Source organism: Acidocella aluminiidurans (assembly GCF_055383125.1).
Genome location: NZ_AP031589.1, coordinates 3,532,283 through 3,646,399 on the forward strand (window position 1 = coordinate 3,532,283; position 114,117 = coordinate 3,646,399).

At 65.0% G+C, this 114,117-nt stretch carries 102 protein-coding genes, 5 tRNA genes and 1 other RNA gene (2 of these 108 only partly in view); 47 read left to right on the forward strand and 61 right to left on the reverse strand.

The window, feature by feature from the left end; translation table 11 throughout:
* The 4 genes in view from ACZ46S_RS17400 to ACZ46S_RS17415 are tightly spaced (at most 9 nt apart) and all read left to right on the forward strand, a layout consistent with a single transcriptional unit that may run on beyond the window.
* On the forward strand, positions 1-23 hold the final stretch of the coding sequence (locus ACZ46S_RS17400) for a transporter substrate-binding domain-containing protein (RefSeq protein ID WP_464062760.1). It extends 766 nt beyond the left edge of the window; 23 of the gene's 789 nt are visible here — the last part of the coding sequence; the start codon falls outside the window, past its left edge; the stop codon is at positions 21-23.
* 9 nt (positions 24-32) lie between these two features.
* Positions 33-704 carry an amino acid ABC transporter permease gene (locus ACZ46S_RS17405; protein WP_464062761.1) on the forward strand — a complete coding sequence of 224 codons (672 nt, stop codon included), beginning with the start codon at positions 33-35 and terminating at the stop codon, positions 702-704.
* A complete protein-coding gene (locus ACZ46S_RS17410) occupies positions 701-1,360 on the forward strand; it encodes an amino acid ABC transporter permease (RefSeq protein ID WP_464062762.1) in 660 nt (219 codons plus the stop codon). The genes ACZ46S_RS17405 and ACZ46S_RS17410 overlap by 4 nt, the downstream gene beginning before the upstream one ends.
* Positions 1,338-2,072 carry an amino acid ABC transporter ATP-binding protein gene (locus ACZ46S_RS17415; RefSeq protein WP_295739127.1) on the forward strand — a complete coding sequence of 245 codons (735 nt, stop codon included), beginning with the start codon at positions 1,338-1,340 and terminating at the stop codon, positions 2,070-2,072. The genes ACZ46S_RS17410 and ACZ46S_RS17415 overlap by 23 nt, the downstream gene beginning before the upstream one ends.
* Before the next feature lie 100 nt (positions 2,073-2,172).
* On the opposite strand, the gene ACZ46S_RS17420 is transcribed toward ACZ46S_RS17415, so the two are convergent.
* Complete coding sequence (locus ACZ46S_RS17420; RefSeq protein WP_464062763.1) at positions 2,173-3,390, reverse strand: YeeE/YedE family protein; 1,218 nt, start codon at positions 3,388-3,390, stop codon at positions 2,173-2,175.
* Positions 3,391-3,747: 357 nt separating this feature from the next.
* Between ACZ46S_RS17420 and ACZ46S_RS17425 the strand changes: the two genes are divergently transcribed.
* The 6 genes from ACZ46S_RS17425 (at position 3,748) to ACZ46S_RS17450 (ending at position 7,586) form a co-directional block, all read left to right on the forward strand.
* Positions 3,748-4,557 (forward strand): transporter substrate-binding domain-containing protein, encoded by an 810-nt coding sequence (locus ACZ46S_RS17425; protein ID WP_295739131.1) that lies wholly within the window; start codon positions 3,748-3,750, stop codon positions 4,555-4,557.
* 10 nt (positions 4,558-4,567) lie between these two features.
* Entirely contained in the window at positions 4,568-5,323 is a 756-nt protein-coding gene (locus tag ACZ46S_RS17430; protein WP_464062764.1) for an amino acid ABC transporter permease, read from the forward strand.
* On the forward strand, positions 5,320-6,174 hold the full coding sequence (locus tag ACZ46S_RS17435; protein ID WP_464062765.1) for an amino acid ABC transporter permease: 855 nt from the start codon (positions 5,320-5,322) through the stop codon (positions 6,172-6,174). The genes ACZ46S_RS17430 and ACZ46S_RS17435 overlap by 4 nt, the downstream gene beginning before the upstream one ends.
* A 3-nt stretch (positions 6,175-6,177) precedes the next feature.
* Positions 6,178-6,660 carry an ATP-binding cassette domain-containing protein gene (locus ACZ46S_RS17440; RefSeq protein ID WP_464062766.1) on the forward strand — a complete coding sequence of 161 codons (483 nt, stop codon included), beginning with the start codon at positions 6,178-6,180 and terminating at the stop codon, positions 6,658-6,660.
* A complete protein-coding gene (locus tag ACZ46S_RS17445) occupies positions 6,627-6,911 on the forward strand; it encodes an ATP-binding cassette domain-containing protein (RefSeq protein WP_464064304.1) in 285 nt (94 codons plus the stop codon). The genes ACZ46S_RS17440 and ACZ46S_RS17445 overlap by 34 nt, the downstream gene beginning before the upstream one ends.
* Positions 6,912-7,043: 132 nt before the next feature.
* Positions 7,044-7,586 carry a phosphate-starvation-inducible PsiE family protein gene (locus ACZ46S_RS17450; protein WP_464062767.1) on the forward strand — a complete coding sequence of 181 codons (543 nt, stop codon included), beginning with the start codon at positions 7,044-7,046 and terminating at the stop codon, positions 7,584-7,586.
* A gap of 134 nt (positions 7,587-7,720) precedes the next feature.
* Here ACZ46S_RS17450 and ACZ46S_RS17455 read toward each other — a convergent pair whose 3' ends face one another.
* Positions 7,721-8,407, reverse strand: coding sequence for a fumarylacetoacetate hydrolase family protein (locus tag ACZ46S_RS17455; protein WP_464062768.1), 687 nt, complete (start codon positions 8,405-8,407; stop codon positions 7,721-7,723).
* 54 nt (positions 8,408-8,461) lie between these two features.
* Complete coding sequence (locus tag ACZ46S_RS17460) at positions 8,462-9,427, reverse strand: 2-hydroxyacid dehydrogenase (protein WP_464062769.1); 966 nt, start codon at positions 9,425-9,427, stop codon at positions 8,462-8,464.
* 370 nt (positions 9,428-9,797) lie between these two features.
* Between ACZ46S_RS17460 and ACZ46S_RS17465 the strand changes: the two genes are divergently transcribed.
* Positions 9,798-10,094, forward strand: coding sequence for a PilZ domain-containing protein (locus ACZ46S_RS17465; RefSeq protein WP_464062770.1), 297 nt, complete (start codon positions 9,798-9,800; stop codon positions 10,092-10,094).
* Positions 10,095-10,137: 43 nt separating this feature from the next.
* Here the strand turns inward: ACZ46S_RS17465 and ACZ46S_RS17470 are convergent.
* The 6 genes from ACZ46S_RS17470 to ACZ46S_RS17495 form a co-directional block, all read right to left on the reverse strand.
* Positions 10,138-10,212, reverse strand: a tRNA-Thr gene (locus ACZ46S_RS17470).
* A 48-nt stretch (positions 10,213-10,260) separates the two neighbouring features.
* On the reverse strand, positions 10,261-11,538 hold the full coding sequence (locus ACZ46S_RS17475) for an NAD(P)/FAD-dependent oxidoreductase (RefSeq protein ID WP_464062771.1): 1,278 nt from the start codon (positions 11,536-11,538) through the stop codon (positions 10,261-10,263).
* Positions 11,531-11,935, reverse strand: coding sequence for a hypothetical protein (locus tag ACZ46S_RS17480; RefSeq protein WP_464062772.1), 405 nt, complete (start codon positions 11,933-11,935; stop codon positions 11,531-11,533). Before ACZ46S_RS17480 ends, ACZ46S_RS17475 begins: the two co-directional genes overlap by 8 nt.
* A gap of 269 nt (positions 11,936-12,204) precedes the next feature.
* A complete protein-coding gene (locus tag ACZ46S_RS17485; RefSeq protein WP_295739150.1) occupies positions 12,205-14,985 on the reverse strand; it encodes a [protein-PII] uridylyltransferase in 2,781 nt (926 codons plus the stop codon).
* 51 nt (positions 14,986-15,036) lie between these two features.
* On the reverse strand, positions 15,037-17,658 hold the full coding sequence (gene mutS / locus ACZ46S_RS17490) for a DNA mismatch repair protein MutS (RefSeq protein ID WP_464062773.1): 2,622 nt from the start codon (positions 17,656-17,658) through the stop codon (positions 15,037-15,039).
* 67 nt (positions 17,659-17,725) lie between these two features.
* Positions 17,726-20,095, reverse strand: a complete 2,370-nt coding sequence (locus ACZ46S_RS17495) for a putative bifunctional diguanylate cyclase/phosphodiesterase (protein ID WP_464062774.1) — start codon at positions 20,093-20,095, stop codon at positions 17,726-17,728.
* A gap of 591 nt (positions 20,096-20,686) precedes the next feature.
* Here ACZ46S_RS17495 and ACZ46S_RS17500 point away from each other — a divergent pair.
* On the forward strand, positions 20,687-21,229 hold the full coding sequence (locus tag ACZ46S_RS17500; protein WP_464062775.1) for a methyltransferase family protein: 543 nt from the start codon (positions 20,687-20,689) through the stop codon (positions 21,227-21,229).
* 73 nt (positions 21,230-21,302) lie between these two features.
* Here the strand turns inward: ACZ46S_RS17500 and ykgO are convergent, their stop codons facing one another.
* Positions 21,303-21,428, reverse strand: a complete 126-nt coding sequence (gene ykgO / locus ACZ46S_RS17505) for a type B 50S ribosomal protein L36 (protein WP_008492157.1) — start codon at positions 21,426-21,428, stop codon at positions 21,303-21,305.
* Between the two features lie 240 nt (positions 21,429-21,668).
* Here ykgO and ACZ46S_RS17510 point away from each other — a divergent pair, with 240 nt between their 5' ends.
* Positions 21,669-22,421: a glycosyltransferase family 2 protein gene (locus tag ACZ46S_RS17510; protein ID WP_295739161.1), complete on the forward strand. Its 753-nt coding sequence runs from the start codon at positions 21,669-21,671 to the stop codon at positions 22,419-22,421.
* Between the two features lie 48 nt (positions 22,422-22,469).
* On the opposite strand, the gene ACZ46S_RS17515 is transcribed toward ACZ46S_RS17510, so the two are convergent.
* From ACZ46S_RS17515 to ACZ46S_RS17555, 9 genes are all read right to left on the reverse strand, one after another.
* Entirely contained in the window at positions 22,470-23,501 is a 1,032-nt protein-coding gene (locus ACZ46S_RS17515) for a glycosyltransferase (protein WP_464062776.1), read from the reverse strand.
* Between the two features lie 373 nt (positions 23,502-23,874).
* A complete protein-coding gene (gene rfbD, locus ACZ46S_RS17520; protein WP_464062777.1) occupies positions 23,875-24,762 on the reverse strand; it encodes a dTDP-4-dehydrorhamnose reductase in 888 nt (295 codons plus the stop codon).
* A complete protein-coding gene (gene rfbC, locus ACZ46S_RS17525; protein ID WP_464062778.1) occupies positions 24,759-25,319 on the reverse strand; it encodes a dTDP-4-dehydrorhamnose 3,5-epimerase in 561 nt (186 codons plus the stop codon). Before rfbC ends, rfbD begins: the two co-directional genes overlap by 4 nt.
* Positions 25,319-26,200, reverse strand: a complete 882-nt coding sequence (gene rfbA / locus ACZ46S_RS17530; protein WP_295739169.1) for a glucose-1-phosphate thymidylyltransferase RfbA — start codon at positions 26,198-26,200, stop codon at positions 25,319-25,321. Before rfbA ends, rfbC begins: the two co-directional genes overlap by 1 nt.
* Positions 26,201-26,234: 34 nt before the next feature.
* Positions 26,235-27,290, reverse strand: coding sequence for a dTDP-glucose 4,6-dehydratase (gene rfbB, locus ACZ46S_RS17535; protein ID WP_464062779.1), 1,056 nt, complete (start codon positions 27,288-27,290; stop codon positions 26,235-26,237).
* Positions 27,291-27,331: 41 nt separating this feature from the next.
* Positions 27,332-31,075, reverse strand: coding sequence for a glycoside hydrolase family 99-like domain-containing protein (locus ACZ46S_RS17540; RefSeq protein WP_464062780.1), 3,744 nt, complete (start codon positions 31,073-31,075; stop codon positions 27,332-27,334).
* A 71-nt stretch (positions 31,076-31,146) separates the two neighbouring features.
* Positions 31,147-33,099 carry a putative bifunctional diguanylate cyclase/phosphodiesterase gene (locus ACZ46S_RS17545; protein WP_464062781.1) on the reverse strand — a complete coding sequence of 651 codons (1,953 nt, stop codon included), beginning with the start codon at positions 33,097-33,099 and terminating at the stop codon, positions 31,147-31,149.
* A gap of 224 nt (positions 33,100-33,323) precedes the next feature.
* Positions 33,324-35,159, reverse strand: coding sequence for a translational GTPase TypA (gene typA, locus ACZ46S_RS17550; RefSeq protein WP_295739176.1), 1,836 nt, complete (start codon positions 35,157-35,159; stop codon positions 33,324-33,326).
* 221 nt (positions 35,160-35,380) lie between these two features.
* On the reverse strand, positions 35,381-36,253 hold the full coding sequence (locus ACZ46S_RS17555) for a hypothetical protein (RefSeq protein ID WP_464062782.1): 873 nt from the start codon (positions 36,251-36,253) through the stop codon (positions 35,381-35,383).
* A gap of 190 nt (positions 36,254-36,443) precedes the next feature.
* Here ACZ46S_RS17555 and ACZ46S_RS17560 point away from each other — a divergent pair, with 190 nt between their 5' ends.
* From ACZ46S_RS17560 to ACZ46S_RS17570, 3 genes are read left to right on the forward strand one after another with little or no spacing between them, the layout of a single operon-like run.
* Positions 36,444-37,142 (forward strand): lysozyme family protein, encoded by a 699-nt coding sequence (locus ACZ46S_RS17560; protein WP_464062783.1) that lies wholly within the window; start codon positions 36,444-36,446, stop codon positions 37,140-37,142.
* 59 nt (positions 37,143-37,201) lie between these two features.
* Positions 37,202-38,788 (forward strand): lysine--tRNA ligase, encoded by a 1,587-nt coding sequence (locus ACZ46S_RS17565; RefSeq protein ID WP_464062784.1) that lies wholly within the window; start codon positions 37,202-37,204, stop codon positions 38,786-38,788.
* Positions 38,789-38,792: 4 nt separating this feature from the next.
* A complete protein-coding gene (locus tag ACZ46S_RS17570) occupies positions 38,793-39,755 on the forward strand; it encodes a hypothetical protein (protein WP_464062785.1) in 963 nt (320 codons plus the stop codon).
* 14 nt (positions 39,756-39,769) lie between these two features.
* On the opposite strand, the gene ACZ46S_RS17575 is transcribed toward ACZ46S_RS17570, so the two are convergent.
* The 3 genes from ACZ46S_RS17575 to truB form a co-directional block, all read right to left on the reverse strand.
* Entirely contained in the window at positions 39,770-40,351 is a 582-nt protein-coding gene (locus tag ACZ46S_RS17575; protein WP_464062786.1) for a cation efflux transmembrane domain-containing protein, read from the reverse strand.
* Between the two features lie 61 nt (positions 40,352-40,412).
* Entirely contained in the window at positions 40,413-40,682 is a 270-nt protein-coding gene (gene rpsO / locus ACZ46S_RS17580; RefSeq protein WP_295739189.1) for a 30S ribosomal protein S15, read from the reverse strand.
* 24 nt (positions 40,683-40,706) lie between these two features.
* On the reverse strand, positions 40,707-41,630 hold the full coding sequence (truB, locus tag ACZ46S_RS17585) for a tRNA pseudouridine(55) synthase TruB (protein WP_464062787.1): 924 nt from the start codon (positions 41,628-41,630) through the stop codon (positions 40,707-40,709).
* A gap of 174 nt (positions 41,631-41,804) precedes the next feature.
* Here truB and ACZ46S_RS17590 point away from each other — a divergent pair, with 174 nt between their 5' ends.
* The 3 genes from ACZ46S_RS17590 to ACZ46S_RS17600 all read left to right on the forward strand — a co-directional run bounded on the left by ACZ46S_RS17590 (position 41,805) and on the right by ACZ46S_RS17600 (position 46,845).
* Positions 41,805-43,061, forward strand: coding sequence for an AAA family ATPase (locus tag ACZ46S_RS17590; RefSeq protein WP_464062788.1), 1,257 nt, complete (start codon positions 41,805-41,807; stop codon positions 43,059-43,061).
* A 108-nt stretch (positions 43,062-43,169) separates the two neighbouring features.
* A complete protein-coding gene (gene gyrB / locus ACZ46S_RS17595; RefSeq protein ID WP_464062789.1) occupies positions 43,170-45,605 on the forward strand; it encodes a DNA topoisomerase (ATP-hydrolyzing) subunit B in 2,436 nt (811 codons plus the stop codon).
* A 253-nt stretch (positions 45,606-45,858) separates the two neighbouring features.
* Entirely contained in the window at positions 45,859-46,845 is a 987-nt protein-coding gene (locus ACZ46S_RS17600; protein WP_464062790.1) for a WcbI family polysaccharide biosynthesis putative acetyltransferase, read from the forward strand.
* A gap of 153 nt (positions 46,846-46,998) precedes the next feature.
* On the opposite strand, the gene phbB is transcribed toward ACZ46S_RS17600, so the two are convergent.
* From phbB to ACZ46S_RS17655, 11 genes are all read right to left on the reverse strand, one after another.
* Complete coding sequence (gene phbB / locus ACZ46S_RS17605) at positions 46,999-47,721, reverse strand: acetoacetyl-CoA reductase (RefSeq protein ID WP_295746405.1); 723 nt, start codon at positions 47,719-47,721, stop codon at positions 46,999-47,001.
* Positions 47,722-47,893: 172 nt separating this feature from the next.
* Entirely contained in the window at positions 47,894-49,462 is a 1,569-nt protein-coding gene (locus ACZ46S_RS17610) for an MDR family MFS transporter (protein ID WP_464062791.1), read from the reverse strand.
* Complete coding sequence (locus ACZ46S_RS17615; RefSeq protein WP_464062792.1) at positions 49,459-50,451, reverse strand: HlyD family secretion protein; 993 nt, start codon at positions 50,449-50,451, stop codon at positions 49,459-49,461. The genes ACZ46S_RS17610 and ACZ46S_RS17615 overlap by 4 nt, the downstream gene beginning before the upstream one ends.
* 150 nt (positions 50,452-50,601) lie before the next feature.
* Entirely contained in the window at positions 50,602-51,132 is a 531-nt protein-coding gene (gene nusG, locus ACZ46S_RS17620; RefSeq protein WP_295745771.1) for a transcription termination/antitermination protein NusG, read from the reverse strand.
* A gap of 16 nt (positions 51,133-51,148) precedes the next feature.
* Entirely contained in the window at positions 51,149-51,337 is a 189-nt protein-coding gene (gene secE / locus ACZ46S_RS17625; protein WP_008492182.1) for a preprotein translocase subunit SecE, read from the reverse strand.
* A gap of 42 nt (positions 51,338-51,379) precedes the next feature.
* Positions 51,380-51,456: transfer RNA gene (locus ACZ46S_RS17630), tRNA-Trp, on the reverse strand.
* 118 nt (positions 51,457-51,574) lie between these two features.
* A tRNA-Gly gene (locus ACZ46S_RS17635) sits at positions 51,575-51,648 on the reverse strand.
* 54 nt (positions 51,649-51,702) lie between these two features.
* A complete protein-coding gene (locus ACZ46S_RS17640; RefSeq protein ID WP_295745765.1) occupies positions 51,703-52,446 on the reverse strand; it encodes an ABC transporter ATP-binding protein in 744 nt (247 codons plus the stop codon).
* 3 nt (positions 52,447-52,449) lie between these two features.
* Positions 52,450-53,451: a taurine ABC transporter substrate-binding protein gene (locus ACZ46S_RS17645; protein WP_464062793.1), complete on the reverse strand. Its 1,002-nt coding sequence runs from the start codon at positions 53,449-53,451 to the stop codon at positions 52,450-52,452.
* Between the two features lie 25 nt (positions 53,452-53,476).
* Positions 53,477-54,289: an ABC transporter permease gene (locus ACZ46S_RS17650; RefSeq protein WP_464062794.1), complete on the reverse strand. Its 813-nt coding sequence runs from the start codon at positions 54,287-54,289 to the stop codon at positions 53,477-53,479.
* Positions 54,290-54,503: 214 nt separating this feature from the next.
* On the reverse strand, positions 54,504-56,012 hold the full coding sequence (locus ACZ46S_RS17655) for an acetyl-CoA hydrolase/transferase family protein (RefSeq protein ID WP_464062795.1): 1,509 nt from the start codon (positions 56,010-56,012) through the stop codon (positions 54,504-54,506).
* Between the two features lie 344 nt (positions 56,013-56,356).
* Between ACZ46S_RS17655 and ACZ46S_RS17660 the strand changes: the two genes are divergently transcribed.
* Genes ACZ46S_RS17660 through ACZ46S_RS17670 form a run of 3 tightly spaced genes read left to right on the forward strand, consistent with a single transcriptional unit; the run spans position 56,357 to position 59,819 of the window.
* Positions 56,357-57,058 carry a TadE/TadG family type IV pilus assembly protein gene (locus ACZ46S_RS17660; RefSeq protein WP_464064305.1) on the forward strand — a complete coding sequence of 234 codons (702 nt, stop codon included), beginning with the start codon at positions 56,357-56,359 and terminating at the stop codon, positions 57,056-57,058.
* Positions 57,052-58,020, forward strand: coding sequence for a TadE/TadG family type IV pilus assembly protein (locus ACZ46S_RS17665; protein ID WP_464062796.1), 969 nt, complete (start codon positions 57,052-57,054; stop codon positions 58,018-58,020). The genes ACZ46S_RS17660 and ACZ46S_RS17665 overlap by 7 nt, the downstream gene beginning before the upstream one ends.
* Positions 58,017-59,819 (forward strand): TadE/TadG family type IV pilus assembly protein, encoded by a 1,803-nt coding sequence (locus ACZ46S_RS17670; RefSeq protein ID WP_464062797.1) that lies wholly within the window; start codon positions 58,017-58,019, stop codon positions 59,817-59,819. Before ACZ46S_RS17665 ends, ACZ46S_RS17670 begins: the two co-directional genes overlap by 4 nt.
* A 41-nt stretch (positions 59,820-59,860) precedes the next feature.
* Here the strand turns inward: ACZ46S_RS17670 and ACZ46S_RS17675 are convergent.
* A tRNA-Leu gene (locus ACZ46S_RS17675) sits at positions 59,861-59,947 on the reverse strand.
* 82 nt (positions 59,948-60,029) lie between these two features.
* Between ACZ46S_RS17675 and ACZ46S_RS17680 the strand changes: the two genes are divergently transcribed.
* Entirely contained in the window at positions 60,030-61,865 is a 1,836-nt protein-coding gene (locus ACZ46S_RS17680) for a transglycosylase domain-containing protein (RefSeq protein ID WP_464062798.1), read from the forward strand.
* Here ACZ46S_RS17680 and ACZ46S_RS17685 read toward each other — a convergent pair whose 3' ends face one another.
* The gene (locus tag ACZ46S_RS17685; RefSeq protein WP_464062799.1) at positions 61,866-63,650 is read right to left on the reverse strand and encodes a monovalent cation:proton antiporter-2 (CPA2) family protein; all 1,785 of its coding nucleotides are present in this window, start codon (positions 63,648-63,650) and stop codon (positions 61,866-61,868) included.
* Positions 63,651-63,852: 202 nt separating this feature from the next.
* A complete protein-coding gene (locus ACZ46S_RS17690; RefSeq protein WP_464062800.1) occupies positions 63,853-65,034 on the reverse strand; it encodes a UbiH/UbiF/VisC/COQ6 family ubiquinone biosynthesis hydroxylase in 1,182 nt (393 codons plus the stop codon).
* Positions 65,035-65,370: 336 nt separating this feature from the next.
* Here ACZ46S_RS17690 and ACZ46S_RS17695 point away from each other — a divergent pair, with 336 nt between their 5' ends.
* From ACZ46S_RS17695 to ACZ46S_RS17730, 8 genes are all read left to right on the forward strand, one after another.
* Entirely contained in the window at positions 65,371-66,696 is a 1,326-nt protein-coding gene (locus ACZ46S_RS17695; protein ID WP_051060135.1) for an ammonium transporter, read from the forward strand.
* A 131-nt stretch (positions 66,697-66,827) separates the two neighbouring features.
* The gene (locus ACZ46S_RS17700; RefSeq protein WP_295745017.1) at positions 66,828-67,235 is read left to right on the forward strand and encodes a group II truncated hemoglobin; all 408 of its coding nucleotides are present in this window, start codon (positions 66,828-66,830) and stop codon (positions 67,233-67,235) included.
* A 147-nt stretch (positions 67,236-67,382) separates the two neighbouring features.
* Positions 67,383-69,419: a transketolase gene (gene tkt / locus ACZ46S_RS17705; protein ID WP_464062801.1), complete on the forward strand. Its 2,037-nt coding sequence runs from the start codon at positions 67,383-67,385 to the stop codon at positions 69,417-69,419.
* A 2-nt stretch (positions 69,420-69,421) separates the two neighbouring features.
* On the forward strand, positions 69,422-70,435 hold the full coding sequence (gap, locus tag ACZ46S_RS17710; protein WP_464062802.1) for a type I glyceraldehyde-3-phosphate dehydrogenase: 1,014 nt from the start codon (positions 69,422-69,424) through the stop codon (positions 70,433-70,435).
* Between the two features lie 8 nt (positions 70,436-70,443).
* Complete coding sequence (locus ACZ46S_RS17715) at positions 70,444-71,637, forward strand: phosphoglycerate kinase (protein ID WP_464062803.1); 1,194 nt, start codon at positions 70,444-70,446, stop codon at positions 71,635-71,637.
* 253 nt (positions 71,638-71,890) lie between these two features.
* Positions 71,891-72,793: a DMT family transporter gene (locus ACZ46S_RS17720; protein WP_295745024.1), complete on the forward strand. Its 903-nt coding sequence runs from the start codon at positions 71,891-71,893 to the stop codon at positions 72,791-72,793.
* On the forward strand, positions 72,794-73,684 hold the full coding sequence (locus tag ACZ46S_RS17725; protein ID WP_464062804.1) for a class I SAM-dependent methyltransferase: 891 nt from the start codon (positions 72,794-72,796) through the stop codon (positions 73,682-73,684).
* A gap of 94 nt (positions 73,685-73,778) precedes the next feature.
* Entirely contained in the window at positions 73,779-74,336 is a 558-nt protein-coding gene (locus tag ACZ46S_RS17730) for a type 1 glutamine amidotransferase domain-containing protein (RefSeq protein ID WP_464062805.1), read from the forward strand.
* A 31-nt stretch (positions 74,337-74,367) separates the two neighbouring features.
* On the opposite strand, the gene yacG is transcribed toward ACZ46S_RS17730, so the two are convergent.
* The 5 genes from yacG to ACZ46S_RS17755 all read right to left on the reverse strand — a co-directional run bounded on the left by yacG (position 74,368) and on the right by ACZ46S_RS17755 (position 76,360).
* Complete coding sequence (gene yacG, locus ACZ46S_RS17735) at positions 74,368-74,517, reverse strand: DNA gyrase inhibitor YacG (protein WP_464062806.1); 150 nt, start codon at positions 74,515-74,517, stop codon at positions 74,368-74,370.
* On the reverse strand, positions 74,514-75,368 hold the full coding sequence (locus ACZ46S_RS17740; protein ID WP_464062807.1) for a ribonuclease E/G: 855 nt from the start codon (positions 75,366-75,368) through the stop codon (positions 74,514-74,516). The genes yacG and ACZ46S_RS17740 overlap by 4 nt, the downstream gene beginning before the upstream one ends.
* A complete protein-coding gene (locus ACZ46S_RS17745) occupies positions 75,365-75,925 on the reverse strand; it encodes a Maf family protein (protein WP_464064306.1) in 561 nt (186 codons plus the stop codon). The genes ACZ46S_RS17740 and ACZ46S_RS17745 overlap by 4 nt, the downstream gene beginning before the upstream one ends.
* Positions 75,910-76,128: a translation initiation factor IF-1 gene (gene infA, locus ACZ46S_RS17750; protein ID WP_008492208.1), complete on the reverse strand. Its 219-nt coding sequence runs from the start codon at positions 76,126-76,128 to the stop codon at positions 75,910-75,912. Before infA ends, ACZ46S_RS17745 begins: the two co-directional genes overlap by 16 nt.
* A gap of 157 nt (positions 76,129-76,285) precedes the next feature.
* A tRNA-Val gene (locus ACZ46S_RS17755) sits at positions 76,286-76,360 on the reverse strand.
* 72 nt (positions 76,361-76,432) lie between these two features.
* Between ACZ46S_RS17755 and ACZ46S_RS17760 the strand changes: the two genes are divergently transcribed.
* Positions 76,433-77,770, forward strand: coding sequence for a chloride channel protein (locus ACZ46S_RS17760; RefSeq protein ID WP_464062808.1), 1,338 nt, complete (start codon positions 76,433-76,435; stop codon positions 77,768-77,770).
* Positions 77,771-77,892: 122 nt separating this feature from the next.
* Here the strand turns inward: ACZ46S_RS17760 and ACZ46S_RS17765 are convergent, their stop codons facing one another.
* The 6 genes from ACZ46S_RS17765 to def all read right to left on the reverse strand — a co-directional run bounded on the left by ACZ46S_RS17765 (position 77,893) and on the right by def (position 86,479).
* Positions 77,893-80,082: a prolyl oligopeptidase family serine peptidase gene (locus tag ACZ46S_RS17765; RefSeq protein ID WP_464062809.1), complete on the reverse strand. Its 2,190-nt coding sequence runs from the start codon at positions 80,080-80,082 to the stop codon at positions 77,893-77,895.
* A gap of 108 nt (positions 80,083-80,190) precedes the next feature.
* Positions 80,191-80,724 (reverse strand): hypothetical protein, encoded by a 534-nt coding sequence (locus tag ACZ46S_RS17770; RefSeq protein WP_464062810.1) that lies wholly within the window; start codon positions 80,722-80,724, stop codon positions 80,191-80,193.
* Positions 80,725-80,833: 109 nt separating this feature from the next.
* A complete protein-coding gene (gene dnaE, locus ACZ46S_RS17775) occupies positions 80,834-84,244 on the reverse strand; it encodes a DNA polymerase III subunit alpha (RefSeq protein WP_464062811.1) in 3,411 nt (1,136 codons plus the stop codon).
* A 32-nt stretch (positions 84,245-84,276) separates the two neighbouring features.
* The gene (truA, locus tag ACZ46S_RS17780; RefSeq protein WP_464062812.1) at positions 84,277-85,038 is read right to left on the reverse strand and encodes a tRNA pseudouridine(38-40) synthase TruA; all 762 of its coding nucleotides are present in this window, start codon (positions 85,036-85,038) and stop codon (positions 84,277-84,279) included.
* Positions 85,035-85,940 (reverse strand): methionyl-tRNA formyltransferase, encoded by a 906-nt coding sequence (gene fmt, locus ACZ46S_RS17785; protein WP_464062813.1) that lies wholly within the window; start codon positions 85,938-85,940, stop codon positions 85,035-85,037. Before fmt ends, truA begins: the two co-directional genes overlap by 4 nt.
* Before the next feature lie 5 nt (positions 85,941-85,945).
* Complete coding sequence (def, locus tag ACZ46S_RS17790) at positions 85,946-86,479, reverse strand: peptide deformylase (protein WP_464062814.1); 534 nt, start codon at positions 86,477-86,479, stop codon at positions 85,946-85,948.
* Positions 86,480-86,614: 135 nt separating this feature from the next.
* Between def and ACZ46S_RS17795 the strand changes: the two genes are divergently transcribed.
* The 4 genes from ACZ46S_RS17795 to hisD all read left to right on the forward strand — a co-directional run bounded on the left by ACZ46S_RS17795 (position 86,615) and on the right by hisD (position 89,576).
* Entirely contained in the window at positions 86,615-87,067 is a 453-nt protein-coding gene (locus ACZ46S_RS17795; RefSeq protein ID WP_008492218.1) for an Hsp20 family protein, read from the forward strand.
* A gap of 166 nt (positions 87,068-87,233) precedes the next feature.
* Positions 87,234-87,488 carry a DUF1150 family protein gene (locus tag ACZ46S_RS17800; RefSeq protein ID WP_008492219.1) on the forward strand — a complete coding sequence of 85 codons (255 nt, stop codon included), beginning with the start codon at positions 87,234-87,236 and terminating at the stop codon, positions 87,486-87,488.
* A gap of 151 nt (positions 87,489-87,639) precedes the next feature.
* A complete protein-coding gene (hisG, locus tag ACZ46S_RS17805) occupies positions 87,640-88,287 on the forward strand; it encodes an ATP phosphoribosyltransferase (protein ID WP_366516298.1) in 648 nt (215 codons plus the stop codon).
* Positions 88,284-89,576 (forward strand): histidinol dehydrogenase, encoded by a 1,293-nt coding sequence (gene hisD, locus ACZ46S_RS17810; RefSeq protein ID WP_464062815.1) that lies wholly within the window; start codon positions 88,284-88,286, stop codon positions 89,574-89,576. Before hisG ends, hisD begins: the two co-directional genes overlap by 4 nt.
* Positions 89,577-89,687: 111 nt before the next feature.
* Here the strand turns inward: hisD and ACZ46S_RS17815 are convergent, their stop codons facing one another.
* The 5 genes from ACZ46S_RS17815 to ffs all read right to left on the reverse strand — a co-directional run bounded on the left by ACZ46S_RS17815 (position 89,688) and on the right by ffs (position 94,153).
* Complete coding sequence (locus ACZ46S_RS17815; RefSeq protein ID WP_464062816.1) at positions 89,688-91,118, reverse strand: pyridoxal phosphate-dependent decarboxylase family protein; 1,431 nt, start codon at positions 91,116-91,118, stop codon at positions 89,688-89,690.
* A 191-nt stretch (positions 91,119-91,309) separates the two neighbouring features.
* Positions 91,310-91,903, reverse strand: a complete 594-nt coding sequence (gene recR, locus ACZ46S_RS17820; protein WP_464062817.1) for a recombination mediator RecR — start codon at positions 91,901-91,903, stop codon at positions 91,310-91,312.
* Positions 91,904-91,918: 15 nt separating this feature from the next.
* Positions 91,919-92,242 carry a YbaB/EbfC family nucleoid-associated protein gene (locus ACZ46S_RS17825; protein WP_464062818.1) on the reverse strand — a complete coding sequence of 108 codons (324 nt, stop codon included), beginning with the start codon at positions 92,240-92,242 and terminating at the stop codon, positions 91,919-91,921.
* Positions 92,243-94,024, reverse strand: coding sequence for a DNA polymerase III subunit gamma/tau (locus ACZ46S_RS17830; RefSeq protein WP_464062819.1), 1,782 nt, complete (start codon positions 94,022-94,024; stop codon positions 92,243-92,245).
* Between the two features lie 30 nt (positions 94,025-94,054).
* Positions 94,055-94,153: signal recognition particle sRNA small type (gene ffs, locus ACZ46S_RS17835), an RNA gene on the reverse strand.
* A gap of 85 nt (positions 94,154-94,238) precedes the next feature.
* Here ffs and nudC point away from each other — a divergent pair.
* Complete coding sequence (gene nudC, locus ACZ46S_RS17840; protein WP_464062820.1) at positions 94,239-95,120, forward strand: NAD(+) diphosphatase; 882 nt, start codon at positions 94,239-94,241, stop codon at positions 95,118-95,120.
* Between the two features lie 195 nt (positions 95,121-95,315).
* Here nudC and ACZ46S_RS17845 read toward each other — a convergent pair whose 3' ends face one another.
* Entirely contained in the window at positions 95,316-96,080 is a 765-nt protein-coding gene (locus ACZ46S_RS17845; RefSeq protein WP_464062821.1) for a hypothetical protein, read from the reverse strand.
* 680 nt (positions 96,081-96,760) lie between these two features.
* Between ACZ46S_RS17845 and ACZ46S_RS17850 the strand changes: the two genes are divergently transcribed.
* Genes ACZ46S_RS17850 through ACZ46S_RS17860 form a run of 3 tightly spaced genes read left to right on the forward strand, consistent with a single transcriptional unit; the run spans position 96,761 to position 99,142 of the window.
* Positions 96,761-97,252: a UPF0262 family protein gene (locus ACZ46S_RS17850; RefSeq protein WP_295743060.1), complete on the forward strand. Its 492-nt coding sequence runs from the start codon at positions 96,761-96,763 to the stop codon at positions 97,250-97,252.
* A gap of 28 nt (positions 97,253-97,280) precedes the next feature.
* Positions 97,281-98,369 (forward strand): S-methyl-5-thioribose-1-phosphate isomerase, encoded by a 1,089-nt coding sequence (mtnA, locus tag ACZ46S_RS17855; RefSeq protein WP_295743062.1) that lies wholly within the window; start codon positions 97,281-97,283, stop codon positions 98,367-98,369.
* Entirely contained in the window at positions 98,366-99,142 is a 777-nt protein-coding gene (locus tag ACZ46S_RS17860) for a DUF2272 domain-containing protein (protein ID WP_464062822.1), read from the forward strand. The genes mtnA and ACZ46S_RS17860 overlap by 4 nt, the downstream gene beginning before the upstream one ends.
* A gap of 96 nt (positions 99,143-99,238) precedes the next feature.
* On the opposite strand, the gene ACZ46S_RS17865 is transcribed toward ACZ46S_RS17860, so the two are convergent.
* Genes ACZ46S_RS17865 through ACZ46S_RS17875 form a run of 3 tightly spaced genes read right to left on the reverse strand, consistent with a single transcriptional unit; the run spans position 99,239 to position 102,395 of the window.
* Positions 99,239-100,162: an efflux RND transporter periplasmic adaptor subunit gene (locus ACZ46S_RS17865; RefSeq protein ID WP_464062823.1), complete on the reverse strand. Its 924-nt coding sequence runs from the start codon at positions 100,160-100,162 to the stop codon at positions 99,239-99,241.
* The gene (locus ACZ46S_RS17870) at positions 100,159-100,383 is read right to left on the reverse strand and encodes a DUF1656 domain-containing protein (protein ID WP_464062824.1); all 225 of its coding nucleotides are present in this window, start codon (positions 100,381-100,383) and stop codon (positions 100,159-100,161) included. The genes ACZ46S_RS17865 and ACZ46S_RS17870 overlap by 4 nt, the downstream gene beginning before the upstream one ends.
* Positions 100,380-102,395, reverse strand: coding sequence for an FUSC family protein (locus ACZ46S_RS17875; RefSeq protein ID WP_464062825.1), 2,016 nt, complete (start codon positions 102,393-102,395; stop codon positions 100,380-100,382). The genes ACZ46S_RS17870 and ACZ46S_RS17875 overlap by 4 nt, the downstream gene beginning before the upstream one ends.
* 192 nt (positions 102,396-102,587) lie before the next feature.
* Here ACZ46S_RS17875 and ACZ46S_RS17880 point away from each other — a divergent pair, with 192 nt between their 5' ends.
* Positions 102,588-103,286: an NAD-dependent deacylase gene (locus tag ACZ46S_RS17880; protein ID WP_464062826.1), complete on the forward strand. Its 699-nt coding sequence runs from the start codon at positions 102,588-102,590 to the stop codon at positions 103,284-103,286.
* A gap of 258 nt (positions 103,287-103,544) precedes the next feature.
* Here ACZ46S_RS17880 and ACZ46S_RS17885 read toward each other — a convergent pair whose 3' ends face one another.
* From ACZ46S_RS17885 to ACZ46S_RS17895, 3 genes are all read right to left on the reverse strand, one after another.
* Positions 103,545-103,958, reverse strand: coding sequence for a hypothetical protein (locus tag ACZ46S_RS17885; protein WP_464062827.1), 414 nt, complete (start codon positions 103,956-103,958; stop codon positions 103,545-103,547).
* A 481-nt stretch (positions 103,959-104,439) separates the two neighbouring features.
* Positions 104,440-105,177: a histidine utilization repressor gene (hutC, locus tag ACZ46S_RS17890; protein ID WP_464064307.1), complete on the reverse strand. Its 738-nt coding sequence runs from the start codon at positions 105,175-105,177 to the stop codon at positions 104,440-104,442.
* A gap of 5 nt (positions 105,178-105,182) precedes the next feature.
* The gene (locus ACZ46S_RS17895) at positions 105,183-106,475 is read right to left on the reverse strand and encodes a formimidoylglutamate deiminase (RefSeq protein WP_464062828.1); all 1,293 of its coding nucleotides are present in this window, start codon (positions 106,473-106,475) and stop codon (positions 105,183-105,185) included.
* Positions 106,476-106,540: 65 nt separating this feature from the next.
* Between ACZ46S_RS17895 and hutI the strand changes: the two genes are divergently transcribed.
* From hutI to ACZ46S_RS17920, 5 genes are all read left to right on the forward strand, one after another.
* Positions 106,541-107,722, forward strand: coding sequence for an imidazolonepropionase (gene hutI, locus ACZ46S_RS17900; protein WP_464062829.1), 1,182 nt, complete (start codon positions 106,541-106,543; stop codon positions 107,720-107,722).
* Positions 107,719-109,227, forward strand: coding sequence for a histidine ammonia-lyase (gene hutH / locus ACZ46S_RS17905; RefSeq protein WP_295743087.1), 1,509 nt, complete (start codon positions 107,719-107,721; stop codon positions 109,225-109,227). The genes hutI and hutH overlap by 4 nt, the downstream gene beginning before the upstream one ends.
* Before the next feature lie 81 nt (positions 109,228-109,308).
* Positions 109,309-110,970 (forward strand): urocanate hydratase, encoded by a 1,662-nt coding sequence (hutU, locus tag ACZ46S_RS17910; protein ID WP_464062830.1) that lies wholly within the window; start codon positions 109,309-109,311, stop codon positions 110,968-110,970.
* A gap of 147 nt (positions 110,971-111,117) precedes the next feature.
* Positions 111,118-111,525, forward strand: coding sequence for a RidA family protein (locus tag ACZ46S_RS17915; RefSeq protein ID WP_295743093.1), 408 nt, complete (start codon positions 111,118-111,120; stop codon positions 111,523-111,525).
* Positions 111,526-111,542: 17 nt separating this feature from the next.
* A complete protein-coding gene (locus ACZ46S_RS17920) occupies positions 111,543-112,265 on the forward strand; it encodes a class II aldolase/adducin family protein (protein ID WP_464064308.1) in 723 nt (240 codons plus the stop codon).
* Between the two features lie 9 nt (positions 112,266-112,274).
* Here ACZ46S_RS17920 and ACZ46S_RS17925 read toward each other — a convergent pair whose 3' ends face one another.
* Entirely contained in the window at positions 112,275-112,952 is a 678-nt protein-coding gene (locus ACZ46S_RS17925) for a DUF1028 domain-containing protein (RefSeq protein ID WP_464062831.1), read from the reverse strand.
* Between the two features lie 100 nt (positions 112,953-113,052).
* Here ACZ46S_RS17925 and ACZ46S_RS17930 point away from each other — a divergent pair, with 100 nt between their 5' ends.
* Positions 113,053-113,970 carry a LysR family transcriptional regulator gene (locus ACZ46S_RS17930; RefSeq protein WP_295743102.1) on the forward strand — a complete coding sequence of 306 codons (918 nt, stop codon included), beginning with the start codon at positions 113,053-113,055 and terminating at the stop codon, positions 113,968-113,970.
* A gap of 7 nt (positions 113,971-113,977) precedes the next feature.
* On the opposite strand, the gene argE is transcribed toward ACZ46S_RS17930, so the two are convergent.
* Positions 113,978-114,117: the 3' end of an acetylornithine deacetylase gene (gene argE, locus ACZ46S_RS17935; protein ID WP_464062832.1), read on the reverse strand. It continues 997 nt past the right edge of the window; the window shows 140 of its 1,137 coding nt (coding positions 998-1,137); its start codon lies off the right edge, out of view; its stop codon occupies positions 113,978-113,980.

The following is a 114,117-nucleotide window of genomic DNA, read 5'->3' on the forward strand; positions in this document are numbered from 1 at the left end:
AGCCGCTGCCCGCCGGTTTCTGACACCGCGCGATGACGTATCAGTTCGATTTCGGCGCCATCATCGGCTATTGGCCGATGATGCTCCACGGCATCGCCATCACCGCGGAGCTGACGCTCTTCGGCACGCTGCTGGGGATCGCGGTCTCGGTGCTGGGCGGCTGGGCGCGCACCAGCGGCAAGCTCTGGCTCAATCTGCCGGTCACGATCTATGTCGAGCTGATCCGCAACACGCCCTTCATCGTGCAGCTGTTTTTCATCTTCTTCGGGCTGCCGGCGCTGGGCCTGCGCATGGATGCGGTCGATGCCTCGATCCTCGCCATGGTCGTCAATCTCGGCGCCTACGGCACCGAGATTGTCCGCGCCGGGCTGATCGCGACGCCACGCGGGCAGATCGAGGCCGGGGCCAGCCTTGGCCTCTCCAAGCCGCAGATTTTCTGGTATGTGGTGCTGGCCCCCGCCCTGGCGCGGATCTGGCCGGCGCTGGCCAGCCAGGTGGTGATCGTGATGCTGGGCTCCTCGGTCTGCTCGCAGATCAGCGTGCAGGAACTCACCTACGTCGCCTCCTATATCCAGTCCCGCAGCTTCCGGGCGTTTGAAGCCTATTTCGTCGTCACCGCCTTGTATCTGGTGCTGGCCCTGGCGCTGCGCCAGGCCTTGCTGCTGGCCGGGCGGCATCTCTTCAAAGGCGTGCAGGCGCGATGATGGGCTTTACCACCTGGGATATTCTGCGTGGCCTGCTGCTGGCGACGCGCTGGACGCTGGCCCTCTCCGCCGGCGCATTTTTCGGCGGGGTGCTGGCCGGGCTCATCGTGCTGGTGCTGCGGGTACAGCCCAATCGCCGCCTGGCCTGGGTGGCGCGGATCTATATCGAAATCTTCCAGAGCACGCCGCTGCTGATGCAGCTCTTCCTGGCCTTCTTCGCCCCGGCTCTGTTCGGGCTCAACGTGCCGGCCTGGGCCGCCGCCTGGGTCGCGCTCTCGCTCTGGACCGGCGCCTTTCTCGCCGAGATCTGGCGCGGCAGCGTCGAGGCGATACCCGCCGGGCAGTGGGAGGCGGGGGGCAGCCTTGGCATGTCCTATCTCGAGCAGCTGCGCCATATCATCCTGCCGCAGGCGCTGCGCATCGCCGCCGCTCCCAGCCTTGGCTTCATGGTGCAGGTGATCAAGGGCACGGCGCTGACCTCGATCATCGGCTTTGTCGAGCTGGAAAAGGCCGGCACCGCCATCACCAACGCCACCTTCCACCCGTTCACGGTCTATGGGCTGGTGGCGCTCATTTATTTCTGCCTCTGCTACCCGATCGCGCTGTGCAGAGGCTGGCTCGAACGGAGGCTCAATGCCGCTCATCTCGCTCACTGAAATCCATAAAAGCTATGGCCAGAATGAGGTGCTGAAAGGCATCACGCTGGATATCGAGCCAGGCGAGGTGATCGCGCTCATCGGCAAGAGCGGCTCGGGCAAATCCACGCTGTTGCGCTGCATCAACGGGCTGGAGACCTACCAGCAGGGCAGCATCCGGGTCGCCGGCACCAGCGTCATGGAGAGCGCGGGGCAGTTGCGGCTGCTGCGCCAGAAGGTCGGCATGATCTTCCAGCAATTCAACCTGTTCCCGCACCTCAGCGTCGGGCGCAACGTGATGCTGGCGCCGATGGTGGTGAAGAAAACCGGCAAGGGCGAGGCCGAGGCGCTGGCGCGGGAAATGCTCACCCGCGTCGGGCTCGGACAGAAATTCGATGCCTATCCCGGTCAGCTTTCCGGCGGCCAGCAGCAGCGCGTCGCCATCGCCCGCGCGCTGGCGATGCAGCCGCTGGCGCTGCTATGCGATGAGATCACCTCGGCGCTGGATCCGGAGCTGGTGAACGAGGTGCTGGCGGTGGTGCGCGACCTGGCCGCGCAGGGCATGACGCTGGTGATGGTGACGCATGAGATGCGCTTCGCGCGTGAGGTCTGCCATCGCCTGGTGTTCATGCATCAGGGGCGGATTCATGAAAGCGGGCCGCCGGAGCAGGTTTTCACCGCGCCGCAAACGGCTGAGCTGCGGCAGTTCATCGGCCAGCGCGACGCGGCGTAAAGCGGCAGAATATTTGAGGCGTTGGCGCTATGTTGCCAACGCCCAAGCGTTTCCGCCCCTTTTTTGAAAAAAAGGGGCGGCCCCAAAAAACTTTTGTAAATCAGCAGGCGGTTTCTTTCGCCCGCGCCACCGGGGCCAGCGCGAAGAACGGCCGCAACCGCGTGCCCACGATGTTGCCGGTGAAGGCGCAGGCCAGCCACAGCCAGCCATGCACGCTGCCCGAGACAATCCCGCTGAAATACGAGCCGATATTGCACCCGAAGGCCAGCCGCGCCCCATAGCCCAGCAGCACCCCGCCGATCGCCGCCGCCAGCGCGGAGCGGAGAGGAATCCGCCACACCGGCTCGAACTTGCCCGCCAGCAGCGAAGCCGCGAACGCGCCCAGCATGATGCCGATATCCATCACCGAGGTGATGTCATGCGACACCGGCGCCGCCAGCAGCCCCGGCTGATGCGCGAAGAACGGCCAGGCGGCGACATTCACCCCTAAACCCTGCGCGATCTTCGCCCCCCACAGCGCGAAGGCCGAGGTGATGCCCCAGGGCCGCCCGGCCAGTGCCAGCGTGGCGAAATTCAGCACCGCCAGCGCCACCGCGCCCACCCACATCGACCACGGGCCGACCAGCCAGCGCGGCCCGCTCACCGGCGCCGGCGCATCATGCTCCAGCGCGCCATGGCGGCGCTTTTCCAGCCGCGTCGTCACCCAGGCGATGACCGCGAACAGCGCCAGATTGAGCAGCATCGCCGGTGCCAGCCCCAGATTCAGCACCAGCGAATAAGGCTTGAAGGCCGGCTGCGCCGCCCACCAGGGCAGCTGCAACGCGCCCAGCAGGGAGCCGACAATGAAGAAGGCCAGCGTGATGATCATCCGCGTGTTGCCGCCACCCACCGCGAACAGCGTGCCGGAGGCGCAGCCGCCGCCCAGCTGCATGCCGATTCCGAACAGGAAGGAGCCAACCGCCACGGAAACCCCGATCGGCGAGACATAGCCTACCGCCGGATGGCCAAAAATATGCCCCGCCGCCAGCACCGGGAAAAACAGCAGCGTGCCCAGCGCCAGCATCAGCATCTGCGCGCGCAAACCGGCACCCCGGCGTTCCAGGATGAAGCGCCGCCAGGCGGAGGTGAAGCCGAACGAGGCGTGATACAGCGCTACACCCAGCAGCGCGCCGACCACCCAGAGGGCAGCCTGCTTATGGCTGACCGTCTGGTCGAGATAGATCAGGCCGGCGAGAAACAACAGCGCCGCCAGCACCAGACCGCGGCGCGGCGCGCCCGTGGTGAAGGCCGGACCGGCAATGAGGGACGAATCGGACATTCGAAACCAAGCTCCAGGAGGCGCGGGGGAAGAAAAACGCGCCCGATCCCGTTCCATGAAGTCATTCGCGATGAAGATGCAATAAACCCGACAAAAATGGTGGGGATTGCCTATGGTATCAGCCATGCGCGGCGGTTTTCTTCTCTGTCGCCGCGGCGCCGCACAAAATGTTTTTGCCCTGGGACTGCCCAGACTCGCGGTGCGATCGCGGGCGCCGTGCCGCGTTATTGGGCAGCTTGCGCCCCCGGACGATGAAGCCCCCCGAATAAGGGCTTTGCGCCGCGCGCAAATCTCGTTACCCTCCAACATGTTCTGGCGCCCGGCTGGCCTGGCTTCAATAAACAAATGGGGGTTTTCATGAAATTCAAAGCATTTTTGCTCAGCGGCCTGGTCGCCGGGTTTGGCGCCGCCTATGCCGCCGCGCCGGCGCACGCGGATGAGCTGCAGGACATCAAGTCCAAGGGCGTGCTGGTGGTCGGCGTCAAGGCCGATTACCCGCCTTTCGGCTATCTGAGCCCGTCCGGCCAGAATATCGGCATCGAGCCGGACATGGCGGCTGACATCGCCAAGCGCCTGGGGGTCAAGGTCAAGTACGTCAATGTCGTCGCCGCGAACCGCATCCAGTTCCTGCAGCAGGGCAAGATCGATCTGCTGATCGCGACCATGAACGACACGCCCGAGCGCGCCAAGATCGTCGACATCATCCACCCGGATTACTACGCCTCCGGCTATAATCTGATGGTCGCCAAGACCGTGCCGCTGCATAGCTGGTCGCAGGTCAAGGGCGTGCCGGTCTGCGCCATTCAGGGCTCGTTCTACAACAAGGAAGTGGCGGAGAAATACGGCGCCGAGCTGGTCGCCTTCACCGGCGTCGCCGAGGCGCTGACGGCGTTGCATCAGGGCCGTTGCGACGCCTTCCTCTATGACGACACCGCCATCGAAGGCAAGCTGCAGGACCCGAACTGGAGCGGCTACGACATGCCGCTGCCCTCGCAGGACGCGCAGCCCTGGGGCATGGCGATCAAGCAGGGCGAGCCGGCCTTCGAGAAATTCCTCTCCCAGACCGTGAGCGACTGGAACAAGACCGGCTACGTGCTGCAGCTGGAAACCAAGTACCATATCCAGCATTCCAAGTTCGCCGAGGATGCCCACAAGGCCGCCAAGTAAGCGCTAGACTTTGAACGCCCTCGCCCCCATTGCCGACTGGTTCAGGCATCTCAACGCCACCACCGGCATCAATTTCACGGTCTTCTACGACCCGTTCGACGCCACGCGCTTCGTGCACGGTCTATGGGTGACGATTGAATTGTCGGTGGTCACCATCATCGCCTCGGTGCTGGTGGGGGTCATCGGCGCCTGGGGGCAGGGGGTGAAATCCGCCTGGGTGCGGGGTGTGACGTGGAGCTATGTCGAGCTCTTCCGCAACACCCCGCCTCTGGTGCAGATCTATTTTTTCTTCTTCGGCCTGTCGGCGATGCTGCCGCATTCCCACAACGGCTTTGGCATGGTGCAGCCGCTGATCGGCGGCTTCGCCTGGGCCAGCATCTCGCTCGCCCTCTATGCCGGATCCTTCAATGTGGAAATCTTCCGCTCCGGCATCGAGGCGATTCCGCATTCCATGCTCGAAGCGGCCGAGGCGCTGGGCTATACCCGCCGGCAGACCTATCTGAACGTCATCCTGCCGCTGGGCCTGCGCATCTGCCTGCCGGCGCTGACCAATAATCTGGTCAATCTGATCAAGACCACCACGCTCGCCTACGCCATCGCGGTGCCCGAGCTGCTCTACGTCTCCAACCAGATCTGGTCGGATGCCGAGAACGTGCCGGAGATGATGATCCTGCTCTTCATCATCTATATCGTCCTGGTCGGCATTCTGGTGGCGTTGATGCATTGGTGGGAACGGGCCTTGCGCCGTCCGGGGTTGGGCACATGAGCGATCTTCCGGTTTTCCCGAAACTGCCCGAGGCGCTGCGCCCGCGTGCGCGCGCCGGTCTGAGCTTCGCCCTGCCGCGCCTGACCATCTGGCACGGTTTCGGCCTCACCGTTCTGCTGCTGATCTGCGCCAGCGTCGCCCAGGCCGCCAATCCGGCGCCGCTGCAGAAGAGCATCCTCGCCACACTCGTGCAGTGGACGCCGCTGCTGCTGCGCGGCTTCCTGCTGAATATCGAAATCAGCTTCCTGTCGATGGCGATGGGCACGGTGCTGGGCATCGCGCTCGGCCTCGGGCTGGTGGCGCAGACCAAGCCGCTGCGCCAAGTCAGCTGGGCGCTCACCCAGTTCTTCCGCAACGCCCCCTGGCTGGCGCTGCTGTTTTTCATGATCTATCTGCTACCCTACCATATGCGCATCGGCGGGCTGCATATCTCCTTGCCGGACTGGCTGAAGGCGGTGATCGGGCTCGGCCTGCCGGTGATGGCGAATGTCGCCGAGATCGTCCGCGGCGGCGTGCGCTCCATCCATCCCGGCCAGTGGGAAGCCTCTGAATCGCTCGGCTTCACCCGCAACCAGCAGCTTTTCTCGATCATCCTGCCGCAGGCCTTCAAGCGCATGCTGCCGCCCTGGATGAATCTCTACGCCATCCTCACCACCAACACGACGCTGGCCTCCATCGTCGGGGTGAATGATGTCGTCACCCGCGCCGGCCAGGTGCTGGCCGCGGCGGGGAACAATCCCGGCCTGCTGGCACCGGTTTACGCTTACGTGCTGCTGCTCTTCTTCATCTATACTTACCCGGTCGCGATCGCGACACGGCGCCTGGAGCGCCGCACCAAGGTACGGATCTGACCCATGGCCGACGCTCTCCTCACCATCGAGAACCTGCATAAGCGCTTCGGCGATGTCGAAGTCATCAAGGGCGTGTCCTTGCAGGTGCCCAAGGGCAATGTCGCCTGCATCATCGGCCCGTCCGGCTCCGGCAAATCCACGCTGATCCGCTGCGTCAACGCGCTGGTGCCCTTCGAGCAGGGCAGCGTGAAGGTGCTCGGCATCGAGGTGAATGACCCGAAGCTGGATAAGCTGAAGCTGCGCCGGCATGTCGGCATGGTGTTCCAGCAATATAATCTCTTCCCGCACCGCACCGCCCTGCAGAATGTGATGATGGCGCCGATGCAGGTGCTCAAGCGTCCGCGCGCCGAGGTGGAGGCGGAGGCCTACGCGCTGCTGAAGAAGGTGCGGCTGGAGGCCAGGCGCATGCCTATCCCGGCGAGCTCTCCGGCGGCCAGCAGCAGCGTGTCGCCATCGCCCGCTCGCTGGCCATGCGCCCGGATCTGATGCTGTTCGACGAGGTGACGGCCGCCCTCGACCCTGAGACGGTGGGTGAGGTGCTGATCACCATCCGCCAGCTCGCCGAAGAGGGGATGACCTGCGTGCTGGTGACCCATGAGATGAATTTCGCCCGGGAAGTCGCCAACGAGGTCTATTTCACCGATCGCGGCGTCATCGTCGAACACGCCCCGCCGGCGCAATTCTTCGGCAACCCGCAGGATGAGCGCACCCGCACCTTCCTGTCGCAGGTGCTGTAACCGGCGCGCCGCCATTTCGTGACATCGCTCGCAGCTTGTTGCCCGGGCGCTGGCCTGGCGCGTAAGAAGGCGCCTGGGCACGAGCAGGAAAGGTGACGATGCGCGATTTTCGACCGACCATGGGCCTACGCGATGTCTGAACCCCGCCATCATAACGGCGCCAACCCGTTCCTGCGCGAATGGAGCCGGCTGCGCCATGTGTTCCGCGAGGCCTCGCCTTATGAGAGCTTCGAGCATGTGATCATTCTGGTGCTGACCGTGCTGATCATGGTGATCACGGCGGTGGCGACGGTCTCGCTGGTGCAGGATGTCTGGGGGCTGGTCTGGCAGGACCAGTTCAGCGCCAATAACACGGCGGCCTTCCAGGACGTGTTCGGCAATATCTTCACCGTGATCATCGCGCTGGAGTTCAAAAGCTCGCTGCGCCTCACCTTTGTCGAGCGCAAGGAGGTGGTGCGCGGGCGCACCATCATGCTGATCGCGCTGCTGGCGGTGGCGCGGAAATTCATTATTCTGGACCTGCAATCGACCCCGCCGGCCGAATTGCTGGCCCTCTCCGCCGCCGCCTTGTCGCTGGGGGCGGTTTACTGGCTGATCCGCGAGCAGGATGTGCGCATCTTCATGCGCCGCGGCCAGCCGCCGGCCGAGGCAACCACCCCGACGAAACCAGGATAGGTTGCAAAAGTTTTTGGGGTATGGGGACTTTTTTCAAAAACTCCCCATAAACGTTTGGGGTGGTGGCAACAAAGTCGCCACCACCCCGACCCTCTTTCGCCGCTTTTTTGTAAAAAAGCGGCACCAAAAAACTTTTAGATGATTTTGGTCCGCAGCGTGCCGATTCCGGCAATCTCGCCCTCGACCATATCGCCCTTGACGATGGCCCCGACGCCCTCCGGCGTGCCGGTAAAGATCAAATCTCCCGGCGCCAGCGCCACAAACTTGGACAGCGTGGCGACAATATCCGGCACCGGCCAGATCTGGTCCGCCAGATCCCCATCCTGACGCACCTGGCCATTGACGCTGAGCGCGATCCGCCCCGCGGCCGGATGGCCGATTTCGCTGGCCGGGACGATGCTGCCGATCGGCGCCGAGGCGTCAAACCCCTTGCTCAGATCCCATGGCCGGCGCATGCCCTTGGCCTCGTCCTGCAAATCCCGCCGGGTCAGATCCACCCCGATGGAATAGCCGAACACATGGCCCAGCGCCGCCGCCGGGGAGATATCCCGCCCGCCCTTGCCGATGGCGACCACCAGCTCGATCTCGTAATGCAGATTCTTGGTCTCGCTCGGATAGGGTGTGTCCTTGCCCTCGGTCACCAGCGCATCGGCGGGCTTGGTGAAAAAGAACGGCGGCTCGCGCGTCGGGTCATTGCCCATCTCGCGGGCATGGGCGGCATAGTTGCGGCCGACGCAGAAAATCCGGCGCACCGGGAAGGCGCGGCCGTCGCTCACCGGTACGGTGATCGGCGCCGGCGGGGGGAAAACGAACTCGGCCATGCTGATGGCTCCTTTTGGATGGGGGCACGCGAGGCGCGGCATGCCCGTGCGCGTTTAGCTCTTGGCTGGCCAGGGGGTTTCCGGCACCGGCGTCAGTGGGCCTTCACCGGCGAACCAGGAGCGGACATTATCGATCACCAGCTCGGCCATCAGCCGGCGGGTCATCTCGGTGGCGCTGCCAATATGCGGGGCGAGCACGATATGCGCCATCTCCCGCAGCGCCTGCGGCACGTTCGGCTCACCCTCGAACACGTCCAGCCCGGCGCTGAGAATGGTCCGGTTTCGTAGCGCTGCGATCAGCGCCTCCTGGTCCACCACCGAACCACGGGCGACATTGATCAGAATGCCGCGCGGCCCGAGCGCCTCCAGCACCTTCGCATTCACCGCGTGATGGGTGGACGCACCGCCCGGCATCACCAGGATCAACGTATCCACCGCCGCCGCCAGCCCCTCCAGCGTGGGATGATACTCATAGGCCAGGCCTTCGCGCGGCGTGCGGGTGTGATAGGCGATCGGCCGGCCGAACCCGTCCAGCCGCTTGGCGATGGTCAGCCCGATCCGCCCCAGCCCGGCAATGCCGATCGAGCGGTCGCGCAGCGAGGCGCTGAGCGGAAAGCGCGCGCTTGCCCATTGTCCGCCGCGCACATAGGCATCCGCCTGCGGCAGCTGCCGGATGGTGGCGAGCAGCAATGCGACGGTGAAATCCGCCACCTCGTCATTCAGCACATCCGGCGTATGGGTGACGATGACGCCCCTGGCGGCGGCGGCATGAGCATCCACCGAATCATAGCCGACCCCGTAATTCGAGATGAGCCGCAGCTTCGGCAGGGCGGCGATCAGCGCCGCATCGGTCTTCTCACGCCCCCAGGTGACGATGGCCTCGATCTCCTTGCCATGCGCCGCCACCAGGCTGGCAAGCGACTCGTCATGGCTGCTGAAGACCTCGAAATCGCGGGCCAGCGCCTCTTCCACCCGGCGCTCCATCCCGCCAATGCTCAAAATCTTGCTGCGCGCGCTCATTTTTATTCACCCCGTCCAGATCTGCGTTTGTCCAGACGCGTGAACCGCCGCGCCCGGTTCCACCATAGCCAGAGGAAAATCCAAGAAAACCCGTGCCTTGCTGGGCTCAGGCATGAGTTTTTGAGGGCCATCCCCGGCGCCTTCCGCGATTCCGGAAATTAGTTGGTAGGCTCATGAGTTTTTCGCGGAGAGGCGTGCAGATTTTTGCGGTGCGTTTTCACAAGAATGTGTTAATTATTTGTCGACTCGCAACGATTCGCGCCTGGGTTGTGGCAAAGCCAAAAGCGCCGCGTGGCGAGTAGAGTTTCAGCTTCATTGAACGAAAGCCGAGGGGCTGGGCGGGTGCGCCGCTTCTCTGAGAGGGGAGATCATGTCGATTTTGGGCGAGACTCAAAGCCGAACGGATACAACCGAACGCCGGCGCAGCGCCCGTCAGCCGACCCTGAACCGGGCCAAGCTGGTCTATGGCATGACCAGCCAGGCGGTGGTGGATTGCATGGTGCGCGACCTCTCCGAAGGCGGGGCCAAGGTGGAAACCGCGGTGATGATGCCGGTACCGGATTACCTGACCCTGCGCATCGATGGCCGCGCCCCGCGCCGGGTACGCCGCTGCTGGGCGCGCGGTGTGGCGATCGGCCTGGAATATCTTAACGAGCCAGCGGAGTAAGGCTGGCGCGTTCAATTTGACGGTCCTTAGACTAGAAACAGGCTGGTGCCGGGTGAGGGATTTGAACCCCCGACCTTCGGTTTACAAAACCGCTGCACTACCACTGTGCTAACCCGGCCCACAGCGCCAGCCTCTACTTGAATTCCCAGGCGGCGGCAACCGGGCTTTACAGCCCCAGCATGTCCCGGAAGCGATACCACCAGGAGCCGGCGACCGTCAGCGGCACCCGCAGATGCCGGCCGCCGGGGAAGGGAAAATAGGGCAAGCCGGCGAAAACATCGAAGCGCTGCGATTCGCCGCTGACCGCCTCCGCCAGCAGGCGCGCCAGCAGATGCGTCGTCGTCACCCCATGGCCGCTATCGCCGTGGGAGAAATACACATTCGGCGCCAGCCGGCCGATTTGCGGAAAGCGGGTCAGGGTGAGGGCGAAATTGCCGCTCCAGGCGAAATCCACCCGCGCATCCTTCAGATTCGGGAAGGTTTTGTGCATCAGCGGCAGGATTTTCGCCCGCACGCTGGCCGGGTCCTGCCCGCCATAGACGATGCCGCCACCATAGAGAATGCGGTTATCCGCGGTGCGGCGGAAATAATCGAGGATATAGTTGCAATCCTCTACGCACATATCGGTGGGCAGCAGCTCGGCGGCCAGCGCCCCCAGCGGCTCGGTGGCCAGAACCTGGGTGGAGACCGGCATGATCCGCGTCTCCAGCGCCGGCAGCACGCCTTGCAGATAGGCATTGCCGCAGACCAGCACGGTCTTTGCCGTCACCTCGCCATGGGCGGTCTTGACCCGCACCAGATCGCCGAATGTCACCCCGGTCACGGGTGAGCCCTCATGGATCACCGCCCCCAGCGCTTCCGCCGCCGCCGCCTCGCCCTGCACCAGATTCAGCGGGTGCAGATGCCCGCCATGATGGTCGATCAGCCCGCCAACATAGCGCTGCGATTTCAGATGGGTCTGCAAGCCGGTCTGGTCGAGCAGCTCGAACCCGTCCTGATAGCCGAAGCTCTCCCAGATTTTCACATGATGCGCGAGGCCGCGCAGCTGGGACTGGGTGAGGGCGGCGAAAATTCCGCCCGGCTTCAGGTCGCAATCGATCTGATAGCGCGCGACGCGCTCGCGGATAATATCCCCGCCCTCGCGCGCCATGCCGGCGATCTTGCGCCCGGCGGCGACCCCGTAGCGCTGCGCGATCACGTCCAGATCCCGCGAATAGCCATTGACGATCTGCCCGCCATTGCGCCCGGAGGCGCCAAAGCCGATCCGCACGGCTTCCAGCAGCACCACCTGGCGGCCGCGCTGGGCCAGCTCCAGGGCGGCGTTCACCCCGGTGAAGCCGCCGCCGATGATGCAGATCTCGGCCGCGATGGCGCCTTCCAGGGCCGGCCGGGCATCCTGGCGGTTGGCGCTGGCGGCGTAATAGGAGGCGATGTGATCATTCATGTCTGTCTGGTCCCATCAACATAAGGGCGAAGATCGCGCCGAGCACGGTCATGGTGATCACCATCAGCCGGATGCGGTAGGCGGATATACGGGCCTGGGCCAGGGCGTGCTGGCGCATATGGGTGGTGGCGGCGGCGATGCGGGCGGGCAGCGGGGCGCTGCCCTGGGTGGCGATGGCGGCGGTATCTGCATCCACCGCCTGCGGCAATGAAGCCAGGGCGGCCTGCTGCGCCGCCGGCGTCGGGGCCGCCAGCACCGCATCCAGCGCCGCCTGCTGATGGATCACGTCCACCAGCGGGGCAGGGATGGAGAAACTCGCGAAACTGCCGATCAGCCCCGGAAACAGGAAACAGCACAGCATGAAGCCGATGCGGGAAGCGGAGACCTTGCGCGCCATTTCCCAGGAATCGGATTAAATCCGCTTTATGTCAAATGACAGCGCCGAGGCAGCCGGAGCAGAAGTTTTTGGAGGGCGGAGGCGCCATTCCATCGTCGCGCAGCGGCGATGGAATGGCGTCGGAGGGGTGGGGCGTTTTTTCAAAAACACCCCACGTCTTCCTGCTCCTAGAGCCTTCAGCTTTTAGCTGAAGGCTCTAGCTTTCGGTTTGGCGAGCAATTTCATGTGTTTAAGTTGCCGCTGGCGCGTCAACCTAAACACATATTGCTCTAGGCCGCCGCGATCTGCGGCGACGGCGTTTTCCCGGCCGGGGGCGGCTCGTCCAGATTGGCTTTCAGCGCCTCCAGCAGCGCCTGGCGGAGCTGGTAGAGCTTGCGCTCATTCTCCACCTTCATGCCGAACACATCCTTCACATAGAACACGTCCACCGCCCGCACCCCGTAGGTGGTGACATGGGCGGAGGCGATCTGCAGCCCTTGCTCGGAAATCGCGGCGGTGACGTCGTGCAGCAGGCCTGGCCGGTCGCGCCCGTTGACCTCGATCACGGTGTGCCGGTTGGAGGCGCGGTTATCCACCACCACGCGCGGCGGCACATGGATGGCGCGCATTCGCCCGGGGATCAGGCTCTTGGTCGCCTTGCGGATTTCCGCCGCCAGCTTGAGCCGCCCGGTCAGCGCTTGCTCGATGACGCTGGAGAGGCGGGCCAGCCGGCTCGGCGTTTCAAACGGGCCGCCATTGGCGTCCTGGATCCAGAACGTATCCAGCGCCATGCCGTCGGTCAGGGTATGGATGCGCGCATCGACGATCGAGGCGCCGGCAATCGCCAAGGCGCCGGCGATGCGCGAGAACAGCCCGGCATGGTCGGCGGTGTAGACCACGATCTCGGTCACCGCCCGGGCGGGCAGCGGCTCGGTCTGGATGGTCAGCGGGGCGTTGCGGGTCTTGGCGTCGCGGATCATCCGGCCGTGGCGCTCGATGCTTTCCGGGTCGAAGCCCAGCCAATAGCTGGGATAGCCAAGCGAGAGAAACTCCTCGCGCTCATCCGCCGGCCAATCCGCCAGCAGCGTGCCCACCACCTCTTTCACCCGCGCGATACGCGTATCGCGCTCGGTGGTGGAGAGCCCGCCTTCCAGCACCTCGGCGACGCGGGCGTAAAGCTCGCGCAGCAAGGTGGCCTTCCAGCCATTCCAGACCTTCGGCGAGACGGCGCGGATATCGGACACGGTGAGAATCTGCAGCAGCCGCAGCCGCTCCGGCGACTGGATGGTGTCGGCCAGATCCAGGATGGTCTTGGGGTCGTCGATATCGCGGGAGAAGGCGGTCTGGCTCAGCAGCAGATGGTGCAGCACCAGCCAGGAGACCATCTCGGTCTCTTCCTGGTCCAGCCCCAAAGCCGGGCAGATGGTCAGCGCCAGCTCCGCGCCGAGCACGGAATGGTCGCCGCCGCGGCCCTTGGCAATGTCATGCAGCAGCACCGCGACATAAAGCGCGCGACGGGACTGGATCTGGCTGACCAGCTCGGTGGAGAGCGGCGCGATCTCCTTGAGCTTGCCGTTTTCCAGATTATTGAGGTTGCGCACCGCCTGCACGGTATGCACATCCACCGTATAGACATGGTAGGTGTCGAACTGCATCTGCCCGACGATGCGCCGCCAATCCGGCATGTAGCGGCCGAGGATGCCGCTTTCATTGAGGATGGTCAGCCATTCGGCGGAGTCGCAGGTTTCGCGCTCATCATCCTCGCCGCAGAGCAGGTTGAGGAACAGCCCGGCGGCCTTCTTGTCGCCGCGCAGCTCCGCGCCGATGCCGGCATGGCGGATGAGGGTGCGCTTGGCGAGCGGATGCAGCGCCAGCCCGCGGTCGCGCGCCTCGATCAGGATGCGGAAGATCGAGGTCGGGTCGGTGGCGGGGTCATGGCCGGGGGCGAAGAGGATCTGCCCATCCGCCAGCACGAAGCCCTTGGCGATCAGCGAGGCATCGGTGGTGGGTGCGATGGCCGGCGCGCCCAGGGCGGCGCGGATGAGGGCGGGTTCCAGCACGCCGGTGACGCGCGCGACTTCCCGCACCACCAGAAAATAATGCCGCATGAAGCGCTCGACGCCATCCTGGCGGCCATGGCGGGTATAGCCCATGCGGGCGCCGACCACCGGCTGCAGATCGAAGGTGAGGCGCTCCTCGGCGCGGCCGGCGACGTAATGCAGGTGAAAACGCACCGTCCAGAGATATTCCCAGGCCCGCTTGCAGGCCCGCGCCTCGGTGGTGGTGAGAATGCCGCCGCCGGGGCTCTCCTTGCCGACCAGCTCCGACATCGCGAAGGTGTTGAAGACATAGCGCGAGAGCCAGTAGAGCGTCTGCAGATCGCGCAGCCCGCCTTTGCCTTCCTTCACATTCGGCTCGACCATGAAGGGGGTGTCGCCGAAGCGTTTATGCCGGGCGGCGCGCTCGGCCTGTTTCTCGTGGATATAGTCGCCCGGCCCCTCGGCCAGGCAATCGGCGCGAAAGGCGGTCTGGAAATCCGCGAACAGCGCGCGGTCGCCGGTGAGGCAGCGCGCATCCAGCATCGAGGTGCGGATGGTGACATCCGCCTTCGCCTCGGCCAGGCATTCGCTGACGGTGCGGGTGGCGTGGCCGACCTTCAGCCCCAGATCCCACAGCATATAGAGAATGAATTCCACCGCCTTGTTCATCGAGGCGGAAGGGGTGCCGCCAGTGAGGAAGAGCAGGTCGATATCCGAGAACGGCGCCAGGGTGGCGCGGCCATAGCCGCCGGTGGCCGCCATCGCCAGCCGGTCTTTCGGGCCGGGCGGGAGCATCCGCAGCGTGTAGGCGAACAGGGCGCTGACCAGCTGATCCATCAGCTGCGCGTGCAGGCGCGAGGCCTGCAGCCCGTTCAGCCCTTCATTTTCAAAGCGCGTCTGCACATGGGTTTGGATGCGCGCGAGCTGGCGGCGCAGCGCGGCCAGGGCGTCGTCGCGCAGAGGCAGGGTCTCGGCCGCGAGCTGGGCGGCGAGGGCGGCGGCGATATCGGGCTGTTTCCTGGCTTCAGGCATGTCGAACAAGCTAGAACAAACCTCGGCTGGTTGGAATTCAAGAGACACGGGTCAGGCCGCATTTTCCGCGGAGCGGTTGCGGATTTGCTGCACATCCTCGCGCAGACGGTAAAGCAGGGTGAGCGCCTCTCGCGGGGAGAGTGCATCGGGGTCGATCGCGGTTAGTTTATCCAACAGCGCCTCGGCGGCGGGAGGCTCTGCCGGGGGCAGGCTGGAGTCGGGCAGATTGGCGAATAAAGGTAAAGGCGCGGTTGCGTTTTGCTGGCGCTCGGCGGCCTTCAGCAGGGTGTCCGCCCGGCGCAGCACCGGCTCGGGCACCCCGGCCAGCTTCGCCACATGCACACCCCAGCTCTTCTGCGCCGCGCCTTCGACCACTTCGTGCATAAACACCACCTCGCCCCGGAACTCCTTCACCCGCATGGTGTGCGCCGCAAGGCGCGGCAAGGCGTCCGCCACTTGTACTAACTCATGGAAATGTGAAGCAAATATGGCGCGGCAGCGATTTTGGTTATGCAGGCTCTCCAAAACCGCCTGGGCGATGGCCAGGCCGTCGCGGGTGCCGGTGCCACGGCCGATCTCATCGACGATGACAAAGCTCTTCGGCCCGGCCTGATGCAGGATGGCGGCGGTCTCGGTCATTTCCACCATGAAGGTGGAGCGGCCGGAGGCGAGATCGTCCGAGGCGCCGACGCGCGAGAACAGCCGGTCGACCAGCCCGAGCCGCATCGCCTCGGCCGGCACCGGCAGGCCGGATTGGGCCAGGATCACCAGCAGCGCGTTCTGGCGCAGGAAGGTGGATTTACCCGCCATGTTGGGGCCGGTGAGCAGCATCAGCCGCTGCGGGGCGAGGGTGCAGCCATTGGGAATGAAGCTGGTGCCGGGCGGCAGGGCGGCTTCCACCACCGGATGCCGCCCGGCGGTGATGCTGAAGGCTTCATCGTCCGAGAGGGCGGGGCGGCAGAAGCGCCCGGCCTCGTAAAGCTGGGCGGCACCTTGCAGCACATCGGCCAGGGCCAGCGCGGCGGCGCAGGCGGCGAGCGGCTCGGCGGCTTCCAGCACCTGGGCCACCAGCCAGTTGAACACCACCCGCTCGCGCGCCCCGGCGCGCGCGGCGGCCTCGGTGATGCGCCGGTCGAGGTCTGAGAGTTCCGGATGGGTGAAACGCGCGCCATTGGCCATGCCCTGGCGCAGCTGCAATTCCGGAAAAGCGCGCAGGCCCTCCACCGCCCCGGCGGGCGCTTCCAGCACATAGCCGAGCTGGGCGTGATGCTTGATTTTCAGCGACGCGACCTTGTAGCGCTGCGCCAGCTCGCTCTGGAATTCGGCGATGATCCGGCGGGTATCGTCGCGCAGCGCCCGTTCGGCATCCAGCTCGCCATCGAAACCGGGCGCGATCGCGGCACCCTCATCCAGCCGCATCGGGGCGGGTTCGGCCAGGGCCGCGCGCAGCGTGGCCAGCAGCTCCGGCGCGGGGTTGAGGGCGTGCGCGGCCTCATCCAGCAGCGCCACGCCGGGGGGCAGCAGCGGGCGCAGCGCCTCGGCGGCGGCCAGCCCGCCGCGTATGGCGGCAAGGTCGCGCGGGCTGGCCCGGCCGAGCGTGATCCGGCCCAAGGCGCGGGCCATGTCCGGCGTGCCGCGCAGAGCGGCGCGGATGGCCTCGGCCTGGCCGGAATCGGCGATCGCCAGCCAGCCGAGCTGGCGGGCCTGCAAGATATCTAGCCGGCAGAGCGGGGCGGTGAGCCAATGCGCCAGCAGCCGCGCCCCGGCCGGGCTGACGGTGCGCTTGATGGCGCCGAGCAGGCTGCCGGCCTCGCTGCCGCCGCGTGCACTGGCCAGCTCCAGGCTGGCGCGGGTGGCGGCATCCATGGCCAGCTGCCCGGCGCGCCCGGCGCTGACCGGGCGCGAGAGGCGCGGTGTGGCGCCCATCTGGGTCGCTTCGATATAGGCCAGCACGAAACGGGCGGCGAGCGCCTCGGCCCCGGAGAAATCCCCGAACGCATCCAGGCTGGCGGCGCCGAAGCGCTGGGCGAGCTCGCGCGCCGCGGCCTCGGCGTTGGCGGGCAGATGCAGCGCCATGCGCCGGGTTTCCACCCGCCGCGCCGCATAGGTGCCGAGCGGAATTTCCTCGGAGGCCAGAATCTCCGCCGGGTCCAGCCGTCCGAGGATGGCGGCCAGCCCGTCCGCGCCAGCCTGCTCGGTCTCGAACTGGCCGGTGGAAATATCCGCCCAGGCCAGGCCAAACACGCCCTCATGGGCGACGATGGCGGCGCAGAAATTCGCCCGCCCGGCCTCCAGCAGCGCCTCTTCGGTGAGCGTGCCCGGTGTCACCAGCCGCACCACGCCGCGCTTGAGCGGCCCCTTGGCGCCGCGCGCCTTGGCCTGGGCCGGGTCTTCCAGCTGTTCGACGATGGCGACCCGAAAGCCGCGCCGGATCAGCCGGGCCAGATAGGTCTCGGCCTGGCTCACCGGCACGCCGCACATCGCAATCGGCTCGTCTTGATAGGTGCCGCGCGCGGTCAGCGCGATGTCCAGCGCCGCACTCGCCGCCTGGGCGTCGGCGAAGAACAGCTCGTAGAAATCCCCCATGCGGAAAAACAGCAGGGAGTCCTCGTGCTGCGCCTTGATGGCGAACCATTGCGCCATCGCCGGCGACGCACCCGTAGCTTCCTTCATGGCCGCGCATTTAGCCATCCTGGCGGGCTCAGGCCAAGAGCCAAGAGCGCGCAGCCGCCCTTCGGCTTCAGTACATCGCGTGGCGCGGCGGGCTGGCGCGCCGGGGGGGCGGCGCGTCGCGCAGCAAGGCGGCGATGCGCGCCGCGTCCATCGGCTTGTGGAACAGGAAGCCCTGCGCCTGGGTGCAGCCATAGCTGCGCAGGATTTCCGCCTGTTCCGCGGTTTCCACCCCTTCGGCGGTCACCGCCATGTTCATATTCTCCGCCAGCCCGATGATCGCCAGGATGATCGAGCTGTCGGCCTTCTCGGTCGCGGTTTCACCGGGCCGGCCGGGGCCGTGGTGCGGGTTGCCGAGATCGCGCACGAAGGAGCCGTCGATCTTCAGCTTGCTGAACGGGAAGCGGCGCAGATAGGAGAGCGAGGAATAGCCGGTGCCGAAATCGTCCAGCGCGATGCGCACGCCATGCTCGTGCAGCTGGCAGAGCGCCTGCTCGGTCGGGCTGCCGACTTCCAGGATCGTGCTCTCCACCACCTCCAGCTCCAGCCGTTCAGGGGGCAGCTCATGTTCGGCCAGCACGTTGAGAATGCTCTGGACGAGGCGCTGTGCCCCGCTGGGCGAGGGGGAGAGATTGACCGCGACGCTGATATGGGCCGGCCAGGTGGCGACGGCGGCGCAGGCCTGGCGCAGCACGAATTCGCCGATTTCCTCGATCAGCCCGAACTCCTCGGCGATCGGGATGAAGCGCCCGGGCGGAATTTCGCCTTGCTCGGCATGCCGCCAGCGCACCAGCGCCTCGGCGCTGATGATCTGGCCGCTATTGAGATCCACGATCGGCTGATAGGCGACGCTCAACTCCTGGCGCGCCAGCGCCTGGCGCAGCGCCATATGCATCGCCCGCTTGGCGCGGATCATGTCGTCCATGCCCTGGTCGAAGATGCGCACGATGCCCCGCCCATCGGACTTGGCGCGGTAGAGGGCCAGATCGGCGCTTTTCATCAGCGCGGTCGGGTTGTCGCCATCGCGCGGGGCATTGGCGATGCCGATGGAAACGCCGATCTGCAGCGCCTGCCCGTCGAACCGGAACGGGCGCATGATCCGCTCGATGATGCGGTTGGCGATCGACTGCGCCTCGTTTTCGTCGCTGGTCATCACCAGGATGGCGAATTCATCGCCGCCGAGCCGGGCCGCGATGTCGAAATCCCGGATGCAGCCGCGCAGCCGCTCGGCCACCGCCACCAGCACCGCATCGCCGGTGGCATGGCCGAGCGAATCATTGATCATCTTGAAATTGTCGAGGTCGAGGCAGAGCAGCGCGAAGCCGGAATTGGCGGCATTCTCGCAGCATTGATGCAGCACCTCGGAGAACAGCATGCGGTTGGCGAGCTTGGTCAGGCTGTCATGCCGGGCGAGGAAGGAGATATGCTCCTGCTGGCGGCGCTGGCCGGTAATGTCCGAGCCCACACCGTGATAGCCGCCAAAGCGCCCATGCTTGTCCAGGATCGGCTTGCCGGTGAGCGACCAGTAGCGCAGCTCGTTCTCGATCATCACCGGGATCACCAGATCGCGGAAAGGCGAGCGCTCGGCGATGGCGCGCCGCAGCCGTTCGACCGACGATCCGGGCGGGGCGTCGCGCAAGGCGCCCTCGCCCAGAATCGCCTCGGGGAACGGGCCGGTTAGGGCCTCGGCCGGCCGGCGCGCCACCTGAACCAAACGCTGGCTCACCTGCTGCAGCTCCATCTGGGCGTTGGTCTCCCAAAGCCAGTCGGAGGCGCTTTCCTCGAAATCGCGCAACAGCAGGCGGATGACCTCGGTATTCTCCTCCAGCCGGATGGCGCTGATGGCGCGCTCATTCGTGCGGCGATTGAGGAAAAAAATGCAGAAGCCGGTGAGGGTGACGAAGGCCAGCAGATCCACCACCGCGAATAGATTGGCTTGGTGAGAGACGATCATGGTGGCGGTGATGCCGATGGAAACCGGCAGCCAGTAGGCAAAGGCGCATAGGGCCGGCGAGACCACCACCGGGGTGGCGAGGCAGCCGGTCATGATCGCGTAAAGCAGGCAAAGCTGCCAGGGGCCAGCCTCGCGCACCACCACCAGCAACAGCGCCGACCAGAAACAGCCCAGCAGGAACAGCAGGCGCGCCATCCGGCCGATATAGGCGTCGGCACTCATCTGGGTCGGCTGCTCACGTTGCAGCCAGGCCCGGGCATTGAACAGAATGGCGATATAGCAGACGCCCGCGCCGAGGATCGCGGCGCTGCGGCCCACGAGCTGGGGCGCATGCAGGAAATCGAAGAAAATCAGCGCGATGGTGTTGAGCCCCAGCACCGCGATGGCGCTGATCACATAGCTGAAATCCTTGGCCTGATCGAGCATGAGCCGCTCGCGCAGGTCCTCCGGGAGTTGCGTGCCCAGGATATAGTTAACAGCCGCCATGCCATTGCGCGCGAACTGTCGAAAAAATGCGGGTAGCACCAGTATTTTTGGAAAAACTTCGGTCGAGTCGCTCATCTCCGGAAAAACGCTCGCCTTTCATGCGACGCAAAAAACACGAATTGACACGTCGGACGCGCACAACTTTACGTACAGTCTTTTTTTGGAAAACGCTATCTTTAATTGATGATTTGCAAAGGGCAGAATTTTTTCGCCCAAGTAATTTATGGCTGCGCCGCGAGGTTGTAAATTGCCAATCTGCCCGGCAATTCCTCACGTTTTCGTGGGTATTTATAGTTAGAAAAAATAACCTCGCCTGTCCGGAATTTAAGATATCGGGTAGAAAACGCTCCCTGTTCAACCGTCGCGCCATCGCCGGGTCTGGGTGCGAAAGATGGCTTGCCAAAACGATGTCCAGGCGCGCGCGCGGCGCGCAAATCATGCGGCGGAGAGGGGGCGGCGATAGGTTGCCAACGAGATTGTGAACGCGGATCGGCCTCGCATTAACGGTTTTTTGTCGCCCCTGCGCCCAGCGTCGGGCCAAGGAGAAGGCTGGATGCCAGACGCGCCCCCGACCGACGCCGAATCGCGCCGATGATCGCGGCCCTGCTCACCGGCCTTGCCGGCACCTGCTGTTTCGCGGCTTTCGTCTGGGGGGTGCGGTGGCATTTCGAGCAGGCGGGCGGGATGCGACGCGGCATGCGGGGCGTCAGCTTGTTGAGCTTGCTGGGGCTGGCGATCTTCTGGTGGCGGCTCTGCGTCTGCCCATTATTCGCCTGGCCGGTCGCGCTGGGGCTGTTCGCCGCCGCGCTGGCGCTGTTCCACGCCGCGGTGCGGGCCAGCCGCGGCGCCCGGCTGCATCTGGCATTCGATCCGCAGGCGCCGCATTGCCTGTTGCGGCACGGGCCATATCGCCTCGTCCGCCATCCGTTCTACCTGGCTTATATGCTGTTCTGGCTGGGCACGGCCCTGGCGGCGCGGGGGCTGGCGGGGTGGATCGTGCCGGTTCTGCTCAGCGCGCTCTATGTCGCCGCGGCGCGGGGCGAGGAGCGCCGGTTTGACGACTCCGCGCTGGCGGACGCCTACGCCGCCTATCGCACGCGCGCCGGCATGTTCTGGCCGCTGCGGCGGGGCTGAGCCGCGCGGCGCCAATGCAAAAAGCCCGGCAAGGTGCCGGGCTGTCTGCCGTCTCGAAAAGAACCGAGGGGGATTAGCCCTGGCGCGCCTTCATGCGCGGGTTCTTCTTGTTGATCACGTAAACCCGGCCATGGCGGCGGACAACGCGGCAGTTCTTGTCGCGAAGCTTCGCGGACTTGAGGGAATTGCGGATCTTCATCAGAGGTCTCGGCTAAAAAATTGAAACAAGTTGGGGGCGCCCTATGCCAAGCCAGCGCCGCTCTGTCAACCGCAAGACCGCCACGCCTCGCGGCCGCCGCCGGAAGCTCGACGAAAAATCTGGAAAATGCCGGCTATTCCTGGTTTCATCAAAAGGTCATTCGCCTTCCGGGCGCTCTCCCTGTTGATAGGGGGTTTAAGGGTGGCCCGCCCCGCCCCGAGTCTCAGGAGCTTATGCGCTATGAAGATCAGTTTCGTCGTTCCGGCCTATAATGAGCAAGCCCTGCTGGGCCGCTCGCTGCTGGCGATCCGCGAGGAAATCGCGCGGGCCGGCCTGAAATTGGGCGAGGAGGCGGAGATCATCGTCGTCAACAATGCCAGCACCGACAATACCCGCGCGGTGGCGTTGGCGGTGGAGGGGGTGCGGGTGGTGGACGAGCCGCGCAAGGGGCTGGTGCAGGCGCGCTGGAGCGGGTTTGAGAATTCCACCGGCGAACTGATCGCCAATATCGACGCCGATACCGTGATCCCGGAAGGCTGGCTCGCGGAAGTGCTGCGCCAGTTTGGCCGCTCCGAGGCGCTGGTCGGGCTCTCCGGCCCGTATGTGTATTACGGCGTGCCGCGGAAGGTGAATGTCGTCGTCGCCTGCTATTACCGGCTCGCCTGGCTGGCCTATGTGTTCAATCATTACGTGCTGAATATCGGCGCCATGCTCCAGGGCGGCAATTTCGTGGTCAAGCGCGAGGCGATGCTCAAGCTCGGCAACCCGGATCTGCGCTTCTCCTTCTATGGCGAGGATACCGATATGGCCAACCGCCTCTCCAAGGTCGGCACGGTGAAATTCACCTTCCGCCTGCCGGCGCAATCCTCCGGCCGGCGGCTGGTGGGGGAGGGGGTGTTCACCATCGGGCTGCGCTATACGATGAATTTCTTCTGGGCGACCTTCCGCAAGAAGCCCTTCACCGAGGAATGGCAGGATATCCGCGAGGCTTGAGACGAAAAACGCCCGCAAGGGCGTTTTTTTTTGGCCGCGCGGGCGGTTTCAGCTCTCCTGAAAGGCCGGGGCGGCGCGTTTCGCCGGCCTGGCGTCGAGCAGCGGCTGCGGGGCGGCCAGGAAGCGGCGGCAGGTGAGGAACCAGAGGGCGAAGAGCAGGTTTTCCAGCCGGGTGCGCCGGCGCAGGCGCGGGCAGCGCAAGGCGGTGAGGCGCTGTGCCAGCCCGCCATGCAGCCCGGCGCGCAGCACCGCCAGATCCTGCCGGGCCATCGGCGTCAGCTTGGCCTCCTGCTTGGCCAGCGCGTCGGCATGGCGCTGCATCATCGTCATGAACACGACCGGGCCGCGCCGCAGCGCCGCCAGCGCGCGCTGATACAGCGGCTGCGCCCGGCCGATCAGATTACTCTTATGCAGACGATAGAGCACTTGCGGGCGCTCATCGAACAGGATCCGTCCGCCGCAGGCGGAGACGACGATATAGCTCCACCAATCATGCACCGTGCCGTTCGGTTCGCTGGCGGTGGCGACCAGGGCGGCGGCGGCGGCGTTGAGCACCAGCGTGTTGCCGTTGGCGATATTCTGGGTCAGGCAGGCGGGAAAGCCCGGCGCGCCGGTATGCGAGGCGGAGAGGGTGGCGTTACGCAGCGATTCATCCACCCGATATTGGCGGGCGCAATAAAGGGCAGGCACCTCTTCCGCCTGGGACAGGATTTCCAGCGCGCAATGCAGTTTCTCCGGCAGCCAGACATCGTCCTGGTCGGCGAAGGCCAGCGCCATCGCGCCGAGATTTTCCCGCAGCAAGGTGAGAAAGCTGGAAAACGCCCCGAGATGCGGGCCGGAAGAGGGCGATTCCACGCAACGCTCGGCCCCGACCCGCGCCGCGAAGGCCCGCATGATGGCGACGGTCTCGTCGGTCGAGCCATCGTCGCGCCAATGCAGCACCCAATGCTCATGAGTCTGCGAGAGGAAGCTGTTCAGCTGTGCGGGCAGGAACGCCGCCCCGTTGAAGGTGGAGAGCAGAATGGCGACACCCGCATTGCGGAACGCGCTCGCCGGAGCATTAACCGAAGCAGGGGTCATGTCTCAAGCTTTCCTTCCATTCCCGCGAATGGGTAACGCGGCGGCGGCGGTAAACGAAAGTCAGAAGCCGCGCCTGATTGTTGGTATACGTATTTATGCGCCGGGAACGCAACGCCTGTTTGCATACTCAACGTGTGCTGCAAGAACGTTTCGATCCTAGCGTGTATCCGGCGGCGCCTCAAGCGGCGGCGATGCGGCTCTGCGATGTATTTTTCAAGCGATTTCAAGTTTTTACGAAGACGATGCCGGGTCAGGCTCAATATAAATGGGCCTAGAGCATCAAGCTTTTAGCTTGATGCTCTAGATTTTGTTTTAGCGAGCAATTTCATGTGTTTGTTTTGACGCTGGCGCGTCAACCTAAACACATATTGCTCTAGCTCTCGGCCGTCAGCAGGTCAGTGACCACACTTGGCAGGGTGGCGCGCCAGTCCGGCAGCCGGACCCCGAACACGGCCTCCAGCTTGGTATTATCCAGCCGGGAATCGGGCGGGCGGCGGGTCGGCGTCGGCCAGTCGGCGGTGGCGATGGGCTGCACCTCCGGCGGCTGATAGCCCTGCTTGGCGGCTTCCGCGAAAATCGCGCTGGCAAAGCCGTGCCATGTGGTCTCGCCATTGCCGGTGGCGTGATAGATGCCGCGATAGGCCGGCTGCCAGCCCGTCGCTTCGATCTTGTCGGCGATCGCCAGGATCGCGTCGGCCAGATCGCCGGCGGCGGTCGGTGTGCCGCGCTGATCGGCGACGACGCGCAGCACCGGCATCTTGCGCCCGGCATTGATCATGGTGCGGGCGAAATTCTTGCCATGGGCGGAATAGACCCAGGCGGTGCGCAGAATGACCGCCTTGGCCGGGGTGGCGAGGATCGCCGCCTCGCCATCGCGCTTGGTGGCGCCATACACGCCGGTCGGACCGGTCGGGTCGGTCTCGACATAAGGCGCGCCCTTGTCGCCATCGAAGACGTAATCGGTGGAGACATGGATGAAGGGGATGTCCGCCTTGGCGCAAAGCTCGGCCAGCGCCAGCGGGCCGGTATGGTTGCCGGCTTTGGCCGCCTCCTGGTCGGTCTCGGCCTTGTCCACCGCGGTATAGGCGGCGGCGTTGATGACCAGGCTGGGTTTGGCCGCGTCGAACGCCGCCGCGATGGTCGCCGGCTGCTCGAAATCGAATTCAGGCCGCTTCACCGCGGTGAAAGCCACCCCACGCGCGGCGAGGCGCTTGGCCAGCGCATCGCCCAACTGCCCGGAGGCGCCGGTGATCAGGATCATGCGTAGGTGAACCAGTGATCATTCGGGTTGAAGGCGGGCGCCTCCTTGTCCTTGTCGGAGAGCACCACGCCCTCGGCGGGCACTGGCCAGTCGATCGCCAAAGTCGGGTCGTTCCAGATCACCGCGCGCTCGGAGGCTTTGTCGTAATCGCCGGTGACCTTGTAGATCACCTCGGTATTCTCAACGAGGGTGACGAAGCCGTGCAGGAAGCCGCCGGGCACCCAGATCTGGGTCCAGTTCTCCTCCGAGATTTCCGCCCCAACCCATTTGCCATAGGTCGGCGAGCCCTGGCGGATATCCACCGCCACATCCCAGATGGCGCCGCGTATCACCCGCACCAGCTTGCCCTGCACGAAAGGCTGGGCCTGGCAATGCAGGCCGCGCAGCGTGCCCTTCTGGGCGGAGAAGCTCTGATTATCCTGGACGAAATGTTCGTCGAACCCCTGGGCCTTGAGCTTGGCGGCACTCCAGGTCTCGGAGAAGAACCCCCGATTATCGCCGAATTTCGGCGGGGTGATCAGCTTGACCTCGGGAATGGCGAGTGATTCGATCTTCATCAGTGATGCACCCCGTCGGCGATGTTCAGGAGAATGCGACCAAGCTCGGTCTTGTGGATCTTCTTGGCCTGTTCGCGCAGCTGCTCGGCATTGATGAAACCCATGCGGAACGCGACCTCTTCCGGGCTGCCGACCAGATTGCCCTGGCGGTCCTGGATGGTCTGCACGAAGGTGGCGGCCTGCAGCAGGCTGTCGGGCGTGCCGGCATCCAGCCAGGCGGTGCCGCGGCCGAGCCGGTCCACCTTCAGCGTGCCTTCCTGTAGATACATGTTGTTGAGATCGGTGATTTCCAGCTCGCCGCGCGGCGAGGGCTTCACCTTCTTGGCCAGCTCGGTGACGCGCTTGTCGTAGAAATAGAGGCCGGTGACGGCCCAGTTGGATTCAGGTTCGGTCGGTTTTTCGACGATATTGATCGCCTTGCCGTCGGAATCGAAGCTGACGACGCCATAGCGCTCCGGATCGCGGACCTGATAGGCGAACACCGTCGCCCCTTCCGGCCGCGCCCCGGCGGCGCGCAGCAAGGTGGAGAGATGGTCGCCATGGATCAGGTTATCGCCCAGCGCCAGGGCGCAGGCCTCGCCATCGATCCATTTCTCGCCGATCAGGAAGGCCTGGGCCAACCCGTCCGGGCTGGGCTGTTCGGCATAGGCGATGCGGATGCCAAGATGCGCGCCGTCATGGAACAAACGCTGGAATTGCGGCAGGTCCTGCGGGGTGGAGATGATCAGCACCTCCTGGATACCCGCCAGCATCAGCGTGCAGAGCGGGTAATAGATCATCGGCTTGTCGAACACCGGCAGCAGCTGCTTGGAGCTGGCCTGGGTGATCGGGTGCAGCCGCGTGCCGGAACCGCCGGCGAGGATGATGCCCTTTTTGATCATGGGATATGCCTACTAAGAGAGGAAAAGGGCAGGATCAGGCGGCGGCGCCGAGGCGCTTGCCGGAATATTTCTTCGCACGGATGCCTTCCCACCAGGGGCGGTTATCCAGATACCAGCCGATGGTGGCCTCCAGCCCGCGCTCGAAATCATGCGCGGCGGTCCAGTTCAGGGCCCGCTCGGCGCTGCTCGGGTCGATCTCGTAGCGATTATCGTGGCCGGGGCGGTCGGTGACATAGGTGATCAGCCGCTCGCGTGCCCCATTCGGGCTCGGCAGCTTCTTGTCCAGCACCGCGCAGATCGCTTTCACCACGTCGATATTCTTGCGCGGCTGGCGCGCCCCGATGCAGTAGGTCGCGCCCGGAATGCCGGTGGTCACCACTTTCAGCAGCGCCTCGGCATGGTCGTCCACGAACAGCCAGTCGCGGGTGTTCAGCCCCGCGCCATAGACCGGCAGCGGCTTCTCCTCGATGGCGTTCAGCGTCACCAGTGGGATCAGCTTCTCCGGGAACTGCCATTTGCCGTAATTATTGGTGGTGTTGGAGACGATCACCGGCAGGCCATAAGTATGCATCCAGGCGCGGGCGAGATGGTCCGAGGCCGCCTTGGAAGAGGAATAGGGGCTGCGCGGGTCGTAAGGGGTGTGCTCGTTGAAGGGCGGGTCGTTATCTTCCAGCGCGCCGAACACCTCGTCCGTGGAAATGTGATGGAAGCGGAAGCGCTCCTTCTTCTCGCCCGAAAGTGTGGCGAAATATTCACGCGCCGCTTCCAGCATCACGAAGGTGCCGGTGACGTTGGTTTCCACAAAAGCGGCCGGGCCGTCGATCGAACGGTCGACATGGCTCTCGGCGGCCAGATGCATCACCGCATCCGGCTGGTGCTGCGCGAAGGCGGCGCGGATGCCGGCGGCGTCGCAGATATCCTGCTTCAGCAGCAGGTGATTCGGATTGCGTCCCGCATCCTCCAGCGCATCTTCCGAGGCGGCGTAGGTCATCTTGTCGATATTGACGATCTCGTGCCCTTCCTGGCGGATCGCCCGGCGCACAACGGCGGAGCCGATAAAGCCACAACCGCCGGTCAACAAGATTTTCATACGCACTCCGATCGTTTCGTGAAGAACCGCAAGCAGTACAATCAGACCTTCCGGCGTCTGGCAACAGGCGCCGCCGGTTTCTTTTTCGCACGTGCGAACTGCCCGGCGAGCTGGGTGCGATAGGCCGCCTGCGCCGCCAGCGCCTCCGGCGGCAGGTGCAGCCGGGCTGCCGCCAGCGCGTGCAGCCGCTCGATTTCACCCAGATGCGCGGCATGATCCAGCCTCGCGGTGACGCCGCCTTGATGCCGGCGGTGGGTATTCAAGGGCGTGGCGATGAAGGCGACGCGCCCGGCCTGGCCGGCCAGCAGCTCCAGATAGAGCCGCCAATCCCCGGCCAGGGTCCAGCCTTCCAGATCCGGCACCGCGTCCAGCGCCCGCAACAGCGCCTCACGCCGCCACAAAACCGCGCTGACATTGGGAATGAGGTTACGCAAGCTTAAGAATTTCGTCGCAAACGCGCCGGCTTCCCAGCTGCCGCTTTCCGCCAGCCCGCGCTCGCCGGACTGGAAATAATAGCCCTGATAGCTGGACATGGTCTCCTGTCCGGTCTCATCCACGGCGCGGCTGTCGGTGAAGGCCAGCAGCGTGTCCTCATCGCGCCCCAGCGCCTCGGCCAGCTGCGCCAGGAAGCCAGGGTGCGCGGCATCATCCGCCTCGCAGAGCCAGACATAATCGCCCTGCGCCGCCTGCGCCGCCTTGCGCCATTGCGCGAAGACCGAGCCGGAATTGCGCTCATTCACCAGCAGCCGGATGTCACGCCCGGCTTCGTCGGCGCTTGCCTGCGCCACCGCCAGGCTGTCATCGCGGGAGGCATCGTCCAGCAGCAGGATCTCCTGCACCGGATAGGTCTGCTCGAAGATGCTGGCGAGACGCTCAGGCAAATATCGGGCGTAATTATAGTTCAGCACCACGGCGCTGATGCGCTTGAGCCCCGGGGCAGCCAGGCCGAGCAGCCTGTCCACATAGGACGGAAAATCGAACCGGCGCGCCGCCATCCGCGCCAGGCGCGGGCGCAGCGCGGTCAGCGCCTTATGGTCGAGCAGGCGCTCCAGCCCGGCCTGGTAATCCTCCAGATCCCCGGCCCTGGCGACATAGCCGGCCGCCTCTGCGCGCAACAGCTCCGGGATGCCGCCACTTTCATCGAAGGCGACACAGGGCACGCCGCAGGCCAGCGCCTCCATCACCACAGTCGGCAGCGGGTCCTCGCGCGAGGTCAGGGCCAGCACGTCGGCGGCGGCGAAATAGCCGGCCACCTTGTCGGTGAAGGGGATGTGGGTGAAGCGCCCTTGCGCCTGAAGGGCCGCCATCTCCGGTTCGAGATAGGTTTTCAGCTTGAACTCGATATCGCCGACCCAGATGAAGCGCACATCCGCGCGCTTGCCCGCCAGCTTGCGGGCCAGCTGCAGAAACAGATCGAAGCCCTTGCGGATATGCGCGAAACCGGCGCCCAGGATCAGGAAGTCCCGCGCGCCCAGCCCGAGCGCGGCGCGCATCTCGGCGCGGGCCTGCGGGTCGGGGCGCAGGCTCTGGTAATTGCCTTGCGCCAGCACCGCCTCGTTGCCGCCGTCCAGCCCCACCGCGGCGCGGAATTTATCCGCGACGAAGGTGGAGGAGAACACCAGATGCGCCGCCGCCGCCCCGCCGAGGCGCGCCTGGATTTCCAGATTATATTCCTTCAACAGCTGCGGCAGCTCATGGATCAGCAGCACGCTCTCGATATTGCGCGCCGCGGCCCAGGGCACCACCCGCGCCGCGGCGGCGGAATTGACGATGGCATGGCGCAGCCCCATGCGCCGATACTGGTCCAGATGATGGCCGATGATCGTCTTGTCGTAGGCGACCGTCACCTCCGCCACCTCGTAATAGCGTGCCAGCAGCGGGCCGACGCCCAGCAGCAGCAGATGCACCTTCAGCCCCCATTGGCGCTTCAACTGGCCGGCGATGTGCAATAGCAGCAGCTGCGCCCCATGCGCCTGGGCATCATGCCCGACCAGCAGGATGCCGGCGGCAAGGTCCCCCGCCTCACGCTCGACGATGGCGCGTGCTGTGGCGTTCAGGAAGGCCGCGCCGGCATGGATGTCCGGCTCCAGAAACGCGCCCTCCGCCCATTCATTCCAAGCATTCACGCAGATCAGCGTCTCGCCGTAGAAAGAATGATCGGCGGCGTAGGAGATCAGCTTCTCCAGCCAGTCCTGGTAGAGAGCCGGGGTGGCGTTGTGCAGCGCCAGCCCCTTGCCCTCGCGGCGCGGGTCATTGTCCCAGCCGGGCACGATGGTCTTGATCAGCGGATAATCCGGCACCGGCAGGGCCAGCGAGGTGCGGGCCAGATCCGCGTAATCATGCACGGTGGCGATGAAATCCGGGTCCAGCAGGTCGAGCTTGTCATTGATCCGGGCGGTGGCCTGGCTGAGCTTGTGCGGCGGAAACTCCACCGCCCCGTCCAGCCCGTAAGGTGTGGGATCGTAATCATCGCCCAGGCTCTGCGCCATGATCAGCAGCGGGCGCTCGCCGTGATTGGCCTCGAAAATCCGCCGCCAACGGCGGATGCGCGCCACCGCGTCCGGGATCAGATTGGCGCGGTAGATCATCAGAAGCGGCCGGCCCTCGATGCGGATATGGCGCGAATCGGCGAATAGCCGCGCGAAGCTCGCCACCAGCGCCTCGTCATCCTCCTCCAGATATTCCTGCGCGATCAGCACCTCGCGCTCCATCCCGTCCCAGCGGCGGGTCCAGTTCTCGTTCGCCCACATCGCGCAGAAGGAAAAATCCAGCGACGGGTCGGCGAGGAACTGCTCCAGCGGCTTTTCCAGCAGCCGGTGGCGGTTGAACCAGTAATAATAGAACACGAAGCCCGACAGCCCGGCGGCCTTGGCCATCTCCACCTGGCGCTTCAGCGTCGCCGGATCATCCAGCGAATAATGGCCGAGATCGCGCGGCACGCGCGGCTGCACATGGCCGACGAAGCGCGGCATGGCGCGGCCGAGATTGGTCCAGTCGGTAAAGCCCTTGCCCCACCAACTGTCATTCTCCGCGACGCGGTGGAACTGCGGCAGATAGAAGGCCAGCAGCCTGGCTTTGCGCGCGGCATGGGCGGGAGCCGGGCTGAATTCCTCGAAAAACGGGGCAGGGCGGGTGGCGCGGCGGATGGCGGCGGGGATCAGCCCTTCCTGCTCCGGGCGCCGGGGCAGGAAGATGCCGCTTTCCTGGTTGGCCAGATAATGCAGCAGCGGATTCTGCCCCTGCAGATATTTCCCGTAGCGGCCAAGATAGAATTTGATGTCGAACTCCGGCGAGGGGTCGCGCTCCTCCGCCACGCCGAAAGCCAGGAAATGCTCGAACGGGTCCGCCCCGCCTTCCGCCACATCGCGATTCTGGTCGAGATACCAGGCGCCGTCGAACACCGGCAGCGGGTTGACCTGGCCCAGCGTGCGCCGGCGCAGGAAATGGTTGAGGCAGGAGGTCTCCAGCGTCAGCTCATAGGTGCGGCGATACCAGGCGGTGAAGAAATAGGGGCAGGGGTCGCGCCCCTCGGCCTCGCCGGCGGAGATGTAATGCAGCAGCGGGTTGCCGCCATTCGCGGCGACATCCGGGTAGCGCTCCAGATACCATTGCGGGTGGAAATACGGGTTGGGCCGCGCCCCGGCGTGCCAGCCCTGCGTGCAGAAATGCACCAACCCGTCGCCGCCCTGCGCCGCCGCCTCGGGATGCGCCGCCAGATACCAGGCGGAGAGGAACAGGCCGCTCTGGCGGATGATGTCGATTTCAACCTGCGAAGGTGCGTCCACGGTCTGCCCTCTGTCTGCGGCATATCATGCCCGGGGGGCAAAATCCTGTCGATGCCCGGGCCCGGCGGGGCTCAGCCATTATCTCCGGCCAGCCAGCGCAACACCTCTGCCGGCGGGGCGGGGGTGCGGAAGAGATAGCCCTGCACCAGATCGCAGCCGATCTGCTTGAGCAGCGCATGATCCTGCGGCGTTTCCACCCCTTCCGCCACCACCCGCAGCCCCAGCGTGCGGCCGAGCTGCAGGATGGAGGTGACCAGCACCTGGTTGTCGCGCGAGCTGGCGATATCCTTCACGAAGGAGCGGTCGATCTTGATCTTGTTCACATAAGGCTGGCGCAGCGTCGCCAGGGTGGAATAGCCGACACCGAAATCATCGATGCTGATCTGCACCCCCGCCTCCGCCAGCCGCAGCAGCTTGGTCTGCACCGAGGCGAGGTCCAGCAGCGTTTCCTCGGTGATCTCGACCTCCAGCATGGCGGCCGGGCAAGCCATCCGGGCCAGTTCCGCCAGCAGGATCTCGTCCACCGCCAGCCGGGTGATCTCGCGCGGGGAGATATTCATCGCCACCCGCACATGGGCGAGGCCACGGGCGCGCAGTGCCGCGATCATCTGGCAGACATCATCGAGCACGAAGCGCAGCAGCTGCTCGGCCAGCCCGGTCTTCGCGGCGACGGCGATCAGCTCGTCCGGTGCGATGAAGCCGTGCTGGGGATGCTGCCAGCGCAGCAGCCCCTCGAAGCCGACCAGCGTGTAGCCATCCGCCCGGAATACCGGCTGATACCAGACTTCGGCCCGCTTCTCGCTCAAGGCCCGGCGCAGATCGCGCTCAATGTCGCGGCGCATCGCCAGACGCAGGCGCAGCCGCTCATCGAAGGCCTGCAGCTGATTGCGCCCCCTGGCCTTGGCGGCGCGCAGCGCCTCGTCGGCGCCAGAGAGCAGGGCGGTGACGCTTTCCTCCCGGCCGGCATGAAACCCCACGCAGGCGCCGAGCAGGCCCGCATCGAAGCTGAAAAAGGGCGGCGCCAGCGCTTCGATCAATTCCCGGCCGAGCTGCTCGGGGGGCAGGCTGGCCGAGCAGATGGGGTAGAACAGCGCGAACTCATCGCCGCCCATGCGGCCGAGGATGCAATCCGGCCCCAGCGGCAATGCCAGCCGGCGCGCGGCTTCCACCAGCACCCGGTCGCCGGCATGGTGGCCGAAGGCTTCATTGATCGGCTTGAACCCGTCCAGATCGATGAACATCAGGCAGCACGGGCCGTCAGCCTCGCGCAGCCCGGCCTCCGCCTGGCGCATGAAACCCGCCCGGTTGAGCAGGCCGGTCAGATCGTCATGGGTGGCGCGGTAGCTCATCTGCTCGGCCACCATCATCGAGGCGCTGTTTGTCTCCTCCATCGAGTTGGCCAGCCGGACCGCCTGGTTTTTCAGGAAGCTGGTCTCCTGAAATTCCGCCTGCGCCCGGCGGGCATAGCGGAGCAGCGCCGCCAGATATATCAGCACCGTCGCGGCCAGGCAGGCGGAGCCGAAATTATTCAGCCAGATCAGGCAGGCGAAGATCGAGAGCAGCGGCGGTACGACGAAGCAGATCGGCACCCGCGCATAGGGGCCGCCATGGGTGACGGCGCCGGCGGTGATGCCGCAAGTGATGGTGAGGTAAAACACTGTTTGCGGATTGGTGCAGTAATCGCTGAGCACCGGCAGGGTGGCCCAGACCAGGCCTGAGAGCAGCGCGGTGAGGCTCAGCCAGCGAAAGCTGCTCTGGCGCACCGGGAGGGAGGGCGCGGTGTCGGGCAACCAGCTCTGCACGAAGCGGATGATGTTGATCGCCATCGCGGCGATGAACCAGACCAGACCGGCGCGGCCATGGGCATAATAGACCGCCATCAATAACGCGACGGCGGAGACGCCGCTATTGATCGGCATGATCTCCATGATGTTACGGCGGATGGACACCAGCTGGTCGCGCATAATCAATTGATCGAGCACCGAATCGTCGTAGGTCGCGGGGGTGTTAGGCGATCTATACATCAGCCTGGGTTAAAATCTTTCAGTATAAGCGATTTGAGGATTTTTGTTAGTTAGAATGAAAATGAGCCGGCGTGTCAATGAAGAGCGCCACGGCCTTCAACGCCTGTCAGGTCGCTGGACTCCGCGTCAGATTTTCTTGGTTCGACGCCGACGATGCCCGCGTCAGCGATGGCCGGAACCCAAAAAAAAGGCGCCCGGAGGCGCCTTTTTTTGCGTTGTGAGTCTTATGCCGCGTCGTCGCTGCGGCGCTCGGCCTTCTTGCGGTCATGCGGGTTGAGGTAGCGCTTGCGGATGCGCACCGCCGACGGGGTGACTTCCACCAGCTCATCGTCCTGGATGTAGGCGATCGCCTGTTCCAGGGACATGCGGCGCGGCGGGGTGAGCAGCAGCGCCTCATCCTTGCCGGCGGCGCGGATGTTGGTGAGCTTCTTTTCCTTGATCGGGTTCACGTCCAGATCATTCTCGCGGCTATGCTCGCCGAGGATCATGCCGACATAAACCTTGTCGCCCGGGTTCACGAACAGCACGCCGCGATCCTGCAAGGAGAACAGCGAGTACTGCACGGCCTCGCCATCCTCGGAGGAGATCAGCGCGCCATTGCGGCGGCCTTCGATCTTGCCCTTCCAGGGGCCGTAGCCGGCGAACAGGCGGTTCATCACGCCGGTGCCGCGGGTGTCGGTCAGGAACTCGCCGTGATAGCCGATCAGGCCGCGTGACGGGATCTTGAAGGTCAAACGCTGCTTGTCGCCACCGGAGGGGCGCAGATCGGTCATCTCACCCTTGCGGCGGGACATCTTCTCCACGACAGCGCCGGAATAGGGCTCGTCAACGTCGATCAGAACCTCTTCATAGGGCTCCTCGCGCTCGCCGGTCTCCTCGTTGATGCGGGTCAGCACGCGCGGCCGGCCGATGGTCAGCTCGAAGCCCTCGCGGCGCATCGTCTCGATCAGCACGCCGAGCTGCAATTCGCCACGGCCGGAGACCTCGAACGCGTCGGTCTCGGTGGAGATGGCGACCTGAATGGCGACATTGCCCTCGGTCTCGGCCATCAACCGGTCACGGATCTGGCGCGACGTCACCTTCTTGCCCTCACGGCCGCCCAGCGGGCCGTCATTGATGCGGAAGGTCATGGACAGGGTCGGCGGGTCGATCGGGGTGGCGGGCAGCGGGGCCGAAACCTCGGGGGCGCAGATCGTATAAGGAATGGTGGTGTCGGAGAGGCCGGCCACGGCGACGATATCGCCAGCACCCACCTCGTCCACCGGCACGCGCTCCAGGCCACGGAAGGAGAGCAGCTTGGTCAGACGGCCGGTCTCGACCACCTTGCCGTCCAGATCCAGCACCTTCACCGGCATGTTGACGGTGGCCTTGCCCTGCTCGACGCGGCCGGTCAGCACGCGCCCGAGGAACGTGTCCGACTCCAGAATGGTGGCGACCATCGCGAACGGGGCTTCGGTGTCCAGCGCCGGGGCCGGGACGTGGCTCAGGATCAGGTCGAAGAGCGGCGTCAGGCTCTCGCGCGGATCGTTCAGATCCTTCACCGCCCAGCCCTGACGGCCGGAGGCGAACAGCATCGGGAAGTCCAGCTGCTCCTCATTCGCGTCCAGCGAGGCGAAGAGGTCGAACATCTCGTTATGCACATCGTCCGGGCGGGCATCGCCACGGTCGATCTTGTTGACGACCACGATCGGCTTCAGCCCGCGCTTCAGCGCCTTGCCAAGCACGAACTTGGTCTGCGGCAGCACGCCTTCGGCGGCGTCCACCAGGATCACCGCGCCATCCACCATGGACAGGATGCGCTCCACCTCGCCGCCGAAATCGGCGTGGCCAGGGGTGTCGACGATGTTGATGCGCACATCGTTCCAGACCACCGAGGCGACCTTGGCCAGAATCGTGATGCCGCGCTCTTTTTCGAGGTCGTTGCGGTCGAGCGCGCGCTCGGCCACGGCCTGGTGGGCGGCGAAGGCGCCGGACTGCTTCAGCAGCTGGTCGGTGAGGGTGGTCTTGCCATGGTCAACGTGGGCGATGATGGCAATATTGCGAATTTTCGGCGCGGACATCGAGACTACCTATCGAAATGAGCAAACCGGCCGGGCCGGGGCGCGTGGTGTCGCCTCGGTCTGGCCGGGATGCTCGGGCTGATTTGTGCCCCGCATAGCGATATTGCGCCGCAAAAGCGAGGCCTAAAACGTCCCGCCTGCAACATGGGCGCCTTGCGGCAGGCCGGAAGCCAAAAAAATGGGCGCCCTGGGGCGCCCATTTTCCAGGTTGGAGGTATTCTTTAGTTGGTCACCGGCGGCTTCTGATTCGGCGCGGTGGGAGCCATTTGCGGGTTGGCCGTGGTCGGCGCGGTCACCGCGTTCTGCGGCGCCTGGCCGTTGATCAGCTGATGCGATGCGCCGTCGGTCTGCGGCACGGACGGCGCGTTGGCGTCGCTCGGCTGCGAGCTGGTCGGGGTCTGCACCGCATGCTGCGCGCCCTGGTTATAGTTGAAATTCTGGCTCTCATCGCGGTTGGGCACCAGCGTGTTGCTGGAAGCCCGGCCCGGCGCCATGCCGGGCCGCATGTGGCCGTGATGCTTATGGGCCTCGTGCATGGCGGCATCCGTGGCGCTCATCGCGCCCTCTGTGTCATGCGCGCGCAGCGCCTTGCGGGCCTGCTCGATGGATTTCACCGCCGGGGACTGATCCGGCGACATGCCGCTGCCCTGATCGACCGAGCGGGTCAGCAGCAGCGTCTCGGCGTGGGAGAGATCGGTCTGCGCGCGGGCATAATCATGATGCGCGATGGCCTGTTTCGCGGATTTCAGCGAGGCTTCGGGGCCGCCATGAAGCGGCTTCATCTTGCCGTCTTCATCATGTTTCCAGTGATGCTTCATCTTGTGCTGCGGCATGGGGACCGGGGCGGTCTTGCCCGGCGCGGCGCCGGGTGGGGTTTCCATCGGCGCGTTGGTCGCCCCTTGCGGGGCCGGGGCGGCGGTGCTGGGGCCGCTCGGCGCCATGGTGGTGGAGGCCGAATTCGGCGCCGTCTTGCCGGCGGCGGCGCCATCCGGCACCTCGTTCGGGGCGTTGGTCGCGCCTTGCGGCGTGGTCTGGGCGCAGGCGATGCCGGCGGTCATCAACAAAGCGGCGGATGCCATCCAAAGGGAACGCATATGGCTCTCTCCTCACGTTAGGAAAATGGGTTTGACCCTTTCGGGCCGTCCTCAAACAAGCTGGGGCCATGGCAGCGGATACCAAGCCGAAAGGGCTGGAGGTGCCATTAAAGCCTCGTCATAAGCCGTTGTTTCAGCTAGAGACGGCAAAGGGGCGATGCCACCGCGACCCGTTGGCCAAGGACGAGATGTGAGACGCTGGCTGCTGATCTGTGCCGCTTTTCTGGCCGCCGGCCCCGTCTTCGCGGAGGTGCCGGATGGCGCTTCCTGCGAAGCCGCCGGGCGGGCGGTGGAGCTGGCGGATACGCTGCCGACCAATCTGCTGCTCTCCATCGGGCTGGTGGAAAGCGGGCGGTCCGACCCGTTGAGCGGCCGTTCCGCCCCCTGGCCCTGGACGGTGAATGCCGACGGCACCGGCCGCTATTTCGCCAGCAAGCAGGATGCCGAGGCCTTTGTGCGCCTGGCCCAGGCCTCGGGCGCGCGGGATATCGATGTCGGCTGCTTCCAGGTCAGCCTGACCTATCATCCCAACGCCTTCGCCTCGCTGGATGATGCCTTCGATCCCGCGAAAAACGCCGCCTATGCCGGGCTCTACCTCACCCAGCTGAAGGCGCGCACCGGCTCCTGGAACGCCGCCATCGCGGATTATCACTCGGCCTTGCCGGATCTGGGGCTACCTTATCAGCGCCTGGTGCTGGCGGCCTGGAAACGTGTGGGGGATTTGCCGCCGGATCTGGGGGCGGCGATCAACGAAGCCGCCATCGACGCGCCGGACCCAGTCGCGATCATCCAGACCGCGGCGGCCAAACGCATCCATGTCTATTCGATGAACAGCCCGGATAATGCGACGTGGCGCCCCGGCCTGCCGCGGGTGATCGACGATCCGTAACGTTTGCGCGGCGCCGGTGATTGAAAATGCGCGGCTGCGGCTCTAGAGCAGGCGGTACCATGAACGATACTCCCACCTCTCCCCAGCCGAGCTGGCCCTTCCGTGAAGCCGAACGCATCGCCCAGCGGCTGAAACAGAAAGGCAAGAGCGAGGCGCTGTTCGAGACCGGCTACGGCCCGTCCGGCCTGCCGCATATCGGCACGTTCGGCGAGGTGGCGCGCACCAGCTGGGTGCGCAAGGCGTTTACCGACCTCACCGGGCTGCCCTCGCGCCTGCTCGCCTTCTCGGACGATATGGATGGCTTGCGCAAGGTGCCAGAAAACGTGCCGAACAAGGAGATGCTGCGCGAGCATCTCGGCAAGCCGCTGACCCGCATCCCCGACCCGTTCGGCAAGTTCGACAGTTTCGGCGCCCATAACAACAATATGCTGCAGGAATTCCTGCGCGCTTTCGGGTTTGAATTCGAGTTCGCCTCCGCCTCCGATTATTACGCCTCCGGCCGTTTCGACGACGCGCTGTTGCATGTGCTGCGCCATCATCAGCAGATCGTCGACATCATCCTGCCCACTTTGGGCAAGGAGCGTCAGGCCACCTATTCGCCGATCCTGCCGATCCATCCGCGTACCGGCGTGGTGATGCAGGTGCCCATCGACCAGGTGGATGCCGCGCACGGCACCGTGTTCTGGACCGACCCGGATAGCGGCATCAAGTTCGAGACCTCCGTGCTGGGCGGCAACGCCAAGCTGCAATGGAAGGCCGACTGGGCGATGCGCTGGTACGCGCTGGATGTCGATTACGAGATGTCCGGCAAGGATCTGATCGACAGCGTCAAGCTCTCCTCCGCCATCTGCCGGGCTTTGGGCAAGGAGCCGCCGCTGAACCTGACCTATGAGCTGTTCCTGGATGAGAAGGGGCAGAAAATCTCCAAGTCCAAGGGCAATGGCCTGTCCATCGAGCAATGGCTGACCTATGCGCCGAAGGAGAGCCTGGCGCAGTTCATGTATCACGCCCCGCAGCGCGCCAAGAAGCTGTTCTTCGACGTGATCCCGCGCTCGACCGATGATTACATCGCCGCCGTACAGGCTTTGCCGGAGTCGCAGGACAAGCATAACAACCCGGCCTGGCACATCCATGGCGGCACGCTGCCCAACCATGCCGGGGCGCCGTTCAGCTTCACCATGCTGCTCAACTTGGCTTCGGTGAGCAATGCGGACAGTGCCGAGATGCTCTGGGGCTTCATCCGCGCCTATATGCCGGAGGCGAATGCCGAGAGCTATCCGTTCCTGGCCGAGCTGGTGCATTACGCCATCGCCTATAACCGCGATTTCGTCGCCCCGCAGCGCCGCTACCGCGCCCCCAGCGCGGCCGAGCGCGCGGCGCTGGAGGATCTGAAAACCCGTCTGGCCGAGGGCCGGCAGGCCGCGTATCCCGGCGAGAGCGAGGCCGAGCGGCTACAGAACCTGGTCTATGCCGTCGGCAAGGAGCAGGAATTCAAGCCGTTGAAGGCCTGGTTCGACTGCCTGTACCAGGTGCTGCTCGGCACCCAGGAAGGGCCGCGCTTTGGCGGGTTCATCGCGCTTTACGGCGTCGAACGGAGCATCCGGCTGATCGAAACAGCACTCGCCCGCGAGGCGGAAGCGGCCTGAGCCATTGCGCCGGCTGCTGAGATTTCTGCCGCCGGTTCTAGGGCTCGTCCTGCTCGGCGCCATCGGCTTCGGGCTGCATGGCGTGCTGCGCAAGGTGGGGGTGGGGGCGGTGCTGGCCGCCTTCGCCGCCACGCCCTGGCCGGACATCGCCCGGGCGCTGGGGCTGCTCTGCGTCTCGTTCTGCATCATGGCCGCCTATGACCTGCCCGGCGTTGCCTTCGCCCGCCGCGCCGGGGCGTGTGGCAGGCTGGCGCTGCGCCATGTCGGGCTGGCCTCCTTCTGCGCCTATGCGCTGAGCCATATGCTGGGTGCCACCGCGCTGACCGCCGCCGCGATCCGTCTGCGTTTTTATGCCCATTGGGAGATGCCGCCGGCGGCGCTGGCGCGCATCGTCGCGGTGTCGGCCAGCAATTTCTCGTTGGGGGTGTTCAGCCTGCTGGGGCTGCTGCTGTTGTGGGACCCGCATGCGGTGCCGCTGCCGGGGCATTTGGCCGGGCTGCTGGCGCGCCTGCTCGGGCTGGCCTTGCTGGCGCTGCCGGTGGCCTATGTCGCCGGCTCACGCGGGCGCGAGGCGGTGACGATTTTCGGCAAGCGCATCGCGCTGCCGGGCGGGCGCATCGCGCTGGCGCAGATCATCCTCTCTTGTGTCGATATCGCCTGCGCCTGCGCCATACTGGACATGGTGCTGCCGTCTGCCCCTGGTCTCTCTTACGCGCGCGTGCTCAGCCTTTATGTCGGCGCCTTCGTGGCCGGCTCGGCCTCGGGCCTGCCGGGCGGGGTGGGGGTGTTCGATTCCGTGCTGCTGCTGGGGCTCTCGGCCTTTCTGCCGGCGGCGGATGCGCTCGGCGCCATCCTGCTGTTCCGGGTGCTGTATTTCCTGATCCCCGCCAGCCTCGCCGGGCTGTGCTATGCCGTGCATGAATTGTGGGTTTATGTCGCGGGGCGGCGGGCGAAACATCGCCCCTGAGAGCCGCGCGCCCGTCAGCCGGTCCGTTCCGCGCGCGCCGCCGCCCAGACCTCGCCGGCCGCATCCAAATTCATCGCCCCGATCGCGATCCCCGCGATCAGATCTGGCCAGAGACTGTGCCAGAGATAGGCGCTCACCGCCCCGGCGAGGATGATCGCGGCATTGGCCAGCACATCATTGCGGGCGGAGAGAAAGGCCGCCCGCGCGATGCTGCCGCCGCTATGGCGGTGCCGGGCCAGAACCAGCGCCGCCGTCGCATTCACCGCCATCGCCGCCAGCCCGGTGAGCGAAAGCCAGGCCGGATTGGGCACGCTGGGGTGCCAGAATTTCGCGATGGCCTGCGCCAGCGTGGCCAGGCTGGGCAGCAGGATCAGCCCGGCCATCACCATGCCCGCCCGCGCCCGCGCCGCCCCGCCCCAGCGCAACGCCAGCACCAGCAGCAGATTGACCCCGCAATCCTCAAGGAAATCAACGCTGTCGGCAAAAAGCGCGACCGAGCCGATCGCCCGGGCCACGCCGAATTCAACAAAGAAGAAGCCGAGATTGAGCAGCAGCGCCACCAGGGCGGCATTGCGAAGGTCGTTTGGCCTCATCATTTCCCCCAAACAAAAACGGCGCCCGAAGGCGCCGTGGCTTTGCGATCGGCCGATCAGACGATCAGCGGCGCAGATTGAGGCGCGCGATCAGATCCTGGTAGCGCTTGACGCTCTTGCGCTTCAGATAATCCAGCAGCGAGCGGCGCTGGCCGACCAGAACCAGGAGACCGCGGCGGGAATGGTAATCCTTCGCGTGGGTCTTCAGATGCTCGGTCAGGTTGGTGATGCGCTCGGAGAGCAGAGCCACCTGAACTTCCGGGGAGCCGGTGTCATTGGCGGCGGTGGCGTATTCGGCGATCAGCGCGGTGCGGCGCTCAGGAGTGATCGACATCGTGATATCCTCTTAAAAAGATTGTTAGAACAAGCGCTCTGGCTGCAGCCACCCGTCACCGAGTCGGGCCATCGCCTTCACGCGTCCCGCCGCCGTCACCCGCACCAGCCCGTTATCGGGATTGGCGGCCTCCGGAATGCGCCCCATCAGGTCCACCAGGCTGATCGCCTGGCCCTGGGAGAGGGCGAAAAACTCTGCTTGGTTCAGGGCCAGGGCCGGGATGTCGTCCAGCGCGGTCTCGAGCGGCAGCAAAGTTTCAGCAAGAGTGGCGGGGTTCTGCGCCGGATCGAGAAAAAAGTCCAGAGGAACCGCCATGCGCTCCAGGAACGGCCCCACGCGCAGCCGGCGCAGCACCGCGATATGGCCAACCGAGCCACAGGCCCGCGCCAGATCCCGCGCCAGAGAGCGCATATAGACGCCCTTGCCGGATTGCACCTCGAACTCTGCATGGTCCGCATCCGGCCGGCCGATCAGCTCGAAGCGGTCCACCTGCGCCGGGCGCGGCGCCAGCTCCGGCGGGCGGCCGTCGCGGGAGAGATCATAAGCCCGCTCGCCCTCCACCTTGATCGCGGAGAAAATCGGCGGCACCTGCATGATGTTGCCCGTGAAGCCAGGAAGCGCGGCGCGGATCTCGTCATCGCTCGGGCGATGGGCGGAGGTCTCGATCACCTGGCCCTCGGCATCGTCAGTGTCCCGCGCCTCGCCGAATTTCAGCGTGAAGTGATAAATTTTGGTACTGTCCATGACATAAGGGACAGTCTTGGTCGCCGCTCCGAAGGCCAGCGGCAGAATGCCGGTGGCCAGCGGGTCCAGCGTGCCGCCATGCCCGGCTTTCTGCGCGTCCATCGCCCGCTTCACCTTGTTCAGCGCCTGGGTGCTGGTGATGCCTTGCGGTTTGTCGAGAATGATCCAGCCGTCGAGTTTCCGGCCTTTTTTCTGGCGCGCCATCGTGTCCTGTGAAAATCCAAAATGAAGCGGCGCTGATAGAGCGCCGCGCGACTCACCGCAACCGCATGGCTGGGCTGCGGGGCGGGAAAATGAATCCGCCGTAACCCATTCCCGATATTAATCTCCTCGCAACGAAGTCCTGCAAAAAACTGCTGAGTCTTGAGGAGATGTGCCATGCAGGATGTTTCGCCCGCCCGTGTGCAGTTGCCGCCTTTGCTGGAAAGCCAGCCCGGGCTTTACAGCAACAGCCTGATCCAGGCGCCCCCGCGGCGGGTGGTGAAGCGCGAGGCCTTCATCGGCTTTGTCCGGGACGAGCCGAGTGCCGCCGTGCTGCACAGCGCCTTTGCCGGGCACATCCCCAATAGCAATCAGGTGCATCTGGCGGATTTCGGCCAATCCCTCACCATCCTCGCCGGCATCGTCACGCCAGAGATCGTGCTGGTCGATCTCTCCGGCGAAGACCAGCCGATGAACGCCCTGATGAACCTCGCGGAAGTGGTGGATCCCGGCACCATCGTGCTGGCGGTGGGCGAGGTGGAGAATGTGAATTTCTACCGCACCGTCGTGCGCACGATGGGGGTGAGCGAATATCTCGCCAAGCCGCTGAACGAGGAGGCGGCGGCGCGCTATTTCCTGCCGCTGATCGATAAGCGCAACGGCGTGGTGAGGCCGCCGCGCGGCGGCGAGATGATCGCGCTGTGCGCGGCGCGCGGCGGCGTGGGGTGCAGCACGCTGGCGACCAATCTCGGCTGGTACATGTCCGAGATCCTGCGTCGGCATACGGTGCTGATGGATGGCGACGTCAATTGCGGCACGCTGGCGCTGAATCTGGATATTCCGGCCAGTCGCGGCCTGGCGGCGGTGCTGGAATCACCGGAACGGATGGACCAGCTGCTGCTTGAGCGCTGCGTGTTCCGCGCCGGAGACCGGCTGGACGTGATCGCCGGCCAGGAGGCCCTGGATTGGGCGCCGCCGGCCACGCCGACGGCGGTGGCGCACCTGATCGAGGCGATTCGCCCGCGCTATAATTATATGGTGGCGGATATCGGCGCCCGGCTCTCGCCCTTGTCACGGGCCATGCTGTTCAATGCCCAGCGCCGTGTCATCGTGCTGGACCCGACGGAGATTTCGCTGCGCAACGCCCAGGCCTGGATGAGCTTGCCCGGCGGCTCCGCGCAGGCCCCGCGGCCGCTGCTGGTGCTCAACAAGGCCGGCCAGCCCGGCGGGTTGCCGGTGGGGTATATCGAGGACCGGCTGGGCCAGACTCTCGCCATGCTGATCCCGGATCTGCCGCGCGAGGTGGGGGCCAGGGCCACCGCCGGCACGCTGGCGGCGCGGCCGCGCGGGCCGTTTCGCGCCGGGGTGGCGGCGCTGGCGAAGGCGCTGGAGATCGACCTGCCCTCCGCTTTGGCTCCGGCACAGGCGGCCTGAGGGCACATGCCGCCCGGCGGGCATAAACGCGCGGGCGGCATTAGGCTTTCGCGGCGAAATCCTGTATAAATCTGGCTCCCATCCCGAGTCCGGAGCCTGACCCAGATTATGTCCGATACGCCGCAGCCGACCCCGCAAGACGATGCCTATGACGCCGCATCGATCAGTGTTCTGAAGGGGCTGGATGCCGTCCGCAAGCGGCCGGGCATGTATATCGGCGACACGGATGATGGCTCGGGCCTGCACCATATGGGCTTCGAGATCATCGATAACGCGGTGGACGAGGCCCAGGCCGGCTTCGCCAGCCGGGTCGAGGCGGTGCTCAACGGCGATGGCTCGATGACCATCCGCGACGATGGCCGTGGCATCCCCACCGATATTCACCCGGAAGAAGGCGTCTCCGCCGCCGAAGTGGTGCTGACCAAGCTGCATGCCGGCGGCAAGTTCAACCAGAACAGCTACAAGGTCTCCGGCGGCCTGCATGGCGTGGGCGCGGCGGTGGTCAACGCGCTCTCGGACTGGATGGAGGTGCGGATCTGGCGCAACGGCCAGGAGCATTTCATCCGCTTCGAGAATGGCAACACGGTGCAGCCGCTGAAACTGGTCGGGCCCTCCGACCATCCCAACGGCACCGAGGTCAGCTTCAAGCCCTCCGCCGCCACCTTCACCCATACCGAGTTCGATTACGCCATTTTCGAGCGCCGGCTGCGTGAGCTGGCCTTCCTGAATTCCGGCTTGGCCATCGTGCTGCGCGATGAGCGCCACCAGCCCTTCCAGGAAAACCAGTTCCATTATGAGGGCGGGGTGAAGGAGTTCTGCCTCTGGCTGGACCGCGCCAAGACCGCGCTGCTGCCTGCCCCCATCACCGCCGCCAGCGAGGCGAAGGAGAGCGGCATCAAGGTGGAATTCGCCTGCATCTGGAACGATTCCTACCACGAGACCACGCTCTGCTTCACCAACAACATCCCGCAGCGCGATGGCGGCACCCATCTGGCCGGCTTCCGTGGCGCGCTCACCCGCGTGGTCAGCAATTACGCCAAGAGCATCGCCGGCAAGAAGGATAATGCCGATATTTCCGGCGAGGATATGCGCGAAGGCCTGACCGCCGTGCTCTCGGTGAAGGTGCCGGACCCGAAATTCTCCTCCCAGACCAAGGACAAGCTGATCTCCTCCGAGGTGCAGCCGGTGGTGCAGGCGGCGGTGGCGGATGCGCTGAGCCATTGGTTCGAGACGCATCCGAAGGAAGCGAAAAACATCGTCCAGAAGGTGATGGACGCCGCCGCCGCCCGCGAAGCCGCGCGCAAGGCCCGCGAGCTCACCCGCCGCAAGGGCGTGCTGGATATTTCCTCGCTGCCCGGCAAGCTGGCCGATTGCCAGGAGCGCGACCCGGCGAAATCCGAGCTTTTCCTGGTCGAGGGTGACAGCGCCGGCGGCTCCGCGAAACAGGGGCGGGACCGCAAATACCAGGCGATTTTGCCGCTGAAGGGTAAAATCCTCAATGTCGAGCGCGCCCGCTTCGACAAGATGCTGAGCAGCGCGGAAGTCGGCACGCTGATCACCGCTCTGGGGGCGGGCATCGGCCGGGCTGATAGCGAGCAGGGCGGGTTCGATGCCGCCAAGCTGCGCTATCACCGCATCGTCATCATGACCGACGCCGACGTGGACGGCTCGCATATCCGCACGCTGCTGCTGACCTTCTTCTACCGGCAGATGCCGCAGCTGATCGAGCAGGGTTATCTCTATATCGCGCAGCCGCCGCTCTACCGGGCCAAGCGCGGCAATGACCAGCGTTATCTGAAGGATGACGCGGCGCTGGAGGCCTTCCTGCTCGAACGCGCTCTGGGCGATTCGGTGCTGCATAGCGGCGGGGTGGATATTTCCGGCGATGAGCTGCGCGAGGCGGCGGTGTGGATCGGCCAGCTCGTCCACCGGCTGCGCGGCATGGAGAATACGCTGCCGCAGACCTATCTGGAGCAGGTTGCCATTGCCGGGCTGATGTCGCTCTCGGCGCTGAACGATGCCGGCAAGGATGCGGCTTTGGCCGCCCGGCTGAACGCGATTTCGTTGCCCCATGAGCGCGGCTGGGTCGCCACTTCCGACGAATATGGCGTGAAGATCGGCCGCACCGTGCGCGGTGTCGCCGAGCATTACACGCTGGATGCGGCGGTGCTGCGCACGGCCGAGGCGCGCTATCTGGCCGAGCGGGCCGAGCGTATGGCGGAATTGTTCAATGTGGACGCCACCCTGTCCATCGATGGCGGCGCCGCGAAGCCGGTGCGCGGCCCGGCGGCGATGTGGGATTCGCTGCTGGCGCATGGCCGCAAGGGGCTGGTGATCAGCCGCTTCAAAGGTCTGGGCGAGATGAACCCGGAAGAGCTGTGGGCGACCACGCTGGACCCGCAAGCGCGCCGCCTGCTGCAGGTGAAGATTTCAGACGCCGAGGGGACGGACCAGATCTTCTCGACACTGATGGGCGATGTGGTGGAACCGCGCCGCGAGTTCATCGTCAACAACGCCCTGAAGGTCGCCAATCTGGATACCTAGAGCGAGATGGGGTTACACCCACTCGCCAAAACAAAACCAGAGCCTCAAGCTTCCAGCTTGATGCTCTTGGGGGACGCTGACGCTGTGCCGTAGGCGGGCGCCTTGTGAAATGCCCTACGCCCGACAATATCAGGTCTAGCTGGTACCGCCTGCGGGCGATGCCAGCTTCGCTGCGTCTGACCGTGCCCGGGCTCGTGATACCCCCGGGACGATCATGGGACCAGCGTGGCATCGCACAGGAAGAAGGGCGATTATGAAAGTTCTGTTCTACGGTGGCTGCCATGCCGAGGTTCTATGCGATATTTTCAACAAATATTGCACCACGGATTTCACCGGCGCGCTGATCACGAACTACCGCCTGATCGAGCGTGGCGAAGCATTTCCCTATGAGAGCCTGCCGGATTACGATGCGGTGCTGTTCAGCCCGATCCTCAATAAAGGCGACTATAATACCGCGCATCTGCGTGAAGCCTGTGCGGCGCGGCAACTCAAGACCATCTGTTATCCTTGGCTGCAATGGAACGGCTATTATCCAGGGCTGAGGAAATACGCTGAGCAGGGCTGGGCCTATGAGCTGCTGGTTGAGCGGGCCAAGGCGTTTTCGGATTTCGAGGCATATAAGGCCTGGGTGATGCAGGACCCCTTTACGGAGGCGGAGATTCTGGCGATGTCCGAGCAGTCGCTGCTTCGTCTGCGCGAGGTCGAGACCAGCGAAGGGATCAGCCTGCGTCTGTCCGACCTGGTGGAGGCCCACGCCACCTCGCAGCGCCTGTTTTTGACACCGGACCATCCGACCTTGTTCGTCTATAAGCGCCTCGCCCGGGACATCGCGCGGCAGCTTGGCGTGGCGCTCGCGGATGAATTCTACGATTCCGTGCGGGAACTCCATCCGGATCAGTTCGTGACGATTCTGCCTGCGGTGGAGCGCGCCCTGGGGCTGGGCTTCAAGGCGCGGTTCGCGCAATTCCCGGCCTTGTTCAAAGACAAACGTTATGATTTCGATGAGTGGCTGCGGACGCTCTATTTCGCCGCGCCGGACCGTTCGGTTTATGTCGCGGGGGCGCCGCAGGCGGTGCGTCCGCGGGGGGCGCCGCCGCGCCATCTGGATGCAGGCGAGATGATCATCCTGCAAAGCGACGCGGCGGGGAGGCGATACCTGATCGACACCGAGGCGTCAGCAGCGCAGGAGGTGGAGATCGACGGGGAGGGAGAGATGTTTCCCCTCCCTGTATATGGCTGAAACATTGTGCGCTGGCGGGAGGCGTTTTGCCTCCCGAAGCGGCGCTAGAGCAATATGTGTTTATTTTGACGCGCCAGCGTCAAAATAAACACATGAAATTGCTCGCTAAAACAAAGTTTAGAGCATCAAGCTAAAAGCTTGATGCTCTAGGCTTCAATACATATGCTGCCCGCCATTGATGGAGAGGGTCGAGCCAGTGACGAAATCGGCGTCGTCGGCGGTGAGGAAGACCACGCCGCGCGCGATATCATCCGCCTTGCCCAGCCGCCCGCGCGGGATTTTGGCGATGATCTTCTCCAGCACATCCGGCGGCACCGCGCGCACCATGTCCGTATCCACATAGCCCGGCGCGATCGCGTTCACGGTCACGCCATAGCGCGCCCCTTCCTGCGCCAGCGCTTTGGTGAAGCCATGGATGCCGGATTTGGCGGCGGCATAATTCACCTGGCCATATTGCCCGGCCTGGCCGTTGATCGAGCCGATATTGACGATCCGCCCGAACTTCGCGGCCTTCATGCCATCGAAGGTCGCCTTGCAGAGATTGAAGCAGGAGCCGAGATTGGTGTCGATCACCGCATCCCACATCTCGCGGCTCTGCTTGCTCAGCACCGCATCGCGGGTGATGCCGGCATTATTCACCAGGATCTCGATGGCGCCGTGCTTGGCGGCAATCTCATTCACCGCGGCGACGCTCTGATCGTAATTCCCGGCATCGAACTTGATCACCTCGATCCCGGTTTCCTTGTGAAAGGCCTCGGCCGCTTCCGTGTTGCCGGCATAGCTCGCCACCACCAGCCGCCCCGCCTTCTGCAGCGCGATGCTGATCGCAGCACCGATGCCGCGCGTTCCACCCGTTACCAATGCAACTCGAGCCATATGGACCTCCTCTTCTTTTTACGAATCCTAATCCATTATCGAGAAGACGCAAATGCCCGGCCTGACACCACCCTGCATTGAGCTTTGTCATGAAACGCCGCTCCAAAGCGGCGCATAATTTTTGAAATCTTTTGCTGCGATGCAGCAGAAATCGAATTTGACGCCGTCCGGCTCAGTGTCCGCCCGGTGCCGCCGGTCCGCTTGGCCGGCGGATGAAGAAGGAGGCCGCCAGCGCCACCAGCATGCCGACGGCCAACAGCCCGAACGCATCGCCATAGGCGAAATAATTGGCTTGCTGCTTCAGCGTCTCGCCCAGCAGAATGAGCGCCTGATGCCGCGCCGCCGCCGGGTCGGACATGCCATGCGCCTCGAAATAATGCTGCATGGCGGCGATGGTCTGGCGCGTCGCCGGCTGCAGCAGGCTGACATGCTGGTTGATGATGAAAGAGTGAAATTTTTCCCGGTTGGTGACGAAGGTCTCCACCACCGCGACGCCGATGGCCCCGCCCAGATTGCGCAGCATGTTGAAAAGCGCCGAGGCCGAGCCCGCATCCTGTGCCGCGATGCCGGCGGTGGCGATCATGGTGATCGGCGGGAACACCATCGCCTGGCCGACGGCGCGGATCAAATTGGGGATCAAGAGCTGCGGACCGCTGTCATTGGGCCCGAGATTGAGGTTCCAGAGCAGGCTGATGAAGAAAAACAGAAACCCCAAACTCAGCAGCCGGCGCGGGTCCACCCGCTTCATCAGCCAAGGCATGCAGGGGATGATCAAGAGCTGCGGCAGGCCGATCCAGGCCATCACCGCGCCGGACTGGGCGGCGCTGTAGCCATGCGCCACGGCCAGATAAAGCGGGATCAGATACACCGCCGAATAGAGCACGAAGCCCAGCATGAAATTGGCGATCGAGGAGAAGCCGAAATTCCAACGCGCGAACAGGCGCAGATTGACCAGCGGCGTCTCGTTGCCCGGCCGCAGCTCCTGGACCAGGAACCAGACCAGCGCCACGGCGGAGATCACCGACAGCTTGGTGATGAAGCCGGAACTGAACCAGTCATCCTTGTTGCCTTCCTCCAGCACGGTCTGCAGGCAGCCCAGCCCGATCGCCATGGTGAACACGCCGACCCAGTCGCCCTTCCAGAGCCGGTCCAGATGCATCGGCGCCGGCGAGAGCCCCCACATCAAAGCCGGCAGCATGATCGCGCCCGGCACCAGATTGAGGAAGAAGATGTAGCGCCAGCCATAGGCATCGGTGATCCAGCCGCCGATGGTCGGGCCGATCGCCGGCGCGAAGGTGGCGGTGAGCGCGAACATCGAAAAGCCGAGGGGCCGGACATGCGGAGGCAGCAACGTTAAAACGCAGACCAGCGCCAGCGGGATCAGCACCCCGCCGGAAAACCCCTGCAGCGCGCGCAGCGCCACCATCTCGGGGAAGTTGGAGGTCAGCCCGCAGGCGGCCGAGAAAAACAGGAACAGCACCGCGTTGGCGATGAGATAGCGCTTCAGCGAGAACACCCCGGCCAGCCAGCCGGACAGCGGGATCACGATGATCTCGCCGATCAGGTAGGCGGTGGAGATCCAGCCGCCATTATCCAGCCCGGTGCCGATGCCGCCCTGAATATCCGGCAGCGAGGTGTTGGTGACCTGGATGTTGAGCACCGCCATGAAGGCGCCCAGCAGCGCCCCCATCACCGCGATCTTCGCCCGCAGCGGGACTTTTTCGGCGGCGGCCGCGTTCATGAGCCGCTGCGCGTATCGATATCCGTCTCCACCGACATGCCGGGCCGCAGCTTGCCGATCTCCTGCGGGGTCAGGTCGATCAGGATCTTCACCGGCACGCGCTGGACGATCTTGGTGAAATTGCCGGTGGCGTTATCCGGCGGCAGCAGCGCGAATTCCTGGCCGGAGGCCGGGTTGATGCTGTTCACATGGCCGCGCACCTTCAGCCCGGGGAAGCCATCGACATGGATGGTCACATCCTGCCCCGGACGCACATGGGTGATCTGGGTTTCCTTGTAATTCGCGGTCACATAGACCTGATCCAGCGGCACCACCGCCATGATCTGCGTGCCAGGCTGCAGATAATCCCCCACCGCCACGGTCTTGTTGCCGATCACCCCGTCGAAGGGGGCGCGGATGTCGGTATGTTCGAGATTGAGCTGGGCCTGGGCCAGCTGCGCCTGGGCCTGCGTCACCGCCGCCTGCGCGCGCTTGAGCTGGGCGTTCAGCACATCCACCTGGCGCTGCGCACCCTGCAGGCTGGCATTGTCGGCGGCAAGCTCCGCCCGGGCGGTCTGCACCGAGGTGTCGGCCTGGTCGATCGTCTGCACCGGCGCCGCGCCGGAGTTGGAAAGGCGGCTGTAGCGGCGCTGATTCTGGGTGGCGAAGGCGAGGCGGGCCGCATCGCCCTGCAGGGCGGCCTGGGCGGCGGCGATCTTGGATTGCTGCAGGGCCAGCAGGGCCTGGTCGTTGGCCACATCCGCCTGGGCGGCGGCCAGCGCGCCTTGCGCCCCCTTCACCGCATTGCGGTAATCGCGCGGGTCGATGCGCGCCAGCAGCTGGCCCTTGCTCACCGTCTGGTTCTCATTCACCGCCACATCCGCGACATAGCCGTTGACCTTGGCGGCGATCAGGCTGGAATCAGCGGCGAGATAGGCGTCATCGGTGCTGACGATATATTGCCCGACAAGCAGGTAATTGACGACCCAGAGTCCCAGGGCAACCAGCACGACAACAATACCGGCGCCAACCAGAAGGCGGCGCCGGGAAGAGGAAGAAGATGTATCCGGCACGTCATCCGACTCACAAAATGTGCAGCCAGAGATAGAGCCTTAAACCACAATTACAAGATGGTGAGAAATTCTGACAGACTTGCCGAATCAGAGCTTCTCAACCTGCGCATATTCGAGATCGACAGGGGTGGAGCGGCCGAAAATCGAGACAGAGACCTTAACACGCCCCTTCTCCTCGTCCACTTCCTCGACGACGCCGTTAAAGCTGGTGAAGGGACCATCGGCCACGCGCACCTGCTCGCCCACCTCGAAGATGACAGCCGGACGGCGCTGATCGGTGCCTTCCTCCTGCTGCTTCATGATGCGCTCGGCCTCGGCGTTGGTGATCGGGCTCGGCTTGTTCTTGCTGCCCAGAAAGCCGGTGACGCGGGGAATATCCTTGACCAGATGCCAGGTGTCGTCGGTCATATCCATGTTGATCAGGATATAGCCGGGGAAGAATTTGCGCTCGGTGTTCACCTTCTGGGCACGGCGGACCTCGGTCACTTCCTCGGTCGGCACCACGATGTCGCCGATATGATCCGCAAAGCCCTTCAGCTCCGCCTGCTCCTTAACCTGCTGGGCGATCTTTTTCTCAAACCCGGAATAGACGTGCAGGACGTACCAGCGCTTGGCCATCGAATTTTCCTTAATCTCAGGCGCCGAAGAGGGAGCGCATGCCAAAGCCGATCAGCGAATCGACGCCGAGCAGCAGCAGGGCCATGATCACCACCATCGCCAGGACAAGGCCGGTCAATTGCACCGTTTCCTTGCCCGAGGGCCAGGTGACACGATTCGCCTCGGTGCGAACCTCGCGCGCGAATTTCAACACGTTGAACGCCAAGACGGACCACTCTCCAAAAACTGCAAAATGCTGGGATAGGGATGGCAGGGGCGGAGGGTCTCGAACTCTCAACCTCCGGTTTTGGAGACCGGCGCTCTAGCCAATTGAGCTACGCCCCTATCCGTACCAGCATGGAAGCGCCTTCCACACTTTGCAGCGCCGGATGTCAAGTCCCCGGCCTGTCCGTCGCGAATTTTAAACCGGTTCCGGTCTCCCGGAGGGCTAAAATCCGCGCTTTGGAGCGGGTGACGGGAATCGAACCCGCACAGCCAGCTTGGAAGGCTGGGACTCTACCATTGAGCTACACCCGCTCGGCGCACCCCATGGTTAAGCCAAAGCGGGGCGGTGAGGCAAGGGCAGGGGGGTCAATGCGGCTGCCCGGCCAGGATCTGCCGGGCGGCGCGCTTGAGCTCCAGGAATTCCGGGCTGGTCGACATGTCCCAGTGGCGCGGCCGGCCGAGCGGCACCGGCGCATCCAGGCAGACCCGGCCGGGCCGCGCGCCCATCACCACCAGCCGGGTGCCGAGCATGATCGCCTCGTCGATATCGTGGGTGACGAAGATCACGGTCGCGCGAATCCGCTCCCACAATTCGGTGAGGAATTCCTGCATGGTCTCGCGGGTCTGCGCATCCAGCGCGCCGAAGGGCTCGTCCATCAGCAGCACCCGCGGATGCATCACCAGCGCCCGGGCGATGGCGACACGCTGCTGCATGCCTCCGGAGAGCTCATAGGGGCGATGATTTTCAAACCCCTTCAGCCCGATCAGCTCGATCACCCGGTCCACCTCCCGCCACGGGATGTTGGAGCGCCCGCGCAGCCGCAGCCCGAAGGCGATATTGTCGCGCAGGCTCAGCCACGGATAGAGCCCGGCCTTCTGGAACACCACCACACGCTCCGGCCCCGGCCCGGTGATCTCCTGGCCATCGAGCGTGATCCGCCCGGTGCTCGGCGCCTCCAGCCCCGCCAGCATGTTCAGCAGGGTGGATTTGCCGCAGCCCGAGCCGCCGAGGATGGTGACGAAGCTGCCATCCTCGACGGTGAGCGAGATCTCATCCAGCGCGCGCACATCCTTGAAGCTCTTGCTGACGCGCGCGATCTCGATCGGCATCTTCTATTGCGCCGCCTTCGCGGCGAAGCTGGCATCCACCGCGGCGCCGGGGTCTTTCAACGGCGTCATGATCCGGCCGATCTTCAGCAGCACGTCGGAGGTCGCCGCAAGCGTCTTGCCGGTGGCCGAGCTGGCGCCGCCGCCCATCACATCCGCGCTGCCCTGATCCTTGGCCGAGAAAATCTCATAGCCTTTCAGCTCGGCGGCGGCGGTCTTGTCATCGATGCCGGCCTGCTCGGCCATGATCGCGAGCGCCTGTTGCGGGTTTTGTTTGGTGTAGGTCACGCCCTCATCCAGCGCCTTGATGAACTGCACGGTGAGCTCCGGATGCGCCTTCACCCAATTGGTGTTGGCGATGCAGATATTGTAGGAGGAGGCGCCGCGCGGCAGATCCGCATCGGTCTTCAGCACTTTCGCGCCCTGGGCCTGCAACGCATCGAACACCGGATCCCAGACGATGGCCGCGTCGATCGCCTTGGTGGTGTAGGCGACACGCATTTCCGGCGGCGACATATTGATCTGATGCACGGCGTTGAAGGGAATGCCCGCCTGCGCCAGGAAGGTCGCCAGCTCGAAACTCGCCTGCGAGCCTTGCACGATGGCGATCTTCCTGCCCTTCAGATCGGCGATGGCATTGATCCCCGCCCCCGGGCGCACGGCGATGCCGGCGGCCGAAGTATAGCGCTCCTGGTTATAGATGATCGCCAGCGGCAAGCCTTGCGTCAGCGCCGCCACGAAAGGCGGCACGCCCAGCCCGCACATGAATTGCAGCGAATTGGAGGCGAGCGCGCTCATCGCCGCCGGTCCGGAATCGAAATATTTCAGGGTCACGTTGGCATCCAGGTCTTTCTGGAAAAGCCCCTGGCCCTGGCTGACCATATAGGGATCGGCGCCGTTATTCTCATAGCCGATGACCACATCCGGCTTGGCCGCCAGCGCCGCCCCGGCGCCAAGGCCAAGGCTCGTCGCACCCAGAAGTGCCGCCCGTAAAATTCGTAACACCATGATGCCCCCTTGCTTGTTTGAAAACTCACTCACGCCCGCGCCAGGGCACGATGCGCGCCTCGACCAGCCGGATCACCAGTTCCATCGCATAGCCGAGACTGCCGATGACGATGATGCCGGCGATGACAACCGCAACCTGCAAGGCCTGGCCTGCATATTGTACCAGCCAGCCGAGCCCCTGATCCGCCGCGATCAGCTCCGCCGCGACGAGGCAGGACCAGGCGACGCCAATGCCCACCCGCATCGCGGTGAAGATTTCCGGCAAGGCCGAGGGCAGCACGACAAGATTGAAGATCTGCCGTGGGGTTGCCCCCAGCGTGCGCGCCACCGCCAGGCGCAAGGGCGGTGTCGCCTTCACCCCGGAGATGGTGCCGATGATGATCACCGGGATGGTGCCGGCCAGAATCAGCAGCACCTTCGGCAGCTCGCCAATGCCAAACCACACCACCAGCAGCGGGATGTAGGCCAGAGGCGGCACCGGGCGAATGAATTGCAGAAACGGATCGACGATGCGGAAAACCAGATCCACCCGCGCCATCATCAGCCCCAGCGGCACGCCGATGGCGACCGCGCCGAGAAAGCCGATGGCCACACGCAGCGCGCTGGCGCCGATATCCAGCCAGATCGTGTGGCCGCCATAGCCGATGGTAAAGAGAATGACGAAAGCATGCCAGACCGCGCCGGGCGAGGGCAGGGCGACGGGCGGGAAAAGCTGAAGCAGAGACGCGGCCTCCCACAGCGCGAGCGCCACCGCCAGCACGATGATGGTGGTCAGCCCGGTCGCATGCGGCAGCCGCGCGCCCAGGGCGAAGGCCCGTTCGCGCTCAGGCTTGGCCATAAGCCGCTTTCACGGAGGCATGTTTAAACATTGTGCAAAGGCCTCCATGCGTCACGCTCATGCCATCAGCATTGCCTGAATTTTCGGCTGATACAAGGCGAAATGGCGGCTGAGCGCGGCGTGATGCCCACGCTCATGGTGCCAGTTAAAAGGTTTTTATGATGCCAGCCACGCAACAAGGCGCTTGTGCCAGGCAGAGGCGCCTTGGCGCGGCTTAATGACGCATCGTGCCGGTCTCGATGAAGCGCTGATGCCAGGACAGCGCCTCCCCCGGCAGGCAGGGCGATTGCTGGCCGTAGGAAAACCGGCGGGCGCGCTGGTAATAATCCTGCAGCAGCGGCCGGTAATCCGGATGCGCGCAATTCTCCATCACCAGCTTCGCCCGCTGCTTCGGCGACAGCCCGCGCAGATCCGCCAGCCCCTGCTCGGTGACGATCACCGCCACATCCTGGGTGATATGGTCCACATGCGCCGCCAGCGGCACGATCGAGGAAATCGCCCCACCCTTCGCGGTGGACGGGGTCATGAAGATGGAGATGTAGGCATTGCGGGCAAAATCCCCGGAGCCGCCGATGCCGGTCTGAATCCGGCTGCCCATGATCTGGGTGGAGTTCACATTGCCGTAAATATCCGCCTCGATCAGCCCGTTCATCGCGATGCAGCCGAGCCGGCGCACCAGCTCCGGATGGTTGGAAATCTCCTGCGGGCGCAGGATCATATGCTTGCGATACTCCGCCATATTGTCGTTCATCCGCTCCGCCGCCGTCGGCGAAAGCGAGAAGGCGGTGGCCGAGGCCAGGCGCAATTTGCCGCTATCGAGCATATCCAGCATCCCGTCCTGGATCACTTCGGTGTAGGCGGTCAGGTTCTCGAAGCGCGAGCCGTTCAGCCCGGCCAGCACCGCATTGGCGATATTGCCCACGCCCGATTGCAGCGGCAGCAAATGCTCCGGCAGCCGCCCCATCTTCACCTCATGCTCCAGGAATTCGATCAGATGCCCGGCAATGGCATTGGCGGTGTCATCGGGCTTGGCGAAGGGCAGGTTGCGGTCCGGCGCATTGGTCTCAACCACCGCGATCACCTTCGAAGGATCGCACTTCAAGGTCGTCTGGCCGATCCGGTCATCCGGGCGGATCAGCGGGATCGGCACCCGGTTCGGCGGCAGGGCGGTGCCGTAATAAATGTCATGCACCCCTTCCAGCGCCTCATTCTGCCAGTGATTGACCTCCAGAATGATCTTCTCCGCCCGGTCCACCCAGGTTTTGGAGTTGCCGACGGAGGAGGAGGGGATCAGCGACCCATCCTCGGTAATGCCGACCACCTCGATCAGCGCCACATCCAGCCTGCCCAGAAACCCCTGCCAGGCCATCGGCGCCACCTGGCTTAGATGCATGTCGAGATACTCCATCTCGCCCTTGTTGATCTTCTCGCGCGCGATCGGATCGGAATTGAAAGGCAGGCGGAATTCGATGCCATCGGCCTTGGCCAGGGCGCCATCCAGCTCCGGCCCGGTGGAGGCGCCGGTCCAGATCTTCACCCGGAACGGGTCGCCGGCGGCCCGCGCCGCCTCAATCCGCCGCGCCAGCGCCTGCGGCACCGCCTTGGGATAGCCCGAGCCGGTAAAACCGCTCATCCCCACCGTACAGCCGGGCGGAATAAGGGCGGCCGCCTCGTCGACGGACATGAGTTTCTGGCGCAGTTTCTCGGACCTGATTCGATTCATCGACGCTTCCCTACAAGACGCATTGACCTTCGCCGCGCCGCGCTGGCACGCCGGCGGGACGAGAGGCGGGAAGGACAACCGGACCTCGTCGATGCGAAGCCTCAAATTTTTTCCGTCCCCGCCTCCGGCGGAGGAATGGTCCCAGGGGGCGCGTGTGTCCATTCCGGGGCGTCACGCGCTCAAATTGTACTGGAAAGGGACAGAGTATCAACGCGTGACGAAACCGTGACCGCATCCCCCGGCTGTTTCCCCTTGGCCGGGGATATAAACATAATATAATGTAAGCTGGCGTAAAGTTTTGCTTTTAGCCTCCGAGCGGGGCTGTTGCTTTTGGAGATTGCTTGGTGGATAGGCTTCTTGCTGCCGTACGCGTGCTGCTATCCCAGTCGATATCGATGATATGGGCGTTGGCAAAAACCCCGCGCGGCTCATTCGCGCTGGAGTTTGGCCTCACCGCCCCGATATTTTTTGTCCTCCTGCTGGCGGTCTTTGAAATCTCCTATGATCAGTTTTTGCAGGTGGTTTTGAACGATTCACTGCAAACGGCGGCGCGGGACGTTCAGGTTGGAACAACACAAAACACCGCCTCGCCGGCAAGCTTCATGTCGAATTATTTCTGTCCGACAGCGACCCACGGCCTGTTGAATTGCCATAATCTCTACGTGCGTATCGAGCAGATGAACTTCAGCTCGGGCACTTGCCAAAACCTTGATTTTTACGATGCGACGGTAGGCCGCGCGCCCGTGGCTGGCGGGGCGCTTCAGCTTGGGGATTTCTGGAGCATGGATGGTCAGGGCAACGGCGCGGCCGCGAATCTCTCTCCATGCTCGACGATAAATACTTCCGCAAGCACAACTCCTGGGTATTGTAACCCTGGGTCGCAATCGATGGTTCTATTGTCGGCGGTTTACATCGCGCCGAGCTTTCTGGGCGGATTGCTGGGCCCCGTGAAATACAAGGGTAGCTATGTCCGGCCGATCTTCTCGACGGCCGCCTTGACGACGGAAGCTTTCCCGCCCTTGGCGAACCGGCCTTCGCCATGCTGAATTTCCGGGCCATCAAGGCGGTATTGTGGCGGGACCGGCGTGGGGTCGCGGCGTTGGAGCTGGTTCTCGTCGCGCCATTATTCATCATTCTGTTTTATGGCGTTTATGAGCTTTCCGGGGCGCTGATCGTCTATCAGCAGGTCTACAGCGCCGCCCATTTCATCGCCGCATCGGTGACGAACGCCTCCGTTCAGTCCAGCGGTTCGACGGTGTTGACCTATGACCAGGTGCAGCAATCAGCCTCCGAGATATGGGGCGATATTCCGATGCTACGCAACGGGCAGCAAAATGGTGTGAAATCGGTCACGATTTCCTCAATCTCGTTTCAGCCAACCAATAAATCCGCCGCGTGCGCGCGAAGCACGTGCTATACCCCTGTAGTGGTGTGGAGTGTTGTTTATACCGGCGGGGATAGCGGCCGATCATTTCAAGTCTCGTCCTCAAAAAACGGCAGCGTTAGCTATAAGCCGCCAGGCAGCAAAACCACAACGACCACGCCGATCATCGTGGCGACGGCTCCCCTACGCTCTTGTTCGAATATCGCGACCATCCCCTCCCGGGCATCCTCTTGGCCGGGTTCGTTGAACCAGACCGTGCCAAATAGCGGCAGCTCTAGCGATCTGACCAATCTGCGCACCTTGGATCTGGGGCGGACCAGCGTGAACACGACCACGGCGCCACCTTCGCCGATCATCGTGGTCGATGTGCATCTGCACTATACGCCGCTTTTTAATTTTTTCCCCTACGCGTTTGATTATTGGGTGAACGGCTATTGGCCGGTGCGTAGCGTGAAGACCACAGTCGGCTCAGATCAGCAGCTTTATCAGCAATTCACCACGATCAGTGCCGAGAGCCTCGATAACAGCAACCCGACTAGCTATAATGACGGGGTGCCGCGTAGCATCAATGATTATTGCATTAACACCACATTGGATAACCCGCCGGCGGAATCAACACCATGATCAAATTCATCCGCTCCTTCTGGCGCGATCGGCGCGGTGCTTTTGGACTCATCACGGCGGCTGCGGCTTTGCCCCTGGTGATGATGGTGGGGCTGGCGATTGATTATTCATTTTATGCCCAGGCCCGCGCCCAGTTCGCCCTGGCCGGGGACGCCGCCGCGACCTATTCGATCCGTGAGGCGACCGCCACCTATACGCTCCAATTAAGCAGCGGGGCGAGTAACAGTACAGCGATCAGCGCTGCGACGGCGGCCGGAGATGCGGCCGGCGGCAAATGGTTCACGGCTCAGTTGGCATCCCTGCCGACAGCCTATACATCCGGTGGCTCGCCGACAGTGAATGTTCAGGCCAACCAGAATCTTTCCGCCAGTAACCCCGCCGGCTTCACCTCGACCGTGGACTATAAGGGCGTTTATCCGCCTTTTTTCAAAACCTTATTCAATAACCAACAGAATTGGTACGTTATCGGAACATCTTCGGCGAATTCGCAATATTCCTATGTCGAATTGCTGGTCCTGATGGATACGTCCAGCTCCATGCTGGTGAGTGCCGATTCGAACGATGTGCAGACCATGGACGACAATACGGTCTGTGTTCCGACGTGGGAATTGTCCAATCCGGACACCAACGGCATGTGGGTGTATCAGGATACGCCCACTCCCTTTGTGAACTGGAACCAGGTTCAAAATATTTCTGGGTATCAATTATATTCGACCAATTCAGGCACCACCGCATCGGCGAATTGCAATCCGGGAATGAATGGATTTTTTAACTATGGGCAAGCCATGGCGCCTTGCGCGTTTGCCTGCCATGAAACAACCCAAACGGACAATAACGGATATTTCCTGGATTTTTATGGTATTGCCCGCAGGTTAGGGGTAAAATTGAAAACAGATGTGGTCTTTTCATCACTGGAGACCATTCTCTCCTCTATGAAATCCAGCGAGCAAGTGGCTGGGCAATTCACGGCTGGTATTTACCAGTTCAATGATAATGCCTGCCCCATTGTGCAAGGCAATAAGGGCAATGGCGATGCCATGTATGAGGCCACGTCTGATTTGTCAGGGGCGCTGACAACGATCAATAACGATGATTACACGAAGAATCCCTCGGAAACTGCCGTGCCTATGTTGTCCAATAACGGTCAGAACTATGGCCATACGGATTTTCCGAATGCTGTAATGCAGCTGATCAGCGGAAAATTCTATTGTGGAGAGACGACAACGAACTCTTATGAAACCGCGCAGCCCGGGCATGCGCTGGCAAATCCTCCAACAGACCCGACGCTGGTGGGAACTGAGCCCAGCTACCCGGAGCGTAATATCGTCATTGTTACCGATGGCATGGAGGACACACAGCCCGGCGGCTCATGCGGCCGTGTCATCGGTGAAATGGCCGGTATCAACGCGGAAAAAATTCAAAGCCCCACGCCTTGCGATCTCGGCGTTTGTTATTTGCTCAAGGATTTGGGTTTCACGGTCTATGTGCTGCAAGTGACTTATCCCACAACCCAGAACACCTTCTATTTCGGCACGGGGAATCCCGTTGATCAATACACCAAGGACGATTTTCCCTCATTGTCGAATGGTACCGAGCGCAACTGGAATGAAGGGACCGATATTAACGGCAACTCCGTTATGACGCCTTCGACAGCCCTCCCACCCAATGCGCAAGGGCTTGAGGCCTGCGCTTCCGCACCGCAAGACTTCAAGCAGGCAAATAATTCGGCTGACATTCAGGCTGATATGAGCGCGATGCTCAACTCGGCGCTGAGTGCGGCTGTGCGAATTACGAACTGACTGGCCGGGGAGGGCTGGCGAGGAGCCTTATGGCCAAATCATGGTACGGACGGCCGGAATCGAACCGGCACGGGATTGCTCCCAACGGATTTTAAGTCCGTTGCGTCTACCAGTTTCGCCACGCCCGCACGCCGCCTGTTTACCCGTTCTGGCGGCGCGGTCAAACCCGGTGGTTGACGTCGCCCCCTTCCTCTTGGCAGCAGGGGCGGGATGCCCAGACCGCCTAAGCCCCCGCCGAAGCCGTCACCCAAGCCGGTCCCCAAGCCGCCCGCGAAGCCCGCGCTGAAGGCGGCGCTGCGGCCATCGCCGCAGCTTGTCCGGCGCGCCCGGCATGGCTGGGCCGCCACCCGCATCCTGGTGATTTCGGCGATCTGGGGGGCGCTGGCCTGCTTCCTGGTCGGGCTCTGGTTCACCTGGGACCTGCCGAATCCGGCCATCGCCGTCACCCAGACCCGCCGCCCCGCCATCCGCCTGCTCGACCCGCAAGGCCATCTGCTCGCCCGGTTCGGCGATGTCTCCGGCCAGGTCGTGCTCCCCGCCGCCCTCCCGCCTTACGTCCCCGCCGCCTTCATCGCCATTGAGGACCGGCGCTTCGCCAGGCACGGCCCGTTCGATGGTATGGGCATTTTCCGCGCCCTGGTCTCGGACATCATCCATCGCCGGGTGGTGCAAGGCGGCTCGACCCTGACCCAGCAGGTGGCGAAAACCCTGTTCCTCGGCAACCAGCGCACGCTGCGCCGCAAGGTGCAGGAGGCGGTGCTGGCACTCTGGCTCTGGCACCATTACAGCCGCCAGGAGATCCTCGGCATCTATCTCAATCGCGTCTATCTCGGCGAAGGCGCCTACGGGATCGACGCCGCCGCCCGGCTCTATTTCAACGAGCCCGCCAGCCGGCTCAGCATCGCCCAGGCCGCCATCCTGGCCGGGCTGCCGAAAGCGCCCTCCAGCCTCAACCCGCTGGTCAATTCCCAGGCCGCCGCCAACCGCGCCACCCAGGTGCTGGACGCGATGGTCGCCACCGGCGCGATCTCGCCCGAACAGGAGAACGCCGCCGCCGCCCAGCTGGCGGACGCCGCCTCGCCGATCTCGCGCACCTCCTGGTTCGCGCTCTGGACCATGCAGCACGAGGCCGATGCGATCCCCGAAGGCGAGGACATCGCCTTCACCACCACCATGTTTGCGGGCGTGCAGACGGCCGCCCAGGCGGCGCTGGATTCCACCATCGCCGCGCAAGGCGCCAAATACCGCGTCTCCCAGGGCGCCATCGTCGTGCTCGATGCGCGCAGCGGCGCGGTGCGCGCCCTGGTCGGCGGGGTGGGGGACCGGGAGGGCTATAACCGCGCCGTGCTCGCCCGCCGCCAGACCGGCTCGGCGATCAAGCCGGTGGTCTGGCTGGCCGGGCTGCTGGCCGGCATGTCGCCGGATGACACGGTGCTGGACGGCCCGCTCAACATCCATGGCTACCGCCCGCATGACGATGAAGCCTATCACGGCGAGGTCAGTCTGACCGCCGCGCTCGCGGATTCGATGAACACCGCGGCCATCCGCATCCTGATGCGCGCCGGCGGGCCGCGCCGCGTCATCGCCGTGGCGCGGTCGCTCGGGCTGGATGACCATTTCCCCAAGGACGCGACGATGGCGCTCGGCACAGGGGCGGTCGGGGTGCTGCAACTCGCCAGCGCCTATGCGACATTTTTCAATGGCGGCGAGCGTGTCACGCCTTATGGTGTCACCGCCATCAACGGCGCGCCGGCGCATATCGCAGCCCCGGTGCCGGTGGTGCCGGCGGGCGATGCGCAGGCGGTGGCGGGGATGATGCGCCAGGTCGTGCTTTCCGGCACCGGGCGCGCCGCCTTCATTCCGGGCGTCTATACCGCGGGCAAAACCGGCACCACCCAGGATTACCGCGATGGCTGGTTCGTCGGCTACGCCAAGGGCGATATCATCGCCGTCTGGCTCGGCAATGACGATAACAGCCCGGCGGAGAAGCTCTATGGCGGCACGCTGCCGGCGGAGATTTTCAAGGAAGTCGCCGGCGCGTTGTAGTCACGCTGGCTTGCCTTCGCCGTCCTCCATGTCGCTCTGGTCGGTCTCGAACAGATCCTGCAACTCCTTCGCCGCCTCCTGCGCGGTCTGGATCAGCCGTCCCTCGTCATTCCCATAGGCGTAGGTCTCGTGCAGAATCTGGTCGTCATGCCGCCGGAACAGCTCGATCGCGCGTTTCGCCTGCGACTCCGGCACATCCAGCGCCTCCAGCACAATCTCGGTCAGCTGCAGCGAGGAGAAGAACGTCTCACGCACGAAATGGTCCACCCCGGCGCCCATCAGCGCATGCACATGGTTGCGGTTGCGCGCCCGGGCGACGACCTGCAGCTGCGGGAATTTCCGCCGCACCATTTCCGCCACCCGCACGCTGGCCTCCATATCGTCCAGCGCGATCACCAGCACTTTCGCGCTCTCCGCCCCGGCGGCGCGCATCACCTCCTCGCGCGTCGGGTCGCCATAGAATACCCGCACCCCGAAGCGGCGCACGAAATCCACCTGGGTCGAGCTGCGATCCAAAGCGGTGTAGCGGATCTTCTGCATCGCCAGCACGCGCCCGATAATCTGCCCCACCCGGCCAAAGCCGCAAATGATCACCGGCGAGGCCTGCATGTCCTCCAGCTTGTCGTAGGGCCGGGCCTTCTTGGCCTCCAGCTTCGGCTGCACGAAGCGCTCGGAGAGGGTGAACAGAATCGGCGCCGCCAGCATCGAGAGCGCGATGACCAGATTGGCCTCCGCCGCCAGCTCCTTCGCCAGCGTGCCCTGCGCCACCGCGGCGGCGAACAGCACGAAACCGAACTCACTGCCCTCCGGCAGCACGGTGGCAAAGCGCAGCGCCGCCCCTTTGATGCCCCGGCGCAGATAGGAAACGCCGTAGCCGATGCCGGTTTTCACCGCCACCAGGCCGATCACCAGCCCGGCAATCTCCAGCGGCTTGTGCAGCAACAGCCCGAGATCGGCCGACATGCCGACGGACATGAAGAAGAACCCCAGCAGCAGCCCCTCGAACGGCTCCACATCCGCCTGCAACTCATGCCGGTAATCCGAATCCGAGACCACGACGCCGGCCAGAAACGCGCCCAGCGAGGCCGAAAGCCCGGCCCATTCCGCCAGCGCGGCGGTGCCCACCACCAGCAGCAGCGCGGTGGCGGTGAACACTTCCGGCACCTTGGCGGAGGCGACCATTTTGAACAGATAGGGCACCAGCAGATAGCCACCGGCGAGAATCCCCGCCACCACCGCCGCCCCGCGCGCCACCGCGACCCAGGAAAAATGCGCCGAGCCGCCGCCGGCCAATATCGGCAGCAGCGCCAGCACCGGAATCGCCGCCATGTCCTGGAACAGCAGCACCGCGAAGGCGTCGCGGCCGGGAATGGTGGGCAGCAGATTACGCTCGGAGAGCAAGGGCAGGGCGATGGCGGTGGAGGAGAGCGCCAGCCCGATGCCCAGCACCAGCGCATCCAGCGCCGGCACGCCAAAGGCCATTGCCGCCCCGGCCAGCACGGCGGAGGTCGGCAGCATCTGCGCGGCACCCAGCCCGAACACCGCCTTGCGCAGCACCCAGAGCCGGTGCGGGCGCAGCTCCAGCCCGATCAGGAAGAGCAGCATGGTCACGCCGAGCTCGGAGACATTGCTGATCTGATCGACGTTATAGACGAGGCCCAGCACCGAGGGGCCGATGATGACGCCGGCGGCGAGATAGCCGAGAATGGAGCCCAGCCCCGCATAGCGCGAGAGCGGCACGGCGAGGACGATGGCGGCGAGCAGGATCAGCAGGGTTGTGAACATGCTGAACGTCTTAACGGAATTCGCCGGATAAAGCCTTGAACAAATTTGTAAAAGTTTTTTGGGGGCGACCCTTTTTTTCAAAAAAGGGTCGCAAAAACGTTCGGGGTGGTCGCACCTACATTGCCAACACCCCAGGCGTTTTGCAGCCCTTTTTGAAAAAAGGGCTGCACCCAAAAACTTTTGAAACTAAGAAAGTTTTAAATCAGCGCCCCATCGCCGCCAGCATGAAGCGCTGCTTCAGCCGCGGCAGCCGCTCCACCGCCGCTAGGCCAAGGTCGCGCGCCAGCCGCACCGGCGGGAAATTGGTCGAGAACAGCCGGTCCAGCGCATCCATGCCCAGCAGCATCGCCATATTCACCGGCCGCTGCTTCGCCTGATAGGCGCGCAGCACCGATGCCGCGCCCGGATCCTGCGCTGGCGCCGCCAGCTCCAGCAGCGCCGCCGCATCGCGCAGGCCGAGATTGAGCCCCTGGCCGGCGATCGGGTGCACGCCATGCGCCGCATCCCCCACCAAAGCCAGCCTCGTATCGTAATAGCGCGAGGCATACATCGCATAGAGCGGATAGAGCCAGCGCCGCCCGGCCGGGCGCAGCGCCCCCAGCCGGTCGCCCAGCCGCGCCTGCACCTGCGCCAGCAATGCCGCATCCTCCATGCCATAAAGCAGCTTGGCGTTGGCATCGCTCTCGGTGAAGACGATGGCGGAGACGTTCGGATGCTCATCCGTGCCGGTCATCGGCAGCACCGCGAACGGCCCGCCCGGCAGGAAATGCTCCAGCGCCACATTGTTATGCGGCTTTTCATGGGCGAGCGCGAAGATCACCGCCGTCTGATGATAAGGCAGCCTTGTCACGCCGATCCCGGCCTGCTGGCGCAGCGGCGATTGCCGCCCCTCCGCCGCCACCACCAGCTGCGCGGTGAAATGCTCATCGCCGACGCTGATCTCCACCCCATCCTCATGCCGGGTCACCCGTGCCTGCGCCGGAGCGCGGACGATCACCTCGGACTCCGCCAGCGCCGCATTCAGCGCCACCCGCACCGAGCGCGCCTCGATGATCCAGCCAAACGGTTCGTCACCCACGGCGCGATGGTCGAAATGCAGCTTCAGCGGCGAGGGGGCGCGGCCGGGCTTGCCGTCCGTCACGTCGATATCCTTGATTGGGCAGGGCGCGAAGGGCAGGCGCTCCCACAGCCCGGCCTCCTGCAGCAAGGGCCGGCAGCCCTGGGCGATGGCATAGGCCCGGCCATCGAAATCCGGATGCTCCATCGGTTTCAGATCGGCCGTATCAACCAGTAACACCTTGCGGCCCCGCGCCGCCAAGGCCAGGGCCAGCGTGCCGCCCACCGGGCCGGCGCCAATGACCGCGATCTCGCATGTTTGCGTCATGACCCGATCTTGCCAGAAAATCCGGCGGCGGGAAACCGGCGGCGCCGGCGGAAATATTGCGGAGTCAATATAACCTGTCGTTCATCCATTTCGTGCAGTGAAGAAAATTTGAACAAATTATTGCCGCTAAATTAGGCAGTCTCATTTCATTCAATTGCCTCTCCGCCGCCCGCCGCCATGAATTGCCCGGCCCCCTGGCCCCGCATCCGCGCCGCCCGCTCTGGCACGCTCCTTGCTCAGCATTGATTTGCCTATCGCACTGAGCTGTCATGATCACGCGCTGCCGGCCTGTTGGGCTCCAGGCCACAAGGTAGCGCCATGAGGAACGAGGACTTGATGACGAAAAGATCTCTTTTGGGCGTGCCCGCGGGCCTCGGCCTGGCAGCGTTTGGCTGCGCCCCCGCCCTGGCGCAGACGGCCGCTCCGACCCCGACCCTGAATTCGGGCGACACCGCCTGGATGCTGACCTCTTCGGCCATCGTGCTGATGATGACCATCCCCGGCCTGGCGCTGTATTATGCCGGTCTGCTGCGCAAGAAGAACATGCTGGCGATGCTGATGCAGATGTTCTTCACCACCGCCCTGGTCACCGTTCTGTGGTGCATCGTCGGCTACAGCCTGGCCTTCACCGCCGGCTCCGGCCCGCTTGCCGGCGTGTTTGGCGGCTTCTCCCGCGTGATGCTGCAGGGCACCGGCCTCAACGGCCTCTCCGGCACCATTCCGGAGACCGTGTTCGCGTTCTTCCAGTGCACCTTCGCCATCATCACCCCGGCGCTGATGCTGGGTGGCCCGGCTGACCGCCTGAAATTCTCCTCCTCCATGGTCTTCGTCGGCGTGTGGCTGCTGCTGGTCTATTGCCCGATCGCCCACATGGTCTGGGGCCCCGGCGGCTTCCTCGGCAATCTCGGCGTGCTCGACTTCGCCGGCGGCACCGTCGTGCATATCGACAGCGCCGTTCCCGGCCTGATCGCCGCCATCATGGTCGGCAAGCGCTCCGGCTATGGCCGCGACAACATGGCCCCGGCGAATCTGGGTTATGCGATGGTCGGCGCCGCCCTGCTGTGGGTGGGCTGGTTCGGCTTCAATGCCGGCTCCGCGCTCACCGCTGGCGGTCAGGCTGGCATGGCCGCGATCAACACCCAGCTCGCCACCGCCGCCGCCGTGCTCTCCTGGGTCATCGTGGAATGGATGGTCAAGGGCAAGCCGAGCCTGCTGGGCGCCATCTCCGGCGCGGTCGCCGGCCTCGTCGCCATCACCCCGGCCTGCGGCTTCGTGCCGGTCGGCGGCGCGCTGGTCATCGGCCTGGCGGCTGGCGTGGTCTGCTTCTGGGGCGTCACCGGCTTCAAGAACATGTTCGGCTATGACGACGCGCTGGATGTCTGGGGCGTGCATGGTCTCGGCGGCATCCTCGGCGCGCTGCTCACCGGCGTCTTCGCGGTGGCGGCTGTCGGCGGCACCGGCCATTCCGGCCTGATCGACGGCAACCCGAAGCAGATCCTGATCCAGGCCGAGGGCATCATCGTCACCATCGTCTACGATGCCGTCATCTCCTACATCATCCTGAAGCTGATCGACCTGACCATGGGTCTGCGCGTCTCCAAGGAGGACGAGATCGAGGGTCTGGACATCACCCAGCATGGCGAAGTGATCCAGCACGGCTGATCCGTCTCGGATGACCGCGTAAAACAGCCCTCCCGGCGCCAGCCGGGAGGGTTTTTCTTTGCCCGCGATGATCTGGATCAAGGGAGAGGCGGATTTTATTTGCTCTCACCGTGCTTTTGGCGGGGCAGGGCATGAGCGAGGCAACAGAGCTTGATTATTATCACCGTGCCGGGGGCGCTGCTGGGGTGCGCGCCCTGGTCGAGCATTTCTACGCGGTGATGGAGACCAACCCCGCCTACAAGCCCCTGCGCGACATGCATGCGCCGGATCTGGGGCCGGTCTGCGAGGATTTCATCGGTTTTCTCACCCTCTGGCTCGGCGGCCCGCGCGACTGGCTGGCCGATCGCGGCGGCTTCTGCCTGATGAGCCGGCACGCGCCGATGGGCATCACCCCGGAGACCGCGCGGCAATGGCTGGCGGCGATGGACGAGGCGCTGGCGGCGCGGTTGACCGACACCGCCCTGCGGGCGAAAATGGCCGAGGCGTTCGCCCGTCTGGCCGATGGCATGCTCCGCATGGCGCAGGCCCGGCGCGCGTAACCGCCATGCCGCGCTGATCGACCCTCTGACCCAGGGCCGAGGGCCGGCGGTTTGGGAACAGGCGCGTTATTCTTCCCGTCCCTCGCCGGGTTGCTGCCGGGGACGTGAAGTATTATGCACGCGCCGATCATCGAGGATTGGCAGAGTATGGCGAGCATTGCGGGTAATTCGGGCAACGAGGCGGCGCTGGCCCGCCAGGCGGCGCTGCTGGCGCAGGAGCCGGGCGAGGACCGGGCGATGGCCAATGCCATCCGTGCGCTGGCGATCGACGCCGTGGAAGCCGCCAAATCCGGCCATCCCGGCATGCCGATGGGCATGGCCGACGCCGCCACCGCCCTCTACCGCAAATTCCTGAAATTCGACGCCGCCGCGCCGGACTGGTTCGACCGCGACCGTTTCGTGCTCTCCGCCGGTCATGGCTCGATGCTGCTCTACGCGCTGCTGCACCTCACCGGCCATGAGGGCATGGGCATCGAGCAGCTCAAAAGCTTCCGCCAGCTGCATTCCCCCGCCGCCGGCCATCCGGAATATGGCGAGCATCCGGGCATTGAGATGACCACCGGCCCGCTCGGCCAGGGCTTTGCCACCTCGGTCGGCATGGCGCTGGCGGAGCGCATGCTGGCCGCGAAATTCGGCAAATCCCTGGTCGATCACCGCACCTGGGTGATCGCCGGCGATGGCTGCCTGCAGGAAGGCGTCTCGCACGAGGCCGCGGCGCTGGCCGGGCATCTGAAGCTGAACAAGCTGACCGTGCTGTGGGACGATAATTCCATCTCCATCGACGGCGCCACCAGCATGTCCACCTCCGAGGACACGCTGAAGCGCTTTAGCGCCTATGGCTGGGCGACCAAACGCATCGATGGCCATAATGTCGAGGAGCTGACGGCGGCCCTGGCCTTCGCGCAGAAATCCTCGAAACCGACCATCATCGCCTGCAAGACCATCATCGGCTTCGGCGCCCCGACCAAGGCCGGCACCGCCGGCGTGCATGGCTCTGCCCTCGGCGGGGCCGAGGCGGAAGGGGCGAAGAAGGCGCTGGGCTGGAACCATCTGCCCTTCGTCGTGCCTGAGGAGATCTATACCCCCTGGCGCGAGGCCGGGGCGCGTGGTGGTGCCGCCCGCCGCGCCTGGCTGAAGCGCCTGGCCAAGCACCCGATGCGCGCCGAGTTCGAGCGCGTGATGGCCGGCAAGCTGCCCGAGGGCTGGGCCGAGGCGATGAGCGCCTACAAGGCCAGCCTGGCCGAAAGCAAGCCCAAGCTCGCCACCCGCCAATCCAGCCAGAAGGCGCTGGAAGTGCTGGTGGGCGCGCTGCCCGAGCTGGTCGGCGGCTCCGCCGATCTCACCGGCTCCAACCTGACCCTGATCAAGGGCATGGGCGATGTGCTGCCCGGCGAATATGGCGGCCGCTATATCTATTACGGTATCCGCGAATTCGGCATGGCGGCGGCGATGAACGGCATCGCTTTGCATGGCGGGCTGATCCCCTATGGCGGCACCTTCTTCGTCTTCTCCGACTATATGCGCCCGGCCATCCGCCTCGCGGCGCTGATGCATACCCGCGCCATCCATGTGCTGACGCATGATTCCATCGGGCTGGGCGAGGACGGCCCAACCCATCAGCCGATCGAGCATCTGGCCTCGCTGCGCGCCATGCCGAACCTGCTGGTGCTGCGCCCGGCCGATGCGATCGAGACCGCCGAGGCCTGGGAAATCGCCATCAAGAACGCCAAGGGCCCGAGCCTGCTGGTGCTCTCCCGCCAGGCCGTGCCCGCCATCCGCGACGCCGCCAACGGCAACAAGACGGCGCGCGGCGCCTATGTGATCGCCGAGGCCAATGGCAAGCGCGCCGCCACCATCATTGCCACCGGCACCGAAGTCTCGCTCGCCATCGCCGCGAAGAAGACGCTGGCGGCGCAGGGCATCGAGGTCGCGGTGGTCTCCGCCCCCTGCTTCGAGCTCTTCGCCCAGCAAAGTGCCGAGTACCAGAAAGAGGTGCTGGGCGATGCCCCGCGCATCGGCGTGGAAGCGGCAAGCGGCTTCGGCTGGGAGCGCTGGCTCGGCTCTGACGGAATTTTCATCGGCATGACCGGCTTCGGCGCTAGCGCCCCGGCGGAAATCCTGTACGAGCATTTCGGCATAACGGAAGCGGCAATCGTGGCCGCCGTTAAGAAAGAAGGAAACTGAACGTGGCTGTAAAAATCGCGATTAACGGCTTCGGCCGCATTGGCCGTCTGGTGCTGCGCGCGCTCATCGAGAGCGGGCGCACCGATGTGGAGCCGGTGCTGATCAACGATCTCGGCTCCGTCGCCGATAACGCCCACATGTTCCGTTACGACTCCGTGCATGGCCGCTTCCCCGGCACCGTCGAGGTGCAGGGCGACAGCCTGGTCATCACCCATAACGGCCGCACCTACGCGCCGATCAAGGTGACCGCCGAGCGCGACCCGTCCAAGGTGCCCTTGCAGGGTGTGGATGTGGCGATGGAGTGCACCGGCCTGTTCACCAAGCGCGAAGCCGCCGCCCAGCTGCTGGCCGCCGGGGCCCGCAAGGTCGTCGTCTCCGCCCCGGCGGACGGGGTGGATGCCACCATCGTCTTCGGCGTGAACCATAAATCGCTGACCAAGGAGATGCAGGTCATCTCCAACGCCTCCTGCACCACCAACTGCCTGGCGCCGGTCGCCAAGGTGCTGCACGAGAATTTCGGTATCGAGCGCGGCTATATGGTCACCATTCATTCCTACACGGGTGACCAGAAGACCGTGGATACGCTGCACAAGGATCTGCACCGCGCCCGCGCCGCCGCTCTGTCCATGATCCCGACCTCCACCGGTGCCGCCAAGGCCGTCGGGCTGGTGCTGCCGGAGCTGAAGGGCAAGCTGGACGGCACCGCCATCCGCGTGCCGACCCCGAACGTGTCGTTGATCTCGCTGGATGTCGTGCTGAAGAAGCAAGGCTCCGTGGAAGAGATCAACGCCGCCATGAAAAAGGCCTCCGAGGGCGAGCTGAAGGGCATTCTCGGCTACTCCACCGACAAGCTGGTGAGTGCCGACTTCAACCATGTTCCGGCCTCCTCCACCTTCGATGCGCCGCAGACCACGGTCGTCGATGGCGGCCTGACCCGCGTACTCTCCTGGTACGACAATGAGTGGGGCTTCTCCAACCGCATGTCCGACACCGCCGCCTATTTCGGCGCGCTGTGAGCCAGACCTTGGATAACGCCAAAGTTGCGGGGCAGCGTGTGCTGCTCCGCGCCGACCTGAACGTGCCGATGCAGAACGGCAAGGTCGCCGACGCGACGCGGCTTGAGCGTCTCGTGCCCACCATCAAGGAACTCGCCGAGAAGGGCGCGAAGGTGATCGTGCTCAGCCATTTCGACCGGCCGAAAGGCAAGGTGGTGCCGGAAATGTCGCTGAAGCCGATCGCCGAGGCGCTGGGCCGGGTGCTGGATAAGCCCGTCGCCTTTGCCGAGGATTGCATCGGCCCGGTGGCCGAGGCGGCGGTGGCCAAGCTGAAGAATGGCGACGTGCTGGTGCTGGAAAATACCCGCTTCCATGCCGGCGAGGAGAAAAACGACGCGGCGTTCTCGGAAGCCCTGGCGAAGCTGGGCGACATTTATGTGAACGACGCCTTCTCCGCCGCGCATCGCGCCCATGCCTCCACCGAGGGCGTGGCCCGGCATCTGCCCTCCTTCGCGGGGCGGCTGATGCAGGCGGAGCTGCACGCGCTGGAAGCCGCTCTCGGCAACCCGCAGCGCCCTGTGGCCGCCATCGTCGCCGGCTCCAAGGTCTCCACCAAGCTCGATCTTTTGAACAATCTGGTCGCCAAGGTGGATATTCTGGTGATTGGCGGCGCCATGGCCAACACGTTCCTGGCGGCGCAGGGCCATGATGTCGGCAAATCGCTGCAGGAGAAGGATCTGCACAACACCGCTCTGGAGATCATGAAGGCCGCCGCCGCCAAGGGCTGCGAGATCTTCCTGCCGAAGGATGTGGTGGTGGCGCAGAATTTCGCCGCCAACGCGCCGACCCAGGTGGTGAGCATCGACGCCATTCCCGCCGATATGATGGCGCTGGATGTCGGCCCGGCCACGGTGGAGGCCTTCATCCACCGGCTGCCGCAGATCAAGACCATCATCTGGAACGGCCCGCTCGGCGCCTTCGAGACCAAGCCGTTCGACCATGGCACCAACACCCTGGCCGCGGCCATCGCGCAGGCGACCAAGGAGGGCAAGGTGATCTCGGTGGGTGGTGGTGGCGATACCGTCTCCGCGCTGAAGCTGGCGGGCGTGCATCACGACCTCACCTATCTGTCCTCGGCTGGCGGGGCCTTCCTGGAATGGATGGAGGGCAAGATCCTGCCGGGCGTGGAAGCGTTGAGCAAGGGGTTTTCCAACCTCGGCTGAGATTGTTAAAAATCCCTTTCTAAATTGCAAAAGTTTTTGGGGGTATGGGGGCTTTTTTCAAAAAGCCCCCATAAACGTTCGGGGGTGGCAATAACTTTGCCACTCCCCGAACGTTTTTTGTTGCGGTCAAGCTTTTGTGCATGATTGCCCTTCGCGCGGCGCTTATGGACAGCGCGGCGCGATCTTCCTACCCAGGCTGTGTCCGCCGCGTTGGACAAAAGCCCTCCCACTCTTGTCCATTCAGGCGTCTCGCATGAGCCAGTCGGCCCTCTCCCCGTCGCTTCAGGCCCCGCGCGCGCGGGGCTTTCTGCTGCTGCTCGCCTCGGTGGCGCTGTGGGGCTTCGCGCCCATCGGCAATCGCTATTTCATCGGGCCGACCCATCTCGGCTTCCCCGCCGCTTCCTATATGGCGCTGCGCTACGCCATCGCCGCGTTCTGCTTCACCCCCGGCGTGATCGTCGCGCTGCGATCCTGGAGCGGGCGCGACTGGCTGCGCGGGGCCGTGTGCGGCTTCGCCGGCGTCTCGATCTATAATCTGCTCGCCGGCGTGGCGGCGCGCAGCGTCTCCGCCGGCATGGCCGGGCTGTTGAATTCCACCGAGACGCTGATGATCCTGCTGCTCGGCTGTCTGATCGCCCGGCGTGCGCCTGGCATGCGGACCATCTTCGCCGCGCTGCTGGGGGCGGCGGGCATCGCCTTGCTGGCCGCCTCCTCCGGCCCGGCCGAGGGTTCGGTGGGCGGCATTCTAATGCTGCTGGGGGCGGCCAGCGGCTGGGCGGTCTATTGCGTGCTGATCCCGCCGCTGATCAAGAAACACGGCGCCCTGCAATGCTCGGCGGTGACGATGTTCCTCGGCACCATGCCGCTGCTGCTGCTCGGCGGCGCCGGGCTGCCGGCGATGGTACATCTGCTGACCGGCTGGGACTGGGCCTTTGCCCTCGGGCTGGCGATTGGCGGCTCGGTGGTGGCGCTGATCGCCTGGAACAAGGGCGTGGCGGAGCTGGGCGCGCAGACGGCGAGCTGGTTTCTCTATCTGCTGCCGGTGTTCAGCGCCCTGGGCGGCCGGCTGCTGCTGGCCGAGCCTTTGACCCTGGCGGAGCTGGCCGGCGGGGTGATGATCCTGAGCTCGGTCTATATCGCGCAGAGGCGCCGCTAGATGCAGGATGGCTGGTCGCGCTGGCTGGCCACGGGGCGCGATGGCGGCGATGCCGCGGCCCGCGCCCGGATCGACGCGCAGACCCAGGGCTTCGCCGACAGGCTGCTGGCGGCGCTGACGCTGCGACCGGGCATGAAGCTGCTGGATATTGGTTGCGGCGAAGGGCTGGTCGGCTTCACCGCTCTGGCCCGCGAGCCGGCGCTGGAGGTCAGTTTCACGGATGTCTCGGCCGCCTTGTTGGAGGTCTGCCAGGCGCGCGCGGCGGCGCAGGGCTACACAGGCTGCCAGTTTCTGCAGATGCCGGCGGCCAGCCTGGCGGGGGTGGCGGATGCCAGCCAGGATGCCGTCACCGCCCGCTCCGCTCTGGCCTATGAAGCCGACAAGCCGGCCGCCTTCGCGGCGATCTTCCGGGTGCTGAAGCCCGGCGGCTGGTTTTCCATCGCCGAGCCGCTGTTCCGCGAGGAAGCGTTGGCCGCCGCCGCCATGCGCGCCCGGCTTGAGGCCACGCCAGAGCCGTCCCTGGCGCTGCTGCATCGCTGGAAGGCGGCGCAATTTCCGGATAGCGCCGAGGCGATCGCCGCCAACGAGCTGACCAATTACGATGAACGCGATCTGCTGCGGATCGCCCATATGGCGGGCTTCTCCCCGCTGCATCTGGAATTGCACATCGATATCGAACCGGCCCCGCCGCGGGACTGGACGGCCTTTCTGCACACCTCGCCGCATCCGCTCGCCCCTTGCCTGGCGGAAATCCTGGCGCGCGATTACAGCCCCGAGGAGGCCGCGACGCTGGAAGCGGCCCTGCGCCCGGTGATCGAGGCGGGCGGCGGCGCGCAGCCACGGCGGATGATCTATCTCTCCGGCCAGAAGCCGTTTCTGGCGGCCAGATGAGGAAGGCGTCACCTGGGGTTGGATTTCCGGGCGCGCTGCCCAGCTAGCGTAGTCCACCCCACAGGCGGCATCGCCGCCCAGACAGGAGGACGCAATGAGCAATCTGAAACATCTGAAAATCGCGGTGCTGGCGACTGACGGCTTCGAGCAGGCCGAACTGACCGAGCCGGTGCGCGCCTTGCACGAGGCTGGCGCCACGCCGGTGGTGATCGCCCCGCATGAGGGGCAGATCCAGGGCATGAAACATGACCAGCCCGGCGACAAGGTGAAGGTCGAGCAGCTTCTGGACCATGCCAACGCCAAGGATTTCGACGCGCTGGTGCTGCCTGGCGGTGTGGCCAACCCGGATAGTCTGCGCATCAACAAGGAAGCCGTGGCCTTCATCCGGCAATTCGTGCAGGCCGGCAAGCCGGTGGCGGCGATCTGCCATGGGCCGTGGACGCTGATCGAGGCCGGGGCGGTGAAGGGGCGCAAGCTGACCTCCTGGCCCTCCTTGCGCACGGATTTGAAGAATGCCGGGGCGGAATGGGTCGATCAGGAGGTGGTGGTGGACGGCATGCTCGTCACTTCCCGTAACCCTGACGATCTCCCCGCCTTCAACAAGGCCCTGTTGAAGCTCCTGGACTCCCACCAGGGCAGCAAGGCCGCCTAGCAATGACGGGGGCGAGCGCCCCCGTTATACCCTATTCCTGGTCCTCATCCTCGTCCTCCGGCGGGGCGGGGAGGGCGTAGCTGTCATTCAGCCAGCGGCCGAGATCGATCTCGGCACAGCGGCGCGAGCAGAAAGGCATGTGCTCCGGCGTCGCGGGCTTGTTGCAGATCGGGCAGGTCATCGGGGGAAAATCTCATGCAAAGGCGGGCGGATGCGCGGGCGCGACAGCTCGGCGAAGCCCAGATGCGACAGGCCGAGCAAATTGGGGCGCAGCGGGTCGGCGCGCAGCGCCAATCGTAGCGGTTCGATCAGCCGCTCACGCTGGGCTGCCTTCAGCCCGGCGAAATCGATCAAAATGCCGCCGCAGAGATTGCGCAGCACGATCTGCCGGGCGATTTCGGGGATCATCGCCTCATTCAGCGCCAAAGGCGCCATATGGCTGGCGGCGCCGGCATCGATATCCAGCAAGGTCGCGGCCGGGGCGGGGGTGATGTGCAGCCTGGCGCCATGGGGGAGTGCGGCCACCGGCTCATAGAGCGCTGCGATTTCATCTTCCAGCACCGCATCGAAGGCCCTGGAATCGTGGCGCATGCGGCCATCCAGGAAGGGTCGTAGCGTTGCGATTAGCGGGTAATCGTCGAGCACGATCTCCTCATCCGGACAGCGCGCGGCGAGGTCCAGCAGCGGGCCGGGGCCGCGTTCGACCAGGCCGAGTGTCTCGCCGGGCGGGCGGGGCAGGGCCTTCAGCCGCGGGCCCTTGCCGCCTTGCGCCGCGCGGGTGACGGCGACGCTGACATGGTCCCCGATATTCAGGCTTTTGGCCCCGGCGCTGTCGGGCATGAAGCCGCTCAGCTCACCGCCGAGGGACAGGAAACAGCCCGCCAGCGCCTTCTCCTTGGCATCGACCCGGGCTGTATAAATGTCGCCGACACCATCCGGATCGTCGCGGTTCCAGAGGTAAAACTCCACCAGCTCATCCCCGCACAGCCGGGCGATGCGCACCAGCGCGCCGCGCACCGAGGCGGCGATCACCGCCAGCCCAGCCCGCGCAGCAATTTGGCGGTTTCGTGCAGAGGCAGCCCGACCACGCCGGAATAGGAGCCGGCGAGGTAATCGATGAAGCTGGCGGCCAGGCCCTGGATGGCATAGCCTCCGGCCTTGCCGCGCCATTCCTCGCTGGCGAGATAATTTTGCAGCTGCGGCGCATCGAGCCGAGCGAAGCCGACCACCGACTCGACCACCCGGCAGGCGATGCGCCCATCCGGAGCACGCACGGCAACCGCGCTATGCACCTTGTGCCGGCGCCCGGAGAGCAGAGCCAGATAAGCGGCAGCCTCCTCGCGCGACTCGGTTTTATGCAGAATGCGCCGGCCGGCGGCGACCACCGTGTCGGCGGCGATGACGAACCCATCCGGCTCAGGGCGCAGCTTCTCCAACGCCATGCGCCGCGCATAGGCGCGGGGCGTTTCGCCCGGCTGGGGCGTCTCGTCGATCTCCGGGGCGGCGATGCGGGCTGGTTCGATGCCGATCTGCCGCAGCAGCGCCAGGCGGCGCGGGCTGGCCGAAGCCAGAATTACTTGAAGCGGAATGTGATCCGGCCCTTGGTCAGGTCGTACGGGGTCATTTCGACATTCACGCGGTCGCCGGCCAGCACGCGGATGCGGTTCTTGCGCATCTTGCCGCTGGTATGGGCGAGAATCTCGTGGTCATTATCCAGCTTCACGCGGAACATGGCATTCGGCAGCAATTCAGTGACCATGCCGCTGAATTCGATCATATCTTCCTTAGACAAACACACCTCGATGATGAAAAACGGGAAATCCTGCGCCCAAATGGGCCGCAACGCTTGCCGCGTCAAGGTTTTTAGGCGCCAAGCCGCCGGGCCGGGGCCGCATAAGGGGGCCGCGCCGCAAGGCTAATATGCTGATTTTACAGGGAAAAACCGGATATGGTGGGCACAACAGGGATTGAACCTGTGACCCCCACCATGTCAAGGTGGTGCTCTACCGCTGAGCTATGTGCCCATATCCGTGGAGGGGCTATTAGCGATGTTGGGAACAGGAGGCAAGAGGTTGGATTACAGGCTGGGAACGCCAATGCGGCGTTTGCCCCATCTGGCGGGGCGTTTCTGGCGGCGGCGCGCGGCTTTCTGGGGCGGCGCCTTGTTGGTGGGGGCGGTGAGCGTGCTGTTCGCCCAGGCCGCCGACGGTGCCGAACATTTATTTTTTCACTACGACTCGCGATTCTGGCTGGCGCCGTTGCTGGTGACACCTTTGGGCTATGCGTTTTGCGCCTGGGCGGCGGCGCGTGTGTTTCCAGGCTCGCAGGGCAGCGGCATTCCCCAGGCGATCGCGGCGCGGGAAATTCCGCGCGGCATGGCCAGGCGGCGGCTGCTCTCCGTGCGGATGTGCTTTGCCAAGATCGGGCTGACGGTGGTGGCGCTGATGTGCGGCGCCTCGGTGGGGCGCGAGGGGCCGACGGTGCAGGTGGGGGCGGCGATCATGCTGCAAGTGGCGCGGCTGCGCGGCTTGCAGAATGAGCGTGGGCTGATCCTGGCCGGCTCGGCCGCGGGCATCGCCGCCGCCTTCAATGCGCCGCTGGCGGGGGTGGTGTTCGCGATCGAGGAGATGAGCCGCTCCTTCGAGGTGAAGACCAACGGCATCGTGCTGACCACGGTGATCATTGGCGGCCTGGTCTCGCTCGGGCTGACCGGGAATTATACCTATTTCGGCACGTCCAACGCGGCCATCCAGGGGCTGGGCGGCTGGGGCATGGTGGTGCTGTGCGGCAGCGCCGGCGGGCTGCTGGGCGGGCTGTTCAGCCGGTTGATGATGGATATCGGGCTGTGGGCGAAAAGCTGGATCGCGGTGAACAGGCGGGTGCGCGGGCTGGCCTATCCGGCAATGTGCGGGCTGCTGGTGGCGATCCTCGGCATTCTCTCCCAGGGCGACAGTTTCGGCACCGGCTACGCCACCGCCAAGGCGGCGGTGGAGGGGATTACGCCGCATTGGTATTTCTGGCCGGCGAAATTCCTGGCGACGCTGATCACCGCTGTCTCGGGTATTCCGGGCGGGATTTTCGCGCCCTCGCTCTCGGTGGGGGCGGGGTTGGGGGCGTGGATTGCCGGCGAAGGCGGGCGGGCGGCGAGTGTCGGCGCGCTGCTGGGCATGGCGGGATATTTCTCCGGCGTGGTGCAGGCGCCGATGACGGCGTTTGTGATCATTCTGGAAATGACCGGCAATACCGGCTCGGTGATCGCGGTGATGCTGGCCTCGATGCTGGGGCTGGGGACATCGAAGCTGGTTTGTCCGCGTCCGCTTTATCATGAGCTGGCGCATGGCTTCATGCCGCCGCGCCGCACCGCGATGCCGGTGGCGCTGCGCGAGCCGGGGCATGAGGCGGGCGAAAAGCAGCCAGAAGAAAAAGCGTTATAAAAGTTTTTTGGTGCCGCTTTTTTACAAAAAAGCGGCGAGGAGGCCTGGGGTTTTGACGGCGCCGTTGCATATGCCCGAGCGTTTTCGCCGCTTTTTGAAAAAAGCGGCACCAAAAACTTTTGCTACCCTGGCTGGAAGCCAGGGTGCCCGGTGCGCCATAACGTGAAGGCCATGATGTCCGCCGTCTCGGCGTCGCGCTGGGCGCGGGTGGCGCCGAAGCCGTGGCCGCCATCATCCTCCACCCGCAGCAGGATCGGGTTCTTGGAGGCGGTGGCCGCCTGCAGCCGGGCGGCCATCTTCGTCGCCTCCCAGGGCGAGACGCGCGGGTCATGCAACCCGGTGGTGAGCAGCACCGCGGGGTAATCCACCCCGTCATGCACATGCTGGTAGGCATCCATCGCGAACAGATCGTGAAAGCCGCGTTCGGTTTTGACGCTGCCGAATTCTGGAATATTGGGCGGGCCGTTGGGGGAGAATTCGGCGCGCAACGGGTCCGAAACGCCGACCATGGAAATCGCCACCGCCGCCAGCTCCGGCCGCTCGGTCAGCAGCCGCCCGACCGTGATGCCCCCGGCCGAGCCGCCGACCACCCCCAGCGTGCGATGGCCGCAATAGCCCTGATCGATGAGATGCAGCGCGCAATCCTCCGCATCCTGCCAGCTGTGATATTTCTGCGCCTTCATCCCGGCCAGATGCCAATCCTCGCCCAGCTCGCCGCCGCCGCGCACATGCGCCACCGCGAACACCGCGCCCTGATCCAGAAACGGCAGCCAGCGCCCCATGAATTCCGGATCCAGCGCGATGCCGTAGGCGCCGTAGGCTTCCATCAGCAGCGTCGCCGAACCGTCGCGCGTCAGGCCCTTGCGGTAGAGCAGCGAGAGCGGCACATGCACGCCATCGCGCGCCGGCGCCAGCAGGGTTTCGGTGGTATAGGCGGAGACGTCGATGCCCGGCTGCGGGGCGAGGCCGGTTTCAGAAATATGGCCATCGGCGTCGGCATGGCAGAAGACGCACGGGCGCACCCAGCCTTCCAGCGGGAACCACAAGCCCTCCTGGGTGGGAATGGAAAACGCCAGATCGGGGTCGAGCGCGCCGGGAAAGGGCAAGGCGAGTGTTGTGAGTTTGCCGTCATCGCCGAGATGTCGCAGCCCCGCCAGGCCGGCATCGCGGTCGATCAGATAAAGCCCGTTTTTCGCCGCCATGATGGCGCGGATGACCGGGCGGCCGGTGGGCACGACCTCCCGCGCGTCGGCGAAATGCGGGGCGGCGGCGCTGACCTTCACCACCCGGTAATGCGAGGCGTGCTTGTGGGTGAGCAGGAAAATCTCCTCGCCGCGCACGGCGAAATCCGTCACCTGATCGGCTTGTTCGCAGATCGGCCGCCAGTCCGGCGTGCCGGCCAGCAGAGCGGGCAGGCGGGTGAAATAGAGCGCGATCTCATTGCGCACGCCTTCATTGATCTGCGCGATGATCAGATCCGAGCCCGGCGTGGCGATGAGGGTGGGGCTGTCGATCGGGGTGAGGGCGATGCCAGGGGACAGGCCCGGCCCGAGCAGCCGGCGCTCCTCGCCACCATTCAGTAGATGCAGCCAGGCGCTGGAATTTTCCTCATAGCGCGGATCGTCGATGGGGACGTCCTGGTTGCGGGTATAGAAGAAGCCGGAGCCATCGGGCAGCCAGCTGGGGTTGGCATCGTCCGTGCGGGTGAGGGCCAGAGGCGCGATCTGGCCGCTTGAGACCTCCAGCAGCCGCAGTACTGAATGTTCCGAGCCGCCTTGGGAGATGCCGAAGACCAGATGCGTGCCGTCCGGCGAAGCCTGCCACCAATCCAGCGCGGCGTGGCTGGATGGGGTGGAGAAGCGCATCGGGTCCAGCAGCAGCCGGTCGGCGCCATTTTGCCCGTCGCGGACATAGAGGCGGGTGGTTTGCGCGTCGGGCGGGCGGCGTTCGGTGAAGATCAGCCTGCCGCCGGTCTGCAGCCCGGCGACGAGGGTGAGCGCGCCGGAATTTTCGGCGATGGCGGCGGCCAGGCTGTCGCGGCCGGGGATGCGGGAGAGCACCGCTTCCGCATAGGCGGCCTGGGAGGCCGTGCAGGCGCGCCATTGCGCGTCCTCTGCCTCCATCCAGCGATACGGGTCGGAGACGCGCTGGCCCCAAAGCGTTTCGGTGAAGGGGCGGGCCGGGAAGGCGAGCTTCTGGTCGGGAACCGTGATGGGGCGCGGGGTGATATAAGGGCGGGCGGCCCGGGCGATGCCCGCCAATGCCAGGGCGGTGCCGGCGGCGAGCAGCGCACGGCGTGAAAGGCGAGGCATAGGCGGCTCCAGAATGGTCTGTTGGCGCATCATCGCGCGTCAGAGAGTGCCGTCAAGCGCCAGTTGGACGATGTTGAGCGCCGCCCTTTGAAAATACTCTGTATATATTCAGTGACGATAACCCGGAGCGGGCGGCCAGTTTTGCAGGGTCTGCCAGTCGTCGCGGGTCAGCAGCAGCTTCGTGCCGGCGGGGCATGGCGAGCTCGCGGCGGTGGCGGCGCCGGCCCAGGCCAGCACCACGCCGTCCGGCCGGGTGGCGAGGCTGGAGAAGCTGCCGCCGCCTTGGCGCAAGGCGGCCTCGGAAATCGTGCAGGCCTGGCCGGGGGCGGCCAGGGCGCTGGTGAGGATGCGGGCGGTGAGTTGGTTGGGCAGAGCCGGCTGGTGGCCGCTGGCTTTGTCCGCCGCGCCGGCGGGCATCACCAGCAATTGCCCGGGGGCGGGTGGCTGGTGGGTGAGGCGCGCACAGAGCATCAGCGCCACGAATAGCGCGGCGGCGGCGAGGTAGGAGATCAGCGGCGTGCCGGAGGGAACCAGGCGCGGATCCGGGCTGGGTGCTGATAGAACCTTTGATTTCAAAGGCTTGGTGGCAGTTTGGCGAGCGGCGTTGGACTTATTCGCCTGGTCTTTGGGCGTTTCACGCATTTTTTGTCACCTTTTCTGCCTCCCATTTAGGCGATCTTGTGCCGTTTGCGGAGAGGGAAAGATGACGAGGCGGGGTTAATTCAGTGTGAAGGCGGTATCAGGAGGCTCCTCACGCATCCTCCACCAGCTCCACCCCCGGAACCAGCTTCACCGCCTGGGCCAAACGCGGGGAGACGTTGAAGCCGCCGGGCAGGCGCAGCTCCGGGCGCGCCGGCGTGCCGGTTTTGGGCAGCAGGATGACCTGGCCCTTGCCGCGCCCCTCGCGCTCCAGCAGGGCTTTCAGCGAGGGCACGGCGTCTTCGCGGTCCAGCCAGATTTTCAGGCCTGCCCCGGCATCGCGGGCGGCATTGTCGAGCAGCTGGATGTCGTTGGCGGTCAGGCGCAGCGATTCGCCGTCCAGCTTGGCTTCGGCGGAGACCAGCAAAGCGGTGCCTTCCTCCAGCATTTCGCGGGAGCGGTTGAGCACCTCGGAGAAGAGCGTGACTTCGAAGCTGCCCTGCATGTCCGACAGAGTGAGCCACATCATCCGGCTGCCGGTGCGGGTGATGCGCTCTTTCTTCGCCCCCACCGTGCCGGCGAGTTTGACGCGCGCGGTGCCGCTTTCGGCCTTGCGTTGGATGTGGCCGGAGGGGGTGACGTCGAGGCGTTTCAGCGCCTGGGCGTACATGTCCAGCGGATGGGCGGAGATATGAAAGCCGATCGCCTCGGCCTCGAAGGCCAGGCGCTCGCTCTCCGGCCAGTCCGGCCCTTGGGGCAGGCGGATTTTCTCCGGCTCGCCGCCGCCGAACAGGCCGATCTGCCCGCTTTCGCGCTCCGCCGCGCCGGTCTGGGCGGTGCGCATGATCATCTCCGCGGCGCCGAAGATGCGCTGGCGGTTCTGATCCAGGCACTCGAATGCGCCGGCCTTGGCGAGGATCTCGAGCTGCGCGCGGGTGAGGGTTTTCGGATCGATCCGGGCGGCGAAATCGTCGATGGATTTGAACGGCTTGTCACCACGGGCTTTGACGAGCTCCTCCATCGCCCCCATGCCGATGCGCTTGATGGCGCCGAGCGCGAAGCGGATGGCGTAGCTGCCATCCTCCTGCAACTCCACCTGGAAATCCGGGCCGGATTTATTCACATCCGGCGGCAGCACCTTGATGCCGTTCTTCATCGCATCGCCGCGCAGCAGCGCCACCTTCTCGGTGTTGGCGATGGAGAGCGACATGCAGGCGGCGATGAAGGCCACCGGATGGTTGGCGCGCAGATAGGCGGTCTGGTAGGAGACCAGCGCGTAGGCGGCGGCGTGGGATTTGTTGAAGCCGTAATCAGCGAATTTCGCCATCAGGTCGAAAATCTCGTTGGCCTTCTCAGGCGTGAAGCCTTTCTCCGTGGCGCCCTTCAGGAAAATCTCGCGCTGCGTGTCCATCTCGGCGCGGATTTTCTTGCCCATGGCGCGGCGCAACAGGTCAGCCCCGGCCAGCGTGTAGCCGGCCATCGCCTGGGCGATCTGCATCACCTGTTCCTGATAGACGATGATGCCGTTGGTCTCGGCCAGGATGTGATGGATGGAGGGGTCAGGCGCCTCCCAGGGCGCGCCGCGTTTGCGGTCGCAATAATCGGGGATGTTGGCCATCGGGCCGGGACGGTTGAGGGCCTGGATGGCGACCAGATCCTCGAACCGGTCCGGGCGCATCTGCGCCAGCGCGCCGCGGAAGGCGGCGGTTTCGAAGGTGAACACGCCGGCGGTGTCCGCCCGGCTGATCATGTCGTAGGTTTTCTTGTCGTCGAGCGGGATTTTGGAGATGTCCAGCTCCACCCCCTGCTGGCGCATGAAATTCAGGCAGCGATCGATGATGGTCAGCGTGGTGAGGCCGAGGAAGTCGAACTTCACCAGCCCGACCTGTTCGACATATTTCATCGAATATTGGGTGACGAGAAGATCCGAGCGCGGATCTTTATAAAGCGGCACCAGCTTCACCAGCTCGCGGTCGCCGATGACCACGCCGGCGGCGTGCGTGGAGGCATGGCGGTAGAGGCCTTCGATCTGCTGGGCGATTTCCATCAGCCTGGCCAGCGCCTCGTCCGAATCGCGCATGTCCTGCAGTTTCGGCTCGCCTTCGATGGCTTCTTTCAATGTGACCGGCTTGGCCGGGTTGTTGGGGATCAGCTCCGCGACCTTGTTGACCTGGCCATAGGGCAGGCCGAGCACGCGGCCGACATCGCGCACCGCGGCGCGGGCCTGCAGCTTACCGAAGGTGATGATCTGCGCCACCTGGTCCGCGCCATATTCGCGGACGACGTATTTGATGACCTCATCGCGGCGTTCCTGGCAGAAATCGATATCGAAATCCGGCATGGAGACGCGTTCTGGGTTGAGAAAACGCTCGAACAGCAAGGCGTAACGCAAGGGATTCAAATCCGTAATGCGCAGCGCCCAGGCGACCAGCGAGCCCGCACCCGAGCCACGGCCGGGGCCGACCGGGATCTGGTGATCCTTCGCCCATTGGATGAAGTCCGCGACGATCAGGAAGTAGCCGGGAAAGCCCATCTGCACGATGATGCCAAGCTCGAATTCCAGCCGGTCCCAATAGTCCTTCTGGGCGTCGCCTTCGATATTTTCGAAATCCAGGCGGGCGCGCAGCCCTTCCTCGGACATGGCGCGCAGCGTTTCTTCCTCGGTGGCGCCTTCGCGGACTTTCGGGCAGCGCGGCAGCAGCGGTTTGCGCGTGCTTGTCATCACCGTGCAGCTCTGGGCGATGGCCAGCGTATTGTCGCAGGCATCGGGCAGATCCGCGAAGAGCGCGCGCATCATCGCGGCGGGTTTGAACCAATGTTCGGGAGTGACGCGGCGGCGGTCTTTCTCCGCCAGCACCCGGCCTTCGGCGATGCAGAGCAGCGCGTCATGCGCCTCATACATCTCGCGCTTGGCGAAGAAACATTCATTGGTGGCGACAAGCGGCAGCGCGAATTCCTCCGCCAGGAGCAGAAAGCCGGGCTCGGTGGCCTGTTCCACCGGCTCGCCATGGCGCTGGATCTCGATGGCCAGGCGGTCCGGAAAAGCGGTTTGCAACGCGGCGAGATAGGCGCGCGCCTCCTCGATCTGGCCCTCCGCCAGCAGCCGGCCGATCGGCCCCAGCGCGCCGCCGGTGAGCAGGAACAGCCCCTCGCTGAATTCGCAAAGCTGCTCGCGGGTGATTTGCGGCTTCACCGCATCGCCAGTGAGGAAGGAGAGGGAGGACAGTTTCTGCAGATTGGCGTAGCCGGCCTCGGTTTGCGCCAGCGCCACCACCGGATCCGGCGGCAGGTTGAAGCCGGGGCGGGTGAGGGCGAGCTGGCAGCCAATGATCGGCTGCACGCCGGATTTGGTACAGTACTGGGTGAATTCCAGCGTGCCGAACATGTTGGAACTATCGGTGATCGCCACCGCCGGCATGTTGTCGGCGGCGGCCAGCGCCGCCAGCTTGTCGGGCTTGATCGCGCCTTCCGAGAGCGAGTAGGCGGAATGGACGCGCAGATGCACGAAATCGGCGTGGGGCATGGAGGACTCCTGCGGGCAGTTTGGCCCGCGCTTCAGGCCAGTTCAAGCGGCGGGTCGTACGCCACGCCGGTGAAATACAGCCCTTCCGCGGGGGCGGTCTGGCCGGCCTTGGGGCGGGATTGGGCGGCCAAAATTTCCGCCATGCGCGATTCGGGCCAGTGGCCCGCGCCGACCATCTTCAAGGAGCCGATCATGTTGCGGACCTGATGATGCAGGAAAGAGCGGGCGCGGGTTTCCATGATCACTTTCTCGCCCTCGCGATGCACCGAGACATAATCCAGCGTGCGCATCGGGGTTTTCGCCTGGCAGGCGGAGGCGCGGAAGGAGGAGAAATCGTGATGGCCGAGCAGATACTGCGCGGCGCGGTGCATGGCCTGCTCATCCAGCCGGGTTTTCACATGCCAGACGCGGTTCACCTCCAGCGTTGGCGGTTGCGGGCGGTTGAGGATGACATAGCGGTAAGAACGGGATTTGGCCGAGAAGCGGGCATTCCAGCCCTCCGGCGCCACCCCGCAGCGCAGCACCGCGATGGGGTGCGGCTTGAGGTGAAAATTCATCGCCTCGCGGATGCGGTAGGGGGTGAAATCCGGCAGTTCGATCTGCACCATCATCGCCAGCGCATGCACCCCGGCATCGGTGCGCCCGGCCGAGATCGCCTCTGTGACCTCCGCCCCGCCGCGGATGCGCGCGGCGGCTTCCTCGATCACCTGCTGGATGGCGAGCCCGTGTTTTTGGCGCTGCCAGCCCATGAAGGGGGTGCCGTCATACTCGATCTCCAGCGCCCACAGGGTCAATAGAAGCGCGCCCCTTCGGGGAGTTTGGTGCCGCGCAGGAAATCGGCGGTGGACATGGCGTTTTTGCCGGCGCGTTGCAGCCTTGTGATGCGCAGCGCGCCCTCGCCGCAGGCGATGGTGAGCTTATCATCCAGCAGCGTGCCGGGGATGCCCTCGCCCTCAACCACTTCGGCGGCGAGGATTTTCAGCACCATCTCCCCCATCAGCGCCAGTGCGCCGGGCCAGGGGAAGAAAGCGCGGATGCGCCGCTCCAGTTGCACAGCGGGGAGACGGAAATCCAGCCGCGCATCCTCGCGGGAGAGTTTGGGGGCGTAGTTGGCGAGCGCGTCATCCTGCGCCTCGGGCGTGCTCGGGCTGGCAAGCTCCTCGATGATCAGCTTGGCGCCGATTTCGGCCAGGCGGTCATGCAGATCGGCGGCGGTGTCCCGCGGGCCGATCGGGGTCGCGCCCTTGCGCAGCATCGGGCCGGTATCCAGCCCGGCTTCCATCTGCATGATGGTGATGCCGGTCTCTTCATCCCCGGCCTCGATGGCGGCCTGGATGGGGGCGGCACCGCGCCAGCGCGGCAGCAGCGAGCCATGGATGTTGAGGCAGCCGCGCTTGGGGGCGTCCAGAAACTCTTGCGGCAGGATCAGCCCATAGGCGGCGACGATGGCGGCATCGAGATTAAGGGCGCGGAAAAACCCCAGCTCTTCCTCGTTGCGGCGCAGTTTCGGCGGGGTGCGCACCGGCAGGCCGAGCTCCAGGCCAGCGGCGTGGACGGGGCAGGGGGTTTCGCGCTGGCCGCGCCCGGCCGGCTTGGGCGGCTGCGCATAGACCACCGCCACCTCATGCCCGGCGGCGACCAAAGCGCGCAGGGCCGGCACGGCGAAATCCGGCGAGCCCATGAAAGCCAGCTTCATCGCGCTCAGCCTTTGGCCTTCTGCTGCTTGGCCAGCTTGCGCAGCAGCATATTGCGCTTCAGCGCCGAGAGATAATCCACGAACAGCACGCCGTTGAGATGGTCGATTTCATGCTGCAGGCAGGCGGAGAGCAGCCCCTCGGCCTCGATTTCCTGCTTGACCCCCTGCAGATCCTGGTAGCGCACCTTCACCCGCGCCGGGCGGGTGATTTCCGCATAGAGCTCGGGGATGGAGAGGCAGCCTTCCTCTTGCGTGGCGAGCTCATCGGACTTGGCGATGATTTCCGGGTTGATCAAGGCGAGCGGGGCCGGCTCGTCCTTCGGCGCGACATCGACGACGATGACGCGCAGCAGAGAGTTGATCTGGTTGGCGGCGAGGCCGATGCCCGGCGCCTTGTACATGGTGGCGAACATCGAGGGCACCAAAGCGCGCACCGCGTCCGCATCGCCGGGCTGCACCGCGCGCGCGACCTTGCGCAGCACGGATTCGGGATAGATCATGATCGGCAGCAGCGGCGCGTCGGTTTGTGTCTCTGACATGCCACGCATGTAATCCCCCGCGCGGCGGGCTGCAACGCGCCCTCTTGCATCGCTGTGAAACCGTGCCAACATGAAGACCCGGATGCCTCGAACGAGGGTCCTTAACCGCTTCGCTCATTTGGGGGAGCCTTGACCATGACGACACGCGTTTTCACCTCGCCCTTGTTTCTCGGCTTCGATCATCTGGAACAGATGATCGAGCGTGCGGCGAAAAATTCCTCGGACGGGTATCCGCCTTACAATATCGAGCAGCTCAGCCCGGTTTCGCTGCGCATCACCCTCGCGGTGGCCGGATTTACCATGGATGACCTGCAAATTACCCTGGAAGATAACCAATTAGTAATACGTGGGCGCCAGACTGACGATGGCCAGGGGCGGGTGTTCCTGCACCGGGGCATCGCGGCGCGGCAGTTCCAGCGGGCTTTCGTGATCGCCGAAGGGATCGAGGTAAAGGGCGCGTGGCTGGATAATGGCCTGCTGCATGTGGATCTGATCCGCCCGGTGCCGCAGCCGGTGGTGAAGACCATCCCGATCGCGCGCGGCCAGGGCAAGGTGACCGCCCCGACCCGCATGGTGGATGGGGACTGAGCCGGCACGACGAAGGCGCGCCTGATGCAGATCAGCGCGGTATTTAGGTCAGCACGGTTGATGTGACGGAAATTTGACAGCGCCGGGCTGATCCCGACGCGAGACTATGACGTATAAAGGAACCCTGGGCCGAAAAAATCCGCCGGGGAGCCCGAAAGGATGACAGATGAACATCAAAAACCATGACGGCACGACCAATTTCGTCCCAGGCACGGTCCTGGACATTCATCACATCTCGCCCGCCCAGCTGGCCCAGCTGGGAATGGAGGAGATTGCCTTCGTGAAGCCGGTGGTGACGGAACAGGGGCCTGCCTTTGCCATTCACGCCGCCGATGGCACGCCGATCGCCATCGCTGATAATCCGCAGCTGGCGGCGGCGGCGATCATCCAGAACGACATGCTGCCGACCCTGGTGCATTGATCAGGAGACATTGATCCAGGCGCGGCGCCGCGAGGACGAATATCGAGAGGGCGGATCGGGCGCGGGGCGCCGATCCGCCCTTTTGCGTTTCTTCCCCTTGCTTTGAGGGGCGCGCTAGCCTCGAAGCGGGGGCGATGGTATGGGCGCGGCCATGTCCATCGTGCTCGCATTGCCCAAGGGGCGTATCCTGAAGGAGGCCGGCCCCATGCTGGCCCATGCCGGCCTGGTGCCGGAGCCGGAATATACGGATGAGAATTCCCGCAAGCTGCGGTTTTCCACCAGCCATCCGGATGTGGATGTGATCCGGGTGCGCTCCTTCGATGTCGCCACCTTCGTTGCCTTCGGGGCGGCGGAGATCGGCATTTGCGGCGGCGATGTGTTGATGGAGTTCGATTATCCGGAGGTTTACGCGCCGCTGGATCTGGGCATCGGCAAATGCCGCATCTCCGTGGCCGAGCCGAAGGACGATGCCGGGCAGACCGACCTCTCCCGGGTCTCGGCCCTGCGCGTGGCCAGCAAATATCCCAACACGGCCAAGCGGCATTTCGCCCGGCGGGGCATTCAGGCGGAGATTGTCGAGCTGTCCGGCTCGATGGAGCTCGCCCCCGGGCTGGGGCTGTCGCGGCTGATCGTCGATCTGGTGCAGACTGGCAGCACGTTGAAGGCCAACGGGCTGGTGGAGACGGATGTGATCGCGCAGGTCTCCTCGAAGCTGATCGTCAACCGGGTGGCGCTGAAGACGCGGCCGGATGAGATCGGCGCCTGGATCGAGGCGTTTCGGAAGGCATTGGCGGCATGAAGATTTTCTCCACCGGACAGGATGATTTCGAGCGCCGTTTCAGCGCGCTGCTGGCGCGGCCGCAGGGGGAGGAGAATCTCTCCGGCGTGGTGCGCGCGATCATTGAGCGGGTGCGCGAAGAGGGCGATGCGGCGCTGCTGGATTATACCGCGCGCTTCGACAAGCAGGCGCTGGCGGCGTCCGGCCTGCGGGTGAGCGATGCCGAGCTGGATGCGGCCGAGGCGCAGACGCCGAAAGCATTGCGCGAGGCGTTGAAGATCGCCGCGCGGCGGATCGAGACCTTCCACATGGCGCAGATGCCGCGCGATATCGAGTTCACTGACGATCTCGGCATTACCGCCGGGATGCGCTGGGGGGCTTTGGATGCGGTCGGGCTGTATGTGCCCGGCGGCAAGGCGGCCTATCCGTCCTCCGTGCTGATGAATGCGATGCCGGCCAAGGTGGCGGGGGTGAAGCGCATCGCCATGGTGGTGCCGGCCCCTGGCGGGGTGCTGAACCCGCATGTGCTGGCGGCGGCGAATGCGGCGGGGATTACCGAGATTTACCGCGTCGGCGGGGCGCAGGCGGTGGCGGCTTTGGCCTATGGCACCGCCAGCATCGCGCGGGTGGACCGGATTGTCGGCCCCGGCAATGCCTATGTGGCGGAGGCGAAGCGGCAGGTGTTCGGGGCGGTGGGGATCGATTCCATCGCCGGCCCGTCCGAGGTGCTGATCCTCGCCGATGCCAGCGCCGACCCGGTGCAGCTGGCTTATGATCTGCTGGCCCAGGCCGAGCATGATGAGGATGCGCAATCCATCCTGGTCACCGATGATGCAGAGCTGGCGGCGCGGGTGGAGCGCGAGGTCGCGCGCGCGCTGGAGAGCCTGCCGCGCCGGGACATCGCCGCGGCGAGCTGGGCGCGGCATGGGGCGATCATTCTGGTGCGCGACTGGGATGAGGCGGTGGAGATTTCCAACCGCATCGCGCCGGAGCATCTGCAGCTGATGCTGGCGGACCCGCAGCCGGTTTTCGCCAAGGTGCGCCATGCCGGGGCGGTGTTCCTGGGCCGCAATACGCCCGAGGCGATGGGCGATTATATTATCGGGCCGAACCATGTGCTGCCGACCTCGGGCACGGCGCGCTTTGCCTCCGGGCTCTCGGTCTATGATTTCCTCAAGCGCACCACCTATGCGGCGGTGCCGGAGGCCGGGCTGAAGGCGCTGGGGCCGCATGCGGTGACGCTGGCCAAGGCCGAGGGGCTGACGGCACATGCGCAAAGCATCGCGGTCAGGCTGAAGCACGAGGCGTAAAGGTTTTTACGCCGCTTCGCGAAGACGCGCAGCGGCGCTTAGAGCAATATGTGTTTAGGTTGACGCGCCAGCGTCAAAATAAACACATGAAATTGCTCGCTAAAACAAGCTCTAAAGCTGCGCGGCCGCCAGGGTTTTGACGCCGATACGGCGCAGGATTTCCTCCACCAGCGCGTCGATATCGGCCTCGTTGGTGCGGTGATTGACGATGGCGCAGCGTATGGCGGTGCAGCCTGCGATGCTGGTGGTGGAGGGGGCGAAGAGGCCGTCCTCCTGTAGATCCGCGACCAGATCCGTGAGCTGCTGGTCACTATAGCCCTCGATGGCGAAGCAGACGATGTTGAGCGCCGGGGGGCTGAGCAGGGTCAGGCGCGGCGCGGCCAGCACATGCGCGGCCAGGCGCTGGGCCAGGGCGCAGCTATTTTCAACCACGCCGGCCAGACCCTCGGTGCCGTAGGCGCTGAGGCTCATCCAGACTTTCAGGGCGGAGAAGCCGCGCGAAAGATCCGGCCCGAGATCGCACGGCCAGGGAAAGCCGCCGGCGAGGCCGCGCGGGGCGGCGGCGAGGTAGCTGGTGGCCTGGGCGAAGGTTGCGTTGTGGATGGCGGCGTCGCGCACCAGCAGGCAGCCGCAGGAATAGGTCACCTGCGCCCATTTATGGAAATCGAAGGCGATGGAATCGGCCGCCCCCAGCCCCTCCACCAGATGCCGCTTGGCCGGCGAGAGCGCGGCCAGGGCGCCGAATGCACCGTCGACATGGAACCAGAGCCCGTGCGCATCGGCGATGCGGCGGGCCTCGATCAGATCGTCGAAGGCGCCGGTATCGACGCTGCCGGCGGTGGCGGCGATGAGGAAGGGGGTGAGGCCGGCTGCCTTGTCCGCCGCGATGGCGGCGCGCAGCGCGGCCATGTCCATGCGCATCTGCGCGTCCAGCGGGATTTTACGCAAGGCCGTGCGGCCGAGCCCGGCCATGTCCATCGCCCCGGTGACGCAGCGATGCACCCCCGCCGAGGCATAGGCGACGAGCTTGCTGAAGCTGACGCCCGTCTCGTGCCCGGCCTCGCCCAGCGCCTTCTGGCGGGCGCAGAGCAGGGCGCAGAAATTCGCCATCGAGGAGCCGGTGAGCAGCACGCCGGAGGTGCCGGCCGGCATCCCCAGCATCTGCGCCGCCCAGGCGATGACCTGGCGCTCCACCGCGATGCCGACATGGTCGCGCCCGCCGCAATTGGCGTTCATCGCCCCGGCCAGCAGCTCCGCCAGCATGGAGACCGGATTGCCGCCGCCATGCACCCAACCCATGAAGCGCGGATGCAGATTGCCGGTGACGTAAGGCTGGATATCGGCCTGGAAGCGCTCATACAGGGCTTCGGGCGGCGTGCCGGTGGTGGGCAGGGGGGCGGTGAAGCCCTGACGCACATCCTCCGGCATCTTCTGCCAGACGGGCTGGGTGCGGATGCTGGCGAGATGGTCCATCATGTCGTCGAGCATCTGGTGCCCGAGGGCGCGGAGGGAGGACCAGTCGGTGGGGTCGAGCGTGCTCATAGGGCCTGTTAAACGGGGCGCGAAGAATTTTCCAGATCTGTTATTTGCAAAAGTTTTTGGGGGTGTGGGGGCTTTTTTCAAAAAGTCCCCACGAAGGTTTGGGGGGTGGCAGCGGCGTTGCCAGCGCCCCAAACGTTTTCGCCGCTTTTTTGTAAAAAAGCGGCACCAAAAAACTTTTGCAATTTTTTCAGTTAGTTGGCGGCGCCGCGTGCCCGCAATGCCGTTGCCAGCGTGCCTTCATCCAGCACTTCCAGCGCGCCGCCGATGGGCACGCCCTGGGCGAGGCGGGAGAGCGGCACGCGAAAGCGTTTCAGCCGCTCGGTGAGGTAATGGGCGGTGGCCGCCCCTTCCACCGTCGCGGGCAAAGCCAGGATGATTTCCTCCACCGGCTCCGCTTCCAGCCGGGCCAGAAGCGGGGCGATGGCGAGGTCTTCCGGGCCGCGCCCGGCCAGGGCGGAGAGTGTGCCGCCCAGCACATGGTATTTGCCGCGATAAACATGGGCGCGCTCCAGCGCCCAGAGATCCGCCACCCCTTCGACCACGCAGATCCGCGCCTCACGCAAAGGCGCGGCGCAGATGGCGCAGGGGTCGGAGGAGTCGAGATTGCCGCAGAGCGAGCAGCTGCGCACCGCATTGGCCGCATCCTGCATGGCGCTGGCGAGCTTGGCCAGCCCGCCTTCCTTGTCACGCAGCAGCTTCAGCACGATGCGCCGCGCGCTGCGCGGCCCCAGCCCCGGCAGGCGCGAAAACAGGCCGATCAGATGTTCGAGTTCAGGGCCGCCCATCTATCCTGTGACCAGTTAGAACGGCAGCTTCATGCCCGGCGGCAGCGGCAGCCCGCCCATGGCGCTCTTGGTTTCGGCTTCCATGATCGCGTCGATCTTGGATTTCGCATCGGCATGGGCGGCGACGATCAGGTCTTCCAGCATCTCGGCCTCGGCCGGGTCGATCAGCTTCGGGTCGATCTTCACGCGCTTCAGCGCGCCCTTGCCGGAGAGGGTGACCTTCACCAGGCCGGCGCCGGCCACGCCTTCCATCTCGGTGGCTTCCAGCTTGGCCTGCATATCGGCCATTTTCTGCTGCATCTGCGAGGCCTGCTTCATCAGGCCGGCAAGGTTCTTCATTTACTCGTCTCCTTCATAGAGTTCGTCGGGCGGCACCAGGGCGGCCCAGTCGGCGGGCAGCTCCGGCTCCTGCTCCGGCGCGTCAGGCGTGTTTACCTTGGTTCCGGGGAACTGCGCCAGGATCGCCTGCACCAGCGGATGCGCCAGCGCCTCGTCCCGGGCCTGGGCGGTGGCGACGCCTTCCTGCTCATCGATGGTCGGCGCGCCGCGCTCGTTGGAGAGGGCGATGGTCCAGCGGCGGCCGGTTTCCTCTTCCAGCATGCGGGAGATTTTGGCGACGAGGTCGCGCGGGATGCGCGGATCGTCGGCCAGGCGCATCTCGATCACCGGCGGGGCGAAGCGGACCAGATGCACGGATTGGCGCAGATGCGCGTAGAGCATCACGTCGCGCTTGGCCTGGGCGAGGCCGACCACATCGAGGAAGGTCAGCGCGCGGGGCGCGGGCGCGGCCTGCTGCATCACCACGTTGCCGTTGGCCACGGCACGGGCACCGCCATTGCCGCCGCCGGCCTGTGCGCCGCCCAGTGCGGCGCCGGGATTTTCGGTGAGTTTCTTCACCAGCTCGCCCGGCGGCGGCAGATCGGCGACGTGACAGAGGCGGATCAGGATCATTTCCGCACCCGCGCGGCGGTCGGGTGCTGTCTCGACCTCTTGCAGACCCTTGAGCAGCATCTGCCAGAGCCGGCCGAGGAAGGGGATGGAGAGCATCTCCGCCAGAGCGGCGCCGCGTGTGCGCTCCATCTCCGGCAGCGCGCCGCTCTTGGCCAGAGACGGCACGGATTTCATCCGGGTGAGCAGATGGGCGAGGCCGAGCAGGTCCGAGAGCAGCACGCCGGGATCCGCGCCGCGCTCATAGCTTTCATCGGAGATGCGCAGCGCCGCCTGGATGTCGCCTTTCACCACCGCGTCCATCAGGTCGAAGACGAAACCGCGATCCGCGAGGCCCAGCATGTCGGCCACCATCGGGCCGGAGATTTCGCCGCCATCTTCCGCGCCGCGGGCGATGGCCTGGTCCAGCAAGGAGAGCCCATCGCGCACCGAGCCATCGGCGGCGCGGGCGACGAGGGTGATCGCGGCCTCGGAGATGGCGACGTTTTCAATGCCGGCGATGCGGGTGAAATGCGCGGCCAGCACTTCCACCGGCACGCGCTTGAGGTCGTAACGCTGGCAGCGTGAGAGCACGGTGATCGGCACCTTGCGGATTTCCGTGGTGGCCAGCACGAATTTGATATGCGGCGGCGGCTCCTCCAGGGTTTTCAGCAGCGCGTTGAACGCCGCCTTGGAGAGCATGTGCACCTCATCGATGATGAAGACTTTCACCCGCGCCGAGAGCGGCTTGAAGCGTGTGGCCTCGATGATCTCGCGCACATCGTCGACACCGGTATTGGAGGCGGCGTCCATCTCCACCACGTCCGGGTGGCGGTCCGCCAATATGGCTTTGCAGTTGTCGCAGACGCCGCACGGGTCCGGGGTGGGGCCGCCGGTGCCGTCCGCGCCGGTGCAGTTGAGGGCGCGGGCGAGGATGCGCGCTGTGGTGGTTTTGCCGACCCCGCGCACGCCGGTGAGCATGAAGGCATGGGCGATGCGGTTCATCGCGAAGGCGTTGCGCAGCGTGCGCACCAGCGCGTCCTGGCCGATCAGATCCGCGAATGTGGTGGGGCGGTATTTGCGGGCCAGCACCCGGTAGGCGGCGGCTTGCGGGGCATCCTGCGCCGGTTCCTCGCCGAACAGGTTGGGGCCCGGCGGCGGGGCGTCTGGCGCATCGTCGTCGAACATACCCATGTGTGGCGCGGACCTTGTAGCCTGAAAGAAGGTGGGAGACCGGACAACGACCCATGCGAAATCCGTTGTGGCTGCTGCCTTCCGGCCCTGACCAGGTTGGCGGGCCGCGATGTCCGCCGCCGATCTCCCGCGCCGATTATCGCCTGGGCGGCGTTTGGATGCAAGCTTGGCAGGGCAAAGGGGGCATGCCACATGAGCAGGCATGGATTTCACCATGAAAAATCAGCCTAACCATTATAGCGGCGGGGCGCTGGACCGGGCCGCGCAGCTGCGCGAGGACGCGGACTGGCAGGAGCGCGCCGGGGGCGATGCGGCGAGCCGGGTGGTGCTGCTGCATGACGGCCAGGTTCTGGTGGAGGACAACGACGCCCCGCGCGCGCGGCTGCTGGCGCCGTTCCGCAGGCCGGATCTGTTCCTCGGCCTGGCCGAGGGGATCGCCTATTTCGCCTGCGACGTGACCGGCGAAGCACTGCCGGACGGGGTGGCGCTGGAGGATTTCGTGCCGCTGCGCGGGGTGAATGCGTTGCTGCCGGAATTGGATGCCACCTTGCTGGCGACGGCGCGTGGCATTTTCAACTGGCGCCGCGCGCATAAATTCTGTCCGCTCTGTGGCGGCGCGATGCAGCCGGCGCGCGCCGGCTGGGTGCTCGCTTGCTCGGCTTGCGGCACGGAACATTTTCCGCGCACGGATTCCGCCGTGATCATGCTGGCGACGCGCGGCGACCAGGCGCTGCTCGGCCAGTCGCACCGCTTCCCGCTGGAGAAGAATATGTATTCCACCCTCGCCGGTTTCGTGGAGCCGGGCGAGAGCCTGGAAGATGCGGTGCGCCGGGAAGTGTTCGAGGAGACCGGCGTGCGCGTCGGCGCGGTGCATTATCACTCCAGCCAGCCCTGGCCGTTTCCGGCCTCCTTGATGCTGGGGTTTCAGGCGGAGGCGGTCAGTGAACAGATCGTTCTGCAGGAGGACGAGATGCGCGATGCGCGCTGGTTCAGCCGCGCCGAGATCCGCGACCATGCGGCGTTGGGATTTGGCCTGCCCGGGCATGATTCCATCGCGCGGCGGCTGATCGAGGATTGGCTGGCCCAGGGGGGCTAGAGTCTGATCGGTTCAGATTGAATCGCGAAGCGATCAAGCTGAACCGTGAATCAGCTTCTCACTCAAAGCGTTAGAGCGCGTTAACGGTGACCCAACCGCGTCAAGCTGAACCGATAGCGCTCTAGACCTGTAGGGCACATAAAAAAACAGGCGCGGGTGAGCGCGCCTGTTTTGCATTGCGTAGGCCGATGCGGCTTACTCGAAGGTCTCGGAGATCGTGGGCACGATTTCCATGGTCTCTTCAGCGAACACGTCATTCATCTCCGGCGCGGGCGGCGGCGTCACCTTGGCGCGCGGCTTGCGCGGAGCGGCCGGCTTCTTGGTGGCGGTGGTGGCCTTCTTCACGGCCGGCTTCTTTGCGGCGGCGGTGGTCTTCTTCGCAACCGTCTTCTTGGCGGCGGCGGTGGTCTTCTTCACGGCCGGCTTCTTTGCGGCAGCGGTGGTCTTCTTCGCAACCGTCTTCTTGGCGGCAGCGGTGGTCTTCTTCGCGGCCGGCTTCTTTGCGGCAGCGGTGGTCTTCTTCGCGGCCGGCTTCTTTGCGACGGCGGTGGTCTTCTTCGCAACCGTCTTCTTGGCGGCGGCGGTGGTCTTCTTCACGGCCGTCTTCTTCGCGGCGGCGGTGGTCTTCTTCGCGGCCGGCTTCTTGGCGGCGGCGGTGGTCTTCTTCGCGGCCGTCTTCTTCGCGGCTGCGGTGGTCTTCTTCGCAACCGGCTTCTTTGCGGCGGCGGTGGTCTTCTTCGCGGCTGGCTTCTTGGCGGCGGCGGTGGTCTTCTTCGCGGTCGTCTTCTTGGCGGCTGCGGTGGTCTTCTTCGCGGTGGCGGTCTTTTTCGCGGCTGGCTTCTTTGCGGCAGCGGTGGTCTTCTTCGCGGCCGGCTTCTTCACGGCGGCGGTTTTCTTCGCGGTGGCGCGCACGGCCAGCGGCTGCGCGCGCTCAGTGGTGGTCTTGTCTTCGATGGTCACTTGTCATGCTCCTTAGCGTTCAAGGTTATCATTGCGTTCCGGGTGGTCGTGGTCCGGCACAGAAACGTCTTGTTCTACGGCTGGGTAGGCCGTCCTTCTTTGGTTCCGCGTGCGGTTTCCTTGACCGCGAAATTCAGACATGGTGCGCGATGCGAATCGCGCAATGCACGCAAGATTCGCTATTCAGCTTCCGCGCTGCGCCTGTCAACAAAAAGCAGCACTAAACTTCTGTCCTGACGCATTTTTTTACAGCAATGTGCAAGACATCCACAGTTTGGAGGCTCGGCGCCGCAATTTTGCCACGCCCTGTTCCTGGTTTCGCCATCGATCGCCGGCGCCGACTGGTTCGAAAAGGTTTAGAAAATATCAATCAAAACCGGATCGCTCCGGTGCCGTTCCGGAGCTTGTGAGATGTTGGCGGGCGCGAAAGGGCGTCTTGGCCGGGGTATGGCGCATCGGCGCGGCTTTGAGAGGGCGGCGCATTTGTCGTTGCCGCGCGGAATCGCTATGCTCGGGGCCGACGGATAAGCGCGTATGGCCCGGCCGGGATCAGCCCAGCGCCCGGCAAAACGGGCGATGGGCAGGACGAGACGAACGATAAGACGTGAAGATCCATAAGACGTGACGAAACAGGACCGCGAGACGAAGCGCGTAATCTTTCCAAGGAGCGAGCAGGCGACATGGTGGATGCAAATGGCACGGATGCAACCGGCAGGCTGACCAAGGTGGTTCTCGAGGGCGAGGCCCTGCACCGCATCTCGGCCCTGCAGCAGGCGGATCGCGAACAGGCGGTGCGTGACCTGGCGCAGGACAATGAATTCCATCTGCCGGGGCATCCGGCTTTGCAGAGCATTCTGCATCTCTCCATCCAGGAAGGCCGGCTGGTGTTCGATGTGCGCGACGCGCAGGATGCGCCGGTGCAGGCGGTGCTGCTGGCGCTGGGGCCGTTCAAGACGCTGATCCGCGATTACCAGATGCTGCTGGATTCCTATGCGATCGCGGTGGCGGAGGGGCGCGAGGCGCGCATCCAGGCGATCGATATGGGCCGGCGCGGGCTGCATAATGAGGGCGCGGAACTGATGATCGAGCGGCTGGGCGGCAAGGTGGTGATTGATTTTCCCACCGCGCGGCGCTTATTCACCCTGGTCTGCGCTTTGCACCAAAAACTGTAGCTCTGGAACTTTAGGATTTTTTAACGCCATGAAAATTGACGGCACACCCTATCGCTCGATCTGGGTCGACGAGACCGATGGCTGGTCTGTCCGCATCATCGATCAGACCAAGCTGCCCTGGAATGTGGATCTGGTGCGGCTGACGACGCTTGAGGAAATGGCGCACGCGATCAAGGCGATGCTGGTGCGCGGCGCGCCGCTGATCGGCGCCTCGGCGGCTTACGGCGTGGCGCTGGCGATGCGCCATGATGCCTCCGACGCGGCGCTGGCGCAGGCGCTGGAGGTGCTGGGCGCGACCCGGCCGACCGCGATCAATCTGCGCTGGGCGCTACGCCGGATGGGGGCGGCGTTGCAGAGCGTGGAGCCGGCGAAGCGCGAAGCCGCCGCTTACGCGGAGGCGGCGAAGATCTGCGATGAGGATGTCGCGGTGAATGAGGCGATTGGGCGCAACGGTCTGGCGCTGATCGAGGAGAAGGCGAAATCCGGAAAACGGGTGAATATCCTGACGCATTGCAATGCTGGCTGGATCGCCACGGTGGATTGGGGCACGGCGCTGGCGCCGATCTATATGGCGCATGATGCCGGGATCGACGTGCATGTCTGGGTGGAGGAAACCCGGCCGCGCAACCAGGGCGCCTCGCTGACCGCCTGGGAGCTTGGCAAACATGGCGTCAAACACACCGTCATCGCCGATAATGCCGGCGGGCATTACATGCAGCATGGCGAGGTGGATCTGGTGATCGTCGGCACCGACCGCGTCACCCGCCAGGGCGATGTCTGCAACAAGATCGGCACCTATCTGAAGGCGCTGGCGGCGCATGATAATAACGTGCCGTTCTGGGTGGCGCTGCCTTCCTCCACGATCGATTGGACGATCCGCGACGGGGTTTCCGAAATCCCGATCGAGGAGCGGGCGGCTTCCGAAGTGACGACGATGACCGGGCGCGCGATGGATGGCTCGATCGCCACCGTGCGCATCGTGCCGACCTCCAGCCCCGCCGCCAACCCGGCCTTCGACGTGACGCCGGCGCGGCTGGTGACCGGGCTGATCACCGAGCGCGGGCTGTGCGAAGCGACGGAGAGCGCGCTGACCGGAATGTTCAGCGATCTCGCGTGAAACGGGGTTTAAAGAAAGGCGGCGGTATCGCCGCCTTTTTCGCTCTGGCGCTGCTGGGCGCCTGCGCGCCGCAGAACCATGCGCCGCCTTTTGCCAACCAACCTTACGAAGCCTTCTCGCGCAGCGCCGCGGTGGCCATCGCGTTGCGCGAATGGCGGCTCTGGGGCGAGCATGTGGATGATGGCGACGTGCCCTATGTGCAGCAGGCCGGCACCATGCCCGAGCGCGCCCAGGGGCTGTGGCAGCGCGTCGGCGAATATTGGTGGGAGGGGATGAACGCCGCCGAGCCGGATGCACGCTGGACGGGCAAGCATGATGCCCGCGGGCAGGTTTTCCCGGTGCGGGTGAATGGCGACTATGCGTGGTCGGCCGCGTTCATTTCTTATGTGATGCGCATTGCCGGGGCGGGGCCGAAATTTCCCTACGCGCCGGATCACTCCTTTTATATAGATTATGCGGCGCGGCCTTATCGGCCGGGCAAATTGCTGATCGCGGAGAACCCGGCAGGCTATGCGCCGCGCCTGGGGGATCTGGTGTGTTTTCCGCGCGGGGCCGCGCGTGACCTGACTTATAATGATCTGCCCACGAAGGATCATTTCCCCGCCCATTGCAGCATCGTCACCGCTGTCGCGGCGGGGGAGGTGGATGTGATCGGGGGGAATGTGGATGATGCGGTGACGCTGGAGCATCTGCACACGGACCCGCAAGGCCGCCTGCAGGGCAACAAGGAAAACTGGTTCGTGGTGCTGCGCGTGCTCTACGCCCAGAATTAAGTGAGCAAATTTTTTTTGGGGCCGCCCCTTTTTTTCAAAAAAGGGGCGGAAGACGTGGGGTGTTTTTGAAAAAACACCCCACACCCCCAAAAACTTTTACTGGTTTTTACTTTTATCCGGCTGCACGCTGACCGTCGCGGTCAGGCCGGCGACGAGATGGATGCCGGCCGGCACCTTGTCGATGGCGATGCGTACCGGAATACGCGCCGCCAGCCGCACCCAGGTGAAGGTGGGGTTCACATCCGCCAGCAGCGTCGGCGCGGCGACGCGTTCATTGTCGGTGATGCCGGAGGCGAAGCCCTGCACATGGCCCTGGATCGGCGGGCCGCCCTGCAGCAGCTCGACGCTGGCCTTGTCGCCGACCTGGATGTGACGCAGCTTGGTTTCCTCGAAATAACCATCGACATAGAAGCTGTCCGTATCGACGATGGCGATCACCGGCTTGCCGGCGGCGACGTAATCACCGGGCTTCATCGAGAAATTCGTCACCCGCCCATTCACCGTCGCGCGTACGGTGCTGCGGGTGAGGTTGAGCTGGGCGACATCGAGATTGGCTTGCGCCGCCGCGGTGGCGGCCTGCGCTTGCGCGTAGGCGGCTTCGGCCGCGCGGGACTGGGTGCTGGCATCGTCGCGTGAAATCGCGGAGGCGGCGTTGTTGGAGAGGGCGGCGTAGCGCGCGGCGTTCTGCTGGGCGTTCTGCATCGTCGCCTTGGCTTTGTCCTGCGCCGCCTGGGCCTGGGCGAGGGCGGCTTTGGCCTGCTCCATCGCCAGGTTGAAACGCGACGGGTCGATCTGGAACAAAGGCTCGCCGGTATGCACGAAATCATTATCCTGCACGAAGACCTGCACCACAGGGCCGGTCACGTCAGGCGCGAGAGAGACGACATCCGCGCGCACGCGGCCATCGCGCGTCCAGGGATCGTCCATATAATAGATCCAGAGCTGCCAGCCGACGAGCCCGGCAAGCACCACAACCACCAGGGTGACGAGAAAACGGCTGACGAAATTTGCGGATTTCATGGGGCTCCGGGGGATGAAAGGAAATGCGAGGTCAACAGCCAGACCAGCCCGGTGAGCAGCACCAGGAGGCAGAGATCGAAGAGCGGGCGATGCCAGACGAAACGGTACACGCCCATGGCGGAAAGTCCGCGGCGCAGCGCGACGGAAAGCAGCAGGGCGACGCCGATCCAGATCAGCAGCGGCGGAAACAGCACGCCGTAAATATTGATTTCACCGATCATTCTGCCACCAATGCCTGGCTGTGGGTCTGGAAAATGGGAGGTGCCGCCTCGGGAAACAGCACGCTGCGCAGGCCCGAGAGCACCATCAGCGCGGCCCGGTGGGCCAAGGCGTCGTGCATCAGCGCCGCCATCGCGCCGTCCAGCGCGTGCATCAGCGCGTCCGGCGCGGGCTGGCGGGCATTGCCCTGATAATGCGCCGCGATGCCATCGAAGATCAGTTCGCAGCAACGCCTGGCCTCGGGCGGCAGCCGCCATTGTTCGCGGTGCAGCGCGATGATGTTGAGGCCGACGCGCAAATCCACCAGCACGCCGGAGGCGGCGCTGTCGGCGCCGCTGGCCACGGCGGCGAGGCGCGGCATCATCAGCCCCAGCCGGTCCATCATGATGCCGGTCAGGGCGGCGCGGTCATGCGGGAGGGCAGCCTGCGCGGCGGCGGCGACATCGCGCCAATTGGCGCGCATCAGCCGCTCGGCGCTCCAGGCAGCGCCGACGGAGCGCACGATGCGGGTGAGGATCAGCGCCGACCCCAGCCCGACGATCAGGCTGAAGGAGCTGTCGGCGAACGGCACGAAGCTGCTGTGATAGCCATTGCCCAGCCCGAGCTGGGTGGCGCCGACCGCGCCGATGACCATGCCGGTGCCGAAAGTGGCGGGGCGCGAGACCAGCACGCCCGTCATCAGCCCGGCGGGGAGCAGCACGAGGTAAAGCTCGTCGAACCCCACCACGCGGGGCAGAATGGCGAAGCTGTAGACGAAGATGCCGATGATGACGATGACGGCGTTGCGCAGCATCTGCGCGATCGCCGGGGCGGGGTCGTCCTGGGCGGCGAAGAAGGAGCAGGCGACGGCGACCATGATCGCCGCCCCGGCGCCGTAGGCCCAACTGGTGGCGATCCAGAGCGCGCAGACCAGCAGCACCGCGCCGGCGGCGGAGGTGGCGGAGAGGAAGGCCAGCTTATGGTCGCGGTTCTGCTTGGTGATGGCGATATATTCGGCATCCAGCGCCGGGCTGGCCGGCGGCGGTGGCGCGCCTTCGGTGACGAAGCGGCGCAATTGCCGGGAATGGCTGGAGATGCGCACCAGCTCCTCCAGCCGCAGCGCCAGGCTGGCGCGCAGCAGCCCGCCCCAGTCCGGCGTGTCATGGTCCAGCGCCTGGATGTCGCGCAGCAGCGCATCGGCGCCGTCGGCCTTGCCGCTCTGCACCCATTGATCGGTGGCGGCGAGCACGGTTTTCAGCTTCGGGGTCAGCGCGTCCAGCCGGCGCAGCTCGGCGACGCGCTGGCCGATGGAGCTGAGGACCGGCATCAGGCTGATCACATACATGCGCAGCCGCGTCACCTGCCGCACCGCCGATTGCATGTTGGAAATGTCGTAGCCGAGCTGGGAGACCATCATCGCCGTGTCGGTCGCCTCGAAGGCCAGGCGGCGGCGGGCCTCGCGCGCGGCCTGGGATTCACCGTCGCCCGCCAGCGCGGCGCTGGCCCAGTCCACCCCCGGCTTGACCCAGGAGGTGATGCGCCGCGCCAGCACCGGGCCGATCGAACGCGGCAGGATGATGGTGCCGATGATGGTGGTGCAGACGATGCCCAGGGTGATCTCCTCGCAGCGGGTCAGCGCCGTCTGGAAGATGTGGCTGGGATCGGTGACCGAGGGGAAGCCGATGATGCCGGCGGTGTAGCCCGAGAGCATGAAGGTATAGGCGCGCGGGCTGCGATCCATCAGCGCGATATAGAGGCACATCGCCACCCACAGCGCCATGGCGATGCAGAGCAGCACCGGCGCGTTGACCAGATTGGGCACCAGCACCACCGCCGCGGTGCCGCCGATCAGCGTGCCGAAGAAGCGATAGACGGCTTTCGAGCGCATCGCCCCGGCATAGGGGTTGGCGACGATGAAGGCGGTGGCCATCGACCAGTACGGGTTGTCCAGCCCCAGCCAGCAGGAGATGAAGAAAGCGAGCATGGCGCCCGTGAAGGTCTTCAGGGCAAAGAGGAGTTCGTCCGGCTTGGGCATTATCCCCTGCAAACAGGAAAAAACGTCAGGAAGGTAGATGTTCTTTGCAAGGCGGCTCTGCGACGCCCCGGCTGGCTGGTTCTGGTTTCGGCACGTTTCGGGGTGTTGTACCGGATGCAAGGCCGGGGCGGAAGCGGTTTGCACAAGGCTGTGGCGCTGATAGCGTGAAAGCACGCAGACGAGGAGCAGGCGGTGAATATCGTGGTGCTGACAGGGGCGGGGATCTCGGCGGATTCAGGCATTGCCACGTTTCGCGCGGCGGACGGGCTGTGGGAAAATCACCGGATCGAGGATGTGGCCTCGCCGGAGGGGTTTCTGCGGGATCCGACGCTGGTGCATCGCTTCTATAATCTGCGCCGGGCGCAACTGAACCAGGTGGCGCCGAATGCCGGGCATCTGGCGCTGGCGGCGCTGGAGCAGGGCTGGCGCGGGCGGGGTGAGTTTCTGCTGGTGACGCAGAATGTGGATGACCTGCATGAGCGGGCGGGCAGCCGGAATGTGCTGCATATGCATGGCCAGCTGCGCCGGCTGCTCTGCATGGAATGTGGCGCGGCGGGGCCGTGGCTGGATGAGTCCGGGGTGGAGACGGTATGCGCGTCCTGCGCCGCGGCGGCGATGCGGCCGGATATCGTCTGGTTTGGCGAGATCCCGTATTTCATGGACGAGATTCTTGCGGCGCTGGCGCAGGCGGATGTGTTCTGCGCGATCGGCACCTCAGGCGTGGTGTATCCTGCGGCCGGGTTCGCGGCCGAGGCGCGGCGCAATAAGCGGGGCTGCGTGCTGTATGAGATCAACCCGGTGCCGACCGGGGGGCGTTATTTCGACCATGTGATCGAAGCCCCGGCCAGCGAGGGCGTGCCCGAATTCGTGCGCAGGCTGGGGCTTTTTTAACGCCCACCTTCTTAGAGGCTGTTTCAAAAGTCGCTATGGTGAGTCGTCAAGTGGTGATTTGCGAGAACCGGAGCGCAGCGTACTTGAGGTACGTGAGCACCGGCGCGCAGCAAATCGCCGCTTGGCGGCCGCCAGAGTGGCTTTTCAAACAGTCTCTTAGAGCCTTCAGCTTTTAGCTGAACGCTCTAGCTTTCATTTTGACGAGCAATTTCATGTGTTTATTTTGACGCTGGCGCGCCAACCTAAACACATATTGCTCTAACCTGCGCGCCGGCTGGAGAGCCGCGCCGCCAGCGTGGCGGCGGCGCCGCTCAGCCCGGTTTCATCGGTAAAGAAAGCCAGTTTTTCGCCCGCGGCGAGGCGGCTGCGCAGCGTGGCGGCGAGCGGGGCGGCGGCATCCGCGCTGCTGGGCAAGGCGAGGATTTCCAACGCGCCGGGCGCGGTGAAAGGATGGCCCTGCGCGGCGATGAGGGCGACGATGCCGGCCTCACGCAGCAGCGCCAGCCCGTCCTCCGGCTCGGCCTGGCCGAGGGAGAGCACGGCCAGACGCCCCGGCTCCGCCCAGACCAGCTGTGCCCCGTGCGCGACGGGGGAGGGGGGCGCGGCGGCGACCAGCGAATCGAGCGCGGCGCGGATTTCGTTCTGGATGGAGGTGAGGTCCATCCCGGCCAAGCGCGGCGCGGTGTGGGCCGGGGGGGCATGGCCGCGCGGGCGGCGTGGCGGCGGAAGACGAAGCCAGTTTCCGGGGCGGGCTGGGCTTCGGGTTCGGGCGCGGGGGCTCAGCCGGCGGCGCGGGTCGCGGCGTGGCCTCCACCTTCATGGGCGGCGCGGCGCGCAGGAAGGCGTGCAGATCGTCCTGCGGGCCGGTGGCCGGGGCCGTCCGGCGGCGGCGGCCGGCCAGGAGGTCGATACAGAGTGCCAGTATGCCGAGGCCCAGAACCCCCAGCCCGGCGCTGAGATACAGCGTGTCTTGATCCAAACGTCTCCGCCTCCAACGCGGCTCCCTGGAAATTTACGCGCCCGCAAGCGGTTTGAAAAGCTGGACGAAGGGAGCCCAGGGCTGCCTTGGCGCGGCGCGGTACGGGCGGAAATTTCATAAAGATTTCTGGGGGCAAAAACCCCCAAGGCGCTAGAACTTTTGCCTTTAAAAAGCCTACCCTGGACGGGGGTGGAAATCCGCCAGCTTGTAGCGGCTGCCCAGGCTGTAGCGGCTGCCAGGATGGGTGAGCAGAGAGCGCGTGGCTGGCCCGGCTGGCGTCCAGGTGCGGCGCAGCAGGCAGAGGCAGGCTTCCTGGGGGCCGAGGCGCAACAGCGCCTGCAGCCTGGCATCGGCGAGGGTGGCGTGGATGACATGCTCCACCTCGCTCGGCGGGGCGATGGTCTGCAGATAGCGGTTCGGGGTCTGGCGGGTGAAATCCTGCGCCAGATAATCCGGGGCGAAGCCGGGAGAGACATAGCGCTGCTCCAGCTGCACCGGGATCTCGGTCTCGAAATGCAGGATCTCGGAATAAAACAGTCTGGCGCGGGGGCGCAGGGCGAATTCAGCGGCGATCTCCGCTGGCGCGGGGCGCGCTTCCAGCGCCAGCACCTCGGCGCGATGAGCATGGCCGCGCCGGGAAATATCCTCGGCGATGTCATGGATTTCCAGTAGCGGCGAGCGCGGCGCCGGGGCCTGCACGAAGCTGCCCGCCCCCTGCAGGCGCAGCAGCACCCCTTCGGCGGAGAGCTCGCGCAAGGCGCGATGCACCGTCATCCGCGAGGCGCCGAGGCGCTCCATCAGCTCGAACTCGGAGGGGATTTTCTCGCCCACCTTCCAGGTGCCGCTGGCGATGCCATCCCGCAGATAGGTTTTGACCTGCTCATAGAGTTTGGCGGGGCGGGCGGCTGGCATGGCGGTCACAGGCGCTTGCGCAAGGTCGCGTCGAACGCGGCGCGGGCGGGCTGCGCGTGGATGTGGCGGCCGGCCTCCACCAGGCGCTTGCCGCGCACCCAGACATCGCGCAAAGCGGGCAGGCGGGCGGTGAAGATGGCGTCGGCCAGCGCCTCCTCCGGGGCATCGCCGGCTATGGTGACGAAGCTGGCCGGGGCGCCGATGGCAAGGCCCGCCTGCAGCCCCATCGCCTGCGCCCCGCCGGCCAGCGCGTTCTGGTAGAGGGCGGTGGCGGTGGAGCGGACCGTGTCCGTGGCCATGACATTGCGCTGGCGCTGCGCCAGACGCTGGGAATATTCGAGCATCTGCAGTTCGCGCGCGGCATCGATGAGGATGTTGGAATCCGAGCCGATGCCAAAGGGCCCGGTGAAATGCTGGGCGGGGAAAATACCGTCGCCGAGATTGGCCTCGGTGATCGGGCAAAGACCCGCCACCGCCTGGGATTTTGCCATGGCGGCGGCTTCCTGGGCGGTGATATGGGTGGCGTGGACCAGGCACCAATTTGCCGAAACCGGGGCGTTTTCCAGCAGATATTCAACCGGCCGGGCGCCGGAGAAGGCCAGGCAGGCCTCCAGTTCGGCGGTCTGCTCGGCGATATGGATGTGAAAAGGCGCGGCGCCGTTCAGATTATTCAGCGCACTTATTTCCTCGCGCGTGGCGGCGCGCAGTGAGTGCGGGGCGCAGCCGGTGGCGGCCAGCGTCCGGCAGCGTTCATGCAGCCGCGCGTAACTGTCCAGGGAATTGATGAAGCGGCGCTGGCCGTCGCTGGGCGGCTGCCCGCCAAAGCCGGAATGGGCGTAGAAGACCGGCAGCAGCAGCAGATCGATCCCGCTGGCGTCAGCGGCGGCGGCGATGCGCGTGGCCATCTCGGCGATGTCGTCATAGGGCGTGCCGTCCGGCGCGTGGTGGAGATAATGAAACTCCGCGACCGCGGTGAAGCCGGCTTCCAGCATTTCGGTGAAGGCGAGCGTGGCGATGGCCTGCACATCGTCCGGGTCCAGCGACCAGGCGAGCTTGTACATCAGCTCACGCCAGGTCCAAAAACTGTCGGTTCCGGTGCCGCGATGTTCGGCCCGGCCGGCCATGGCGCGCTGGAAGGAATGGCTGTGCAGATTGGGCATGCCCGGCAGGGCGATGCCGGTGCCTCCCGTTATGCCGGTTTCGATCTGCGTGATCCGTCCGGCCGCGAAGGAGATGGCCACATGCTCGGCCCACCCCTGGGGAAGCAGCGCGTGGCGGAAAATGATGCGATCGGACACTGGACAGCTCTCCCGGACATGCATATTGTATATACAACTTTTCCCTCAACGCCAAGGTTCAGAACATGCGGGCAGAGCGGATTTTTACCAATGCGAGGCTGGCGACGATGGACCCGGACCTGCCGGGTCTCGGGCTGGTGGAGCCGGGCATGGTGGCGCAGGCGGGCGGGCGCATTCTCTATGCCGGGCCGGTGCGCGCGATGCAGGCCGAGGAGGTGGTGGATTGCGAGGGCCGCTGGATCACGCCTGGGCTGATCGATTGCCATACGCATCTGGTTTATGCCGGCAGCCGCGCCGGGGAATTCGAGGCGCGGCTGGCCGGGGCGAGCTATGAGGAGATCGCCCGTGCAGGGGGCGGTATCATGGGCACGATGCGCGCCACGCGCGCGGCCAGCTTCGATGAGCTGCGCCGCGCGGCGGAGTTGCGGCTGGAGGCGTTGATCGCCGAAGGGGTGACGACCATCGAGATCAAATCCGGCTACGGGCTGGCGCCAGAGGCGGAATATAAATGTCTTGAGGTTGCGAAAGCGCTCGGCGGCGCCGTGGATGTTTCCACCAGCTTCCTGGGGGCGCACGGGGTTCCGCCGGATCTGGCGCGTGAGGCGTATCTGCGGCTGCTCTGCGAGGAGATGATCCCGCATGTCGCCCGGCACGGCCTGGCCGAAGCGGTGGATGGGTTTTGCGAGGGCATCGCCTTTTCGCCTGAGGAAATGGCGCAGGTTTTCGAGGCGGCGAAGCGTTGCGGGCTGGCGGTGAAGCTGCATGCGGACCAGCTCTCGGACCTTGGCGGCGCGGCGCTGGCGGCGAAGTTTGGCGCGCTCTCGGCGGATCATCTTGAATATACCAGCGAGGATGGCGCGGCGGCGATGGCGCGGGCGGGCAGTGTTGCGGTGCTGCTGCCCGGCGCCTTCTATACGCTGCGCGAAACCAGGTTGCCGCCGGTTGCGGCGTTTCGCGCCCATGGGGTGCGCATGGCGGTTTCCACCGATCTCAATCCCGGCACCTCGCCGCTTTTCTCCTTGCTGTTGGCCATGAACATGGCCGCCACGCAGTTTCGCCTCACGGTTGAGGAATGCCTGCTCGGCGTCACCCGCCATGCCGCCGCCGCGTTGGGGCGGCCGGATGTGGGTGTGCTGAAACCAGGGGCCAAATGCCATCTCGCGATCTGGGACATCGAGCGCCCGGCGGAGCTGGTCTATCGGATCGGGTTCAACCCGCTACATCAACGTATCTGGAGTGCCGCATGAAACTCATCCCCGGGGCCATGAGCCTCGCCCAATGGCGCGATATCTATCAAGGTGCCGCCGTTGAACTTGACGAGGCGGCGCTGCCGGCGATCCAGGCCGGGGCGGATGCGGTGGCGGAGATTCTGGGCCGGGGCGAGCCGGTCTATGGCATCAATACCGGCTTCGGCAAGCTGGCCTCCGTGCGCATCGCGGATGCGGATCTGGCGACATTGCAGCGCAATCTCGTGCTTTCGCACGCGGCGGGTGTCGGCGCGCCGATGCCGGTGGCGGTGGCGCGGCTGATGCTGGCCTTGAAGATGGGCTCGCTCGGCCAGGGCGCGTCCGGCGTGCGGGTGGAAACCGTGCGTATGCTGGAGGCGATGCTGGCGAAAGATCTGATCCCGGTGGTGCCGGCGCAGGGTTCTGTCGGCGCCTCGGGCGATCTGGCGCCGCTGGCGCATATGACCGCTGCAATGATGGGGGTCGGCGCGATTTTCGTCGGCGGTGTGGCCAAGGATGCTGGTGCTGCCTTGGCGGAGGCCGGGCTGGCGCCTTTGGTGCTGGGGCCGAAGGAAGGGCTGGCGCTGCTCAACGGCACGCAATTTTCCACCGCCAACGCCCTCGCCGGGCTGTTCGAGGCGGAGGCGAATTTCCGCGCGGCGCTGGTGACGGGCGCGCTTTCCACCGATGCCGCGAAAGGTTCCGATGCGCCGTTTGATCCGCGCATTCATGCGGTGCGCCGGCATCGCGGCCAGGCGGAGGTGGCGGAGGCGCTGCGTGGGCTGATGGCGGGTTCGGCCATTCGCGCCTCGCATCTGAAAGGCGATGAGCGGGTGCAGGACCCTTATTGCCTGCGCTGCCAGCCGCAGGTGATGGGCGCGGTGCTGGATCTTCTGCGCCAGGCGGCGGCGACGTTGGAGACCGAGGCGAATGGCGTGACGGATAATCCGCTGATCTTCACCGGCCCGGCGGTGGCGCTCTCGGGCGGGAATTTCCATGCCGAGCCGGTGGCCTTCGCGGCGGATATGATCGCGATGGCGGTGTGCGAAATCGGCTCGCTGACCGAGCGGCGGATTTCGCTGCTGGTCGACCCGGTACTCTCCGGCCTGCCGGCCTTTCTGACGCCCAAGCCAGGTTTGAATTCCGGTTTCATGATCCCGCAGGTGACGGCGGCGGCTTTGGTCTCCGAGAACAAGCAGAGCGCTTACCCGGCTTCGGTGGATTCCATCCCCACCTCCGCCAACCAGGAGGACCATGTCTCGATGGCCGCCCATGGTGCGCGTAGGCTGTTGCGGATGAATGAAAATCTGCGCGCGATCATCGCCATCGAATGGCTGGCGGCGGCGCAGGGCTGCGATTTTCATACGCTGACCTCCTCGGCTTTGTTGGAGACGGCGCGGGCAAGATTGCGCGCGGCGGTGCCGAAGCTGGAAGAAGACCGGCATTTCGCGCCGGATATGGAAACCGCCATCGCGCTGTTGGGTGAGGGCGCCTTGTCCGGGTTTGATCTGCCGGGGGTTGCCTGAGCCTTTGCCTCGCCTGCGATTTGGAAGACACGTCGCGCCGGTTGCGCCGGTGCCTGAGACCATTCTGAAAGGTTTATGCGCATGACCCGCCTTGATAATGCCCGCATCATCCGTGCCGACCATGGCAGCACATTATCCGCGAAAAGCTGGCTGACCGAAGCGCCGCTGCGGATGCTGATGAATAATCTCGACCCGATGGTGGCCGAGCGGCCGGAGGAGCTGGTGGTGTATGGCGGCATCGGCCGCGCGGCGCGGGACTGGGAGAGTTTTGACCGGATCGTCAGCGCGCTGAAGAGGCTGGGCGATGATGAAACCCTGCTGGTCCAGTCCGGCAAGCCGGTTGGCGTGTTCCGCACCCATAAGGATGCGCCGCGCGTGCTCATCGCCAATTCCAATCTGGTGCCGAACTGGGCGAACTGGGCGCATTTCAACGAGCTCGATCGCAAGGGCTTGATGATGTATGGCCAGATGACAGCGGGAAGCTGGATCTATATCGGCACCCAGGGTATTGTTCAGGGCACTTACGAAACTTTCGTGGAGGCGGGCAGGCGCCATTATAACGGTGACGTCGCCGGGAAATGGGTGCTGACCGCCGGGCTGGGCGGCATGGGCGGCGCGCAGCCGCTCGCCGCGACCATGGCGGGGATGAGCTGCCTTGCCATCGAGTGCCAGGCGAGCCGGATCGAGATGCGGTTGAAGACACGCTATGTCGATGTCCGCGCCGATACGCTGGATGAGGCGATGGCGATCATCGAACGATCCATTGCCGAGAAGCAGCCGGTGTCCGTCGGCTTGCTGGGCAATGCGGCGGAGATTCTGCCGGAGATGCTCAAGCGCGGCATCAAGCCGGATATGTTGACCGACCAGACCTCCGCGCATGACCCGGTGAATGGCTATCTGCCCGCCGGCTGGAGCGTTGCGGAATGGGAGGCCAGACGCGAGACCGCGCCGCAGCAGGTGGAAGCGGCGGCCCGCGCCTCGATGGCCAAACATGTCGAGGCGATGCTGGAATTCGTGAAATTGGGCGTGCCGACCTTCGACTACGGCAATAATCTGCGCCAGCGCGCCAAGGAGGAAGGGGTTGAAAACGCCTTCACCTTCCCCGGTTTCGTGCCGGCCTATATCCGCCCGCTCTTCTGCCGGGGCATCGGCCCGTTCCGCTGGGCCGCACTCTCGGGCGATCCAGAGGATATCTACAAGACCGACGCGAAGGTGAAGGAGTTGCTGCCTGAGGACAAGCATCTGCATCACTGGCTCGACATGGCGAAGGAGCGCATTTCCTTTCAGGGCCTGCCGGCGCGTATCTGTTGGGTTGGGCTGGGGGACCGGCATCGGCTTGGGCTCGCTTTCAACGAGATGGTGGCGAAGGGCGAGCTGAAAGCGCCGATCGTGATCGGGCGTGACCATCTGGATAGCGGTTCCGTCGCTTCACCCAATCGCGAAACAGAGGCGATGGCGGATGGTTCGGATGCGGTGTCCGACTGGCCGCTGCTGAATGCGCTGCTGAATTGTGCTTCGGGCGCTACCTGGGTGTCGCTGCATCATGGCGGCGGGGTCGGCATGGGATTCTCGCAGCATGCCGGCATGGTGATCTGCGCGGATGGCACCGAGGACGCGGCGAGGCGGCTGGAGCGGGTGCTGTGGAACGACCCGGCCACCGGCGTGATGCGCCATGCCGATGCGGGCTATGACATCGCCAAGGACTGCGCCCGGGAATTTGGCCTCAACCTACCCTCGTTATAGGGCTGTTGCTGAAAAATCCGGCAACTGGTTCGGCTTAATTTATGCAATGGCTTTGCAGTATCAGGTTTAACAAAGAGGGCGGGCGGCCTATGGTAGGGTAGGGCCGCCGCTATTTACCGTGGGGGCGGGAGCTGCGGAGTTTTCGAGATGATTCACAAGCGTATTCGCCCCTTCAACACCAAGGATACCTATCCGGAGCAGAATCTCGACAATGATCTCTGCCAGGCGGTGGTGACCGGCAAGATGATCTATCTGCGCGGGCAGGTGCCGCAGGATCTGGACACGCGCGAGAATGTCGGCGTTGGCGATCCGGTGGCGCAGACCGAGAAGGTGATGCAGAATATCGATCTGCTGCTGCGCGAATGCGGCGCGACGCTGGAACATATCTGCAAGGTGACCGTCTATATCACCGATATCCGGCATCGCGAGGCGGTGTATCGCACCGCGGGGCGTTGGCTGAAGGGGGTCTATCCGGTCTTCACAGGGTTGGTTATCGTGGCTTTGGCGCGGCCGGAATGGCTGGTCGAGATCGATGTGATCGCTGAACTGCCCTGAGCTTTTGGAGGCCGATGGTGAGCGACTTGAAGCAACGTGAGATGAAGCTGCGCGGTGAGCTCGCGGCTTTATGCAGGCTCTCCGCCATGCTGGATTGGCAGGAGGCGACCGCCAACCATATCTCGCTGGCGGTGTCCGATGATGGCACGCAATTCCTCATCAATCGCCGCTGGCGGGATTTCGCGACGCTGAAAGCCTCGGAACTGGCGCTGCTGGATGGGTCGGCCAATGCGCTGCCGGAAGATGTGGACAGCACCGCCTGGGCGATCCACGGCGCGATCCATCGGCTGGTGCCGCGGGCGCGCTGCGTGGTGCATCTGCATCCCGCCTACGCCACGGCGCTCGCCTGCCTGAAAGACCCTACATTATATCCGGTGGACCAGACCTGTGCGCGGTTCTTCAACCGCGTCGCGGTGGATGGCGCCTATGCGGGGATGGCCGATAATCAGGCCGAAGGCGAGCGGTTGGCGAAAATCCTGGGGGAGAAGAAGATCCTGATGATGGGCAATCACGGGCTGCTGGCCACCGGCGAAACGGCCGCGGAAGCCTTCGATACCTTCTATCATTTCGAGCGCGGGGCCCGCACCTTGATGCTGGCCTACGCGACCGGGCAGGCGCTCAGCGTGCTGAACGATGAGGTGGCTGAGAAGACCGCGCAGGCCTGGGACAGCGAGCCGGAATTCGGCGCGGCGCATTTCGCGCAGATGCGCCGCCGGCTGGATCAGGATTATTTGAACTAGCCGCCGGCGTTACTCATCGCCCGGCACGCCGTAGGAGGGAGCGGCGTTCGGGTTCAGCGCGCGGGTGACATAGTCATACATTTGCGGCTGCCAAACCTCCCAGAGCCGGGCGAGTTCGTGCAGTGGCGTATCATGCCAATCGACCCGCAGATCCGCGAGCGGCCAGGCTTGTTTGTCGACCACGATGAGGCCGGCGGATTTGATCGGCCCGGCTTCGCCGCCGGCAGCCAGCCCCGCCAGCATCGCTTCGATCACACGCGCGCCGAGTTCCCGGTTCGGATCGCTAGCCACGAATGCGTCGATCACAGCTTGCGGAACGCCGCTATGGGCCAGAAGATTGCCGGCGGAGCCAGCGTTGATTCCGCGCGCCTCGCCGGTGACGCCGAGTGTCCGGGCGCCGGAAAACAGCGCAATGTTGCCGTGCGCGTCGATCAAGGTCAGCTGCCGGAATTCAGGGAAGCTGGCGCTGCCTGCGATTTTTTCGATCGCCGCGGCGGCGGTGAGGCCGGATTCCAGCGCATCCAGAAGTTGCGGCGCCAGCCGCGGGTCGGTCACGTTCTGGGTTGTCGCGGCACCGATGCCCGCACGGGCGAAGGCGCAGCGTGCCGCGACGGCCGGCGAGGAGGAGGTGACAGCAACGGCAAACTGGCCGGAACGCGGGCAGCGCGCGACGAGGGAGAAAGTCATGCGAAACTCCTGAACGGTCGTAAACAGTTTCCACGTTGATGCTGGTTTTGTAAAATATAATCCTCTGATATGTTGATTCAAATTTCTTGAGGGCGGGAACATGCGCTTCACGCTGAAACAGATAGGCTATTTCGTCGCGACGGCGGAGACCGGCAGCATCACCCAGGCCTCAGAGCGGGTGAATATCTCGCAGCCTTCGATTTCCTCGGCGATCACGGCGCTGGAGGAAGAGTTCGGCATCCAGCTTTTTATTCGTCACCACGCGCAAGGCTTGTCGCTGACCGCCGAGGGGCAGCGTTTTCTGCGCGAAGCGAAGGCGCTGCTGCTGCAGGCGGAAGAGGTGCAGGCGGCGGCGTCGATGATTTCAGCGAAGATCGGCGGGCCGTTGGAAATTGGCTGTCTCTCGACGCTGTTTCCGCTGGCGGTGCCGGAGCTGCTCTCGGTATTTCGCAAGCGCTATGAGGCGGCGCGGGTGAATGCGCTGGATGGCAACCAGGCGGAATTGTTCGAAAGCCTGCGCCATGGCCGCATCGCCCTATTGCTGACCTACGATATGAACATCCCGCCGGATTTCGACTTCATGCCGATGGCGCCGTTGCGGCCTTATGCGTTTGTCGGCGGGTCGCATCGCCTTGCACGGCGGCGCTCGGTTAGTTTGAAGGAGCTGGAGGGCGAGGATTTTCTGTTGCTCGATCTGCCGATGAGCCGCGATTATTTCATGTCCTTGTTTCGCGAGGCCGGTATCGCGCCGCGTATTGCCGGGCGCTATGCCTATATCGACATTATTCGCAGCCTGGTGGCGCGGGGAGAAGGGTATGGGCTGGCCAATGCGCAGCCGAAAAACCTCTCGACGCTGGACGGGCACAAGCTTGCCTACCTGACCCTGGAGGATAGGTTGCGGCCTCTGGTTTATGGTGTGGCGACGTTGAAAGGGCTGCGGCGCACGCCGACGGCGGACGCCTTCATCGAATTATGCCGGGAACTGCTGCTGAATCAGAAACTGCCCGGCACGCGCTGAGTTAATTTCAGACGCTCAGTGAGGCGATCACGCGGTCCAGAAACGCGTCGCACTGATCGAGCTCGTCTTGGGTGATATATTCGTCTGGCTTGTGGGCGCGGTCGATGCTGCCCGGCCCGCAGACCACGACAGGTAGGCCAAGCCGCG

Bases quoted from the DNA above. Each gene is read 5' to 3' on its own strand.
- ACZ46S_RS17405 (WP_464062761.1), top strand. From the start codon at position 33: ATGACGTATCAGTTCGATTTCGGCGCCATCATCGGCTATTGGCCGATG.
- ACZ46S_RS17410 (WP_464062762.1), top strand. From the start codon at position 701: ATGATGGGCTTTACCACCTGGGATATTCTGCGTGGCCTGCTGCTGGCG.
- ACZ46S_RS17415 (WP_295739127.1), top strand. From the start codon at position 1,338: ATGCCGCTCATCTCGCTCACTGAAATCCATAAAAGCTATGGCCAGAAT.
- ACZ46S_RS17420 (WP_464062763.1), bottom strand. From the start codon at position 3,390: ATGTCCGATTCGTCCCTCATTGCCGGTCCGGCCTTCACCACGGGCGCG.
- ACZ46S_RS17425 (WP_295739131.1), top strand. From the start codon at position 3,748: ATGAAATTCAAAGCATTTTTGCTCAGCGGCCTGGTCGCCGGGTTTGGC.
- ACZ46S_RS17435 (WP_464062765.1), top strand. From the start codon at position 5,320: ATGAGCGATCTTCCGGTTTTCCCGAAACTGCCCGAGGCGCTGCGCCCG.
- ACZ46S_RS17440 (WP_464062766.1), top strand. From the start codon at position 6,178: ATGGCCGACGCTCTCCTCACCATCGAGAACCTGCATAAGCGCTTCGGC.
- ACZ46S_RS17450 (WP_464062767.1), top strand. From the start codon at position 7,044: ATGTCTGAACCCCGCCATCATAACGGCGCCAACCCGTTCCTGCGCGAA.
- ACZ46S_RS17455 (WP_464062768.1), bottom strand. From the start codon at position 8,407: ATGGCCGAGTTCGTTTTCCCCCCGCCGGCGCCGATCACCGTACCGGTG.
- ACZ46S_RS17460 (WP_464062769.1), bottom strand. From the start codon at position 9,427: ATGAGCGCGCGCAGCAAGATTTTGAGCATTGGCGGGATGGAGCGCCGG.
- ACZ46S_RS17465 (WP_464062770.1), top strand. From the start codon at position 9,798: ATGTCGATTTTGGGCGAGACTCAAAGCCGAACGGATACAACCGAACGC.
- ACZ46S_RS17475 (WP_464062771.1), bottom strand. From the start codon at position 11,538: ATGAATGATCACATCGCCTCCTATTACGCCGCCAGCGCCAACCGCCAG.
- ACZ46S_RS17480 (WP_464062772.1), bottom strand. From the start codon at position 11,935: ATGGCGCGCAAGGTCTCCGCTTCCCGCATCGGCTTCATGCTGTGCTGT.
- ACZ46S_RS17485 (WP_295739150.1), bottom strand. From the start codon at position 14,985: ATGCCTGAAGCCAGGAAACAGCCCGATATCGCCGCCGCCCTCGCCGCC.
- mutS (WP_464062773.1), bottom strand. From the start codon at position 17,658: ATGAAGGAAGCTACGGGTGCGTCGCCGGCGATGGCGCAATGGTTCGCC.
- ACZ46S_RS17495 (WP_464062774.1), bottom strand. From the start codon at position 20,095: ATGGCGGCTGTTAACTATATCCTGGGCACGCAACTCCCGGAGGACCTG.
- ACZ46S_RS17500 (WP_464062775.1), top strand. From the start codon at position 20,687: ATGATCGCGGCCCTGCTCACCGGCCTTGCCGGCACCTGCTGTTTCGCG.
- ykgO (WP_008492157.1), bottom strand. From the start codon at position 21,428: ATGAAGATCCGCAATTCCCTCAAGTCCGCGAAGCTTCGCGACAAGAAC.
- ACZ46S_RS17510 (WP_295739161.1), top strand. From the start codon at position 21,669: ATGAAGATCAGTTTCGTCGTTCCGGCCTATAATGAGCAAGCCCTGCTG.
- ACZ46S_RS17515 (WP_464062776.1), bottom strand. From the start codon at position 23,501: ATGACCCCTGCTTCGGTTAATGCTCCGGCGAGCGCGTTCCGCAATGCG.
- rfbD (WP_464062777.1), bottom strand. From the start codon at position 24,762: ATGATCCTGATCACCGGCGCCTCCGGGCAGTTGGGCGATGCGCTGGCC.
- rfbC (WP_464062778.1), bottom strand. From the start codon at position 25,319: ATGAAGATCGAATCACTCGCCATTCCCGAGGTCAAGCTGATCACCCCG.
- rfbA (WP_295739169.1), bottom strand. From the start codon at position 26,200: ATGATCAAAAAGGGCATCATCCTCGCCGGCGGTTCCGGCACGCGGCTG.
- rfbB (WP_464062779.1), bottom strand. From the start codon at position 27,290: ATGAAAATCTTGTTGACCGGCGGTTGTGGCTTTATCGGCTCCGCCGTT.
- ACZ46S_RS17545 (WP_464062781.1), bottom strand. From the start codon at position 33,099: ATGTATAGATCGCCTAACACCCCCGCGACCTACGACGATTCGGTGCTC.
- typA (WP_295739176.1), bottom strand. From the start codon at position 35,159: ATGTCCGCGCCGAAAATTCGCAATATTGCCATCATCGCCCACGTTGAC.
- ACZ46S_RS17555 (WP_464062782.1), bottom strand. From the start codon at position 36,253: ATGCGTTCCCTTTGGATGGCATCCGCCGCTTTGTTGATGACCGCCGGC.
- ACZ46S_RS17565 (WP_464062784.1), top strand. From the start codon at position 37,202: ATGAACGATACTCCCACCTCTCCCCAGCCGAGCTGGCCCTTCCGTGAA.
- ACZ46S_RS17575 (WP_464062786.1), bottom strand. From the start codon at position 40,351: ATGATGAGGCCAAACGACCTTCGCAATGCCGCCCTGGTGGCGCTGCTG.
- rpsO (WP_295739189.1), bottom strand. From the start codon at position 40,682: ATGTCGATCACTCCTGAGCGCCGCACCGCGCTGATCGCCGAATACGCC.
- truB (WP_464062787.1), bottom strand. From the start codon at position 41,630: ATGGCGCGCCAGAAAAAAGGCCGGAAACTCGACGGCTGGATCATTCTC.
- ACZ46S_RS17590 (WP_464062788.1), top strand. From the start codon at position 41,805: ATGCAGGATGTTTCGCCCGCCCGTGTGCAGTTGCCGCCTTTGCTGGAA.
- gyrB (WP_464062789.1), top strand. From the start codon at position 43,170: ATGTCCGATACGCCGCAGCCGACCCCGCAAGACGATGCCTATGACGCC.
- ACZ46S_RS17600 (WP_464062790.1), top strand. From the start codon at position 45,859: ATGAAAGTTCTGTTCTACGGTGGCTGCCATGCCGAGGTTCTATGCGAT.
- phbB (WP_295746405.1), bottom strand. From the start codon at position 47,721: ATGGCTCGAGTTGCATTGGTAACGGGTGGAACGCGCGGCATCGGTGCT.
- ACZ46S_RS17610 (WP_464062791.1), bottom strand. From the start codon at position 49,462: ATGAACGCGGCCGCCGCCGAAAAAGTCCCGCTGCGGGCGAAGATCGCG.
- nusG (WP_295745771.1), bottom strand. From the start codon at position 51,132: ATGGCCAAGCGCTGGTACGTCCTGCACGTCTATTCCGGGTTTGAGAAA.
- ACZ46S_RS17640 (WP_295745765.1), bottom strand. From the start codon at position 52,446: ATGCCGATCGAGATCGCGCGCGTCAGCAAGAGCTTCAAGGATGTGCGC.
- ACZ46S_RS17645 (WP_464062793.1), bottom strand. From the start codon at position 53,451: ATGGTGTTACGAATTTTACGGGCGGCACTTCTGGGTGCGACGAGCCTT.
- ACZ46S_RS17650 (WP_464062794.1), bottom strand. From the start codon at position 54,289: ATGGCCAAGCCTGAGCGCGAACGGGCCTTCGCCCTGGGCGCGCGGCTG.
- ACZ46S_RS17655 (WP_464062795.1), bottom strand. From the start codon at position 56,012: ATGAATCGAATCAGGTCCGAGAAACTGCGCCAGAAACTCATGTCCGTC.
- ACZ46S_RS17665 (WP_464062796.1), top strand. From the start codon at position 57,052: ATGCTGAATTTCCGGGCCATCAAGGCGGTATTGTGGCGGGACCGGCGT.
- ACZ46S_RS17670 (WP_464062797.1), top strand. From the start codon at position 58,017: ATGATCAAATTCATCCGCTCCTTCTGGCGCGATCGGCGCGGTGCTTTT.
- ACZ46S_RS17680 (WP_464062798.1), top strand. From the start codon at position 60,030: ATGCCCAGACCGCCTAAGCCCCCGCCGAAGCCGTCACCCAAGCCGGTC.
- ACZ46S_RS17685 (WP_464062799.1), bottom strand. From the start codon at position 63,650: ATGTTCACAACCCTGCTGATCCTGCTCGCCGCCATCGTCCTCGCCGTG.
- ACZ46S_RS17690 (WP_464062800.1), bottom strand. From the start codon at position 65,034: ATGACGCAAACATGCGAGATCGCGGTCATTGGCGCCGGCCCGGTGGGC.
- ACZ46S_RS17695 (WP_051060135.1), top strand. From the start codon at position 65,371: ATGACGAAAAGATCTCTTTTGGGCGTGCCCGCGGGCCTCGGCCTGGCA.
- ACZ46S_RS17700 (WP_295745017.1), top strand. From the start codon at position 66,828: ATGAGCGAGGCAACAGAGCTTGATTATTATCACCGTGCCGGGGGCGCT.
- tkt (WP_464062801.1), top strand. From the start codon at position 67,383: ATGGCGAGCATTGCGGGTAATTCGGGCAACGAGGCGGCGCTGGCCCGC.
- ACZ46S_RS17720 (WP_295745024.1), top strand. From the start codon at position 71,891: ATGAGCCAGTCGGCCCTCTCCCCGTCGCTTCAGGCCCCGCGCGCGCGG.
- ACZ46S_RS17725 (WP_464062804.1), top strand. From the start codon at position 72,794: ATGCAGGATGGCTGGTCGCGCTGGCTGGCCACGGGGCGCGATGGCGGC.
- ACZ46S_RS17730 (WP_464062805.1), top strand. From the start codon at position 73,779: ATGAGCAATCTGAAACATCTGAAAATCGCGGTGCTGGCGACTGACGGC.
- yacG (WP_464062806.1), bottom strand. From the start codon at position 74,517: ATGACCTGCCCGATCTGCAACAAGCCCGCGACGCCGGAGCACATGCCT.
- ACZ46S_RS17760 (WP_464062808.1), top strand. From the start codon at position 76,433: ATGCGGCGTTTGCCCCATCTGGCGGGGCGTTTCTGGCGGCGGCGCGCG.
- ACZ46S_RS17765 (WP_464062809.1), bottom strand. From the start codon at position 80,082: ATGCCTCGCCTTTCACGCCGTGCGCTGCTCGCCGCCGGCACCGCCCTG.
- ACZ46S_RS17770 (WP_464062810.1), bottom strand. From the start codon at position 80,724: ATGCGTGAAACGCCCAAAGACCAGGCGAATAAGTCCAACGCCGCTCGC.
- dnaE (WP_464062811.1), bottom strand. From the start codon at position 84,244: ATGCCCCACGCCGATTTCGTGCATCTGCGCGTCCATTCCGCCTACTCG.
- fmt (WP_464062813.1), bottom strand. From the start codon at position 85,940: ATGAAGCTGGCTTTCATGGGCTCGCCGGATTTCGCCGTGCCGGCCCTG.
- def (WP_464062814.1), bottom strand. From the start codon at position 86,479: ATGTCAGAGACACAAACCGACGCGCCGCTGCTGCCGATCATGATCTAT.
- ACZ46S_RS17795 (WP_008492218.1), top strand. From the start codon at position 86,615: ATGACGACACGCGTTTTCACCTCGCCCTTGTTTCTCGGCTTCGATCAT.
- ACZ46S_RS17800 (WP_008492219.1), top strand. From the start codon at position 87,234: ATGAACATCAAAAACCATGACGGCACGACCAATTTCGTCCCAGGCACG.
- hisG (WP_366516298.1), top strand. From the start codon at position 87,640: ATGTCCATCGTGCTCGCATTGCCCAAGGGGCGTATCCTGAAGGAGGCC.
- hisD (WP_464062815.1), top strand. From the start codon at position 88,284: ATGAAGATTTTCTCCACCGGACAGGATGATTTCGAGCGCCGTTTCAGC.
- ACZ46S_RS17815 (WP_464062816.1), bottom strand. From the start codon at position 91,118: ATGAGCACGCTCGACCCCACCGACTGGTCCTCCCTCCGCGCCCTCGGG.
- recR (WP_464062817.1), bottom strand. From the start codon at position 91,903: ATGGGCGGCCCTGAACTCGAACATCTGATCGGCCTGTTTTCGCGCCTG.
- ACZ46S_RS17825 (WP_464062818.1), bottom strand. From the start codon at position 92,242: ATGAAGAACCTTGCCGGCCTGATGAAGCAGGCCTCGCAGATGCAGCAG.
- ACZ46S_RS17830 (WP_464062819.1), bottom strand. From the start codon at position 94,024: ATGGGTATGTTCGACGACGATGCGCCAGACGCCCCGCCGCCGGGCCCC.
- nudC (WP_464062820.1), top strand. From the start codon at position 94,239: ATGAAAAATCAGCCTAACCATTATAGCGGCGGGGCGCTGGACCGGGCC.
- ACZ46S_RS17850 (WP_295743060.1), top strand. From the start codon at position 96,761: ATGGTGGATGCAAATGGCACGGATGCAACCGGCAGGCTGACCAAGGTG.
- mtnA (WP_295743062.1), top strand. From the start codon at position 97,281: ATGAAAATTGACGGCACACCCTATCGCTCGATCTGGGTCGACGAGACC.
- ACZ46S_RS17865 (WP_464062823.1), bottom strand. From the start codon at position 100,162: ATGAAATCCGCAAATTTCGTCAGCCGTTTTCTCGTCACCCTGGTGGTT.
- ACZ46S_RS17870 (WP_464062824.1), bottom strand. From the start codon at position 100,383: ATGATCGGTGAAATCAATATTTACGGCGTGCTGTTTCCGCCGCTGCTG.
- ACZ46S_RS17875 (WP_464062825.1), bottom strand. From the start codon at position 102,395: ATGCCCAAGCCGGACGAACTCCTCTTTGCCCTGAAGACCTTCACGGGC.
- hutC (WP_464064307.1), bottom strand. From the start codon at position 105,177: ATGCCAGCCGCCCGCCCCGCCAAACTCTATGAGCAGGTCAAAACCTAT.
- hutI (WP_464062829.1), top strand. From the start codon at position 106,541: ATGCGGGCAGAGCGGATTTTTACCAATGCGAGGCTGGCGACGATGGAC.
- hutH (WP_295743087.1), top strand. From the start codon at position 107,719: ATGAAACTCATCCCCGGGGCCATGAGCCTCGCCCAATGGCGCGATATC.
- hutU (WP_464062830.1), top strand. From the start codon at position 109,309: ATGACCCGCCTTGATAATGCCCGCATCATCCGTGCCGACCATGGCAGC.
- ACZ46S_RS17915 (WP_295743093.1), top strand. From the start codon at position 111,118: ATGATTCACAAGCGTATTCGCCCCTTCAACACCAAGGATACCTATCCG.
- ACZ46S_RS17925 (WP_464062831.1), bottom strand. From the start codon at position 112,952: ATGACTTTCTCCCTCGTCGCGCGCTGCCCGCGTTCCGGCCAGTTTGCC.
- ACZ46S_RS17930 (WP_295743102.1), top strand. From the start codon at position 113,053: ATGCGCTTCACGCTGAAACAGATAGGCTATTTCGTCGCGACGGCGGAG.